General features: G+C 47.4%; 77 protein-coding genes, 2 pseudogenes and 3 riboswitches. Of the genes and pseudogenes, 22 read left to right on the top strand and 57 right to left on the bottom strand.

Annotation, left to right across the window (positions count from 1 at the left end; genetic code table 11):
- The first annotated feature begins 49 nt into the window (after positions 1 to 49).
- The gene (locus tag AC3WTF_RS12985; protein WP_015240847.1) at positions 50 to 1,408 is read left to right on the top strand and encodes a purine-cytosine permease family protein; all 1,359 of its coding nucleotides are present in this window, start codon (positions 50 to 52) and stop codon (positions 1,406 to 1,408) included.
- Between the two features lie 13 nt (positions 1,409 to 1,421).
- Here AC3WTF_RS12985 and AC3WTF_RS12990 read toward each other — a convergent pair whose 3' ends face one another.
- The 5 genes from AC3WTF_RS12990 to AC3WTF_RS13010 form a co-directional block, all read right to left on the bottom strand.
- The gene (locus tag AC3WTF_RS12990) at positions 1,422 to 2,252 is read right to left on the bottom strand and encodes an NAD(P)H-hydrate dehydratase (protein WP_047936299.1); all 831 of its coding nucleotides are present in this window, start codon (positions 2,250 to 2,252) and stop codon (positions 1,422 to 1,424) included.
- A 91-nt stretch (positions 2,253 to 2,343) separates the two neighbouring features.
- Complete coding sequence (gene cydC / locus AC3WTF_RS12995) at positions 2,344 to 4,074, bottom strand: thiol reductant ABC exporter subunit CydC (protein ID WP_047936300.1); 1,731 nt, start codon at positions 4,072 to 4,074, stop codon at positions 2,344 to 2,346.
- Entirely contained in the window at positions 4,071 to 5,774 is a 1,704-nt protein-coding gene (gene cydD / locus AC3WTF_RS13000) for a thiol reductant ABC exporter subunit CydD (protein ID WP_047936301.1), read from the bottom strand. The genes cydC and cydD overlap by 4 nt, the downstream gene beginning before the upstream one ends.
- Positions 5,774 to 6,790, bottom strand: coding sequence for a cytochrome d ubiquinol oxidase subunit II (gene cydB / locus AC3WTF_RS13005; protein ID WP_053104103.1), 1,017 nt, complete (start codon positions 6,788 to 6,790; stop codon positions 5,774 to 5,776). Before cydB ends, cydD begins: the two co-directional genes overlap by 1 nt.
- Positions 6,774 to 8,180, bottom strand: a complete 1,407-nt coding sequence (locus tag AC3WTF_RS13010) for a cytochrome ubiquinol oxidase subunit I (RefSeq protein WP_007407763.1) — start codon at positions 8,178 to 8,180, stop codon at positions 6,774 to 6,776. The genes cydB and AC3WTF_RS13010 overlap by 17 nt, the downstream gene beginning before the upstream one ends.
- Before the next feature lie 502 nt (positions 8,181 to 8,682).
- On the opposite strand from AC3WTF_RS13010, the gene cimH reads away from it, so the two are divergent.
- Positions 8,683 to 10,026, top strand: a complete 1,344-nt coding sequence (gene cimH / locus AC3WTF_RS13015; protein WP_012118784.1) for a citrate/malate transporter CimH — start codon at positions 8,683 to 8,685, stop codon at positions 10,024 to 10,026.
- 34 nt (positions 10,027 to 10,060) lie between these two features.
- Here cimH and AC3WTF_RS13020 read toward each other — a convergent pair whose 3' ends face one another.
- The 4 genes from AC3WTF_RS13020 to AC3WTF_RS13035 all read right to left on the bottom strand — a co-directional run bounded on the left by AC3WTF_RS13020 (position 10,061) and on the right by AC3WTF_RS13035 (position 14,116).
- Positions 10,061 to 10,903 (bottom strand): polysaccharide deacetylase family protein, encoded by an 843-nt coding sequence (locus AC3WTF_RS13020; protein ID WP_047936303.1) that lies wholly within the window; start codon positions 10,901 to 10,903, stop codon positions 10,061 to 10,063.
- Between the two features lie 99 nt (positions 10,904 to 11,002).
- A complete protein-coding gene (locus tag AC3WTF_RS13025) occupies positions 11,003 to 12,103 on the bottom strand; it encodes an ABC transporter ATP-binding protein (RefSeq protein WP_017418599.1) in 1,101 nt (366 codons plus the stop codon).
- A gap of 116 nt (positions 12,104 to 12,219) precedes the next feature.
- Positions 12,220 to 13,113, bottom strand: coding sequence for a PucR family transcriptional regulator (locus tag AC3WTF_RS13030; protein WP_136803219.1), 894 nt, complete (start codon positions 13,111 to 13,113; stop codon positions 12,220 to 12,222).
- Between the two features lie 166 nt (positions 13,114 to 13,279).
- On the bottom strand, positions 13,280 to 14,116 hold the full coding sequence (locus AC3WTF_RS13035; protein WP_003150818.1) for a YitT family protein: 837 nt from the start codon (positions 14,114 to 14,116) through the stop codon (positions 13,280 to 13,282).
- 65 nt (positions 14,117 to 14,181) lie between these two features.
- A riboswitch (guanidine-I (ykkC/yxkD leader) is annotated at positions 14,182 to 14,282 on the bottom strand.
- A gap of 346 nt (positions 14,283 to 14,628) precedes the next feature.
- Between AC3WTF_RS13035 and AC3WTF_RS13040 the strand changes: the two genes are divergently transcribed.
- Positions 14,629 to 15,168, top strand: a complete 540-nt coding sequence (locus AC3WTF_RS13040) for a DUF4352 domain-containing protein (RefSeq protein ID WP_120655388.1) — start codon at positions 14,629 to 14,631, stop codon at positions 15,166 to 15,168.
- Between the two features lie 45 nt (positions 15,169 to 15,213).
- Here AC3WTF_RS13040 and galE read toward each other — a convergent pair whose 3' ends face one another.
- Positions 15,214 to 16,230: a UDP-glucose 4-epimerase GalE gene (gene galE / locus AC3WTF_RS13045; protein WP_007407769.1), complete on the bottom strand. Its 1,017-nt coding sequence runs from the start codon at positions 16,228 to 16,230 to the stop codon at positions 15,214 to 15,216.
- A 210-nt stretch (positions 16,231 to 16,440) separates the two neighbouring features.
- Here galE and pepT point away from each other — a divergent pair, with 210 nt between their 5' ends.
- The 4 genes from pepT (at position 16,441) to AC3WTF_RS13065 (ending at position 20,383) form a co-directional block, all read left to right on the top strand.
- On the top strand, positions 16,441 to 17,673 hold the full coding sequence (gene pepT, locus AC3WTF_RS13050; protein ID WP_020958041.1) for a peptidase T: 1,233 nt from the start codon (positions 16,441 to 16,443) through the stop codon (positions 17,671 to 17,673).
- A gap of 576 nt (positions 17,674 to 18,249) precedes the next feature.
- The gene (locus AC3WTF_RS13055; RefSeq protein ID WP_003150808.1) at positions 18,250 to 18,417 is read left to right on the top strand and encodes a hypothetical protein; all 168 of its coding nucleotides are present in this window, start codon (positions 18,250 to 18,252) and stop codon (positions 18,415 to 18,417) included.
- A 102-nt stretch (positions 18,418 to 18,519) separates the two neighbouring features.
- Positions 18,520 to 18,996 (top strand): LURP-one-related/scramblase family protein, encoded by a 477-nt coding sequence (locus AC3WTF_RS13060; protein WP_007407773.1) that lies wholly within the window; start codon positions 18,520 to 18,522, stop codon positions 18,994 to 18,996.
- 84 nt (positions 18,997 to 19,080) lie between these two features.
- Positions 19,081 to 19,167: riboswitch (SAM riboswitch) on the top strand.
- A gap of 79 nt (positions 19,168 to 19,246) precedes the next feature.
- A complete protein-coding gene (locus AC3WTF_RS13065) occupies positions 19,247 to 20,383 on the top strand; it encodes a 5-methyltetrahydropteroyltriglutamate--homocysteine S-methyltransferase (RefSeq protein WP_015418525.1) in 1,137 nt (378 codons plus the stop codon).
- A gap of 34 nt (positions 20,384 to 20,417) precedes the next feature.
- On the opposite strand, the gene AC3WTF_RS13070 is transcribed toward AC3WTF_RS13065, so the two are convergent.
- The gene (locus AC3WTF_RS13070) at positions 20,418 to 21,299 is read right to left on the bottom strand and encodes a methyltransferase domain-containing protein (protein ID WP_095284520.1); all 882 of its coding nucleotides are present in this window, start codon (positions 21,297 to 21,299) and stop codon (positions 20,418 to 20,420) included.
- A 362-nt stretch (positions 21,300 to 21,661) separates the two neighbouring features.
- A riboswitch (purine riboswitch) is annotated at positions 21,662 to 21,762 on the top strand.
- 135 nt (positions 21,763 to 21,897) lie between these two features.
- On the opposite strand from AC3WTF_RS13070, the gene AC3WTF_RS13075 reads away from it, so the two are divergent.
- Entirely contained in the window at positions 21,898 to 23,091 is a 1,194-nt protein-coding gene (locus AC3WTF_RS13075) for a NupC/NupG family nucleoside CNT transporter (RefSeq protein WP_007407776.1), read from the top strand.
- Positions 23,092 to 23,136: 45 nt separating this feature from the next.
- Here the strand turns inward: AC3WTF_RS13075 and AC3WTF_RS13080 are convergent, their stop codons facing one another.
- The 3 genes from AC3WTF_RS13080 to AC3WTF_RS13090 form a co-directional block, all read right to left on the bottom strand.
- On the bottom strand, positions 23,137 to 23,811 hold the full coding sequence (locus AC3WTF_RS13080) for a DUF3298 and DUF4163 domain-containing protein (protein WP_007407777.1): 675 nt from the start codon (positions 23,809 to 23,811) through the stop codon (positions 23,137 to 23,139).
- A gap of 140 nt (positions 23,812 to 23,951) precedes the next feature.
- Positions 23,952 to 24,260: a protein YxiS gene (gene yxiS / locus AC3WTF_RS13085; protein WP_492314272.1), complete on the bottom strand. Its 309-nt coding sequence runs from the start codon at positions 24,258 to 24,260 to the stop codon at positions 23,952 to 23,954.
- Positions 24,261 to 24,520: 260 nt separating this feature from the next.
- On the bottom strand, positions 24,521 to 26,572 hold the full coding sequence (locus AC3WTF_RS13090) for a catalase (protein WP_053104109.1): 2,052 nt from the start codon (positions 26,570 to 26,572) through the stop codon (positions 24,521 to 24,523).
- Positions 26,573 to 26,772: 200 nt separating this feature from the next.
- On the opposite strand from AC3WTF_RS13090, the gene citH reads away from it, so the two are divergent.
- Positions 26,773 to 28,053, top strand: a complete 1,281-nt coding sequence (gene citH / locus AC3WTF_RS13095) for a citrate transporter CitH (RefSeq protein WP_007407781.1) — start codon at positions 26,773 to 26,775, stop codon at positions 28,051 to 28,053.
- A gap of 41 nt (positions 28,054 to 28,094) precedes the next feature.
- Here the strand turns inward: citH and bglS are convergent, their stop codons facing one another.
- Positions 28,095 to 28,826 (bottom strand): beta-glucanase, encoded by a 732-nt coding sequence (gene bglS, locus AC3WTF_RS13100; RefSeq protein ID WP_007407782.1) that lies wholly within the window; start codon positions 28,824 to 28,826, stop codon positions 28,095 to 28,097.
- Positions 28,827 to 29,079: 253 nt separating this feature from the next.
- Positions 29,080 to 29,908: pseudogene (licT, locus tag AC3WTF_RS13105) on the bottom strand (BglG family transcription antiterminator LicT).
- A 171-nt stretch (positions 29,909 to 30,079) separates the two neighbouring features.
- Here licT and AC3WTF_RS13110 point away from each other — a divergent pair.
- Positions 30,080 to 31,330 carry an MFS transporter gene (locus AC3WTF_RS13110; RefSeq protein WP_094031900.1) on the top strand — a complete coding sequence of 417 codons (1,251 nt, stop codon included), beginning with the start codon at positions 30,080 to 30,082 and terminating at the stop codon, positions 31,328 to 31,330.
- Between the two features lie 30 nt (positions 31,331 to 31,360).
- Here AC3WTF_RS13110 and AC3WTF_RS13115 read toward each other — a convergent pair whose 3' ends face one another.
- The 14 genes and pseudogenes from AC3WTF_RS13115 to AC3WTF_RS13180 form a co-directional block, all read right to left on the bottom strand.
- Positions 31,361 to 32,800 carry a DEAD/DEAH box helicase gene (locus tag AC3WTF_RS13115; RefSeq protein ID WP_007407785.1) on the bottom strand — a complete coding sequence of 480 codons (1,440 nt, stop codon included), beginning with the start codon at positions 32,798 to 32,800 and terminating at the stop codon, positions 31,361 to 31,363.
- 54 nt (positions 32,801 to 32,854) lie between these two features.
- Positions 32,855 to 33,229 carry a hypothetical protein gene (locus AC3WTF_RS13120; RefSeq protein ID WP_042635617.1) on the bottom strand — a complete coding sequence of 125 codons (375 nt, stop codon included), beginning with the start codon at positions 33,227 to 33,229 and terminating at the stop codon, positions 32,855 to 32,857.
- Entirely contained in the window at positions 33,210 to 33,554 is a 345-nt protein-coding gene (locus AC3WTF_RS13125) for a hypothetical protein (protein ID WP_106080268.1), read from the bottom strand. The genes AC3WTF_RS13120 and AC3WTF_RS13125 overlap by 20 nt, the downstream gene beginning before the upstream one ends.
- Positions 33,541 to 33,906 (bottom strand): SMI1/KNR4 family protein, encoded by a 366-nt coding sequence (locus AC3WTF_RS13130; protein ID WP_129004199.1) that lies wholly within the window; start codon positions 33,904 to 33,906, stop codon positions 33,541 to 33,543. The genes AC3WTF_RS13125 and AC3WTF_RS13130 overlap by 14 nt, the downstream gene beginning before the upstream one ends.
- A gap of 49 nt (positions 33,907 to 33,955) precedes the next feature.
- Positions 33,956 to 34,429 carry a DUF2716 domain-containing protein gene (locus tag AC3WTF_RS13135; protein ID WP_053104119.1) on the bottom strand — a complete coding sequence of 158 codons (474 nt, stop codon included), beginning with the start codon at positions 34,427 to 34,429 and terminating at the stop codon, positions 33,956 to 33,958.
- 44 nt (positions 34,430 to 34,473) lie between these two features.
- Positions 34,474 to 34,953, bottom strand: a complete 480-nt coding sequence (locus tag AC3WTF_RS13140) for a hypothetical protein (RefSeq protein ID WP_129004202.1) — start codon at positions 34,951 to 34,953, stop codon at positions 34,474 to 34,476.
- 59 nt (positions 34,954 to 35,012) lie between these two features.
- Positions 35,013 to 35,421: pseudogene (locus AC3WTF_RS13145) on the bottom strand (YxiG family protein).
- Positions 35,422 to 35,593: 172 nt separating this feature from the next.
- On the bottom strand, positions 35,594 to 36,187 hold the full coding sequence (locus AC3WTF_RS13150; RefSeq protein ID WP_053104122.1) for a hypothetical protein: 594 nt from the start codon (positions 36,185 to 36,187) through the stop codon (positions 35,594 to 35,596).
- Positions 36,188 to 36,199: 12 nt separating this feature from the next.
- A complete protein-coding gene (locus AC3WTF_RS13155; RefSeq protein WP_492314273.1) occupies positions 36,200 to 43,231 on the bottom strand; it encodes a DNRLRE domain-containing protein in 7,032 nt (2,343 codons plus the stop codon).
- A 161-nt stretch (positions 43,232 to 43,392) separates the two neighbouring features.
- Positions 43,393 to 44,457 (bottom strand): polysaccharide lyase family 1 protein, encoded by a 1,065-nt coding sequence (locus AC3WTF_RS13160; RefSeq protein WP_044802374.1) that lies wholly within the window; start codon positions 44,455 to 44,457, stop codon positions 43,393 to 43,395.
- Between the two features lie 142 nt (positions 44,458 to 44,599).
- Positions 44,600 to 45,511, bottom strand: coding sequence for a DMT family transporter (locus tag AC3WTF_RS13165; RefSeq protein WP_492314274.1), 912 nt, complete (start codon positions 45,509 to 45,511; stop codon positions 44,600 to 44,602).
- A gap of 147 nt (positions 45,512 to 45,658) precedes the next feature.
- A complete protein-coding gene (locus AC3WTF_RS13170; protein ID WP_007407802.1) occupies positions 45,659 to 46,105 on the bottom strand; it encodes a universal stress protein in 447 nt (148 codons plus the stop codon).
- Between the two features lie 81 nt (positions 46,106 to 46,186).
- A complete protein-coding gene (gene bglH, locus AC3WTF_RS13175) occupies positions 46,187 to 47,584 on the bottom strand; it encodes an aryl-phospho-beta-d-glucosidase (RefSeq protein WP_020958057.1) in 1,398 nt (465 codons plus the stop codon).
- 18 nt (positions 47,585 to 47,602) lie between these two features.
- A complete protein-coding gene (locus AC3WTF_RS13180; protein ID WP_221663899.1) occupies positions 47,603 to 49,438 on the bottom strand; it encodes a beta-glucoside-specific PTS transporter subunit IIABC in 1,836 nt (611 codons plus the stop codon).
- Between the two features lie 656 nt (positions 49,439 to 50,094).
- On the opposite strand from AC3WTF_RS13180, the gene AC3WTF_RS13185 reads away from it, so the two are divergent.
- On the top strand, positions 50,095 to 50,742 hold the full coding sequence (locus AC3WTF_RS13185; RefSeq protein ID WP_065180339.1) for a hypothetical protein: 648 nt from the start codon (positions 50,095 to 50,097) through the stop codon (positions 50,740 to 50,742).
- 5 nt (positions 50,743 to 50,747) lie between these two features.
- On the opposite strand, the gene AC3WTF_RS13190 is transcribed toward AC3WTF_RS13185, so the two are convergent.
- The 4 genes from AC3WTF_RS13190 to abnB all read right to left on the bottom strand — a co-directional run bounded on the left by AC3WTF_RS13190 (position 50,748) and on the right by abnB (position 55,622).
- Positions 50,748 to 51,158, bottom strand: a complete 411-nt coding sequence (locus tag AC3WTF_RS13190; protein ID WP_065180340.1) for a very short patch repair endonuclease — start codon at positions 51,156 to 51,158, stop codon at positions 50,748 to 50,750.
- 87 nt (positions 51,159 to 51,245) lie between these two features.
- Positions 51,246 to 52,523, bottom strand: a complete 1,278-nt coding sequence (locus tag AC3WTF_RS13195) for a DNA cytosine methyltransferase (protein ID WP_065180341.1) — start codon at positions 52,521 to 52,523, stop codon at positions 51,246 to 51,248.
- A gap of 497 nt (positions 52,524 to 53,020) precedes the next feature.
- The gene (locus AC3WTF_RS13200) at positions 53,021 to 53,968 is read right to left on the bottom strand and encodes a HaeIII family restriction endonuclease (protein WP_065180342.1); all 948 of its coding nucleotides are present in this window, start codon (positions 53,966 to 53,968) and stop codon (positions 53,021 to 53,023) included.
- A 247-nt stretch (positions 53,969 to 54,215) separates the two neighbouring features.
- Positions 54,216 to 55,622, bottom strand: a complete 1,407-nt coding sequence (abnB, locus tag AC3WTF_RS13205; RefSeq protein WP_492314275.1) for an arabinan endo-1,5-alpha-L-arabinosidase AbnB — start codon at positions 55,620 to 55,622, stop codon at positions 54,216 to 54,218.
- Positions 55,623 to 55,863: 241 nt separating this feature from the next.
- Here abnB and hutP point away from each other — a divergent pair, with 241 nt between their 5' ends.
- The 6 genes from hutP to AC3WTF_RS13235 all read left to right on the top strand — a co-directional run bounded on the left by hutP (position 55,864) and on the right by AC3WTF_RS13235 (position 63,321).
- On the top strand, positions 55,864 to 56,310 hold the full coding sequence (gene hutP, locus AC3WTF_RS13210; RefSeq protein ID WP_007407810.1) for a histidine utilization transcription antiterminator HutP: 447 nt from the start codon (positions 55,864 to 55,866) through the stop codon (positions 56,308 to 56,310).
- A gap of 112 nt (positions 56,311 to 56,422) precedes the next feature.
- A complete protein-coding gene (hutH, locus tag AC3WTF_RS13215; protein ID WP_492314276.1) occupies positions 56,423 to 57,961 on the top strand; it encodes a histidine ammonia-lyase in 1,539 nt (512 codons plus the stop codon).
- Complete coding sequence (hutU, locus tag AC3WTF_RS13220; protein WP_012118819.1) at positions 57,958 to 59,622, top strand: urocanate hydratase; 1,665 nt, start codon at positions 57,958 to 57,960, stop codon at positions 59,620 to 59,622. Before hutH ends, hutU begins: the two co-directional genes overlap by 4 nt.
- 1 nt (position 59,623) lies before the next feature.
- Entirely contained in the window at positions 59,624 to 60,889 is a 1,266-nt protein-coding gene (gene hutI, locus AC3WTF_RS13225) for an imidazolonepropionase (protein ID WP_042635630.1), read from the top strand.
- Complete coding sequence (gene hutG / locus AC3WTF_RS13230; protein ID WP_017418560.1) at positions 60,882 to 61,832, top strand: formimidoylglutamase; 951 nt, start codon at positions 60,882 to 60,884, stop codon at positions 61,830 to 61,832. Before hutI ends, hutG begins: the two co-directional genes overlap by 8 nt.
- Positions 61,833 to 61,902: 70 nt before the next feature.
- A complete protein-coding gene (locus AC3WTF_RS13235; protein ID WP_007407815.1) occupies positions 61,903 to 63,321 on the top strand; it encodes an amino acid permease in 1,419 nt (472 codons plus the stop codon).
- A 39-nt stretch (positions 63,322 to 63,360) separates the two neighbouring features.
- Here AC3WTF_RS13235 and AC3WTF_RS13240 read toward each other — a convergent pair whose 3' ends face one another.
- The 7 genes from AC3WTF_RS13240 to AC3WTF_RS13270 form a co-directional block, all read right to left on the bottom strand.
- Positions 63,361 to 64,662 (bottom strand): pyrimidine-nucleoside phosphorylase, encoded by a 1,302-nt coding sequence (locus AC3WTF_RS13240; protein ID WP_020958064.1) that lies wholly within the window; start codon positions 64,660 to 64,662, stop codon positions 63,361 to 63,363.
- Positions 64,663 to 64,689: 27 nt separating this feature from the next.
- Positions 64,690 to 65,871: a NupC/NupG family nucleoside CNT transporter gene (locus AC3WTF_RS13245; RefSeq protein ID WP_004393280.1), complete on the bottom strand. Its 1,182-nt coding sequence runs from the start codon at positions 65,869 to 65,871 to the stop codon at positions 64,690 to 64,692.
- 92 nt (positions 65,872 to 65,963) lie between these two features.
- Positions 65,964 to 66,632 carry a deoxyribose-phosphate aldolase gene (gene deoC, locus AC3WTF_RS13250; protein WP_004393277.1) on the bottom strand — a complete coding sequence of 223 codons (669 nt, stop codon included), beginning with the start codon at positions 66,630 to 66,632 and terminating at the stop codon, positions 65,964 to 65,966.
- Between the two features lie 90 nt (positions 66,633 to 66,722).
- The gene (gene deoR, locus AC3WTF_RS13255; protein ID WP_007407818.1) at positions 66,723 to 67,664 is read right to left on the bottom strand and encodes a DNA-binding transcriptional repressor DeoR; all 942 of its coding nucleotides are present in this window, start codon (positions 67,662 to 67,664) and stop codon (positions 66,723 to 66,725) included.
- Between the two features lie 70 nt (positions 67,665 to 67,734).
- Positions 67,735 to 68,547, bottom strand: a complete 813-nt coding sequence (yidA, locus tag AC3WTF_RS13260) for a sugar-phosphatase (RefSeq protein ID WP_015240895.1) — start codon at positions 68,545 to 68,547, stop codon at positions 67,735 to 67,737.
- Positions 68,548 to 68,615: 68 nt separating this feature from the next.
- On the bottom strand, positions 68,616 to 69,140 hold the full coding sequence (locus AC3WTF_RS13265; RefSeq protein ID WP_015240896.1) for a hypothetical protein: 525 nt from the start codon (positions 69,138 to 69,140) through the stop codon (positions 68,616 to 68,618).
- Complete coding sequence (locus tag AC3WTF_RS13270) at positions 69,130 to 69,549, bottom strand: lipocalin family protein (RefSeq protein WP_007407821.1); 420 nt, start codon at positions 69,547 to 69,549, stop codon at positions 69,130 to 69,132. The genes AC3WTF_RS13265 and AC3WTF_RS13270 overlap by 11 nt, the downstream gene beginning before the upstream one ends.
- A 110-nt stretch (positions 69,550 to 69,659) precedes the next feature.
- Between AC3WTF_RS13270 and AC3WTF_RS13275 the strand changes: the two genes are divergently transcribed.
- Together AC3WTF_RS13275 and AC3WTF_RS13280 are read left to right on the top strand one after the other, a co-directional pair.
- Positions 69,660 to 70,046 (top strand): hypothetical protein, encoded by a 387-nt coding sequence (locus tag AC3WTF_RS13275; protein ID WP_007407822.1) that lies wholly within the window; start codon positions 69,660 to 69,662, stop codon positions 70,044 to 70,046.
- A gap of 160 nt (positions 70,047 to 70,206) precedes the next feature.
- Positions 70,207 to 70,569, top strand: coding sequence for a hypothetical protein (locus AC3WTF_RS13280; protein WP_007407823.1), 363 nt, complete (start codon positions 70,207 to 70,209; stop codon positions 70,567 to 70,569).
- A 50-nt stretch (positions 70,570 to 70,619) separates the two neighbouring features.
- Here AC3WTF_RS13280 and AC3WTF_RS13285 read toward each other — a convergent pair whose 3' ends face one another.
- On the bottom strand, positions 70,620 to 71,012 hold the full coding sequence (locus AC3WTF_RS13285) for a hypothetical protein (protein WP_007407824.1): 393 nt from the start codon (positions 71,010 to 71,012) through the stop codon (positions 70,620 to 70,622).
- Between the two features lie 129 nt (positions 71,013 to 71,141).
- Between AC3WTF_RS13285 and AC3WTF_RS13290 the strand changes: the two genes are divergently transcribed.
- Positions 71,142 to 72,104 carry an iron-hydroxamate ABC transporter substrate-binding protein gene (locus AC3WTF_RS13290; protein ID WP_007407825.1) on the top strand — a complete coding sequence of 321 codons (963 nt, stop codon included), beginning with the start codon at positions 71,142 to 71,144 and terminating at the stop codon, positions 72,102 to 72,104.
- Between the two features lie 39 nt (positions 72,105 to 72,143).
- Here AC3WTF_RS13290 and AC3WTF_RS13295 read toward each other — a convergent pair whose 3' ends face one another.
- The 15 genes from AC3WTF_RS13295 to iolA form a co-directional block, all read right to left on the bottom strand.
- On the bottom strand, positions 72,144 to 72,491 hold the full coding sequence (locus AC3WTF_RS13295) for a YxeA family protein (protein ID WP_004393256.1): 348 nt from the start codon (positions 72,489 to 72,491) through the stop codon (positions 72,144 to 72,146).
- A gap of 13 nt (positions 72,492 to 72,504) precedes the next feature.
- Positions 72,505 to 74,373 (bottom strand): ABC transporter permease YxdM, encoded by a 1,869-nt coding sequence (gene yxdM / locus AC3WTF_RS13300; RefSeq protein WP_039063846.1) that lies wholly within the window; start codon positions 74,371 to 74,373, stop codon positions 72,505 to 72,507.
- Entirely contained in the window at positions 74,348 to 75,121 is a 774-nt protein-coding gene (gene yxdL / locus AC3WTF_RS13305) for an ABC transporter ATP-binding protein YxdL (RefSeq protein WP_007614823.1), read from the bottom strand. The genes yxdM and yxdL overlap by 26 nt, the downstream gene beginning before the upstream one ends.
- 143 nt (positions 75,122 to 75,264) lie before the next feature.
- Positions 75,265 to 76,242 (bottom strand): two-component system sensor histidine kinase YxdK, encoded by a 978-nt coding sequence (gene yxdK / locus AC3WTF_RS13310; protein WP_020958066.1) that lies wholly within the window; start codon positions 76,240 to 76,242, stop codon positions 75,265 to 75,267.
- The gene (gene yxdJ, locus AC3WTF_RS13315; protein WP_004393241.1) at positions 76,239 to 76,928 is read right to left on the bottom strand and encodes a two-component system response regulator YxdJ; all 690 of its coding nucleotides are present in this window, start codon (positions 76,926 to 76,928) and stop codon (positions 76,239 to 76,241) included. Before yxdJ ends, yxdK begins: the two co-directional genes overlap by 4 nt.
- A 107-nt stretch (positions 76,929 to 77,035) precedes the next feature.
- Entirely contained in the window at positions 77,036 to 77,908 is an 873-nt protein-coding gene (fba, locus tag AC3WTF_RS13320; RefSeq protein ID WP_047936327.1) for a class II fructose-1,6-bisphosphate aldolase, read from the bottom strand.
- A gap of 2 nt (positions 77,909 to 77,910) precedes the next feature.
- Positions 77,911 to 78,753 (bottom strand): 2-keto-myo-inositol isomerase, encoded by an 843-nt coding sequence (iolI, locus tag AC3WTF_RS13325; protein ID WP_007407832.1) that lies wholly within the window; start codon positions 78,751 to 78,753, stop codon positions 77,911 to 77,913.
- Between the two features lie 87 nt (positions 78,754 to 78,840).
- On the bottom strand, positions 78,841 to 79,710 hold the full coding sequence (locus AC3WTF_RS13330; RefSeq protein ID WP_007407833.1) for a sugar phosphate isomerase/epimerase family protein: 870 nt from the start codon (positions 79,708 to 79,710) through the stop codon (positions 78,841 to 78,843).
- A gap of 19 nt (positions 79,711 to 79,729) precedes the next feature.
- Positions 79,730 to 80,764 carry a bifunctional inositol 2-dehydrogenase/D-chiro-inositol 1-dehydrogenase gene (gene iolG, locus AC3WTF_RS13335; RefSeq protein ID WP_020958069.1) on the bottom strand — a complete coding sequence of 345 codons (1,035 nt, stop codon included), beginning with the start codon at positions 80,762 to 80,764 and terminating at the stop codon, positions 79,730 to 79,732.
- A gap of 22 nt (positions 80,765 to 80,786) precedes the next feature.
- The gene (locus tag AC3WTF_RS13340) at positions 80,787 to 82,082 is read right to left on the bottom strand and encodes an MFS transporter (protein ID WP_039063850.1); all 1,296 of its coding nucleotides are present in this window, start codon (positions 82,080 to 82,082) and stop codon (positions 80,787 to 80,789) included.
- Positions 82,083 to 82,094: 12 nt separating this feature from the next.
- Positions 82,095 to 82,991: a myo-inosose-2 dehydratase gene (gene iolE / locus AC3WTF_RS13345; protein WP_015240906.1), complete on the bottom strand. Its 897-nt coding sequence runs from the start codon at positions 82,989 to 82,991 to the stop codon at positions 82,095 to 82,097.
- 15 nt (positions 82,992 to 83,006) lie between these two features.
- Positions 83,007 to 84,920, bottom strand: a complete 1,914-nt coding sequence (gene iolD, locus AC3WTF_RS13350; RefSeq protein WP_076424806.1) for a 3D-(3,5/4)-trihydroxycyclohexane-1,2-dione acylhydrolase (decyclizing) — start codon at positions 84,918 to 84,920, stop codon at positions 83,007 to 83,009.
- A 24-nt stretch (positions 84,921 to 84,944) separates the two neighbouring features.
- Positions 84,945 to 85,937 (bottom strand): 5-dehydro-2-deoxygluconokinase, encoded by a 993-nt coding sequence (iolC, locus tag AC3WTF_RS13355; RefSeq protein ID WP_042635638.1) that lies wholly within the window; start codon positions 85,935 to 85,937, stop codon positions 84,945 to 84,947.
- 23 nt (positions 85,938 to 85,960) lie between these two features.
- The gene (gene iolB, locus AC3WTF_RS13360; protein WP_042635639.1) at positions 85,961 to 86,776 is read right to left on the bottom strand and encodes a 5-deoxy-glucuronate isomerase; all 816 of its coding nucleotides are present in this window, start codon (positions 86,774 to 86,776) and stop codon (positions 85,961 to 85,963) included.
- Between the two features lie 73 nt (positions 86,777 to 86,849).
- Complete coding sequence (iolA, locus tag AC3WTF_RS13365; RefSeq protein ID WP_059367489.1) at positions 86,850 to 88,313, bottom strand: methylmalonate-semialdehyde dehydrogenase; 1,464 nt, start codon at positions 88,311 to 88,313, stop codon at positions 86,850 to 86,852.
- 444 nt (positions 88,314 to 88,757) lie between these two features.
- Between iolA and AC3WTF_RS13370 the strand changes: the two genes are divergently transcribed.
- Together AC3WTF_RS13370 and AC3WTF_RS13375 are read left to right on the top strand one after the other, a co-directional pair.
- A complete protein-coding gene (locus AC3WTF_RS13370) occupies positions 88,758 to 89,513 on the top strand; it encodes a DeoR/GlpR family DNA-binding transcription regulator (RefSeq protein ID WP_094031419.1) in 756 nt (251 codons plus the stop codon).
- Between the two features lie 77 nt (positions 89,514 to 89,590).
- Positions 89,591 to 90,523 carry an aldo/keto reductase gene (locus tag AC3WTF_RS13375; protein ID WP_007407843.1) on the top strand — a complete coding sequence of 311 codons (933 nt, stop codon included), beginning with the start codon at positions 89,591 to 89,593 and terminating at the stop codon, positions 90,521 to 90,523.
- Positions 90,524 to 90,630 lie beyond the last annotated feature (107 nt).

Consider the following 90,630-nt stretch of genomic DNA (forward strand, 5'->3'; position numbering starts at 1 on the left):
TTAAGCTATGTCTTTATGTTAAAGAAGAACATACGGAGGAGATTATCTATTGAAAGTAGAAAGGCGAACGATTGAACATATTCCGCATGACGAAAGACACGGAAAGGCTAAAGATTTATTCCCCGTCTGGTTCGGGGCGAATATGCATATTACGACGTTAGTCACAGGCACACTGCCCGTTACAATGGGACTCGATCTCTTTTGGAGTATCGCCGCCATTATTATCGGGACCTTTATCGGCGCAATCTTTATGGCGTCTCATTCCGCACAAGGACCTCAGCTCGGAATTCCGCAAATGATTCAAAGCCGCGCGCAATTCGGCGTGATCGGAGCGATTCTGCCCCTCTTTTTGGTCATGTTTATCTACCTGGGCTTCTTTGCGAGCAGTACGATTCTCGCAGCCGGTACACTGAGCAGCTTTGTACCGATTCCGGCTTCATGGTGTATTATCGGCTTAAGCGCCATCTGTTTTTTACTCACGATCTACGGTCATGATCTGATTCACAAAATGCAGAAAATCCTCTCTTGGACCTCCTTTGCCGTTTTTTTTGCTGCAACGATTCTTATTTTTCAACTGCCGATTCCTTCAGGAAGCTGGGTGCCCGGCTCATTAGACCTGCCTGTTTTTCTAGTGGCGGTCAGCGCGGTGGCCACATGGCAGCTGGCATACGCACCATATGTCGCAGATTATTCCCGTTATCTGCCGGTCAAAACACCGGCATCGCATACCTTTTGGTACAGCTACGCAGGTACGTCAGTCAGTTCCATCTGGATGATGCTTCTCGGCGCCATTTTGACGACGGCGCTCCCGGAATTTACCGCTAATGCGGGAAATGAGATTGTCCGATTGTTCGGTCCGTTTTCCTTTATTATGCTGATCATCGTCCTGTTCGGGCAAATGGCGATCAACGTCTTTAATTTATACGGAGCCTTTATGTCAACCACGACTACCTTGGAGCCGTTTTTAAAACTGAAGGTGACGCCGAAAACGAGAGTGGTAATGATCCTTTGTGTGACGGCAGCAGGTACTGTATTAAGTCTCTTGGGCCAAAGCAATTTCATGGAACTGTTTTTAAATTTCATCTTTTTCATCAGTTATTTCTTAATTCCATGGACGGCGATCAACCTCGTGGATTACTATTTTATCCGCCGCGGAAAATACCACGTCAAATCGATGTTTGACGTCAACGGGCAATACGGCAGGGTCAATTGGATTACAGCGGCCGCCTTCGTTTTGTCGATTATATTAGAAATCCCGTTCATCAATACATCCTTTTACATTGGGCCGCTCGCTGAAATATTCGGCGGAGGCGACATTGCCTGGGTCATCGGCCTGGCCGTTCCGTCGCTGCTGTATTATGTCCTGATGAAATCAAGGGTAAAACAACAAGAGGCGCCTTCTCTATGAAGACGCCTTTTCTTTATTCATATTCCTTCCATACACGCGGCAGCAGTTCAGAAAGTTCGTGCGCCAATAAGGTATGGGCGGAGCGCTCTTTCGTCCATACCTCCGCACATTCACCGTGAAGGCGGACGGCGTTCAATACGGCATGCTTCGGGTCTTGATGACAGCACAGCATGCCGAGAATCATTCCCGTCAGCGTGTCGCCGGTCCCGCCTTTTGCAAGCGCGCCGTTTCCGGTTGTATTCCTGCGGCATTCCCCGTCGGGAAAAGCGATAATGGTTTCGTTTCCTTTCAGGACAATCGTGGCATGAAGCCGCTCCGCCCATTCCGCGGCATATCCCGCTCTGTTCTGCTGAATCTCTTGAATCGGAAGGCCTGTCATTCTGGAAAATTCGCCGGGATGAGGCGTCAAGATCACGGGGGCTTTCCTCTTTGGATAGGTTCTTTTCGTTATGGCGCCCGCGTCCAGTATGACGGGATAATCGGAAGAAAGCAGCTGATCAGCCGCCTGCTGCACTTCGTCTGTTTGAGGAAGGCCCGGCCCGATGGCAGCGGCCCGGATGGTTTCCCCGGGCTGGCCCGCCGCGGCTTTTTTCCAGCCGTCACGCCAGTACGTCGCTTCCGGCAGCACCGGGACGATAAGCGGAATGACGCCTGCCGATGTACCGATGACGAGCTTGCCGACACCGCTTCTCATCGCGCCCAATCCGGCCAGAAGGGCGGCTCCCGGCATGTCTTCGCTACCGGCCAGTAATAACGCCGTCCCGAACGTCCCCTTATGGCTGTCTGCCTCCCGCTTCGGCAGCGTATCTTTCACATCCTGTTCCGTCCAATCCATTATATTCATCTCTGTACCTCCTCTTCTGTCTCCTATTTATATTCCAAACAAGAAGAGATTTTAAACCGCACAAAAAAAACAGCCGCTCGTTTGCGGCTGTTTATGTTCTGACCGGAACATCAAGACGGTAAAGCTTCCGGTACCGTTCATTTTCTGCAAGCAGCTCTTGATGGGTTCCTTCCATTTCTGCTTTTCCATTTTCTAAAAAGACGATTTTATCAGCTGTTTCCACACCCGCTAAATGGTGTGTAATCCAGAGGATCGTTTTCTCTTTAAAGACATCAAAAATCGTATCAAGCAATTCGCGTTCAGTGACCGCATCAAGGCCGACCGTCGGTTCATCAAGGATAATGACCGGCGTGTCTTGGAGCAGAATACGGGCAAGCGCGATCCGCTGCCGTTCCCCGCCTGAGAAACGAATCCCCGTCTCCTGCACGGACGTTTCATATCCGTCAGGCAATGATTCAATATAATCATGCAGCTTCACTTGCCGAGCCGCACGCTTAACATCTTCATCACTCGCCTTGCCGTTTCCGAGCCGGATATTGTTCATAATGCTCGTGTTAAAGAGATGAGGTTTCTGATTCAAAACGGCCACCGCTGAGGAAATCTGCTCCTGCACGGCCGCAGTTTCTATCCCGTTCAGCATCACTTTGCCCGAATCGGGAACTAAGGCGCCTTCAATTAAAGCGAGAGAGGTCGACTTACCGGAGCCGCTCCTGCCGAGCAGCGCCATTTTTTCACCTTGGCGGAGAGTGAAGGAAAAACGGTCAAGCACATGACTGTGCTGATCATAAGAAAACGTCACGTTATCAAATGTAAGTGTCACATCCGATACATCCAGTTTCTCATCCGTCTGCTTCACCTCACGACTTCGCAGCTCCGGAGCCGCCTGACTCATTCTTTTGATGGAATCCTGATAAGAAGGCACTTCCGTCAGCGCATCCGAAAGGGGCAGAAACGCCTCCGTCAATGGAAATACGACAAGCACAAAGGCCGCGATCATCGTGTTGGCGATGCTGCCGTCCGCATACTGACCCGCCGTCCAGAACAGCATGATCAATATGAAGCCGCCGACAAGACATTGCGCGGCGAGATCACGCCATCTCGTAAACCGCTGACGTTTGCTTTCAAGATCAAACCATGCCTTCTCTTTCTCTTCATAAGAGGAAATAAAGGCCGCCTGGCGTCCCGAGAACATCCAATCGCTCACGCCGAGCACGGCATCTGTCAGCCGGCTGTAGAGCGTATTCCGGCCGCTTTTCAGCCTCATGTTTTTCGCTCTCGTCACAAGAAGCGACACAACCGGAAACAATACAACCAATATAAACAGATAAATCGCCGCAAAAGCGGCAAACGGCCAGGAAAAAAAGCCGAGTCCGATAACGGATGCCGCATACAGCAGCAAAGCGGAAACCGCAGGGAAAATCGTTTTTAAAAACGCATCCTGCAAATGCTCAATATCCTCAGCCAAAATGCCGAGCATGTCGCCCGTCCGAAAACGGGATGAAAGCATGAGCGAGGCCGGCTCCAGCATATTGTAAAGCCGCACCCTCATGTCGGACACGATTTTCAAAATGATATGGTGCCCCGTCAGACGCTCGGCGTACCGTGAGACTGAACGGGCAATCCCGAAGGTCCGCACGGCTACAATCGGAACGTACACCAGCAGGATATTCTCAGGCCTAGCCGCCGACTTAGAGATCAAAAAACCGGAAGTGAACATGAGAAAGGCCGCCGAAAAAATCGTCACCGCGCCTAAAAAAATCACAAGAACAAACAAACGGGCATTTTGCTTCATATACGGCAGAATCCATTCTTCTTTTCTCATGTTCTTTCCCCCAGTTGCGCCTTTACAAGTTTGGCGTATACGCCTTGTTTCGCCATCAATTCGTCGTGGGTGCCGATTTCCGCCACCGCGCCGTCATCAAGCACGATAATTTCGTCCATCTCAAGCATCCAGTGAAGACGGTGAGTGGCCAGAAAAACAAGTTTGTTTTCAAACAGGTCTTTCATCGTTTCTTTTATTTCATATTCTGTTTCAATATCAAGGTGAGCGGTCGGCTCATCCAAAAGGAGAATCGGCCGGTTTCCTAAGAAGGCTCTGGCCAGCGCGACACGCTGAGCCTGCCCTCCGCTGAGCGCCCGTCCGCCCTCGCCGATCCGGCCGTCAAGACCGCCGGGCAGATCACGGATCAGTTCGGAAAGACCCGCCGATCTAGCGGCCTGCGCCGTTTCCTCACGCGAAGCATCAGGATGATAAAACCGGATATTATTCAAAAGCGTGTCATCAAAAATATACGGGTGCTGCGGAATATAGAGCAGCTGCTTCTGCCAGCCGTCCGACTGCAGATGCGAGCGGGATTCACCGTTTACCTTGATCTCACCGGACGCAGGCTCTAAAAAGCCGCCCAGCACATCAATGAGTGTCGATTTTCCCGCACCGCTTTCCCCGATAATTCCGATTTTCTTCTTCCCTTTAAAGGACAGATGAAATTCAGACATCGATTCCCGGACGGACAAACGCGTAAGCTGTAATTCATCCCGGTCAGTCCACGTATCAAGTTCGAGCGGCTTTTCTTCTTTAAAACCGGGCTGCGCCAAAATCGCTTGAATGGTTTTCCCCGCCTCCTGCCCGTTTAACGTCGCGTGGTAATCATTTCCCACTTCGCGGACCGGGAGAAAATATTCAGGCGCGAGAATGAGCGCGGTCAATGCCGGCCCGAGCAGAATTTGTCCGTCTATCAGCCGCAAGCCGAGAAACACCGCCACTGTCGCCACCGACAGCATCGTAAAGAAATCCAGGGCGAATGAAGATAAAAACGCGACCCGGAGCGTGCTCATCGTCGCCTTGCGGTATCTCTCACTGACATGAAAGATGTTTTCACTGTGTGATTTGCTTAATCCTAAAAACCGCAATGTCTCCAGTCCGCGGAGCGAATCCACGAAATGATTGGAAAGCGTCTGATAGGACTTCCATTGGCGATCGGCTTTTTTCTGTGCGACAAGTCCGAGCAGGATCATAAATACAATCAAAATCGGAAGCGCAAGAATCAGAATCAATGCCGATGTTTTATCCTGAAAAAACACGTAAATAACAACGGCCGCCGGCACAATCGCCATGCTGACCATTTTCGGCAGAAACAGCTCTAAATAACGGCGGAACTGGCTGATGCCTTCCATCGCCAGCGTCACCATCCGGCCTGTCCCCTCTTTTTTCACAAAGCGGGGGCCGAGACGGAACAATTGCTCAAGAAATCTTTTTCTTAAGTCCGCGCCGGTTTGCGCGGCATATTGGTACACGATTTTCTGCCGGACCGCTGTCACCGCATGCCGGATCAAAAACGCAAGCAGGAAAAAGCCGATAACCGGATAAAGAGAAGCAATCCGCTTCCCGTTAAATAATCCGGTTACCGCCTGGCTCAGCCATTCCGCCTGCAAGATGATGGCGGCCGTTTGTATAATCGTTAATCCCGTAATGATCGCAAGAATCCGCTTCATTCCTTTATAAAGAAACAGGTCTTTTCCCATTAATAAGTCATAGGCTCCTTATGGCTGACGCGTTTCCGGAAGACGTAATAGCTCCAGATCTGACTGCCGATGACAAACGGCAGCAAAGTCAGTGCGGCAATTGTCATGACCTTAAGTGAATAATCACCGGAAGACGCGTTAGCTACTGTTAAGTCATACGCGCTTTTCAGCGAGCTGACCATGACGCGCGGGAACAGAGAGATAAAAATCATCGCAACTGTCAAAGCAAGACCCGCGCCGGTCATACCGAATGCCCAGCCGTCTTTTTTCTTGCTCATGAACACAACGGCAAGAACGTTGCAGATGACAATCAGCACGAATACCGGAATCGTGATGTTTGCCCGGCGTGTAAACATATCCGTATCGTATGCAGACATCGCAAAGAAAGCAAGTACAACAAGAAAGATAACACCGATTACGCGTTTTGCCATTTTTCTCGCACGCTCTTGTAAATCACCGATCGTGCGCAGGGTGATAAACATTAAACCGTGCAGGAATGAAAGAAGGGTGACGGCCGCTCCGCCAAGAACGGAATACACGTTCACAATATCTGAAAAACCTGCGTGAATGTTCATATGTCCGTCAATCGGCACACCGCGGAACAAGCTTGTGAAAATAAGTCCGAATACAAATGGCGGGATAAGGCTGCCGAAGAAAATCACCCAGTCCCATGTTTTGACCCATTTTAAATGATTCACTTTTCCGCGGAATTCAAACGCCACGCCGCGCCCCATCAAGGCAAGAAGGATGATGATAAACGGAATATAATATCCGCTCAGCATCGTCGCATACCAGTTCGGGAATGCCGCGAAGATCGCTCCCGTACCTGTCAGCAGCCATACCTCATTCGCATCCCAGAACGGGCCGATGGTGTTAATCAGCACTCTGCGTTCTAATTCATTATGGCCAAGAAATCGGGTCGAAATGCCGACACCGAAGTCAAAACCTTCTAAAAAGAAAAATCCGACAAACAAAACTGAAACGAGTACAAACCAAAGATCATGAAGTGACCCCATGGTAAACCTCCTGACTGAACGGATCCGTTGATACAGGAACATCCTTATGATCATCATGGTCCGCACCTTTTTTAATTTCACGAACGAATAGGAAGACAAGCAGCGCGCCTAAAATCAAATACATGACGCCGAAGCCGATAATTGAAAACAGCAGAGATCCCGTCGTTACGTTAGGCGAAACGGATTGTGCGGTCGTCATTTGCCCCATGACCGTCCACGGCTGGCGGCCGATTTCAGTCATAATCCAACCGGCAGAGTTCGCAATGAACGGGAATGCGATCAGCGCGATCATGCCCCGTAAATACCACTTGCTCGTATGAAGCTTTTTGCGGCGGTTCAGAATAAAGCCGGCAATCGCGGCAAAAATCATAAGCGCGCCCGCTCCCGCCATAATGCGGAAACTCCAGAACGTCGTTTTGACAGGCGGGATATAGTCGCCTTTTCCGTACGTTTTTTCATATTCTTTTTGAAGTGTTTTCATCCCTTTCACACTGCCGCTGAACTTCTGGTAAGCCAAGTAGCTGAGTGCGTAAGGAATTGAAATTTCTGATGTGTTTTTTTCTTTATTCGTATCAATGTTCGCAAAAGCCGTCCACGCGGCAGGATCACCGCTGTCATCCCAAAGCGCTTCACTGGCAGCCATTTTCATCGGCTGCGATTCCATTAAATGCTCAGCCTGCATATGTCCGCTGAACGCAACGCCGATACCGGCGATCAGACCGACAATCATCGAAAGCTTGAAAGATTTATGGAAGAAAGGCACTTCTTTTTTCTTCAATAATTTAAATGCGCTGACACCGGCGATAAAGAAAGCACCCGTCGCAAGCGCCCCGAAAATGACGTGAGGGAATTCAACCCAAAGCTGAGGGTTTGTCAAAAGCGCCCCGAAATCATTCATTTCCGCTCGGCCGTTTTTAATCGTAAAGCCGACCGGCTCCTGCATGAATGAGTTTGCCGTCAAAATCCAGAAAGATGACATAATCGTTCCGAAAGATACAAGCCAAATGCAAAGCAAATGCACTTTTTTAGATAAACGGTCCCAGCCGAAAATCCATAATCCGATAAAAATAGACTCCATAAAAAACGCCAAAAGCGCTTCAATCGCAAGCGGAGCCCCAAATACGTCTCCGACAAAACGGGAATAATCAGACCAGTTCAATCCGAACTGGAATTCCTGAAGAATCCCTGTGACGACGCCGACAGCGAAGTTAATTAAAAAGAGATGCCCCCAAAATTTAGCCATTTTGAGATAGGTCTCTTGTTTTTTGACAACATAAAGCGTCTCCATCAAAGCAACCATAAACACAAGCCCGATAGACAAAGGCACAAACAAGAAGTGAAACAATGTTGTAGATGCAAATTGAATGCGGGCTAATACCAACTCACTCATGATGTTTTTCCTCCAATCTGGTAAATTGCTCAACATTTCACAAACATAGCGAAATCATTGCTCGGTATTTCACAAAAAATGATATATTTGCTCAATGTTTCACAAATTCGTCAAAACTATTGAAATATCAGCCTGTACACCCTGGGGGACAGCGGCTGTCATAGAAATGATTCAATATCATTACTTTACAACGATTCAGCCTAAAAAAAAAGATCAATATACCTAAAATAAGGCTGAAATTGTGACCGATTATTGTCGGATTTGTAGAGATTTTATGTCAGCACCTAGGATATTTGTCCCTTTGATATCGTACCTCTTTTTTATTCGTGTGGCGAACAAAATGCTTTTCTCGGTGAAAAAGCCCGCCAAATCGCCATTTTGAGAAAGAAAATGTGAAGAAAGCATGCCCCCTAGTAAATTCATAATATATGAACAATTTAAATTTTTTAGTATACTTTAAATGGGGATATTTTTTCACTACATAACGACTGGGGGAACAAGCATGGGAGAACTTCAACCAAAATTGCAAACGGATTCAATCCAAAAACAGGAACGGACTGATAACTGGTTTGCCAGAGCAATGAATATAAGAATCGGCATTATTCCTCTTCCTATCTATATCCTGCTTTTCTTGCTTATTACGGTGTTTGTCATGAGCCGTGATGTAAAAAGCGACATTCTGACATCAATTGCCGTCATGAGTTTTTTCGGATTTACCTTCGGCCAGATCGGAAAATCCATTCCGATCGTGCGGTCCATCGGCGGCCCTGCGATTCTCGCAACCTTTATTCCATCCGCTGTCGTCTACTACCACCTGCTTCCGAAAGACATTATTACTTCAACAACAGAATTCACGGAAAGCTCCAACTTTCTCTATCTATTTATTGCCGGTATCGTCGTCGGCAGTATTCTCGGGATGAAAAGAGAGACGCTCGTCAAAGCTTTCGTCAAGATTTTTATTCCGCTGATCGCCGGCTCGATCGCGGCCGCCATAGTCGGCTTATGCGTCGGGACGCTGCTCGGGCTCGGCTTTCAGCACACACTGCTTTATATTGTCGTTCCGATTATGGCGGGGGGTGTCGGTGAAGGCGCGATTCCTTTATCCATCGGCTACTCCGATATTATGCCGATGTCCCAGGGAGACGCCTTTGCGCTTGTGCTGCCGTCCATCATGCTCGGCAGCCTGTGCGCCATTATGTTATCGGGTTTGCTGAATGTCATCGGGAAACGCAAACCGGAATGGACGGGCAACGGGAAGGTTGATAAGTCTGATCATTCCGCTCCCGCATTGGAACAGCCGGCCAATGATAAAACGTTTGATTTGTCCTTTTTCGCTTCAGGCGGTATTTTAGCGGTTTCCCTCTATTTAGTCGGCATGCTGGCGCATGATTTCTTTCAGCTTCCGGCTCCTGTCGTGATGCTCGTCCTTGCCGTTCTCATTAAGCTGTTCAGGCTGGCGCCGGCTTCGATTGAAAACGGAGCCTTCGGCGTCTCGCGCTTTTTCTCGACAGCCGTGACCTATCCGCTCTTATTTGCGATCGGCGTTTCAATGACACCGTGGGACAAGCTGATTGCGGCGTTTACGATCAGCAACATCATTACCATTTTATCAATCGTCGTCACGATGATGGCCGTCGGTTTTCTGACCGGAAAATGGCTGAATCTGTACCCAATTGAGACGGCGATTATTAATGCCTGCCATTCCGGCCAGGGCGGCACCGGCGACGTCGCGATCTTGAGCGCCGCTGAACGGCTTGAGCTTATGCCGTTCGCCCAAGTGTCGACCAGAATCGGCGGAGCGATTACCGTGAGTGTCACCCTTCTGCTGCTTCATCAATTCTATTAAACTGAAAAAAGCCTCCGCATATGCGGAGGCTCTGTTATTTCATCACATTTTGAATATAAGAGCCGAATGCCGCGCCGGACATGCCCGGCGACACACGGACGCGGTGAAGCCCGTAAAGCCCCTGATCTCTTGACGCCGCTCCCGGCTCCGTCGTGACCGCCATACGGTAGCCTGACGCGGCGGCGGCTTTTAATGTTTCCTTATTATATCGTCCGACAGGGTAGCTGATCATAGACGTCCGCTGCCCGAACATTTGATCAAATAAACGCTTAGAGTCCTTCATTTCACGTCGCTGCTGCTGCGGTGTGAGCCCGTTCAATTCGAGATGGTTCATCGTATGGCTCTGAATGGAAATGCCGTGGGCGGCCATCTCCTTCATCTGCTTCTCAGTCAGATGATTCTTATGCCCGATATAGTTTCCGATCATAAAGATTGTCGCTTTCATCTTGTATTTCTTTAAAATGGGATAGGCCGCTTTCACATTGTCGGTATAGCCGTCATCAAATGTGATCAGCACACATTTTTCACGCGGCTCCTTATCCTCCGTCAGCATCAGATAGGCCTCTTCAGGAGTCATCGTATAATAGCCGTGATCATGAAGCCACTTCATATGCTGCCGGAACTCTTCCTTCGGCACACGCAGGCTGTTTCCCTCAGAAATGCTGTGGTACATCAGAATCGGCAGTCTTGCCGTTCCTTTCGTTTGAACCCAGGCGGACGTATCCGGCGCTTTTTTGATTTGGCGCTTTACAGACTTTTTATCGTGGTGCGCTTCTGCCTTCGGAATGCTTTGTTCGGCGCTTGCCTCATGGCCCGAGCAGGCGGCAAGCGTAAACACGGCAGCCAAAAGGCACATGCACATGATCATGCGTTTCATCGTTTTCCTGCTTTCTGTCTTCTATTTACTTTTTATATCGGTTATGCGTCATAAATTGTTACATCAAAAAAGCCGGACATCCAGCTGTCCGGCTTTGCGTTATGAGCGGATTCTGATTTCTGTTTCACTGTCAAAAAAGTGAGCTTTATTCATGTCGAAAGCGACGGTCAATTCTTCACCGGCATGAATGTCATGGCGGGCGTCAATCCGGGCGATAAAATCCTGATCCCCGATCCGGGAATAAACCATAATTTCTGACCCGAGCAATTCCGCGACATTGATTTTAGCTGTGATGGATGAATTCTTATAGGATTCTACCACAATCAGCTCGTCATGTATGTCTTCCGGGCGGATGCCAAAGATAACATCTTTGCCGGCATACCCTTTTTCCCGGAGCATTTTCATTTTCCCTTCCGGCACGCTGAGAGCGGCTGAACCGATCTGAATGGCGCCGTCCGTCAGCTTTCCTTTGAAAAAGTTCATCGCTGGGGAGCCGATGAACCCGCCGACAAATACGTTTTCGGGATGTTCATACACGTCTTTCGGTGTGCCGATCTGCTGAATTTTTCCGTCCTTCATGACTACGATGCGTGTCGCCATCGTCAGTGCTTCTGTTTGGTCGTGCGTCACATAGATTGTGGTTGTTTGCAGCCTTTGATGCAGCTTAATAATTTCTGCCCGCATCTGCACCCGAAGCTTTGCGTCCAGATTTGACAGCGGCTCATCCATTAAAAACACTTTGGCGTCCCTGACAATCGCCCGGCCTAATGCAACCCGCTGCCGCTGCCCGCCGGAGAGCGCCTTCGGTTTGCGGTGCAGATACTCTGTGAGCCCCAGCATTTTCGCCGCTTCTTCGACCCGTTTTTTTATCTCAGGTTTCGGCATCTTCCTCAGCTTCAGACCGAAAGCGATATTATCATAGACCGTCATGTGCGGATATAACGCATAGTTTTGAAACACCATGGCGATATCCCTGTCTTTAGGAGCGATGTCATTCACTCTCGTGTCACCGATATAGAAATCGCCCTTCGTAATGTCTTCCAGCCCGGCAACCATCCGTAATGTTGTCGACTTGCCGCACCCCGACGGACCGACAAACACAATAAACTCTTTATCTTTAATATGAAGGTTAAAATCATCGACAGCCGCTTCTTTTTGATCGTAATACTTATAAATATGCTCCAGCCGAAGTTCCGCCATGTCATCTCCTCCTTTTTGTAAACGCTTTCTTAAATAGGATTGTAACAGCGTCACACGGCGGCGGATATAGGCAATGTTCATAAAAAAAGTCCGCTGCCTTCGTGCACATTTCCCATTTAATGTGATTTTTCATACTGCAGACAAATGAAATAAGCCAACAGGGCGCCCCGATATGTCTTAATATCAATACCCGAGCGTTCCGCAAATTTATCAATCCGATATTGAAGACTGTTGCGGTGCAAATGCAGTCTTTTCGATGTGAGCGACATGTTCGAGTTATGTTCAATAAAAGTCTGAATCGTATGCTTCAGCTCCGGTTCTTTCTGAAACAGCAGCACCGCTTCTTCGTGAAGCAAGGCTGAGAGCTTTTCTCTGCTTTCTTCCGTGAGCATGGCCGGAAATACCGTTTCCGCGGTCAGCGTGCTCAGCTGCGGGAGATGACGCCGGCCAATCTGACAATATTGCTGTTCTCTCCGATAATGAAGGCGCAGACGTTCTCCCGCGCCATAATACCTTCCGATGAAAAAACGGACACTGAAATAAAAATCGCCTTCGAGAATCTTCACAAAAGATGCGATGTCATCCGAATCTGGCGCTTCCAGCTTTTCTTCCTCCACAATCACGCCCTGATCCCTTCCCGTCCGGACAACTGTATATGAAACCGGCCAGAAATGGCGCAGCGCTTCCGTAAATGCCCCCCAGTCCCGTTCTCCCAATAAGTCATAATGGATAAAACGGACACGAGGCTCCTTGACATCAGGCACCGGACCTTCTTCCAGCAGAAACCGCCGCCACCTCTTTGCTGCCGCCGTCTCCGGAAAAAAATCGTCTTTTTCTTCAGCGGGCGTCAAAAATGATTCCAGAAGCAGTTTCTCCTTCGGGGTGATATCCTCCTTCGGAATGGCGACATAGACCCGCCTTTTCTCATCATACAAGCAAAAGACATCCTCCGCCGTACAGCACGTATCAGACAACACAGCCCTCGGGTAAATTGCCAATAACGGATTCATATGCGCTCCTCTCTATCGCTCTATCATATTTTCAGTATAAAACGTCCGGCCGATTGTATCCACTTCGTTTTAAGAGACAGCTTTCAGGCTATTTCCCGGGAAACGGATCATAACAGCTTCTGCCGGCATAAGAAAAAAACCCTCCGCGCCGGCAGAGGGTTCCTTTTTATTTAGAGATATCGACGAAGCCTTCACCAAAGACGTCACGCACATCATGAACAATGACAAACGCTTTTGTATCACAGCTTTTAATAATTTTTTTGAGCATGGAAAGCTCTTGTTTCTGGATGACGATATATAAAATTTCCTTCGACTGCCCCGTGTAATTTCCTTTACCCGACAGCAGCGTAACCCCTCTGTCCATAAGCGTGTTGACCTGTTCGGCGATTTCGTGCTTATGCTCAGATATAATCGTCACCGCTTTTTTCGTATTCAGGCCTTCAATGATAAAGTCCATCACCTTCGTTCCGATGTACAGCATGACAATGGTAAACATCATTTTTTCTGCACCGATGATGAAATAAGAACTGAAGACGACAATCAGATCAAAGAACAAAAGCGCATAGCTGATATTCCAATCGAGATATTTGTTCGCAATCCTCGCCAAAATGGCAGAACCCGCAGTCGTGCCTCCGACTCGAATAATGATCCCGATTCCGACACCGGCAAACACACCCGCAAAAATAGTATTAATAATGAGTTCATGTGAAGGCGAGTGCCAATCATGCGTCAGATGCAGAAACAGTGAATTGGCGACAACGGTAATGATCGTATAAAGCGTTGTTTTTCCGTCTAAAAATTTATATCCGATAATCAATAAGATTCCGTTCAAAATGATATTCGTCACCCCGGGCGACCATTCAAACACATAGTACAAGATCAGGGTGATTCCCGTTACCCCGCCCTCTCCAAGATCATTCGGAATGGCGAATAAATTAACGGCCAAAGCAAAGATAAAAGCCCCAATAATCAGCATCAGCACATCCAGCAATCTCTTTTTCATCCCAGACACTCCCTTTATATAAAATCAAAAAAGCCCGGGAGAGCACTCTTCATTAAAAGAGCAGAAACTCCCGGGCTTTTATCCCAACGTGTCACAGCAGGACCTGCTGTGTGTTTTCTCTCGGTCCAGACCAATTCAGCATTGCGGAACCCTAGAAAACCACTGTTTTTTATGTTCAGTTTTTGTATATCTTTCAAGATTATACGGGAAATCACGAACATGTTCAACCACTCTTTTTTCCATAAACGTATAAAAAATATGAACGATCTGCCGATACTAAAAAAGGCCCTTAAAATACATGACTAAAAAATCATTAAAATACTTTTTTTCTCAAAATATTATTGACTATAGGTTATTTTACAGGCATTATAGTATGTAGTTTTCAAGAAATAGTTTACATAGGAGGAAATATTATGGCAGGCAACCTGGTGTCTTGTAAGGCATGCGGCAAAGAAATCGCTAAAGGCGTTAAAAAATGCCCAAACTGCGGTAAAGATCAGAGAAACTTTTTTATGAGACATAAAATTATCACATTGCTTCTGGCAGTAGTGGTTATTATCATTCTCGTAAACATCGGCGGCGGAGGCGGATCTTCATCATCTAAAACCGCGTCTTCAAAAGCTGCGGAATCCAAGGAAAAACTGTATAACATCGGTGACACTGTTAAGACTGAAAAAACAGAAGTTACTGTTACCAAAGTGGAAAAAAGAGATTCAGTAGGCTCTCAATTTGTCGAGAAAAAAGCATCTGACGGCGGCGTTATCGTAGCTGTTCAATACACAGTTAAAAATGTTTCAAACAAGCCGTTAAGCTCTTTCTCCATTCCAAGAGCGAAATTAGTAGATTCTAAAGGAACATCCTATGATTCAGATATTGATGCTTCTTCAAGCTATGCAACAGAAACAAAAGTAGACAACAGTAAAATTTTAAGTGACTTGAACCCGAACATTAAAGTTACTGACGTAAAAGCCTTTGAAGTTGATAAAAACGCATACTCTAAAGGTACTTGGAAAATTAAATTCAGCAACGATGTTGAAGTGAAAATTAAATAATGACCGTATAAAAGAGACCTTCACCATTTGAAGGTCTCTTTCTTTTTACACCTTTTGGTACCCGTTCACATTGGAGGACTGCCACTTCCAAGAGTCGGCGCACATTTCTTCAAGCCCGCGCTTTGCTTCCCAGCCTAATTCAGCCTTCGCTTTTGCCGGGTCTGCGAAGCATGCGGCGATGTCTCCCGGGCGCCGGGCGGCAAAACGGTACGGCACTTCTTTTCCTGATACTTTTTCAAACGCCTTGACCATCTCAAGAACGCTGTAGCCTCTTCCCGTGCCGAGATTATAGGCGTCGGCGCCCGTTGTGTCCAGCACCTTTTCAAGCGCTCTGACGTGGCCCTCGGCAAGGTCAACGACATGGATGTAATCCCGCACGCCGGTGCCGTCCTTTGTCGGATAATCATTGCCGAACACCTGCAATTGCTCAAGCTTGCCGACAGCGACTTGTGCGACGTACGGCATTAAATTATTCGGGATGCCGTTCGGGTCTTCTCCGATCCGCCCGCTCGGGTGCGCGCCGAACGGATTAAAGTAGCGGAGCAGCGCAATGCTCCATTCAGAGTCCGCTTTATGCAGATCGCGTAAAATCTGTTCCAGCATCAGCTTTGTCTGCCCGTAAGGATTGGTGGCGCTTAAAGGAAAATCCTCAGTGATCGGCGTTGTTTCCGGAACGCCGTAAACCGTCGCTGAAGAACTGAAGACGATTTTTTTCACGCCGTGTGCCTGCATGGCTTCACATAAAATAAACGTCCCCGTCAGATTATTATGATAATAACGGAGCGGAACAGCCACAGACTCACCGACGGCTTTTAATCCCGCAAAATGAATGACGGCTTCAATCTCATTTTCAGCAAACACCCGGTGAACGGCATCACGGTCAAGGAGATCCGCTTTATAAAACACAAGCTCTTTTCCGGTAATGTCTTTCACACGCTCCAATGCTTCCGGTGAACTATTTGACAGATTATCCAGAACCACGATGTCATAGCCGCCGTTTAACAGCTCGACACATGTGTGGCTTCCGATATAACCCGCTCCGCCTGTCACTAAAATCGCCATGAAGAAAGCCTCCCCTATTGAATGAATTGACCATATTATATCGGTTTTTTCTTCCTCAATCATCCATTTCCAAAAAGTTTAATCGTTTAGTCATCGTTTCTTCATAATTTGTTTTCATTCGCGTAAAACACAGAGCCTTCGATTCAAACCGGTTGCGAAATAGAAATCCCTCCCCCGCGCATGGTAAGATAAGACAAAGGAGATGACGGTATGAAAAAAGAAATCATTGAACGCTTTACCTCTTACGTAAAAGTCGATACACAGTCTGACGAAAACAATGAAAACTGCCCTTCAACCCCCGGCCAGCTGACATTGGCCAACATGCTGGCAGATGAATTAAAGTCGATCGGCATGACAGAAATCACAGTCGATGACAATGGGTACGTCATGGCGACTCTGCCGGCAAATACGGATAAAGACGTGCCGACTGTCGGTTTTCTGGCTCACGTGGACACCGCGACTGATTTTACCGGAAAAAATGTGAATCCTCAGATTATTGAGAGCTACGACGGACATGATATCGTTTTAAATGACAAACTCAATGTCGTCCTGTCGCCTGAGCAATTCCCGGAGCTCTCCCGCTATAAAGGCCAGACGCTGATCACAACAGACGGCACGACGCTGCTCGGAGCCGACAACAAAGCGGGCATTGCCGAAATCATGACGGCAATGGCGTACTTGATCAAACATCCGGACATCAAACACGGAACGATCCGGGTCGCGTTCACGCCCGATGAAGAAATTGGCAGAGGCCCTCACAAATTCGATGTCGGCCGCTTCAACGCGGCATTCGCCTACACGATAGACGGAGGCCCCCTCGGCGAACTGCAATATGAAAGCTTTAACGCAGCCGCCGCAAAGCTTACTTGTTACGGAAAAAGCGTCCACCCGGGAACGGCGAAAGACAAAATGGTCAACGCTTCAAAAATCGCGATGGAATTTCATCACGCGCTGCCGAAAGAAGAAGCGCCGGAATATACGGAAGGGTATGAAGGCTTCTATCATTTACTTTCCATGAACGGAGACGTTTCTGAAGCCGCCCTGTCGTACATCATCAGAGACTTTGACAGAGACCGCTTTGCAGAACGAAAAGAATATATGCAGAAAACCGCCGATGCGCTGGCGGCCAAATACGGCAACGAAAGCATCAAGCTTGAACTGCGTGATCAATATTACAACATGAGAGAAAAAATCGAACCGGTCAAAGAGATAGTCGATGTCGCCTATCAAGCCATGAAAAACCTCGATATCGAACCGATTATCGAACCGATCCGGGGCGGAACCGACGGATCACAGCTCTCTTACATGGGGCTGCCGACACCGAACATTTTCACGGGCGGCCAAAACTTCCACGGAAAATATGAATACATTTCTGTCGATCATATGGAAAAGGCGGTAAACGTCATTGTTGAAATCGCCAGGCTCTTTGAAGAGCGCGCTTAAAACCAAAGCCCCCTGCTTTGGTTTTTTTCTTTCACATGAAACCTTTCCTTCTTTCTTTCCGTATATAAGGTATGAAATGGAAAGAAGGAGTGAAGACTATGGCAAGAGGGACTGTAGCGAAAGAATTGAAAAAAACCTTAAAAGACCCGCGTGTTCTGGAGACGAAATCAAACCCTTTTAAAAAGCTGCGGAAAATGTTCAAACGATTTTTTTAAGATAACATCTCGTTTTCTTTAAAAAAATAAAGAAAGCGCTGTCATCCTGCAGTCATCTGTTAGAAGCAGTTATTTTGCATATTATAAGATTTTTTAGGGTACTGAATAACACAGGGCAAACGAAAACAACGAAGTAGTTAATTTGATGCTTACAAAAAATAGTGAAAAAGTTATATAAACGATTATCATTCATCAGCCGATACAATCTATAGAACCACAACAAGAGCAAAACTTCTTCAACCCATAGTCATTTTTACGGAAAATGACGTTATTTTTTAAAAAAATGACAATTGTTTGAATACTTTTCGTTTGTTTTTTCGTACAATAATAATACCAAAACTTTTTTTGGGAGGTATGTAAAATGATGCTACTTATTTTTGCTGCTTTGACAGGGTATCTTGTTTTCTCTTTCAGTAAGGACAACCGCCGGAAAACGCCAAAGACAAGCCCGCTGGTGACAGCTGCCGACACGAATAACATCATTGATTTAAATGCGATCCGTCAAAAACGCCGGATGCCGCTATCATAAAGACGACAGCTGCCGCAAAATCGGCAGCCTTTTTTTATGCACCCGGCCGATATGAAACCAACCGCCTCCTTTTTTCGTACAACATAAAAAAGGAGTTTTTTTATGTACCATTTTTACATCAAAGAGCGAATGTTTACGTTTAAGAATCGTTTTCAAGTGTTTCTTGAAAGCGGAAAAGAAGTCTACAATGTTGAAGGAAAGCTGTTTTCATTCGGTGATGAACTGAAGCTGACCGATTTGGACGGCCGCACGCTCGCCAGCGTCAATCAGAAACTGATGTCGTTCGTTCCCCGTTACGAGATTTCCGTCAGCGGCAAACCCGTCTGCCAAGTCATCAAGAAAGTCACGCTTTTCAAACCGAAATTTGAAATTTCCGGACTCGGCTGGGATCTTACCGGCGATGTATGGGGCCGGAATTTTCAAGTGACAGACGGAAAATCAAACCGGATGACTGTCACCAAATCATGGATGAGCTGGGGCGATTCCTATCATTTGCAGATTGAAAAGGAAGAGGATATCGTTCTTTGTCTCGCGATCGCCATTGTGATAGATATGATTCTATTTGAGGGTGACAAATAAAAATATTTATCGAAATATATTGACAATATGAGAAAACATACTAAGATTAATAGTATTACAGTTTATTCTGAAAAATAGCATATTTCCTTATCAAGAGAGGTGGAGGGACTGGCCCTATGATACCCGGCAACCGCTGTTCAGCAGAATGGTGCTAAATCCTGAAGATAAGGTTGAGATTTGCGGACGCAAGCTCTTCCCTATCCGAGGGAAGAGTTTTTTTTATATTTCATCAGGAAAGAAGGAATCGTTCATGTCACAGCAAAACACAGAACAACCATTGCATACGCTTCTAAGAAAAAACCCGCCGTTTCGCGCGGATCAGGTCGGAAGCCTGCTGCGGCCGGCGGCTGTGAAGCAAGCCCGCCTGCAAAGAGCGGCGGGTGAGATTTCGGCAGAACAGCTGCGCGAAATCGAAAACAAAGAAATCATCCGCAGTGTGAAAAAGCAGAAAGAAACCGGCCTCAATGTCGTGACTGACGGCGAATTCCGCCGTGCCTGGTGGCATTTTGATTTTCTCGAAAATTTAGACGGCGTCGAAGCGTTTACGCCTGAAAGCGGCATTCAGTTTCACAACGTACAGACGAAAGCGCGCGGCATTAAAGTAACGGGAGACATTGATTTTTCTCAGCATCCGATGCTCGAAGATTATAAATTCCTGCACAGCATTGCCGGCGATGCTGTTCCGAAAATGACCATCCCAAGTCCGAATATGCTGTTTTTCCGCGGAAAATTGGAAAAAGCGTCCTACCAGAATGATTACAAACAATTTCAGCACGATGTGTCAAAAGCGTATAAAAAAGCGATTCAAGCTTTCTATGACGCCGGGTGCCGCTACCTTCAGCTCGATGACACCGCATGGGCCGTTTTCTTATCAGAAGCGGGGCTTCGTCAGATTGAAGCTTTCGGCACGACGCCGGATGAGCTGCGCAAGCTGTTTGCCGCTTCCATTAATGACGCCATCAAGGATCGCCCTGACGATTTGAAGGTTACGATGCATATCTGCCGCGGCAACTTCCAATCCACATGGACGGCTGAAGGCGGCTATGATGCAGCGGCTGAAACGATTTTTGACGGGCTTGACCTTGACGGATTGTTCCTGGAATATGATGATTCCCGCTCGGGCGGCTTTGAACCGCTCCGTTATGTCAAACGCTCTGATCTTCAGCTTGTGCTTGGCTTGATTACGTCGAAACACGGCGAACTCGAAGACAAGGACGCGATTAAACGCCGGATTGAAGAAGCTTCACAATATGTCAGCCTGGATCAGCTTTGCCTCAGCCCGCAATGCGGATTCGCCTCCACTGAGGAAGGAAACCTGATCACAGAAGAACAGCAATGGGCGAAACTGCGCCATGTCGTCAACATTGCCGGTGAAGTCTGGAAATAAAAAAAAGACACGCGATTAGCGTGTCTTTTCCGTTTTACAGCGGATCGGTTCCGATTAAAATATCGATATCTATCGTGACAGCAGCCTCTTTCCGGCTGATAAACCGCCGGATGCTGTCATCAGTACATTTCCATGTTAAGGGCGTCATTTTCACAAGCCGCTCGAGGTCAGGCTGCGCTAAAGTCTTTGTGTAACACAGCCGTTTGCGCTCAAAGGTTTGAAAGCCCGCTTGGAATCGTCCGGCCGCAGAATCGGCGGTGTCATTCCGCCGAGGGCTGTCTCCGAAGAAGAATTCCCTTACTTCCTTCAAATAATCACGCCGCGGCACCGCTTTAATGACTGTGCCGCCCTTTCGTAAAAGCCTGCTGCATTCCTTGTAATTCCAAGGTGATAAAACAGACATCACGACATCAAAACAGCTGTCGGCAAACGGCGCATCCGCCACATCAGCGACGGCAAAAACCAAATGATTCCCGAAGGCCTTTGCGGCATGCAGCACACCTTCTTTCGAGAGATCAATGCCGATTCCCGTCACGGAAAAAGCAGGCTGAAGCCATTTGCATACGGCGGCTAAATGAGACCCTTCTCCGCACCCCGCATCCAATATCGCCGCTGATGTTTGCGGAGATTGAATATGGGTGATGATGGCGGCAATCTCCTTTTGAACCGGCGCAAAAAATTCCCGGCTGTCAAAAAGCTCGCGTCTCGCTTCGAACAGCTGCCTGTCATAGCGGGTTTTGACCGATTTATTGAGGAAATTCACATATCCTTGTTTTGATATATCAAATGTATGCCCCTGTCCGCAAATCAAGCTTCGGTATTGTGAGACCGCCATGGCCGACCGGCATAGCGGACACCTGAACACGGACTGGCATGATTGCAGTAATTCCGCGCGTTTTCTTTTTATAGACGTCAAAAAAACACCTCATTCATTCGTTATTCCGATGAAATGAAAAAGGCATAGACAAATAAACCTCGCCAAATTGGAAGGTTTAACCTATTCATCTATACCTCTCATTATCTGTAACGAATGAACTGGATGATCACGAAAATGACCCCTTTTCTGCCGTCTTTTGAAGGCTGTGCCCTCAGATCCATTTTATCAGCTGCATCCCGTCTTTACAATGAATCGGTACGGTTTTGGGGGGGTTTTTATACCTTTATTATCCAATTACTTATACACATCCTTTATTTTCTTTATTTATAATATAAATTTATTATTTTGAAAATATCTAAAAAGGTTGATTTTCAAAAATTGAAACGATAAAATACTGCTATCTCATGTAATATCGTTATTCTTGTATATGATCAGTAATATGGTCTGATTGTTTCTACCTAGTGCCGTAAAAGACTAGACTACAAGAAAGTTTGCATAAATTTGAACGAGTGAAAAGCATATGACGCTGTCTATTCTTTTCTTTTGGCTCTTATTTATCACACTTTCTGGCTTTCAGGAATTTGTGACGAATAAGAGTTTTTTTTATTTCCATAATACCCTTATAGGAGTTGCTCACATGTACTTTTTATTGAACATTGTCGGTCTCATTGTTGTCATGGCTGTTGTTTTCTTATGCTCTCCCAACAAGAAGAAGATTAAATGGCGTCCGATTGTCATGCTCCTCGTCTTTGAGTTTCTGATTACTTGGTTTATGTTAGGGACAAAAGTCGGCGGCTTTGTCATCGGGAAGATCGGCGCGTTCTTTACATGGCTGATTTCCTGCGCCAGTCAAGGGATCGCATTCGCCTTTCCGTCTGTCATGGCCAATCCGACGGTTGATTTTTTCTTCAGCGCATTGCTGCCGATTATCTTCGTCGTGACCTTCTTTGATATGCTGTCGTATTTCGGTATTCTGCCGTGGCTCATTGATAAAATCGGCTGGCTGATTTCCAAAATATCCCGTCTGCCGAAGCTGGAGAGCTTTTTCTCCATCCAGATGATGTTTTTAGGAAATACGGAAGCTTTAGCCGTCATCCGCCAGCAGCTTGCCGCCGTCAGCAACAATCGGCTTTTGACATTCGGGCTGATGAGCATGAGCAGCATCAGCGGCTCGATCATCGGATCATACTTGACGATGGTTCCGTCCACTTATGTGTTTACAGCCATCCCGCTGAATTGCTTAAACGCGCTTTTAATCGCCAATATGCTGAATCCCGTGGACGTTTCTAAAGAGGATGATATTATTTACGTTCCTTCAAAAGCGGAGAAAAAAGACTTCTTCTCCACGATTTCTAACAGTATGCTTGTCGGCATGAACATGGTCATTGTCATTTTAGCGATGGTAATCGGCTATGTGGCGTTAACGGCCGCGTTAAACGGCGTACTCGGGCTGTTCATGCACGGGTTGACCATTCAAAAGATTTTCTCATACATCTTCAGTCCGTTTGCCTTCCTTCTCGGATTAGGCGTACATGACGCGATGTATGTCGCACAGCTGATGGGCATCAAGCTCGCGACGAATGAATTTGTGGCAATGGCCGATCTGAAAGGGCAGCTGAATTCACTTCCGCCGCACACGATTGCCGTGGCTACGACATTCCTGACATCATTCGCAAACTTCAGCACCATCGGTATGATCTACGGATCTTATCAATCTCTGCTTGATGGTGAAAAATCAGCCATCATCGGAAAAAACGTCTGGAAGCTGCTTGTCAGCGGAATTGCCGTTTCCTTATTGAGCGCGGCGATTGTCGGATTGTTTGTCTGGTAATAGAAAAAGCGATACCGCTCCGTTTTGGAGTGATATCGCTTTTTTTTATTGATAGACGGATGCAGGTACGAAAACGTCCCGGATTCCTGCCGCGTACGGCCCGAGATCATATTGTCCGAACACAACGGCAATGCCGTTTTTCGTAAAGAAAAAAGGTCTTTCATTATTCAGGATGATCTCTTGTTTTTTGACGTCCTGATCGAACAGATCGTCATGTTTCTTGATGTAGCCGTAAAGATAGTCTCTCGTTTTGTTAGCTTTCGTTTTTGTATTCAGCACATTATCGAGTGTGACCCGTTTTTTCGCGGCCAGGTCGTAATTAAAGGTCTGAACGGATGTCAGCCCGTGTGCGCCGCCTGTGTAACTGTAGTCTTCCGTCTGAATGCTGAGCTTGCCGTCTTGATTATACTTCACCTTAAAATCTGTTTGGTATTCCGCTTTGTAGCCTTGTTTTTCACCGTCTTTTTTGTTTTTCACATATTCTTTGTACGATTGTTCAATATAGCGCTTGAAGTCCTGATTGACTTTCTTTTCAAAAGATGCGTTTCCCGTATTTGTGACCTCGGGGTATGTCAGCTGTTTTACATGCTTATACGTATGGCTTTTGACAACGGGCTTTGCAGTTTGCGCGGCCTCGGCTGAAGGCGCGAAACCTCCGAACGGCGCGGCTGTCAGCACGGTTAAGAGCACAGCCGCCATCATTTTGAATGCCTTTTTCATCACAACTCCTCCTTTTCATTACCGTTCCCTTTTTGAAAACGGGTTACACTCTATAGACAGCGCGGATCAGCAAATTGTTTCTGGGCCTTCTTTCACATTTTCTCCATGAAAAAAAGAGACATGGAAAATCCACGCCTCTTTTACCGTGAAGGTCTTTGCGCAATGGCTTCATAAACGGCTTCCGCCAAATCGGAGTTGCCGAACATCTCCAAAACGCCGATAACGGTTTGATCAGGAATCGGTTCTGAATCCTCCTTCGGCACGACAAGCTCTTCAGCCGTTTTTCGCAGCTCTTCGTTTAAAGGCTGTCCGGGATAAGCCTTGCTGTAAATGGCCATCGGATCAAGGTCATGATTGACGCACCACTGGGCAAACACCAAAATCATCATGTTTTCGTCACGCCGGTAATATTCTTCAAGTTGTTTTTCGGTAAACGGCTTCACTATCATTCGCTCCTCCAGAAAATCTACCCCTAAGATACACAAACACAGAGCGGAAGTAAACCAAAGATCATTTCACCATCAGTCAGAACCCTTTAAATAATGCAATGCCCTGACTCTCTAAAACTGTTGTCTGAATGTCCCGGACAGCGGAAGATACGGATTTGCACGGAAGCCATTTTCGTTTTCTCCCAATATTAATGCTTCGTTCAGATATTTCACTTTCACAATGAAAAAGCGCCCCTCTCATAAAAGGCGCTTTTTCATTCTTATATGTTTCTGTCCCAATGCCGATGCTCAGCCACGGCGTTCAGAAATTGTTCATGGTTTCCGTCCGGAACAAGGCCGGGGCCGCTTTCGGTTCCGGCGGCGAGGGCGAGAAGTTCTTTTCCTTCACCGGAGGCGCCGATCGCTTTGTAATGGCTGAAAGCTTCGCTGACGAAGTCTCTGGCCGATTTTTGGGCTTTGAGGCTGTCTGTGCTTTGTTTTCCGCCCGGAATGAAAACAGCGTCGTACAGGACGGAATCCGCTGTCAGGAAAGTGGCTGACGCTTCGAGCTCCGTGCCGTTTTCCCCCTTGACGGTTCCCAGCGCGGGGCTGATGATATCGGCTCTGACTCCCGCCTGTTTGCATGCGTCAAGCACTTGTTTGACTTTCTCATCAGAAAACCCGTGGTCGGTTAAAACCGCGACCTGCCTTGTCGCTGCCGTCTTCACCGTGTTTTCCTGGCTTAAGGCCGGGGAAGTGAACGTTTCATCAGATTCACGGTCCTTCGGCGGCGGGTTCACGCCGATTCCTTTCGCAACACGCTCGGCAAGCCCGGCGTCGACGTGACTGAAGACATCAACCACCTGCTGCTGCACGTCCTTGCTGTTCACTTTTCCGACTTCAAAACAGAAAGCGGAGATGATATGTTCTTTCTCGGCGGGAGACATGCTGTTCCAGAACATCTTGGCCTGAGAAAAATAGTCATTGAAGCTCTCGCTGCGCTGGCGGATTTTTCTGCCTTCTACTTTTTCCTGGTAATGAACGTATCCGCCTTCTTCTTCTGAAGCCGGCGACGGATCATTGTTCTGCAGGGAATTTTTATGATAGGCGACGGGACCCTTATTAATCGTCATCCGGTGGTAGCCGTCGTATTGGTTGTTATGGAACGGGCAGACCGGCCGGTTGATCGGAATCTCGTGAAAATTCGGCCCGCCAAGACGGATGAGCTGTGTATCCGTATAAGAGAAAAGCCGGCCTTGAAGAAGCGGATCATTGGTGAAATCAATGCCCGGCACGACATTTCCCGGGTGAAAGGCGACCTGTTCCGTTTCCGCAAAGACATTGTCCTGATTGCGGTCAAGGGTCATTTTTCCGATCAGCTTGACGGGAACCAACTCCTCCGGCCACAGCTTCGTCGGATCAAGGATATCGAAATCAAACTTAAATTCATCTTCTTCGTCAATCATCTGAACACCGAGCTCATACTCGACTTTGCCGCCGTTTTCAATCGTTTCCCACAGGTCGCGGCGGTTGAAATCGGCATCTTTCCCGGCAATTTTCTGCGCTTCATCCCATACGAGGGAATGAACGCCGAGCACGGGTTTCCAGTGGAATTTTACAAAGCGCGCTTTTCCTTTCTCGTTGATGAAACGGAACGTATGCACGCCGAAGCCCTCCATCATCCGATAGCTTCGCGGGATGCCGCGGTCAGACATCGTCCACATGACCATGTGAGCCGACTCAGGGTTATTAGCGACAAAATCCCAGAACGTATCATGAGCCGTCGCAGCCTGCGGCATTTCATTGTGCGGTTCCGGTTTTATGGCGTGAACGAGATCCGGGAATTTGATCGCGTCCTGAATGAAGAACACCGGAATATTGTTTCCGACGAGGTCATAGTTCCCTTCTTCAGTATAAAACTTCGTCGCAAATCCCCTGGCGTCACGGACGGTGTCGGCTGACCCCTTGGAACCCGCCACTGTTGAGAAACGGACGAAAACAGGCGTTTTGACGGACGGGTCTTGCAAAAATTTCGCCCGTGTATATTCCGTCATCGGTTCGTACACCTGAAAATGCCCATGAACGCCGTACCCGCGCGCATGAACGACCCGTTCCGGAATCCGCTCGTGGTCAAAGTGCGTCATTTTTTCACGAAAATGAAAATCCTCCATCAGCGTGGGGCCGCGGACGCCCGCTTTTAAAGAATGTTCATCCTCAGACACGCGAAGCCCCTGATTGGTCGTCATTTTTTTGCCGCTGTTATCAGACCGGTACTGCTCCAGCTGTTCGTCCTTTGAGTGTTCATTTACTCGTTTGTTTTGATCATCACTCATGTCAGTTCCCCCTTTTAAAACGAAACATTCTACAGCACATTTACCCGCGGCGTTCTTCATATAAACTGCTGATCCGCTCATTAGGATTTTAGGTCTGTATTTACATATGCGGTCATACACATTTTGAAATAAGCCATTTTCACAGAAATAAATTGTGAAAGCGCTTACCAATACAGCTGTTGAACAGGGGAGGTCATATCGTGCTTGCCATACTCGGTTTTGTGATGATGATTGTCTTTATGTATCTTATTATGTCTAATCGGCTTTCCGCTCTTATTGCTTTGATTGTCGTTCCTGTTGTGTTTGCCCTGATCAGCGGATTTGGCAAAGATCTCGGCGAGATGATGATTCAAGGCGTTACAGACCTCGCTCCTACCGGGATTATGCTGTTATTCGCCATCCTGTATTTCGGCATTATGATTGACTCAGGTCTGTTTGATCCCCTCATTGCCAAAATTCTATCGCTTGTCAAAGGGGATCCGTTAAAAATCGCCATCGGCACGGCGGTTCTGACGATGACCATTTCGCTGGACGGAGATGGGACAACAACGTATATGATTACGATTGCGGCAATGCTGCCCCTTTACAAACGGCTCGGCATGAACCGTTTGGTGTTGGCGGGGATCGCGATGCTCGGTTCGGGCGTCATGAATATTATTCCGTGGGGCGGGCCGACGGCGAGGGTTTTGGCTTCCTTGAAATTGGACACGTCGGAAGTCTTTACGCCGCTGATTCCCGCTATGATTGCCGGCGTTCTCTGGGTGATCGCCGTTGCTTATCTCCTCGGAAAAAAAGAACGGAAGCGGCTCGGTGTCATTTCAATTGAACACGCGCCGTCTTCTGATCCGGAGGCGGCGCCGCTGAAGCGTCCCGCTCTCCAATGGTTCAACCTGATGCTCACTGTCGCCCTGATGGCCGCGCTGATCACCAGCCTGCTTCCCATCCCTGTTCTTTTTATGATCGCGTTCGCCATCGCCTTGATGATCAACTATCCAAATGTCAAAGAGCAGCAGAAACGGATTTCAGCGCATGCGGGTAATGCGTTAAACGTTGTCTCAATGGTGTTTGCGGCAGGCATATTCACAGGCATTCTCTCCGGCACAAAAATGGTGGATGCGATGGCGCATTCTCTCGTTTCCCTCATCCCTGATGCCATGGGCCCGCATCTGCCGTTGATCACTGCGATTGCCAGCATGCCTTTCACTTTTTTCATGTCAAATGACGCCTTTTACTTCGGTGTGCTTCCCATCATCGCCGAAGCCGCTTCCGCTTACGGAATAGACGCCGCTGAAATCGGAAGAGCCTCCTTGCTGGGCCAGCCGGTGCATCTGCTCAGCCCGCTTGTGCCATCCACCTATCTATTGGTCGGAATGGCGGGCGTCAGCTTTGGCGATCATCAAAAATTCACCATCAAATGGGCCGTGGGAACAACGATTGTGATGACGATTGCGGCGCTTTTGATTGGGATTATTTCGTTTTAATTAAAAAAGGATTTCCGCCAGCGGAAATCCTTTTCTGTACATTATTTTTTTGTATAGCGCACCCAGTCATAATGAGCGTATAGCGGATTTACACCATTGTAGGAACCGAGCCAGTCATCGACACCTATCCCATTCCACAAGTTCATCATGATCTTTCCCGGGTTTGTCGGGATTTGGCTTGTCGCAGTATGTTTTAATTGCCCATCGACATACCATTTAATAGAGTTTGGCTGCCAATCGAACGCATACGTATGATAGGCATTGGCCGCGTCAAATCCGAGATCCGCAACCTTCTCATGGTTTCCCGCGCCATTTGTATAATAGTTAAATTGAACCTTTGTCGTGTCTTTTCCTAAAAATTCGATATCAATCTCATCCCAAGGAGTGCCATCCGTTGGACCTGTATAAGTGAAGAACGATGAAACGATCCCTGTGTTTTTAGCCGGTTTCATTCTGACTTCATAAAGTCCATAGCCATAGGTTTGAACGGAGCGGTTCTCCCCGCAGTCAAACTTGTTATAAGACGGGCTTGTCAGCGCCAAACGCATTTCACCTGATGACGTCATTGATACATTATTTGCACGCCACGTGCAGTTGAACATATCTCCATTGGAATAACCATTTGCTTTTTGCCATAATCCGGAGTTATAGCTGTTAAAAGGTTCAAAAAACGATCCGCCTGTTTGAGCTGATGCAGTAGAAGTGATCGCACACAAACTCAAAAACAATCCAGTGACAAGAAGCAGCAGCACTCGTTTCATACGATAAAACATGTCGGCATTCCCCTTTCTTTGAAAGCGATTTCTTTATTGATCATACATGATTCTGTTAAAAGGGGACATCGGTCAGAATAATGATAATAATGAATCTTAAAAAAACCTAAATTACCATCAGCACAAACAGAAATGATCAGCGCTCATTGTAATTTAGGTTTTGCCTGCTTATCAGTATCAATCCTAGCAAGATCATATGTGAATGAAAGAAAAAATGAATACAAGGACAAAAATGCCAACGCTTTCATTATGCTTATTTGACTACCCTTTCTATGTGAATCGTTAAATACAGCAGCTCGTCACTGGTGAGCTTGTGTTCATACGCCCGCTCAATGCATGTTTGGATTTTCTTCGTGCATTCATACGCCCGATGGTACTTTTCTTTCACTGTCTTCAGCAAAAAATCGTCCTGGCTTTCCATATGTGTGCCGTTAAAAAGACGCTGCGCGAAAAACTTTAAGTGAGTGACAAACCGATAATAGTGAAGTGATTCCTCGTTGAAGTCAATCTTAAAATGGTATTTTACGATACTCAAAATCTCTTGCATGACTTTTGTAATGTTGATGATATTGGGCATCTCTTCATTCAGCTCGGCATTGACAATATGCAGCGCAATAAAGCCTGCTTCATCCTCCGGCAGAGACACGCCAGTCTTGTTTTTTACCATGGCCAACGCTTGTTTGCCGATTGCAAATTCGTCTTTGTACAGCCGTTTCGTTTCCCACAGTAAGGCGTTTTTGATATCCAGCCCCTTTCTTATTGCGCTGGATCGCAAAGTTAATATGGTCGGTCAGCGACACATAGATGCTGTCATTGAGCTTTTTGCCGAGCTGTAATTTCGCATAGCTGATAATCTCTTCGGATACTTCCATACATTCGATCGGGATATCATACAAAAGGGTTTTGAACTTTTCGGATACATCTTTGTTATCGAGCGTGAACACTTTCTCAATGCGGGCTTCATCTACCGGGTCTCCCGTTTTCTTTTGAAAAGCAATGCCCCGGCCCATGATAACCAATTCCTGATTGCCTTCTTTGAGCACACTGACGACATTATTATTAATGACTTTCGCAATCTTCAATTCTGTCTCCCTCCCGCCTGACCATTTACCTGCTACACCTTGATTTTACATCCTTTTTGAACTGGGTCAATATCTCCAGGTCAATCAGAAAACGCCGTTCAGAAATCATTGTCCAACGATGAGGCAGCGGCGCATATAATGCAGAGAACCGGTTTTTGGGAAGGAGCGTGTGTGATGAAACGGTTTTCGAAAGAAGAAAGCAGCTGGATGCTGTATGATTGGGCCAATTCAGCTTACTCGGTCATTATTATGACGGCGGTATTCCCCTTGTTTTTTAAAGCCGCGGCGGCGGAAAACGGTGTCAGCGCGGCTGATTCTACCGCTTATTTGGGCTATACGATTGCCGCCGCGACTTTTATTTTGGCGATGCTCGGCCCCGTCTTAGGAACGATTGCCGACTACAAAGGATGCAAGAAACGGTTTTTTGCCTTCTTTTTTCTGATCGGTGTGGCGGGCACCGCCGCGCTGGCTTTGATTCCCGGCGAATCTTGGATGCTGTTATTAATTTGTTATACGATTTCCACGATCGGCTTTGCCGGGTCTAATGTGTTTTATGATGCGTTTCTCGTTGATGTGGCCGCAAAGGAGCGGATGAATATGGTGTCCGCCAGGGGGTTTGGGCTGGGCTATATCGGCAGTACGATCCCTTTTCTCCTCAGCATTGCCGTGATTCTTTCAGCTCAAGCGGAGGTGATTCCGCTGTCCGCCCAGGCTGCCGGCCGCATTGCCTTTTTGATTACGGCGGCATGGTGGGGGCTGTTTTCGATCCCGCTCCTTCTCCGCGTCCGCCAGCGCTATTATATCGAGAGGGAGCCGCGGCTTGTACTCAGCAGTTTTAAACGGCTGGCCGGCACGCTGAAGCAGATCAGGAAGCACCGGGCGCTGTTTTTGTTTCTGCTCGCCTATTTCTTCTACATCGACGGGGTCGGCACCATCATTACGATGTCCACGTCATACGGGGCTGACCTCGGCATCAGCGCGGCAAATCTGCTGATTGTTTTATTTGTCACTCAGGTCGTCGCCGCGCCTTTTTCGATTTTGTACGGACGGCTGGCCGAACGGTTTAAAGGAAAAACGATGCTTTATGCCGGAATCGGCGTGTATATGATTGTCTGCACGTATGCTTATTTTATGGATTCCGCTTTTGATTTCTGGGTTTTGGCTATGCTTGTCGCCACTTCCCAAGGCGGTATTCAGGCGCTGAGCCGCTCTTACTTTGCAAAGCTTGTCCCCAAACAGAACGCCAATGAGTTTTTCGGCTTTTATAATATCTTCGGCAAGTTCGCTTCGATTATCGGCCCGCTTTTGATTGCCGTCACCGCCCAGCTGACCGGAAATTCGTCAGCCGCCGTGTTCAGCCTGATCATTTTGTTTGTAATCGGGATTGGCATCCTTGCGTTTGTGCCCGAGGAGACGGCGTAACAAAAGCCTGCGCGCGGCAGGCTTTCTTTTTTATTTCTTAGCTTTATGGACTTTCAGTTTTTTGCCTTTGACCGTCGTATTTTTCATGATGTCAAGAACGTGCGGGCCTTTGCCGTTCAGAATCTCGACGTACGATGCGTTGTCCAGAATCGTGATAATCCCGATATCATCGGCTGAAACGCCGTCGATTTTCGCAATCGTTCCGACAAAATCGACCGCTCTGAGTTTTTTCTTTTTCCCGCCGTTAAAGTACAGCTTCATGATGTCTTTGTTTAACTGTTCGCTTTTGTCTGTTTTGACATCGGGGCGGGCGTTCAGTTTTTCCGCAAAAGCCGCTTTCCGTTCCGCTGTTTCTTTCTCAGACGGCGCCTCCCGCTTTTGGATGCGGAAACCGATATATGTCTCAATGTCATTCAGGAACCGCGATTCAGACGGCGTCACAAACGTAACGGCCCGTCCGCGGTGTCCGGCGCGCCCCGTTCTGCCGGTGCGGTGCACATAGCTTTCTTTTTCAAGCGGAATATCATAATTGATGACGAGGCTGATGTTTTCAATATCAATTCCTCTGGCGGCAACGTCGGTCGCAATGAGATAGCGGAACTCGCCGCGTTTGAATTCATTCATGACGTCAAAGCGGTCTTCCTGCACCATGCCGCCGTGAATTTTATCGCAAGGGTAGCCCAGCCTGTCCAGCTCATCGGTTAACTGGATGACTCTTTCTTTTGTCCGGCAGAATATGATGCAGCTGTCCGGGTTTTCGGTGATCAGGACATCACGCAGCAAAGATGTTTTGTCCTCTTCTTCTGTTCTGGTGACAAAATGCTCAATGTCTTTTGTCGTCAGGCCTTCCGCTTTTACTTCAATCAATTCAGGGTCTTTCATATATGTGCGGCTCAGCTTCTCGACGTCATCCGGCAGCGTCGCTGAAAACAGCATGGTGACTCTGTTTTTCGGCAGATGCTGAATGATGGCTTCCACCTGTTCAATAAATCCCATATTCAGCATTTCATCCGCTTCGTCAATCACTACATACGCCAGCCGTTCAAGCGGCAGCGTCCCTTTTTCTATATGATCAAGCACACGCCCCGGCGTTCCGGCAACGACGTGGCTTTTTTGCTTCAGTTCGGTTTTCTGTTTGTCAAAAGAAGCTTTTCCGAAAACCGCCGTGGCTTTTATCCGTTTGAAACGGCCGATATTCGTGATATCTTCTTTAATCTGCGCCGCAAGCTCGCGGGTCGGCGTTAAAATCAGCGCCTGCGGTTTGTTTTCCTCCCATTCCGCAAGCTCGCAGATCGGAATGCCGAAAGCTGCGGTTTTGCCGCTGCCCGTCTGCGATTTGACAACGAGGTCTTTTTTTTGCAGCGCGGCGGGGATGACGCGCCGCTGCACTTCAGTCGGCTCGGTGTATTGCAAGCCATTCAGCGCCCGTCGGATTTCGGGGCTGATCGCATATTCATTAAACTCATTCATGACTAAACTCCTTCTCTGTCCGGCTCCCCTCATTATACGCGAAATGCCGCCGCTTTACCCTGACGTTTTGCCGGGCCATTCGGGGGACTGCTTTTTCTTCATGTCAAGCACGACCCATTTGGCGCAATAAAAGCTCATGCTTCCTTCCCCGTCATCGACATAGTAGCGGATCGATTCCCAGCCGCCGTCGACCGGGCTGATATCCAGATGGATGTCGGTGATGCTTTCAAGATCATCCAGCCGGGCAGCCCTCACACCCTCAAAACGCAGCACGGCATCATACTGCCCATCAGTCAGATTCAGCTCAAACACCGGGATTTTATCATAATACTCGTTATACCCGGTATAGAACGTAAACTCCGTCAATTCAAAACAACCCGGCGAATCCGGCCCCAACAGAACTGCTTTCTCATGTTTGTGCCACTCCATTTTGTGCCTCCTTACTTAACACCTTCTTCTCTGCTGCTTCATATTGACGGCAGTAAAAGCGGAACGTTTGGTTCTCCCACTCCTCCACGAGAAAATGCTGTCCATCATCGCCGTCAGCAGGATCAATTGCTACAATGCCTGAGCCAGCCGTTTGACTCTCCATTTTTTTTATTTGAACGGAAGAAACGTCTTTGCATGTGAGCCTTACACGAATGAGATGATGTTCATACTCGGAGGAAAATGCCAACCCAATTGCAGAAATCTCCCCTTCCCGGTTGAGGCGGAATTCTAAAAGCTCCTGAATCAGCCACTTATTCTCTTTCATTTTCTATAAATTCTCCTATAGAAGCGGCATACAACTCAACGCCGGCAGTCTCATGATCCCACAGATAGACAGTCTCCTCCATTACACTGTCCGTCTTTTTCAAGCACAGCTTATCCCCGGTTCCGTTGTCGGCAATTACGATCAAATCGTCGGGCATACTCTCTTCTCTGCACACACTGTTTTGCCTGATCACATCATCCCAGGTTTTCTGCAAACGGCTTTGTTCACGGATAGGGAAAAAAATCCACTCTCCGATCTCCGCAGGGTTCTTTTTATGAAGCAGCCGTTTATACGCTTTCGGAAAAGACGCTCTCAAGCTTTTTTCCGCAGCCCTGAACTCTTCTTCTGTCATCCTGTTATTCCTCCCCCGTAAAAACATGAGATTCATTCGCAAGCGGCATTCACTTTTGAAATAAGACAGGAGCGTTTCTTTCTATCGCCCTTATTAGCGGTGAGCCAAAAACCGTAATGGTTTGCTGCCGCGGATCCCCTAGCAGCCCCCACTGGAAGTCCTGATGAATAAAGAAACAATAGTCTCCGTTTGGAATAACGGAGACCAGCCATTCACCGAATTCATCTTTATCAATTGGCGCATGAGGATTAAATAGATAACATTCATGCTGCCAGTCCAGCGCATATATAAACTCTTGCTTTAAGGTACAAGATTGAAGTGCCTTTAGTATCTGCAGCTCTGCATCTTCCAAAAAACTGATATTCCCTTTTTCATCATTGAATCCTTGAGATACATTAAAGACTTGAAACGGCTTCGGAGGTTTTATTGAAGCAAATGTACTGTACGGTTTCCATTTCACTGCGCGATTCACCCTGCGCCACAAGCACTCTGTCTCCTCTTCACTCAAACCATGCCAATTCATATATTTCTGCCTCCCGCAGTTCCGAATCTGGAATTTATATTAAATTAATCAATGATATATAAATCTGCTGCATCGTATTCAAACCAAATGATTTTTTCATTATTTTCAGTAGTTACATCAACCTTTTGAGTATTCAGGTTCATGTAGGACTTATTTTTGGCAGGGTTTGCTATTATAACAACAAACTCATTGATCGATGCTAAAAAATATAATTCATCTAATAAGTGATCTGCCATCAATTCTTCTTTGGTTAGGGCACATTCAATATGAGTTAACTTCTTCGATACAGTATTCATATTTATCATTTTCTTTTCAACCTTCTTCTTCCATTCTTCAATAAAAGAAGGGAATGCCATTACTTCTATTAGAGCTGTTTCGAACTCTAAGTCATTCATTAATTGAGAAAAAGTATCTTTACTCACTAGATCACATGAATAAATCGAATTGTATTGAAGCGGATTAGTCACATCCAGATTCCCTATAGCCCTCAATGATTCTTTTTGTAAATTTAAAGGAGTGTTCATGTTTACCTCCGCGAACGATTTCGTTATGTAAGAAAAGAGAGGCTGGGAACCTCTCTTATTTATGATTTCGAATGATACGCATAAAATGATTGATCATCAAAGCGAACTGTTTCAGCTTCTACAGCAATCAGCATTCTGTTCATGCCAATGAGAAAATTAGCATTTGATTGATACTCAGGAATTACAGCATTTGATAGATTTCCGATTCCTTCCTGGTGGTAACTCATCTCAAATACTTGCCAATTGTATTCTTCAGGATCTATTTTTTCTAATCTCATATCACCAATATCTGCACTAAAATAAACAGATGCTGCATTTTTAACAACCTGAACCTTAAAACAGGTCTTTTTTAAAGAACTGATAATCGACCTTTAAAATATTACATCCCTCGTCAATATAATCTACTCTATTGTTCAATTTGTTTGTGCATTGTCTTCTCCTTCTCCTAACTAACACTAACAAACCCATTGATAGAAGTGTCTTGATGATAAACATAGATTATTCAAACAAGCCCCAAAAATATATTACTCTGCATATTTGTCATTAAATATCTGTTGAATGCAAAAATACTATCTGGAGATTATTTGAAATCCCGTTTAGAACAATCAGATGATATCAGTAGTAGGTATTAAAAATATACTTATTTGTAATGTGCCGTAAGTGTTTTTTCAAATTCAACTGGAACCGTCTGATCTGGGAATACAACTGATATCCAATCTAAGACAACGCCATCTAACGATCTCCAAGTTGCTAGTTCTTTTCCTTCACTCTGATGATCAATACCTAGAATACAGATTTCAAGTTCTCTCTCACCATAAATCGCCCACTTTAAAGTCGGTGAAGCCCAAACAACACGAGATGCAATATTCATTATACAGTCACTTTTACTGTGCTTTGGATAATCAGTTAAGAGTGACAGATACTCATCTGCAGTTATATGCAAAGGGATCTTTATCCAGTTAAAATACTCAAATTCTTCGTAGAATTGGTTTATATGTTCAGAACTGTCTATAACAGCCATTAATATAAACTCATCATGATGTTCATTAGCCAAACTCTTAAACATTCCCCAACTTTCTTCAGATAATACCCAATGGAATTCCTCGAATAAATAATAATTTTTCCTTTGCTTAAAAACTTGTTTAGGCAATGTTTGATCTACGTGACATAAGGAATTAATTATGGATTGATAGACTTTTAACTCCTTAGGATGATCAATAAAATAGTGATTCATCTTATTTCCCCTTTAATGTCGCATTCTGATTTTGTGTGTGAATTTTTTTCTACCTTTAGGTGTATATTCCGCGGTTGGATAGGGACTTGACTTAGCATGTTTCCTTAGGGAATACTTATTCCCATTTTTCGTCATAGTGATAACACCCCCATGATGAACTGATTTTCTCCATCCTTGTCTTCTTAAATTTTTTTCAAAAGTTCTTCTTTTTACATTAGTAGAATAATTTTTGAACCTAGAAGTTTTTCCAGTTATATCCCTATAACTTGAGTAGGCCCTTCTAGCCCGTACACTTTTTCTAGATAGTTTATATGTTTTAGCAGCTTTATAAATCCGATTAGCACCCTTAAATAACTTCCCAGGCCCAAAGTTCGAAGCCGCTGCCCAGGCTGCACCTCTCCATCCTTTACCTGATTTATATGCCTTATATCCATCATAGGCTGCAAATCCGGCATTTACCACAAGCCACACCCAATGCCCGTCAGGATCGACGTTCATGACTGGGTTGTTGTTTCCGTATGCATATCCATTCTGATCTAAAGAATCGCCGTCACTTCCCGGGTCTGGGTCTAGTGATAAGAATACGCCGTTTCTTGGCTCGTAGTAGCGGGCCATGAGATAGTACAGGCCGGTTTCTTCGTCGTATTGGTAGCCTGCGTAGCGGTAGCGGTTGTCTTTTACTTCGTCGCTCGCTTCGGTTTTTGTCGGATTTCCCCACGCATCGTATTGATATTTGGCAACGGTTTTTCCGGTGCTGTCTGAGATGGCGATGACGTCGCCGTGTGCGTTGTAGTGATAGAAATATTTCTTGCCGTTCTTTGTATAGGATAACAGCTGGCCGCTGTCACCGTACGTGTATGATTTTGTGACGTTGTTGTCGGCGTCTGTTTCATACAGGACATTCAAGCTGTCTCCGTCGTAGAAGTAGTTCGTGACGTTTCCGTTGACGGTTTTTTGGATTCTGTTTCCTTTTTCATCATATTTGTATGTTGCGAACGGCTTGTCTTCGCCTTTTTTCGTTACGGCGGTCAGGTTGTCTTCCGCGTCCCACGTATATGTGTATTTGCCGTCAGATGTGCGGTTGCCGTTTTTATCGTAGGACAGTTCTTCGTCATTCACCTTCGTCAGCTGGTTCATGATGTTGAAGGAAGCGTTGACTGATTTGCTTGCGCCGTCCTTTGTGGCGGTGACGTTTGTCCGGTTGCCGAAGCCGTCGTACGTATATTGAATGACAGTGCCGTCTTCATGAGTTTCTTTGACGAGCTGGTTGAGCTTGCCGTATTCGTACTGCACCTTTCCGCCGGCTGAGCTGTCGATGACCGTGCGGTTGCCGTTGGCGTCGTATTCATAGCTTTCCCGGAAGATGCTGCCGCCGTTTTTCGCTCCGATATGAAGAGAGCTGACAAGATTCCGCTCATCATATGAGAAGCTCGTGCCGACTTCATTTCCGCTGATGAATGTCTGGACATTGCCGTTCTCATCATAATCAAATGTATAGGCTGAAGTGCCGTCTTTCATTTCAATCATTTGATCTAGTTTGTTGTACGTAAAGCTGTTTGTTCCTTTTTGGCCGCCGTGGCTCCATGAGAAAGTTTTCAGCTTATCCGAATCAGCCGGATACGTCCAGCTTTGGCTGCCGCCGCGGTCGGTTAATTCGGTCAGGCGGTTTTTGTTGTCAAAGGTGCGTTTTTTCGTTGTATTTTGTTCTTTGTTTGTGACCGATGTTTCATTGCCGTTTTTGTCATAGGTAAAGTTGTATTTTTCAGTGCCGTTATACGCTTTTGACTTAACCCGGTCGGTGCCGTCATAGGTCAGCGACACTTCATTGCCGTTGGCGGAAACGGTTTTCGTCAAGTTGCTGTTGGCGTTATATTCACTCTTCAGTACATTGCCGAGCGGGTCGGTTGTTTTGACGAGCTTGCCCATGACGTCATATTCATATTGATAGGTCTGGTCCGCGCCGGCCCGAATCGTTTTTGTCAGCTCATTTCCTTCCTTGTCATAGCTGTGAAGGATGGATGTGCCGTTTGACAAGGTCAGCTTTGTCAGCTGGTCGGCCTGATCGTATTCGTAGGCGGTTGTTTCGCCTTTCGCGTCGGTTTCAGACATTTTCTTTCCAGTCTCGTCATATGAAGCAGTGCTTGCATACCCTAGTTCGTCTTCTTCTTTTGTGACGTAGTTTCCTTTTTCGTCATAGGTGTTTTTCGTCAGGATGCTTCCTTCGATTAAACGGATATCATCAAACCACGCCGTTCCTGTGGCGCTTTTTTGGAACAGAATGCTGAGTTCGATTTTATTGATCGGCTTTGTTTTCGGAATGACTGCCGCCGCCCGGTTCCATTCCTGTGTCCCCTGCGGGAATTTGGCGGTGTAGACGCCCGTTGTGCCGTCCGCATAAGTGACGTTAGCCTGAAGCGCGTAATCATTGTCGTTCGTTAATTTTACGCCGTCAGCCTTGGACATCCCCGTCAGCGTGATATATACCGGCTTATCGTCCGCGCTTTGGCCTAATGTAACGGTTTGTTTTGCGGCCGCATTGGCTTGTGATGCATTTGTGCGGGACGCTTTTAATGAGCTGTCATCATCGAAGCCTTCATCAAGGTCAGCGGCGGCTCCGCTTGTGCTCCAGCCATCTGTTTTGGCCGTGAAACTGCTGTTTTGCACCGGGTTATAGCTTGAAGAGACTTCGCCTTTTTCCAGCTGAACCTGATCAAACCACGCTTTTCCTTTGCCGTCCTTGTCGTTATGATCCACTTCCATATAGACGATGGCTTTTCCTGCATTGGCCGGTGTTGTAAAGGTGATCTGCCGTTTCGTCCAGTCATTCTTTCCGGCTAATGCGCCTGATTCATTGTGAATCCATTGAATGCGTTTTTGGTCTTTGTCACGCAGATCAATGTTGAAATACGCTCTTGCCTTCGTCAGATCCGTTTTGATCTGGCCGCTGAGTGTATACGTCGTATTCGGCTCTAGCTGCACTTCCTGCGTTGCGGACGCATGGCCGTGCTCTGTTCCGGCTGAAGCGGATTGTGACGAGATCTCCAATGCTTTTTGTCCGGACAGCGCGCCGCTTCTTGCTTTTACAGATGCGATGCTTCCGCTGTCTCTCGTAGCGGTGAGATTCCAGCCAAGCTTTGTTCCTTCAAAGCTGCCGTCTTTCAGCAGACTTGCCGAAGCTGCCAGCTCTTTGCTTGATTGAATGAGATTTCCGTACTTGTCATACACGGCGGCGGATGAGGATTTTCCGCTTTGATCCGTCTCAGAAACGGCATCAAGTCCGTCGTACGCAATATCAGTGATGTTCCCCTCGGTATCCTTCATTTTCGTTACGTCATTGTTTTTGTTGTACTGATACGTTTCGGTGCCGTAGTTGTCTTTTACGGCTGTGACGTTGCCGTCTTTATCATATTGATAGCTTTCTGTCGCTTTGCCCGCATCCGCGTCGTTCGGATCGGTGTCCTGAATGACGTTGTTGCCTTCGTATACGGTGTTGGTCGTGATTTTCAGCCCTTCGGCATCATCGATCATCTGAATCGGGTTGCCCGCTTCGTTATAGCCGTACTGCACTTTGCGGCCGTTCGGCTGCGTCATGAGCAGCGTTTTTTTGTCCGCGTCATAGCTGTAGTCGTACGTTTCTTTTTTCGCATTGACGGCTTTGGCCAGACGGTGGCCGCTGTATTGGTATTCAGTGAACAGCGGTTTGTCATCCGTGCTGTTTGCGGAATACTGCTTGACGAGGCGCCCTTCGGCATCATAGTCGTAGCTTGTGACGCTGCCGTCAGTATCCGTCACCTTTTTGAGAAGGTCTTTGTCATATGAATATGAAATCTTTTTGTTTTTCGGCCCTGTAAGAGATGTGACATGGCCGTTTTCATCATAGGTAAATGTCAGCTTGCGCCCTGATGCGTCTGTTATGGCGGTCAGCTGATTGCTGTCGTTATATTCGTATACGGTTGTGTTGTTGTGTCCGTCGACGATTTTTTGGAGCTTGCCGCCTTTTTTGCTGAAATAAGCGTTCGTCTGATCTTTTGTTTTTAATACAAATTGATCGCTTGTTTCCGTCAGTTCGAGATAAACGCCCGTCGGCGGCTGATACGTGCCGTCAGATTTTTTCGTGAAGACATGTGTTGTCGCGTCCTCATCAATATAAACGGCTCTGCCGTCTTCAGAAAGGATCGACGTTTCCGCATCGGCATACCAGCCTTGGCCGAACATATGGTCAGAGCTGTCAAGGCTGTTGAAGGTCCGGGAGAGTCCGAGCCCCGGGCCGCGTCCGTCGATTGACATATCTTCCTCATTGACGATGACATTTCCCGTCGCGCCGTTCAGCTGTCCGTCCGGAATGTCGATAATAGACCAGAATTCTTCCGTTCCGAGGAATTCCGCCCCTTCGTGGAAAACAGGGTTAAAAGGTGCCGTCGGTATGCTGTCACCGTTTGCGTCATAGGCGGTCAGCGTGAAGGAATAGTTCTTCTTCCCTTTGTAATTGCCGTTTGCGTTTTCGTAAACAGGTGAAGGGTCAAGCGCCAGTTCGCCGCCCTTTCCGTCCGTGTGAAGCTGGAATCTTCCCGCTTTCACTTCTTCGGCTGACGGCCAGATGCGTTTGTTTTGGGTCGTCCAATGATCGGTATCCCCGACATCGAATGATTGATAGTCTTTTCCGTTGTAAATGTTGATTTTGTAGCCTTTGGCGTTTTTGACCTTATCCCATATGAGATTGACATAACCCGTTTGGCTCGATTTCGTGTTCGTATAGACATAGCCTGTCAGGTTTTTCGGCTTTGCGATATCAGGCAGCGCCGGACTCGCTTCCGGTGAGGCGATCGCTTCTCCGTCTTTGTTATAGGCGATAACTTTAAATCCGTAAGTTTTCCGATTTGCATCTCCGCCGGCGTTTTTATAAACGGGGCCCGGGTTAATCGGCAATTCCGCGCCTTTTTTGTCTTTCAGGTGAAGCGCATATTTTCCGGCGCTGATTTCCGCCTTTGTCGGCCAGATGTTTTGATCTTTTGTGGACCAGGATGTTTTATTTCCGAGGTCAAGCGTTTCAAAGCTTTTGCCGTTAAAGACTTGCATTTTATACCCGGCTGCGCCTGATACGGCTTTCCAGGAAAGATCAAACCAGCCTGTGGCGTTGTTGTTATTAAAGCCTTTCGTGCTCGGTTTCTGAACTCTTCCGATATTCGGAATGACGGGCTTGGCGGCCGCAGACATGGCGCCTTCTCCCTGGTCAAACACCGCGCTGACCGCGACCCAGTAATTTTTACTTGCCGGATAGCTGCCGCCGGCGTTTTTATAGACCGGCGAAGGATTAAGCGCTAATTCACTTCCGCCTTTTCCGTCTGTATGCAGCTTATATTTGCCGGAGTCGATTTCCGCTTTTGTCGGCCAGATGTTTTTTCCTTTTGTGCTCCAAGAGGTTGCATTGCCGACCGGAATGGCCTGGTATTCTTTCCCGTTATAGAGCCAGACTTTATAGCTTTTGGCGCCTTCAGCTTTTTTCCAGCTGATATTGAAAAATCCTGTCGAATCTCCGTTATGATACGCTTTGACAGACGGCGTGTCCGCCTTCGGAATCGTGTATGTCACTTCAATGTATGGTTTTTTAGCAGAGTTTGCTGATGACATCAGCTTCTTCCAATATTCTTTTCCGTTGCCGTTTGCGTGAAGCTTAAAGCCGTAATTGGCGCCGCCGCTGTTCCACGACTTGACTGCGGAGGTGACATCGAAGCTTGCCCATTGGCCTTTATAGACCTCGGCTTTGCCGATGTTTTTGGAGCCCGGCTTGTTCTTCCACGTAATCTTGGCATTGTCGTAATTGCTGTTAACGGTGTCGAGCCAAAGCCCCGTCGCTTTTGATCCGTAATAGGAGTGGGCTGTGTACGCTTTGAGCGTCGCTTTCGTCACCGTCATGTTTTTGATCGGCTTTAGATTATCAAACTTCATAAAAGCGTAGTTCGTTCCGGTTGTGCCGTCATAATATCCAGTTTTCAGCACGTACGCTTTCAATCCGGCATCCCATTTCTGCGATGCTGCAGAGTAGTTTGTCGTCGGGTACGCGCTCATGACAAAGGTATCGGATGACACAGATACTGATGTTGAAGGGTCAATAGATACCGGATAAACCCGCTTGGGATCTTTCAGCCATTTTTCATCGGCCGTTACATGAAGCAAGTAGCCTTCACTGTTTTTTTCAAGCTTGAAGCTGACATCTTCTGACCTGTTGACTTCACCTGACTTTTCGTCGAGATCTGAGTCGGTCATAAAGGGCTTCGGCACGGTGTAGACGACATTGTCTTTATCATCAGAAAACGCGATCGAGCCGTCTTCCTGTTCTTTAGCCTGAAGATCGGTTTTGATTTGAAAGGTGAAGGAATTGTAGCCTTCATATTTGTGAAGCACAAGGTCTTCTTTTATGTTTTCGTTAAATGTGTAGGTTTGTAAATCAATAGCAGGAAACACTTGCTGATACGTAAGCTCGTTGCTGTCTCCCTTGACTTTTGCTGAGGCATCTGTCGGAGTGATTGCAGCCTGATCGGGGCCTTTTGCGCCGGTTAATGAGTATGTGAGCTTATGATCATCATGTTCAAATGTGGCGTATAATCCGTTTTTCATTTGCTTCAGAAAATCGGAGTTCAGCACTGTATTCTCCGTTCCGACTTCCTTTGAGCCGGTTTTCAATTCAGGAGAAACGTCTTCCCAGTCCGCATTGGCGGTTTCTTTCGTATGAATGGGGTCTGTGTAGATTTCCTGTTTGTACACACCCTCGCCTTCATAGTAAAGCTTTGAATTCTCAGTTCTTTCAGACGTGATCTCACCGTCTTGATTGATATCTTTTTGATCAAAAGGCATCTGCTCAGATGCTTTTTCCGCCGGAAGATCTTTTTCCGGGTCTGCGGCCGGAATGGCGGCGGTTTTCGCTTGATCTTGTTTTTCACGCGTTTCTGCCGCAAACACATCGGCAGGCGCAATGGAAATCATCAGCGTTGCCGCAAGAGTGCCGGCCAGCCATTTTTTCCACTTGTTCTTTTTTCCTATTTTCATAGGTTCTCCTCCTCCTTTTGTAATATAGGCTTAACAATAGTAATATTATTGAAATTGTTTATCAATATTTTCCTAGGTATTTAAGGTTATTTTAAGGATTATAGGGATTTTGAACCTTTTATTCATATAAAAAAACCGCCGGCTGCCGGCGGTTTTTCGTATTATGGATAGCGGAGATTTGTATTTTGCGCTCCCGCGTAGGATTGGGCGAAGTTTTTGGCGTCCTGGGCTGAAAGGGTGCCATAGCTGTAATTTGATCTCGGATTCCAGCCGGTGCGCGGTGATTTCGGGGCTTTGAGCGACGGGAATGAACCGATGTCGGTGAATTGGGCCGTCCCGTAGTCGTCTATCATTCCGCCTTTTTCATTTCCGTTACCGAAATAGTTGGCTTCTGAGAAGACAGTCGCGTTTGTATGAATGGTGAATCCTAAATTGAAATTGGTCACATAGTTGTTTTTCGCGTGAAAATAGCCGTATCTCATCAGGCCCGGTGAACGCACATAGACGTTATTAAAATAGTTGTTGGTGATCGTCATATGCGGATAGCCGATATAATTGCGTCCTTCGTTATCATCATTCGGATAACCGAGAATCAGGCCGTACAGATGGTCTGTGAATTTAGAGTTAGACAGCGTCACAAAATCCGCTTTGGCGCCGACATACAGAAGCTTTCCCAAATCACTGTGGCTGTTCGGATTGTAGCTGTGTCCTTCAAACCAGACGTGGTCAATCCAGTAATTCTGTCCGTTCGCTATGTACATCGGAATGTCGTTGTTGCCTGTAATGGCGGCACTATGGCTGATAATGAGATTTTTGAAAATCACATTGTTTGAGCCGGAGCCGGTGGTCAGATAGATGTTGGTCAGCCTGTGGCTGGTATAAGAGCCGACGATGGTTTTATTGGCGCCGACTGTCACGACGGCTTTACCCGGGGAAGAAATATCACTTGTGATGACGATGGTTTTGCGATCCGTTCCGCCCGCATTGTTTTTCAAATCATTGAGATTGCTGACGTAGACGACGGGGCCGCCCTGGCCTCCCGATACGGCTGATTTTGCTTTTCCGTTATGATCCTTCGCATTGCCCGCGAATCCGGTAAGTCCCTGCATCACATCCGGATAAGCCGCTGCCGCTTCTGCCTGCTTTGATGCGGAACATACGATGGCCAGACAAAGCGCAAAGCCGAGTGCAGCCAAGAAAGCAAGATGACGCGTCTTCTTTATCATGCCCTTCACTCCTTTAATTTCTTAAATTGTAAACACAAGAAGTATTATACAATTACCATCCTCTTTTTCCATGATCTGTTTGTCTGCTTTTTCGTTATGGCTGAAAAGCCCCAAAAATAAAAAAAGCAGCCGGTACGGCCGCCTATATACGGGTGCTGTCTGCCTGAGTTTCCGCCGGCACGGCTTTTTGCTTTCGAATCAGGGACAGCGCCATTCCCGCAAAAATCAACACTATCCCCAAAGATTGATAAAGGTCGGGGCGAAATCCCGTAAATACGGTGTCGATCACAATCGCCACCGCCGGATCAAGAAATACGATGATTGAAATAAACCGGGTGGATAAAAACCGCAAGCTGTCAAAAAAGAGCAAATACACAATTCCCGTATGAATGATACCGGTCGACACAATCATGATCCAGTTCACATGCGACAAATCAGAAAAAGCGCCGAAACGGACGAACGGAAGAAGAATGATAACGCCCAATCCGGTCTGCAAACAGGTGACGGCGTATGGGCTGAGGCTGTTGATGCCTTTCCCGGCCAGTGTCGTAAAAGCATAAAAAAGGGCGGCCAGCACGGCCCAAATAATACCCGATCCCATCAGCTGAGAAAATGATGTACTTCCGTTGATGCCGGAAATCAGGGCGGTGCCCAGAAAACAAATCACGATGGAACTGACGGACACAATATGCAGTTTCTCCCGGTATATAAGGCTCCCTAGAAGAAGGACGAGAACCGGAGCCAAATGATAAACGGAAATCGCTATCGTCACTGATGTCTCCTCAAATGATTTAAATAAAAACACCCAGTTCAGCACGAGAAAAAATCCGCAGGCCAGTGTCTGCAGCACCTCCCGCCGGTTCCATTGTTCGGTGCGGTACCGTCCGGAACCAAACCAGCAGACGCCCAGAAACAATGAGGCGCACAGACATCTCACAAAGACCAGTTCAATTGAAGGCACATTCGTATGTTCTGAGAAAAAGCCGATTGATCCGAAAATGACCATGGAAATGACCATTTTGATGACGGCATTTGATGTTTGTTCAGCTTGCATTGATTTGCTTCCCCCATATCATTGACTGTTTATTCAGACAAATACTAACAGCCATTTTACTTGATTCAGAGGAAGATTTCACCCTATTTTTCGAAAGCCGGCGGTCTTTTCTCATGAAAAAAGCCCTGCATCAGCAGGGCCTTCTGTTTAATGAACGATCAGTACAGGACAAGGAGACAATTGTGAGACCTTATGGCTCACGCTTCCGAGCATCATTTCTTTAAATCCGCTGATTCCGCGGCTTCCGACGACAATCAGATTGAAATGCTGTTCTTTCGCTATGTTTAAAATTTGATGCGCAGGTTCGCCTTGGACGTACAGGCTTTCCGCGTTTACTCCGCTTTCTGCCGCTTTCTGCTTGGCATCTTCCAGAATGGCTGCTCCTTTTTGCTCGACTTCATGTTTGATGTCTTCAATGAAGTTTTCCGGAACATAGACAATCCCGGTTAAAGCTGATGTGGAGACAACGGCTTCACGTCCCGCATAGAGAATGGTGAGTTCAGCCTGCTGTTCTTTCGCCAGATGGATGGCTGCGTCCAGGGCTTTATTGCTCATGTCTGAACCGTCTACTGCTGCAAGAATTTTTTTAAACATATGAATCCCGCCTTTTTGCTTTTATTGTCCTCCTCTCTTTGCTGAATGTCAATTTTGCCGGCTTTCTCCGGAACATTGCGCTTACAGACTTTCTCCGTTTGTGGCGATGACGTCTTTAAACCAATAAAAACTTTTCTTTTTCTTTCTTTCAAACGTGCCTTTTCCGTCATTGCCGCGGTCGACATAGATATAGCCGTAGCGTTTTTTCATTTCTGCCGTTGAGGCGCTGACGAGGTCAATCGGCCCCCACGACGTGTAGCCGATCAGGTCGACGCCGTCTTCAATCGCCTCTCTTGCCTCTATTAAATGATCACGCAGATAATTGATGCGGTAGTCATCCTGAATGGTTCCGTCCTCCTCCGGCTGATCAACCGCGCCGAGTCCGTTTTCGACGATGAAGAGCGGTTTCTGATAACGGTCGTACAGCGTGTTTAAGGTGATGCGCAAGCCCTTCGGATCAATCTGCCAGCCCCATTCGGAAGATTTCAGGTACGGGTTTTTCACGCCGCCGAGAAGATTTCCCTTAGATTGCGCCAGATCCTCAGGCGCCGTGCTGGCCGTCATCGACATGTAGTAGCTGAAGCCGATGTAATCCACCGTATGTTCTTTCAGGAGCGCCTCGTCTCCTTCCTTCATCTCGATCGTAATTCCGTTTTCTTTAAAGAAGCGTTTCATATAGCCCGGATAGCTGCCCCTCGCCTGTACATCAGAAAAGAACAGCGTGCTCCGCTCTTTTTGCAAAGCCGCATATACATCCTCCGGCTTCGGCGTCATCGGATACGTCGTCGTCGCGGCGATCATGCAGCCGATCTGTGAATCCGGAATGATCTCATGACCGGCTTTTACCGCCAGCGCGCTCGCCACAAATTGATGGTGGGCCGCTTGGTACATCGTGTTTTGTTTATTTTCGCCTTCCCGGAATATAAGGCCGCCGCCTGTAAACGGAGCGTGAAGAACGACGTTGATCTCATTGAAGGTCATCCAATATTTCACCTTGTCTTTATAACGGGTGAAAACCGTGCGGGCGTACCGCTCATAGAAATCGACCGTTTGGCGGTTTCTCCAGCCGCCGTAGTTTTTCACAAGACCGAGCGGCATCTCATAGTGAGAAATCGTGACAACCGGTTCGATCTGATGTTTTCTCAATTCGTCAAACAAACGGTCGTAAAATTGCAGCCCTTCTTCATTCGGTTCTGTTTCATCGCCGTTCGGAAAGATTCTCGTCCACGCAATGGAGGTGCGGAACGCTTTAAAGCCCATCTCCGCAAACAGGGCGATATCCTCTTGATAGCGGTGATAAAAATCAATCGCGTCGTGATACAAATTCAGCGCATCGTCCGTCTCATGAAACGGAGACATAATGCCGTCCGGGGAGACATCCGCCGTAGAAAGTCCTTTGCCTCCTTCTTTATAAGCTCCTTCAATCTGATTGGCAGCCGTTGCGCCGCCCCATAAAAAACCTTCCGGAAATCTCTTCATGTTTTCTCCACCTCTTTTTCAGGATAACGCCAGAAGCGCTTTGTTCGGTTTGACCATTCCGCTTTTTTTCACGTCTGTAAATGAATATTGATCCGTATTCGTAATGATGACCGGCGTGATCACGTCAAAACCGGCAGCCTTTATCTCGTCGATATCAAAAGTAATCAGCAGATCTCCCGGCGCGACAGTATCGCCTTCTTTGACGTGCATCTCAAAATGCCTGCCATCCAGCCGGACGGTATCAAGCCCGATATGAATGAGAACCTCGGCTCCCCGGGTGCTCGTAATGCCGATGGCGTGCTTTGTTTTAAATACGGCTGTCACCCTCCCTTCTACGGGAGAAACCGCTGCGCCCTCTTCAGGCAGAATCGCAAAACCTTTTCCCATCATTCCACCGGAAAAGACGCTGTCGTTCACTTCGCTTAATGCTTTCACTTCGCCTTTAATCGGGCTGTGAATGATTTCTCCGCCTGCCGTCACACCCGGCGTTTCAGATGCTTTGTCCCGTTCAGACTGTACATCCTCAAACCCGATCAGAAGTGCCGCCGCCATACCCGCCGCAAACGAGATAAAAAGCCCGATCAGCGCGTAAAGAAACGTCGGCCCGATAAAGACCGGAATGCTCGGCAGACCGGCGTTTCCGCCCACAATGTAAGAAGCGACGCCCGTTATACCGTAAAAAGCTCCGCCTGCCGCGCCGCCGATTAAAGCAGCCGCGAACGGTTTTTTCAATCTCATGTTGACGCCGTACATCGCGGGTTCGGTAATGCCCATCAATGCCGTAATGCCCGTCGTAAATGCCAGCGATTTGAAGGTTTTGTTTTTTGATTTTAAGAAAACCGCAAATGACGCGCCGGCCTGCCCCATATTCGCCAAAAACATCGCAGGCAGAATGTAATCATGTCCGTTTTGGGCGATGTTATTGATCATGATCGGCACAAGCGCATAATGCATGCCGGTCATAATGATAAGAGAAAATGTGCCGGCAAGCAGAATCATCGCGGCAATGCCCGCATGATTGAACAAATCATTGACGCCGACAGACAGATAATTCCCGAGAATCGCGCCGAGCGGGCCGACTGTGATCAGGGTGACAGGCACGACGATCACGAGCGTAAGCATCGGAACGGCAATCAATTTCAAAGATGAAGGAGTGATTCGGTCAATTCCTTTCTCTACATAGGACATCAGCCATATCGCCAGCAAAATCGGGATAACTGTCGATGAATACGTGGCAGCGGTTACAGGAAGACCGATAAAGGAGATGCTTTTCCCTGCTCCAAGCAGGGCCGTTAAATCCGGATGCAGAATCGCACCCGCCACAGCGGCCGCCACGTAAGGATTACATCCGAATTTTCTCGCCGCGCTTACCGCAAGCAAAAGCGGCAGAAAATAAAACGCACCGTCACCGACAGCCGTGAGAATGCTGTGAGTCTGGCTCTTCTCCGACAACCAGCCGAATGTCACCGCTAGCGCGACAAGCCCTTTTATCATGCCGGCTCCGGCAATGGCCGGCAAAATCGGTGTAAACACACCGGAAATCACGTCAAATACGGCACTCAGCACATTTTTCTTCTGCTTCGAAGTTTTGTTTGCGCTTTCATGACTGAGCCCGCTGCTCTCCATCAAAGCCTGATACACCTTCGGCACATGATTGCCGACAATGATCTGAAATTGCCCGCCGCTGATATTTGTCCCCATCACGCCTTCCGTTTGCTCCAGCCCGCTCCGATCTGCTTTCGCATTGTCATACAGATTAAAACGAAGCCGCGTCATGCAATGAATGACACTCTGAACATTCTCCTCCCCGCCGACAAGTTGTAAAATCTCTTTTGATATTTTATGATAGTCCATGAGTATACCTCCTTAAAAATGGGGGAACCGCCGGACGAAAGGTGCCCGCCTTTCTCCGGCTTTTTTTTGTTATGAAATCAGCATCACCTCCGAAAAAAGGGTATAAAAAAAACCCAAACTGCACAGAACACGGGGGTCTCCCCCTGTCTGACGCAATTTAGGTTTTGCCTGCGGTTTGCAGTAACAATCCTGGGTGAATGATATTGGGTTGATATGTATACTTTAGCACTGGATTTATTGGGTGTCAACGCTTACATTTTTAAAAGTGAGATCCTTTTACATATTGTTCTTTAAATAGTTTAGGTGAAAACTCAAAAGGCACTTCTTTTGAGTTTTTATAAAGGGCAACCACTAATATACATTTAAAAAACATTTCTAATTTGTTATTCCATATTTGCTCGTTACAGCTCATAATCTAAGCTCTTGTTCCATAGCATAGTCAGTTCTTGCCGAATGTAACGCGCTCATTACTGCCAGCATGAGGCATCACCTTCTAAGTAAAATCGGGCCTATTTAGACTGTTACCATGTTTCATGATAGGTTATTCGGATAAAAAGACCTATCAAATCCTCTACTTTAATTTTTTAAATAAATTGATTTATAAAATTAAAGTAGGTTATGATATTCTATAAAAAAGATAGGTGGGACAATCAATTATGAAGACTAAAGAAGATGATTTGAAAATAGCTATAGAAGTATTTGATCGTTGTTGCAAAAAATTGTATAAACACAGAAATCCTAACATACGTTTAGAGAAGAGCTCTGAACTTTTAAGCAATTGGTTTTTAGATGGTCTGAAAGATCTAAACCCTCTTACTTTAGGATCGAACTCCCATCCAGATTTTATTGTTCAAAATGTGGGCTTTGAGTTGAAGTCTACAAAAACTAAAGGTTTAATTCAATTTAACTCTACTATCCCTTGTGGGGGTTATTTACATAATAATGAAGAAAGAGAATGTTATTATGTAATAGCTCGTTACATAAAGGACAGGCAATTTGGCTACCTAGAAGATTTTACATTAGTAGATGGTGACTTTTTCAACAATGATAGAAACCTGTCTTTTACACATCGCAATAGCCAAGAAAAAAAATTCGGATCCTTTCAGGATGGCATTGTTAGATACAGAAAAATGTATCATTTTCCTTCTCCACATAATGAAATACCGGGCGTTAGATTTATATCTAAATATAACAATGCTCAATCTTATAATTCTAATTTACAATTAGAAAAGGAAATAAGTAGAAGTAATTCCACTTGTGAAGAATTTACTTTTTATGTTTATGCGCATGATTTATTAGTGTGACTTCTTCATTTTTTATGCTCAACAATGAAACTTTCAATTTCATCTATTACTTTATTGTAATCTGTTTTAAACTCATGCTCCCAAACTCTCATTATATTCCAACCATTATCTAAATAATAATTTGTTACTTTTTTATCCCTTCTTTTATTTCTAAGAAGTTTTTCGTTCCAATACTGTATATTACTTTTAGGAATATGACCGTGTTTGGGGCAATTATGCCAAAAGCATGAATCAATAAATATTACTATTTTATACTTTTTTATTGCAATATCAGGTTTTCCGAATAATGACTTAACATTTCTTCTAAACCTCAATCCCCTTCTCCAAAGTTCAGAAGTTATTCTCTGTTCTAGCTTTGATTCGGATTTTATTGATTGCATTGTTTTCCTTCTCTGCTCTATTGTCTCCCTGCGCATCTTCAACACTCCTTCTCATTGCGTATATTTTTTTATATCCTCCAAATTAATTGTTAAACATAAAAAAGAGATCCCAAAAGGACCCCTTTACCTATCAAACAATTCTAATTGTTGAATCTCCTCTCTTTTTGAAGTTAACTCTTTTTTGTTTCTATGACTCCACTCTGCTATAGGTCTAGCAATTGCTCTAGCAAGTTCTACAGGTACTGCATTGCCTATTTGTTTATACACTTTATTTAAGCGTCCATTTTTGCTTATTTCTTTAGAAATATCTCCATCTGAAAATTTAAACCAGTCGGGAAATGTCTGTATTCTTGCAATTTCTTTAACAGACAGCCTTCGATTAAGCTCTATTCCATCAGCAAACCCCCATTGATCTGTTCCTAGTTTAACCATAGGGCTACCTCCCGGGTGTAACGGTGCCTGTCTCCCAGATGCTTGAATAGTAAAGCTTTGATCATTCCAAGTTTTTTTACGATTACGTGACATATATATAGAAGAGAAGCTACCTTCATACCAATCTCCCGGATCTTCTTCTAAATCGCCAATAGCGTCCTTAAGAGTTACGTAAGGTAATCTACCCTCACCATGAGTCTCACTTGGAAATTCATAATCAAAGTTTAAATCTTCACGAACTCCGACTATAAATACACGCTCTCTATATTGAGGCACTCCATAATCTCTAGCATTTGTTAGTTTAAATTTAACCTTATATCCAGCTGATTCAAAATCTTGAATTATTTGCTTAATGACTTCACCTTTACCTAAAGTAAGCATCCCTTTAACATTTTCCGCCACGAAAAAAAATGGCTTAGATTGTATTAAACAACGAATAAAATGTATATATAAAAAGTTTCTCTCATCATCTATTAAACGTGGTCCTGCTTCACTAAAACCTGGGCACGGAAAACCACCTAATACAATATCACTCTTCGGGAAAAATTTAATTTTTCTGATGTCCTTTTCAGATTGAAAAACATGCTGTGGAAAATTCAACTTATATGTTTGGTTAGCTTCTTTAAACATGTCTATTGAATAGACAGTATGAAAAATGCTTTCTTCTCTATGCTTTAAAAATAAATCTTTATCTTTTTTAAGTTCATTGGTTGTTTTAATTCCTTTTATAGCATCCAGACCAGCTAATTCAAACCCGAGGTCTAAACCTCCACAGCCAGAGAATAAACTTGTCAAGTTGAGTTTTTCGTTATCGTACAATAAAGGTTCTGGTTTTTCATTAAAATTGTCAAGTCTTTGAGCAGCTTCTTGTTCAATACTTATTTTATCTAAAAGTAGCGCTTTAACCTCATTGGCATCATAGTCTTTCATTGGGCGGTACTTTGCACGCCCTCTATCTTCAGTCTTCATAATTACACCTCCATGCTAAGATCATTTTAACACTTAATAAAGAAAAAGGCCAGAAGAGAATACGAATAGTAAATTAAAACAAATATAGAACAAAAACTGCAATTTAAAATACTAATTAATATAAAATCAAATATAACACATCTAGTTAAAGCAAACAAGTGTTCCCGTTTGTTTAAAATGTAATAATTTAAATTATATAATAGGAAAGGAATTAGCACACATTGAAAATGAAGGAAACAGGATGAGATGATATTAAACATTTTTTAAGGTTATTTATTGTAGAAAAGAGCAGCCTACCATACCATTTTTCTGTCATCTCTCGCAAAACAAGGGGAAACTTTGAAGAATAAAATAAGCACTAGATTAAGAGGAGAAATCGTTATAATGTTATGGAAAAAACGGATTTTAAATTAACAAAGCCATCAATAGTGGTAAAAGACAAAAATTCCAAACGAAAAAGGAGGTCAGATAATCTCCTCCTTTTTAATCTAAACGATTTAATTCCAAGACACTACTTGTCGGTAAAGTGTAGGTGGCAAGCCTGCTATTTGAACATCTAACTTTAAAGAGCTTTCCACCTTAGAACTTGCATTATGTATTCTAGCAGAAATGGTCCAGCCTTCATCACATACAATTATTAGCGTAGTATTGGATCCTTCTTTAAAATGTATATCGTAAAATCTCTTTGGTAACTTTAACTGAGGAACCCTTAATTTTGGTCTATTTCCATGTATGATTTTATTTAGCGTTCCATAAAGGTTAAATGCTTGTATCTCAGTGGTTTTATTTTTAGTGTCTACTATGGCCTTATAAAAATCATGTCTCCCAAGTAAATAACTTAATAATCTTTTAGGAATTTCACCTGGATACATTCCGTCTAGCACCTTGAGTTCGTTATTTAATGCCTCTAATACTGGCTTATAAAAATTTTCGGACTTATTCTCAAGTTCCCTCCAAAATAACCCTTTCTGCTTCAGTTCATCTAATTCTTTGAATAACGGAATAATATTTTTAAAATACTCATCCGTTGATTTAAATCCAAACCATGATTCTCCTACATCAATACTTGCAGATAGCCGCGAGTGTTTGACAGCCTTGTGATCTTTTTTGCAGGATAATCCAATTTCCCATTTTTCAAAACCACGCATTGCTAAAACATCTCGAACATCTCCAGTTTGCCCTTTAGAATCTTGCTGAATTGCTAACGAGAGAAGTCCCTCTCCATTTAATAGACCAGGTTCTAGCTTTAAAATCTCCATTACACCAGCCATGGATGCTTTATTCATGTCATCAATTTTTTCTGAATCAAATGCTAAATAGGCATCTCTCGCTGTTGTTAATTGATCAGAATCAAGAATTTGAATTTGTTCAGTACAAAGGCTATTACTCAAAGATTGTAGAAATGCATATTCAAGAGCTTTTCCATTTCTCGTCTGAATCCCCATTTTGACCTCTTTCTTTTATTAGAATATGTATATTGTAACTCATTGGTTAAAGGTTCTCCAGTTTTTACATATACATTGACTCATTATTGTTTAATTACTTACTAAGAACTTATAGTGGTGCTCCTTTATTCATTCAATTATTCAAATAAAAAGAAACAGTTAAGTGTTCATAAATCAGAACATTGTTTATACGATCATATTAAATGAATATATACTCTCTTTAAAGTAGAAGGGGCGTTTTTTTGGTTCACTCCACTCCCCAAACAGCCTCCCCATCACCACTCAGCACACTAAACGTCACAACTTCTTTCTCTCTCGCTGAGTCCCATTCTTTCAGGAAGACGCCGTCATAATTTGTGCCGTTCAGGTTGATTCGGGCTTTGTTGCTGTCCGTTATTGTCCAGGTTCCGGTCATTTCCCCGGAAATGGTGCCGTCGTTGTTAAGCCGGATATTTTTTGGGGTTTTGATCGTAGCTGTAATGTCTTTTCCGTGCTGGATGAGTTTGTAGGCTCCGGATGCGGCGGATGCCGATATCTGTGTATCCGGTTCTCCCGCGTAGCGGTATGGCGCTGCAACGGGCCATCCGTCTTTGTTCATGTACAGCCGATGTACTCTGACTTCGTGCTCTTCGCCTCTGTTCGGGAAACGGGTGTGGAAAATGAGGTATGATCGTTTCGTTTTCCCGTCGTAAAACACGGAGTTGTGTCCCGGCGATACGTAGCCCGTGCCTTTTTCAGATTGTGAGGCGAAGCTGTAGCCGCCCATGAGTTTGACCCCGTACGGTTCAATTGCTTTGTCGTCGAAGAAACTGCCGTCTTTTCCTTTGGCATCAAGCATGTTATGGCCTGCGGCGTCATAGTACGGACCGTCCGGATTTTTAGAGCGCGCCACACGCATATGATAACCGCCGGCTGCGTCAAGTCCGCCGAATGACAGATACAGATAGTAATATTTCGTTTCCGGATTGTAGCTGATGTACGGGCCTTCGATTCTGCTGTGATTTCCGCCGAGAAGTTTTTTTCCGTAGCCTTGGTTCGGGAGCGGGAAACCGGTTTTCGGATTCATTTCCAGTATGAAAATTCCGCCGGAGTAAGAGCCGTACACCATCCAGAGCTTGCCTTTATGGTCAAAAAACGTTTGCGGATCTACGACGTTCGGGTGAACGTTTGCATTATACGTCGTGCCGTCTTCGCTTTTTCCTTCCATGCCTGATTTCAAAAAGATGCCTTTGTTCTTGTAGGGTCCTTCGATTTTGTCACTCACGGCGACACCGAGAGCGGATCGCGGCGAGTCTCCTTTACAGGCGTTATAGTACATGTAATATTTCCCGTCAGACAGCTGGGCGACGTCCGGCGCCCACAGCGTATCAGACTGGGCCCAGTCGAATGTCTCTTTTAATTCGGTGTAGACGTTCGGGATCAGGGGATTATTGGGATTGACGCTTGAAGACATCTGCTGCCACTGCATCAGGTTTTTCGACTTGGCGGAAGCCAAATGTGAGCCGAATACATAATATGTATCGCCTGTTTTGATGACGGACGGATCATGCACGCTGACCTCTGAAAAAACCGGATGCTGGGCTTTTGCCTGCGGCAGAGTGAATCCGATGACCGCTGCTGAGACCAGGCACACACGAAAGAAACTGGTTTTCATTTTCTGAAATCTCCTCGCTCTCTTCTTTTCTTAAAACGCTTTCAAGACAACGCTCCATTTTATGATGCGGATGGCGGAAATATGTGATCAACAGCGCCGGCTTCGCGATGTACCGCTTTACTTCGATAACAATCTGATTTGTGAAAGACTGGAAAAAAAGTTTTGACTTCTGATTCGCAAACACTTAATATAAAAAACAGTTACTAGTTATCAGAATATTTAAGAATTGAGTGAAGCATATATGACCTTACACAAAGACCGCCGCATCGGGCGCTTATCCGTCCTTCTTCTGCTTCATGAGACTGAAGAAAACCAGCAGATCAGACGGCTGGAACGGGACGGCTGGAAAGTCTGTCTCGGCAGGGTGGGTTCAATGGATGCGCATAAGGTGGTAGCTGCAATTGAAACCGCTTCCAAAAAGAGCGGCGTCATTCAATCTGAGGGTTATCGCGAATCACATGCGCTGTATCACGCTACAATGGAAGCTTTGCACGGAGTGACGAGGGGCGAAATGCTGCTTGGCTCGCTGCTTCGTACCGTGGGCCTGAAGTTTGCCGTCTTGCGGGGAAATCCGTATGAAAGCGAGGCGGAAGGCGATTGGATCGCCGTTTCACTTTACGGCACGATCGGAGCTCCGATTAAGGGGCTTGAGCACGAAACATTCGGAGTCGGAATTAATCACATATGAATCAGCCCATAGATTTCAGATGATAGGGGGCTATGCGTGAAATATCATTTTCATGGCATAGCTCCTTTTTGTATGGGCGCTTTACCAAAGTAAAGGAAAAGGGGTTGAAATGATGGTGACGTTAGACGGTTCCTCACTGACAACCGCAGATGCCCAGCGTGTGCTGTTTGATTTTGAAGAGGTTCAAGCATCTGCCGAAAGCATGGAACGTGTGAAAAAAAGCAGGGCGGCGGTTGAACGGATCGTTCAAGAGGAGAAGACCATTTACGGGATTACGACGGGATTCGGCAAGTTCAGCGATGTGCTGATTCAAAAAGAAGACGCCGCGGATCTGCAGCTGAATCTGATTCTTTCTCACGCGTGCGGCGTCGGTGATCCGTTTCCGGAATCTGTATCGCGGGCCATGCTGCTTTTGCGCGCCAATGCCCTGCTGAAAGGCTTTTCCGGCGTGCGGACTGAGCTGATTGATCAACTGCTCGCGTATCTCAATCATCGCATTCACCCGGTCATCCCGCAGCAAGGGTCACTGGGGGCGAGCGGGGATTTGGCGCCGCTTTCTCATCTCGCACTGGCGCTTATCGGTCAAGGCGAAGTCTTTTACGAAGGGGCCCGGATGCCGACAGCTCATGCTTTAAAACAGACAAACCTTCAGCCGGCCGTCCTGACCTCTAAGGAAGGACTCGCGCTGATCAACGGAACGCAGGCCATGACCGCGATGGGGCTGATCGCTTACCTCGAAGCCGAAAAGCTGGCCTATCAGTCGGAACGGATCGCGAGCTTAACGATCGAAGGCCTTCAGGGTATTATCGATGCGTTTGACGAGGACATTCATGCCGCCCGCGGTTATCAGGAACAGATGGATGTCGCAGAGCGAATCCGCTATTACTTGTCAGACAGCAAGCTGACGACCGTCCAAGGGGAGCTGCGTGTCCAGGACGCCTATTCGATCCGCTGTATTCCTCAAGTCCACGGCGCATCATGGCAGACATTAGCGTATGTAAAAGAAAAATTAGAAATTGAGATGAATGCCGCGACAGATAACCCGCTCATTTTCGAAGACGGCGCCAAAATCATCTCAGGCGGAAACTTTCACGGACAGCCGATCGCCTTTGCCATGGATTTTCTCAAAGTGGCGGCGGCCGAGCTTGCGAATATTTCTGAACGCCGGATCGAACGGCTTGTGAATCCGCAGCTGAATGACCTGCCGCCCTTTCTGAGCCCGCAGCCCGGCTTACAATCCGGAGCGATGATCATGCAATATGCGGCGGCCTCCCTCGTGTCAGAAAATAAAACCCTGGCCCATCCCGCCAGTGTCGATTCCATTCCTTCATCGGCAAACCAGGAGGATCACGTCAGCATGGGAACCATCGCCTCAAGGCACGCCTACCAGATCATCGCGAATACGAGACGGGTGCTTGCCGTTGAAGCTATTTGCGCGTTGCAGGCCGTGGAGTACCGGGGTGCGGAACATTGCGCTTCGTACACAAAACAGCTCTATCACGAAATGAGAAACATCGTGCCGTCCATACAAGAAGACCGCGTGTTTTCTTATGACATCGAGCATCTGAGTGACTGGCTGAAGAAGGAGTCTTTTCTGCCGAATGAGCATCACCAAAAACTGATGACCAATGAAGGGGGACTTACAAGATGACTGATGTAAAGAAATCAATCCGCGCCGGCCGCGGCACCGAACTTGAATGCTTAGGATGGGAGCAGGAAGCCGTGCTCCGCATGCTCCGAAACAACCTTGACCCGGAGGTTGCCGAAAAGCCGGAGGATCTGATCGTATACGGCGGCATAGGCAAGGCCGCACGAAACTGGGATGCTTTTCACGCGATTGAGCGTTCCCTCAAAATGTTAAAAGATGATGAAACACTGCTGATCCAATCCGGAAAACCTGTCGGATTGTTCCGCACGCACAGCCGCGCGCCCCGCGTCCTGCTGGCTAATTCGGTTCTCGTGCCGAAATGGGCGGATTGGGAGCATTTCCATGACCTTGAGAAAAAAGGACTGATGATGTACGGGCAGATGACGGCCGGCAGCTGGATTTATATCGGCTCACAAGGTATTCTGCAGGGCACCTATGAAACCTTTGCGGAGCTTGCGAGACAGCATTTCGGCGGCAGTCTGAAAGGAACCCTTACGCTGACGGCCGGACTTGGCGGAATGGGAGGCGCCCAGCCGCTGTCCGTCACAATGAATGATGGCGTCGTCATCGCCGTTGAAGCGGATGAAACACGGATTGATAAACGCATTGAAACAAACTATTGCGACCGTAAAACAGCATCAATTGACGAAGCGCTGCGCTGGGCCGAAGCAGCCAGACAAGCCGGAGAGCCTTTATCGATCGGCCTTCTCGGCAATGCGGCTGAGGTGCATCATGAGCTTTTGAACCGCGGGGTCCATATTGACATCGTGACCGATCAGACTTCCGCTCACGACCCGCTGATCGGCTATATTCCGGCAGGATACTCACTTGAAGAGGCCGACCGCCTGCGCCGGGATCAGCCTGAATTATACGTAAGGCTTTCCAAGCAGAGTATGAAAAAGCACGTGGAAGCCATGCTCGCCTTCAAGAAAAAAGGTGCCGTCGTCTTTGATTACGGCAACAATATCCGCCAGGCTGCCAAAGATGAGGGTCTCGCCGATGCTTTTGATTTTCCGGGATTCGTTCCCGCCTACATCCGTCCTTTATTTTGTGAAGGAAAAGGGCCGTTCCGCTGGGCCGCGCTGTCGGGAGACCCTGAAGATATATACCGCACGGACGCTTTATTAAAAGAGCTGTTTCCAGAAAATCAAGCCCTTCACCGCTGGATTGACATGGCGCAGAAAAAAGTCACATTCCAAGGCCTGCCGTCCCGTATTTGCTGGCTCGGCTACGGTGAACGGGAAAAGATGGGGCTCGCCATCAATGAATTGGTCAGAAACGGCGAGCTGAAAGCCCCGATCGTCATCGGCAGAGACCATTTAGACTGCGGATCTGTCGCCTCTCCGAATCGGGAAACAGAAGCGATGAAAGACGGAAGCGACGCGGTCGGCGATTGGGCGGTGCTGAACGCGCTGATCAACACGGCCTCAGGCGCAAGCTGGGTTTCTTTTCACCACGGCGGGGGCGTCGGCATGGGGTATTCCCTTCACGCGGGAATGGTCGCGGTCGCTGACGGCAGCATCCTTGCGGAACAGCGGCTTTCCCGCGTTCTGACAAGCGATCCGGGAATGGGCATTATCCGCCATGCGGACGCAGGTTATGAAAAAGCGGCTCAAGTCGCCGAGGAACAAGACATTATGATACCGATGAAAAAGGAGCGGTAACATGCCGAAACAAATAGATACCATACTCACCAACATCGGCCAGCTGCTGACGATGGAATCCGGCGGCCCCCGATCAGGCGGAAGCATGCAGGATCTTCATGTCACGGAAGATGCCGTCATCGGCATTTCCGACGGGCGCATTGTTTTTGCCGGACATCAAGGAGCGGAGGATGGATACGAGGCAAGTGACATCATCGACTGCGGGGGACGGCTCGTCACCCCCGGCCTCGTCGATCCCCATACCCATCTTGTATTCGGAGGGTCCCGGGAAAAAGAACTGAATTTAAAAATTCAGGGCATGTCCTATTTGGATATTCTGGCGCAAGGCGGCGGCATTTTGTCAACGGTCAAAGACACGAAAGCCGCTTCCGAAGAAGAACTGATTGAAAAAGGGCTTTTTCACCTCGGACGCATGCTGTCATACGGCATCACGACGGCAGAAGTAAAAAGCGGGTACGGACTCGACAAAGACACGGAGCTGAAACAGCTGACCGCGGCGAAGAAACTGGGCGAACGCCAGCCGGTCGACCTTGTCACGACCTTTATGGGGGCACACGCCATTCCGCCTGAGTACCGGAACAGCCCTGACGAATTTCTGAATCGCATGCTGCAGCTTTTGCCTGAAATAAAAGAAAAAGGCCTCGCGCAATTTGCCGATATATTCACAGAAACAGGCGTCTTTACCGTCAGCCAGTCACGGGACTACCTGAAAAAGGCGTCTGAAGCTGGTTTCGGCCTGAAAATCCATGCTGATGAGATTGACCCGCTCGGCGGCGCGGAATTGGCGGCAGAGCTGCATGCTGTTTCTGCCGATCATTTGGTGGGGGCGTCTGACGAAGGCATCGAAAAGCTAGCGGCGTCCGGAACGATCGCCGTCCTGCTGCCGGGCACGACTTTCTATCTCGGCAAACACACTTATGCGAGAGCCCGGGAGATGATTGATGCGGGCGTACGGGTCAGTTTGGCGACTGACTTCAACCCGGGCAGCTCACCGACGGAAAATCTCCAGCTCATTATGTCGATTGCCGCGCTTCATTTAAAAATGACCGCGGAAGAAATCTGGCACGCTGTCACCGTTAATGCCGCGTATGCGATCGGAAAAGGCGAAGAGGCCGGACAAATTAAAGCCGGACGGGCGGCTGACATTGTCATTTGGGAAGCGCCGAATTACATGTATATCCCGTATCATTACGGCGTCAATCATGTCCGCCGTGTCATCAAGAATGGAAAGACGGTTGTCTCAAGGGAGGGAGCCGCTCTTGGATAAGTATCCGTTTCTGCAAAAAGCCGGCTCCCTCTTCAACGACCGCCATGTGACAAGGATCGGCGATGTGACGGAAGCGTGGGCGGGACAAACGATCAAGGGGCCGGCTTTGATCGGCGTTCCGCTTTCTAAGTCGTCAATCAGCCATTCCGGCGCCTGCTTTGCACCCGGTGCGATCCGCCGGGCGCTCGGCGGGATTTCCGCTTATTCCGCGGAGCTGCGGGAGCATGTCATTGACCATCTTTACGATATCGGTGATATTCAGATTCACGTCACGGATGTCGTCACATCTCACGAACACATTTATCGGACCATTCATGACATTCTGACGGACCAGCCTGACTGGGTGCCCGTCATTCTCGGCGGCGACAACTCCATCAGTTATTCCACCATTAAAGCCATTGCGGAAACGAAAGGAACAACGGCCGTCTTTCAATTCGACGCCCACCACGACGTCCGCAACACAGAAGACGGAGGACCGACAAACGGCACGCCATTCCGCCGGCTGTTAGATGAAAATATCATAAGCGGACAAAATCTGATTCAGCTTGGAATCAGGGAGTTCAGCAACAGCTTGGCATATGAACAATATGTAAAAGAACGTCAGGCAGACGTGCATACAATGGAGATGATCCGTGAGAAAGGGCTCCTCCGAACGATACAAGAGGTCTTGCCGGCCGTTCAAAAAAGAGCTGACGCCATTTTTATTTCGGTTGATATGGATGTGCTGGATCAAGCTCATGCGCCCGGCTGCCCCGCGATCGGCCCCGGAGGTCTGTATACCGAGGAACTGCTTCAGGCGGTCAGGTTTTTAGCCCAGGAGGCTGACATCTCGGGTATTGAGATCGTTGAGGTTGATCCGACACTTGATTTTCGCGATATGACAAGCCGGGCAGCCGCACACGTCATTTTACATGCATTAAAGGGATTTAAATTGTCACGTTAAAGTCAAATCCGGCACGCGTGCTCTCGGCTGCCGGAAGATTCTCACGCCACGCAAAAAGGGGGAGATCACGATGGATGTTGATCAAGGCGGCAATCAACTAAAGCGCACGATGAAAAGCAGGCACTTATTTATGATCTCATTGGGAGGGGTCATCGGCACGGGGCTGTTTTTGAGCACAGGGTATACATTGAGCCAGGCCGGGCCGGGCGGGACGATCGCCGCTTACCTGATCGGCGGCTTGATGATGTATCTTGTCATGCAGTGTCTCGGAGAATTGTCAGTAGCCATGCCTGTGACCGGTTCATTTCAAACGTATGCGACAACGTTTATCGGGCCGTCCACGGGCTTTATGGTCGGTATCATGTATTGGGTGAATTGGGTGGTGACGGTAGGATCGGAGTTTACAGCTTCCGGTATCCTTATGCAGCGCTGGTTTCCCCACAGCAGCGTCTGGATGTGGAGCGCGATTTTCGCGGCTCTCCTTTTTGCCGCCAATGCATTCTCCGTTAAATTGTTTGCAGAAACAGAGTTTTGGTTTTCCAGCGTCAAAATCGTTACCATCCTTTTATTTATCATCTTAGGCGGCGCCGCGATGTTCGGTTTGATTTCATTGCACGGTTCGGGTGAAGCTCCGATGCTGTCGAATTTCACCTCGCACGGCGGACTGTTTCCGAACGGCTTTCTTGCGGTTTTCATTGCAATGATTTCCGTAAGCTTTGCCTTTTCAGGGACGGAGCTGATCGGAATTACAGCGGGTGAAACCGCCAATCCGGCAAAAGATATTCCGCGTTCGATCCGAAATGTCGCCTGGAGAACGGTCATCTTTTTTATCGGCGCCATTTTTGTGCTGTCCGGACTGATCTCCTGGAAGGAAGCTGGTGTGATTGAAAGCCCGTTTGTCGCGGTCTTTTCCCAAATCGGTATCCCATACGCCGCAGATATCATGAACTTCGTGATTTTAACGGCTTTGCTTTCGGTCGCCAACTCCGGACTGTATGCTTCCACCCGGATGCTGTGGTCTCTTGCGAATGAAAACATGATCAGCGCCCGGTTCAAAAAAGTCACACCAAAAGGCATTCCGCTGAATGCTCTGCTCGCCAGCATGGCCGTTTCCTGCATATCCTTGATCTCAAGCATCGCCGCCCCGGGCACGGTCTACGTGGTGCTCGTGGCAATAGCCGGATTTGCCGGCGTCGTGGTGTGGATGAGCATCGCCCTGTCTCAGCTGTTATTTCGAAAACATTATGTGAAAAACGGCGGACGCGTCTCGGATCTGACCTTCCGCACACCGTTATACCCTCTCGTTCCGATCGCCGCTGTGATCTTATGTTTCGCTTCATGCGTAGGCCTTGCATTTGATCCTAATCAAAGAATCGCCCTCTTCTGCGGAATTCCTTGTATGATCCTGTGCTATCTCATTCGTTTTTTGAGAAAGAAACAGCCGAAACAATCCGTCCGTGACATTCATTTGGATAAAACCATGCCATAAAAAAAGGCACATACTGATGAGGTATGTGCCTTTCTTCTCTTATTCGGTAATCAGCGTATGAATCAGTTTCGGCGCTTCCGCTTTTTCTGAGATGCGGATGTTGTCATAGACTTTGGCGGTCACGTCTTCAACGTTTTCGCGGTTGGCGTAAAGGGTGACGAGCGGTTCGCCTTTTTCGACGTTGTCACCGACTTTTTTGCGGAGCATAATGCCGACGGCAAGATCGATTTCGTCCTCTTTTGTCGCACGTCCCGCGCCCAACAGCATCGCTGCGACGCCGATTTCGTCAGCGACGATTTCTGAAACGACACCCGCTTCTTTCGCCGGAACGTCAATTTTGTACGCCGCCTGCGGAAGTTTGGACGGATCGTCAACGACAGAAGCGTCTCCTCCCTGATTGCTCAGGAACTCTTTGAACTTTTCAAGCGCTTTGCCGTTTTTCATGACTTCCTGAAGCTTTGTTCTCGCTTCTTTCAATGTCTCAGCTTTTTTCGCCAATACGACCATTTGGCTGCCGAGCGTGAGGACGAGTTCGTTTAAGTCTTCAGGCCCTTCCCCTCTTAATGTATCAATGGCTTCTTGTACTTCCAGAGCATTCCCGATCGCAAAACCGAGCGGCTGCGACATGTCAGAAATCACGGCCATCGTCTGGCGGCCGACGTTGTTTCCGATGCGGACCATTGCTTTGGCGAGGTTCACGGCGTCTTCATCCGTTTTCATAAACGCGCCGGCTCCCGTTTTGACGTCAAGCACGATGGCATCTGCTCCGGCGGCGATTTTTTTACTCATAATTGAGCTTGCGATCAGCGGGATGGAGTTCACCGTACCCGTTACATCACGCAGCGCATAAAGCTTTTTATCGGCAGGCGTCAAGTTGCCGCTTTGTCCTATGACGGCTACCTTGTCGCGGTTCACAAGCTTGATGAATTCATCTTTTGATAATTCCACGTGGAAGCCTTCGATCGCTTCCAGCTTATCAATGGTTCCCCCCGTATGGCCGAGACCGCGGCCGGACATTTTAGCAACGGGAACGCCGAGCGCCGCGACGAGCGGTGCGAGTACGAGAGTTGTCGTGTCGCCGACCCCGCCCGTAGAGTGCTTGTCGACCTTAATGCCTTCAATGGCGGAGAGATCAATCGTTTCCCCTGAATTCACCATCGCCATTGTCAGATCGGCGCGCTCCTGATCCGTCATATCCTGAAAGTAAATCGCCATAGCCAGCGCGCTTGCCTGATAATCAGGGATGCTTCCGTCCGTGTATCCTTTTACGAAAAATTGAATTTCTTCTGTTGTCAGTTCTTTTCCATTTTGTTTTTTTACAATAAGATCTACCATTCTCATGATCTATCACCTGTCCTTCATTTATGTTCAGTGAATCAATCCGACGATCGCCGCTGTCAGGAAGCTGACGAGCGTTGCGCCGTACAGCAGCTTCAGCCCGAACCGCGCGACGACGTTTCCTTGTTTTTCATGCAGCCCTTTCACCGCACCGGTAATGATTCCGATAGAGGAGAAATTCGCGAATGAGACAAGGAATACAGATACCACTGCCTGTGTATGCGCACTGAAATGGAAATCGCCGGATGAGAGTGTCTGCATCGCCACAAATTCATTCGATACCATTTTCGTCGCCATAATGCTTCCGGCGCTCACCGCTTCATTCCACGGAATACCGGTTAAAAACGCAAACGGCGCGAATACATATCCGAGCAGCGCCTGGAATGTAATGCCGAAGACCGCATTAAAAACGCCGTTGACCAGAGCAATGAGTGCGACAAATCCGATCAGCATCGCCGCTACAACGACGGCGACTCTGAATCCATCCATTATATACTCACCGAGCACTTCAAAAAAGGATTGCTTTTCTTCTTCAGGAACGACGATCAAATCCTCTTCTTTGCTGACAGTGTACGGGTTGATGATAGAAGCGATGATAAATCCGCCGAATAAGTTCAGCACAAGCGCCGTCACGACGTATTCAGGCTTCAGCATCATCATGTAAGAACCGACGATCGACATTGAGACCGTCGACATTGCGGACGCACAAAGCGTATATAAGCGCTGTTCAGTAAGATAACCGAGCTGTTTTTTCAAACTGATAAAGACTTCTGATTGCCCTAAAATCGCGGATGCGACAGCGTTGTAAGATTCGATTTTCCCCATTCCGTTCACCTTGCTTAACGCAAGACCGATATACTTCGTGATGAAGGGGAGGACCTTCCAATGCTGCAGAATTCCGATTAAAGCGGATATAAAGACGATCGGCAGAAGCACGCTCATGAAGAACGTCGTCTGTTTCGCATTCACAAGCCCGCCGAATACAAAGTTAATCCCTTCTGATGCATATTCCAGCAAGTAGTTAAATCCTTTTGCAAAACCGCCGACAAGAAAATTCCCGATACCGGTGTTGAGGAGAATATAACCGAGAATCAGCTGCAGCACGAGCATGACGGCGATCGGCCGGATTCTGATTCTTTTTTTGCCGTTGCTGGCAAGCCAGGCAAGACCTAAAAACACAATGATTCCGATAATTCCGATGAGATACTTCATATGTGTTCTCCTTTTATTTGTATTCGCTTACAATTTTTTATGCATCAACAAAGAAAGAGGATGGCGGAAGCTTTCGGCTTCCGCACTGCTGATTAATAGTCGCTGCTGCCGCTGTCTCCGCCGCTCACGATAGAGACGCCCGCACTTGCGCCGATCCGGCTCGCGCCCGCAGCGATCATGCTGTCAACATCAGCTTTTGTTCTGATGCCGCCTGATGCTTTGACCCCGATGTCCGGTCCGACTGTTTTTCTCATAAGAGCGATATCTTCAGCCGTTGCCCCGCCTGTAGAAAAACCGGTAGACGTTTTGACGAAATCTGCGCCTGCGGATACCGCCAAGCGGCACGCGCGCTCTTTTTCTTCATCTGTCAAAAGGCATGTTTCGATGATCACTTTGACGAGCGCTTTTTTATCAGCTGCTTCAACTACCGCACGGATATCAGCTTCAACCGCTTCATCATCGCCGTCTTTTAATGCGCCGATATTGATGACCATGTCAACCTCAGTTGCCCCTTTTGAGATGGCATCCTTCGTTTCAAATGCTTTTGTTTCCGATGTCGTTGCGCCGAGAGGAAATCCGATAACGGTGCAAACGTCAACTCCAGTGCCTTTCAGTTCCTCCGCTGCGAGTTTGACCCAAGTCGGGTTTACACAAACGGAAGCGAATTTATATTCTTTTGCTTCTTTTATCAGTTGTAAAATATCCGCTTTTTGTGTATGCGGTTTCAAAGCAGTATGGTCTATTTGGCTTGCAATTGACATTGTATGCACTTCCTTTTTCCTAGGATACGTTTAGAATAACCGAATTTTGAACATATGTAAATTAGTAATTGAAATTATGTTCATGAATTGTCACAATTCTTGAATGAGTTTTTTGGCCGTATGCTGATCGGTAATCAAAACGTTGGCGTACTTTCCTTTCAGGGCACCGTGAATGGCCTTGCATTTTCTGCTGCCGCCCGCCACCAGAATCGAACGCTCTTTCATTTTCAAGTCGCTGAGCTCGACTCCGATCGTCCTGCCGTTAATGCTGCTGCTGCAAATCCTGCCTTCCTCGTCAAAAAAGCGCGAACAAATATCGCCGACTCCGCGTGCTTTCAGCAATTGTTTCTCTTCTTCCCGGAAATAGCCGAGTCTGAAAAGCAGCGCCTCATCCCGGACGGTTCCGACCGTAAACAGGGCGATATTGGCTTGTCTGCCCATTTCAATGATCCGCTTAATATGTCTGTCCCGTTCGACCATCTGTTTCACATCGGCGCTGTCAAATATAACCGGCAGCGGCAAATACCTCGGCATGGTCTGAAATGCTTCGGCGAACAGCTGAATCGTTTCTGACGAGTACGTATTGACATTGGAATGACTGATGCCGCCTTTCAGCTGCACGACTTCAACGCTCTTTACCTGCTTCGGCTCCATGCGGCTTGCGATCTGGTACATCGTCGTCCCCCAGCTTACGCCGAGTATATCGCCGTCCTTTACGGTTTTATGCATATAGTCTGCGCCATAGCGGCTTAAGTAATGTGTAATGGCCTGGTAATCGTCGCTTGGAGAAAAGACGACGTGCGCCTCAAGCAGCCCGTATTTTTCTTCCAGCTTCGCGCCGAGTTCGTCCAGATCCTCAAACGGGTCCATGACGCGAATTTGAACATACCCTTTTTCCTTTGCGTACTGAAGCAGCCTTGAAACGGTGGGGCGTGACAGATCAAGCCGTTCGGCGATCTGCTGCTGGCTGTAATCTGATTGATAATATAGTTTTGCCGCTTCTATGCTGAGCTGCTGTTTTTCACGATCCATGTCGCGCCTCCCCTCTCAGCTTATCATATCACCAAAACACGCGGTAAAAAAGCACCCTCTGATGGGGTGCCTATTTTTTCAGCACAAGCTCCTGAATCGCATGCGCCACGCCGTGTTCGTTATTTGATTTCGTTTCAAAATCAGCTATCTCCCTTACTTCCGGGATGGCATTGGCCATTGCCACACCGCAGCCGGCCCACTGAATCATGGACATGTCGTTGCCGTTATCGCCGATTGCCATGACGTCTTTCTGTTCAATGCCGAGTTTTTCGGCCAGCAGCTTGACTGCGTTTCCTTTACTGACTTTCGGGTGAAGAATCTCATGGAAGAATGGCGCGCTTTTGACCATTGTGTATGTTTCCTTGAATGATTCCGGAATGGAAGCGATCGCTTTCTCCAGCTTGTCCGGATCGTCAATGAACATGACTTTCGGAATCAGAATATCCTTCGGCACTTCATCGATCGTGCGGAAATGAAGCGGCACTTTCGTAATGTATGATTCGTATACCGTGTATTCACTGATATCCCGGTTCGGCGTGTACAGATTGGCTGTGTCAAAGTAATGCATCGGAGTATCCAGCTGTAAGCTCAGCTCGTAAAGCGACTTCAAATCCTCATAACCTAATGACTGCTCGGCCACGACACCGTTTGTATACGTATTTTGTACGAGTGCGCCGTTATAGGCAATCACAAAGTCGCCTTCTTCCTGTAAGTTCAGCTCTTCCAAATACCGACGCACGCCGCCGATCGGCCGGCCCGTGCACAGGACGATATTGACCCCTTCCGCTTTGGCGGCATCAAGCGCCCCGCGGACTTCAGCCGTCACTTCATGATGATCGTTTAGTAGTGTTCCGTCCATATCTATTGCGATTAACTTGTACATCCTGCATCTCCTTTGTATCCTTTTCTTCTTATGCTTTCATCATATCGCTTTTTCGTTTCAATGAAAAATCAAACGGACGAGTTTCTCCGCCTTCTCTTCGTATACCGGGCCTGCCTCCGGATGCGGGGCCGTCTTTTCCCCTTGTCAGCTTGTTCGCCGCCGTCATCTGTTTTCTGCTTCAAGAGCATCAGCCCCGCCGCAAAGAAAGGGACGGCCGCTATGTCCAGAAGGGCAAGCTTTATTCCCATCGCTGCGGGAAAGTATGCCCATAATGAACGGCTGTTCCGCCTGATCATGATATAAGAAACGATTTCCAGCAGGATAAACAGAGCGTTCACCCACAAGTAAATGAGCATTGCCGCAAACAGAAACAGCAGGAGCGTATTCCGCAGCGTGCCGGAAAACAGAAGAGCGCGCATCATATCAAAGAATGAAAAAGACTGCATGCTTCCGTTGACGACATTGGGATTGTAAATGGTAAAACGCCCGAACTGATCAAAAAGCATAAAAAATAACCATAACAGTGAAAACCATTGAATGATATGTACGATGACACCCGTCAAAACGAGTCTGTCGGCAGCCTTATTTCTCATGTGCATCCTCCCCGCCGGTTTTTATTCTTGTCATTGTTTTTGTTTCTCCGTATATCTTCCAAATGAGCGTACCGTTTTTTCCTCTTTTCAACGTGCTTTTGACGGGGTGCGGATGGCCGAGGTATTCAATCTCGATCGTCCCGTCCGTGTTTTGTGAGATCACCTTGTACACATCTGAGGGCATGGCAACCTCGCCGCGGCCTTGAATGACCTGCTTTGTCAGCACGCTGTCTTTCGTAAACGTGACGGTTTCAGATCTGACCCCGTCCATCGGGCCCGGCTTCAGCCCTGCATCCCATGTCCCGTAATAAAAAGGGGTATCGTCTGCTTTCTTTTGCGAGCAGCCTGTTATCATGACGCATCCGAAAACAAGAACCGTCATGATGAAAATCCGTATGTTCCGCAACATGATCACCTTCCTTTGAAGCTTTTTTACGCCTGTAACTTAGGCGGATGCCGTGGCACTGTGCAATTGACTACATAGTGTATAAAGACTTCACTAGATAAGGAGAATGATGAATGAACCCATATCAGTACTACACCCCGCCTGCCTATTTCCCTCAGCAGCAGGAATACGAAGTGAACCGCGTTGAGTATGAGCCGTATCAGCAGCAGGAAAGCTATTATTATGCGCCCCCTCAGTCCGAAGAGCGGCAGCCGACAGGTTTAGAACGGAGAGTCGCCCAGCTTGAAAGACAAAACGCCGAGCAAACGAGAGAGCTCACCCGCCTCTCACAAGAAGACCAGCGCCAAAACCGGGAAATCACGCGTATGAATGAGCAGATCAGACGGCTGAGCCAGTCCATTGAAATCCATACCCGCCGCTTAAACCGTTTGAATCAGCGCCTGCGCGCAGTCGAAAACAGACTCAATATTCCTTTTCACGCTACAGAAGGCGGCTTCTGAGAAAAAGGGCCGGAATACAAAGCTCGACAGGCCATCCCGAGCCTTGTATTCCGCTCTGTACATAACAGGTAAATATTTGAATCCTTTTCTTGCATGAATGCCTCTCCTATTCTTTCACATGATAAATGTGTAAAATCAATCACTCCAGGAGGTTTTCATGATGTATCAAAACCAATACAGCGGAAATCAGCTGCAGCAATGCCGCCAAACAGCACAGCAGCTTATTCAGCAGACACAGCAAAGCAGTCAGCAGTACAAGCAAATGCTCCAGCAGGAACAGCAAAACATTCAAATGCTTCAGCAGATGCTTAACCATGAACAGCATGCCGTTCATACCATTCAGCAAGCGCTGCAGGGGCATGAAGCGGCCATTCAGAAATGCCAGCAAATCGTGAATGTGTGCAATCAGCTTCAGCAGGAAGTAAGCGGACACATGCCTGCACCGATGGCAAACGCTAATGTTTCTTCATTCCCGCAAACACAGCATCACACACCGTTTCAGCAGCATTCATACCAGCAATAGGCCGGTCATGCAAATGACAAAGCGCGAGATACCGGCTTTGTCATTTGTTTTTATCTCTGTTTTGTCAGATCAATGCGATGAGCGGGTTTTCCGCCGAATTTTGCTTCCGCCTCATGCCTTACCGCTTCAAACGCTCTTGCTTCGACGTTTTGTTTAAACACATCAAGCTGTATCAAATAAGCCGCCCGCACTTTCAGCCCGTGGATGATGGAGATGACCCATAAAGGCAGCACGATATACACGCCCGGCGTGCTCGGCAGCACAAAAGCAATTGCTAAAATAATAAAATAGATAAGTCCGTATTTCAGCCATTTTTTGTTCTTAGCCCGGTAGCCGATATAGAAAAAGGCCAAGAAAGCGGTCAGCGCAAACGGCGCAAAAGTCAGCAGCAGCCACCAGCTGTGCAGCACTTCCCACCAAGTCCCTCTTTTCGTAATCAACATTCATTCCTCCTCCTTTACTACTATAACATGGATAATCAAGGAAGGTTTTCTATAAAAAATATAGACGGAATGACGTCTTCCTGCTATATTAATAATGATAATCATTATCACTGAAATAGGGGGATCATTATGAAGAAACAATCATGGCTGATCGGCCTGGCACTTCTGCTTGTTTTCGCATTAAGCGCTTGCAGCGGCGCGAAGGAAAACAACGGATCGGCATCAGGCAAAGGAAAGACAGACATGCGTACATATGAATCAACAAAAGGAAATATTGACATACCCGCACATCCGAAACGGATCGTCACTGACTTTTATGCGGGTGAGCTGCTGTCCGTTGACGCAAATGTCGTCGGGGCGGGCTCATGGACTTTCAAAAATCCGTTTATCAAAAAACAGCTGAAAAACATTACTGACATCGGCAATCCCGTCAATGTGGAGAAAGTGATGCAGCTGAAGCCTGATTTAATCGTGCTGATGAAGGAAGACCAATACGAGAAACTATCGAAAATCGCACCGACGATTGTCATTCCTTTTAACACCGCAAAGAATACGAAAGATACGGTCAGCCTATTCGGCGACATTGCCGGGGCGAAGGATAAAGCCAAAAGCTTTATGGCAGACTTCAACAAAAAAGCCGAAGCGAATCAAAAGCGCCTCAAAAACGTGATCGGCAAAGACGAGACAGTCGGCCTTTATGAAACGACGGATAAAGGCGAGATCTGGGTTTTCAATGACAATTCCGGTCGCGGCGGCCAAGCCGTTTATAACGCGCTCGGATTGAAAGCGCCGGCCAAAATTGAAAAAAACATCATGAAAACAGGCGCCATGAAACAGGTTTCCCAAGAGGTCATCCCTCAATATGCGGCTGATTATATGTTCATTACTGATTACAATCCGAATGGAGAAAGCAAAACATTTGAGCGTCTGAAAGATTCATCCGTTTGGAAAAATCTCGATGCCGTAAAACACAATCGTGTCTTTATCAACGATTTCAACACCTTCTATCCGTATGACCCGATTGCCGTCAGCAAACAGATGGATATCATCACCGACATGCTGATCAAACGGGCTGAAGAAAATAAAAAATAAAAAAACGGCACAGTCATGACACTGTGCCGCTTTTCATGTTCACTTTAACTTTGACTGTACGGAGCCCGGCATATCTTCAAATCTGACTTCTTCCCAGGTCTCGACATACTTTCCTTTCGCCTTCACCTTCAAATACGCGTTCTTCCGAAGGTCTTTCCCGGCGAAAAAGGTCACTTCTTCTTTTTTCCCGGATGCGTTATATCCGTCTAATGTATACTCAGTACCGCCCGGGCTAAGATGTTTGCCATCTCGATCAATCTGTACATAAACATCTTGCTGGTGAATAAACGGATTAAATCTGTCTGTAACATCATTATGAAAAAAGAGAAGTCCGTATATGACGGCAGCGGCCGCCAAGACGGCCAGGATTGCCAATGCTTTTTTCATCTTTGCACTCCCCTTACTTATTCATTTTTTTCAAATAGCTTGACCGCACTGTGAGGAAGAACAGAAGCTGAAAAATGAAAAACCCTCCGATAGTGAAACTGAGCGGCCCCGCTACATCGGAATAGCCTTCCACGGCCAATGTTCTCAAGGCAAACAGCGTATGCATGACGGCAATGACAAATGGGAAGAAGAACAAAATCGCCAATTGTATCGTCACGCTTTGTGCCATTTCACGCTCACTCAGGCCGATTTTGGCCAATGAACGGTAGCGCTCCCTGTCTTCATCTAAATCGGTGAACAGCCTGAAATATAAGAAACTTGCTGCCGCGACAAAGAAGACGATCGCGATAAACAGGCCGATGAATAAACTCAGGCTCGGCAGCTGCACCGTATCATAGTAGGTGCCGGCTTTTGCCATAAAATCAGAATGGACGTCGATATAGTTGCCGTAAATCTCATTTTTCAAGGATTGGCTGATCCCAAGACTGTCTTTCCAATGATCATAGCTGTAGCCGTATAATGACGCTTTTTCACCGAGTGATTTCAGCTGATCAAAGGTTTGATCGTTCACCGCGATGATGGCATTTAATGAAATCAGCGGTTTTTCGACTTCTTTTACCGTCAGTTTTTGGTCAGACGGCTTGCCTTTTTGGTTCAGCAGCTTCAGCTGATCCGGTGCTTTGTTTTTGAAATTCCGGTCATACGTACCCGGAAAATAGACAGCCTCATCATGTTTCAGGCCGCTCAGCTTGACATGGAAGTATGTTGACACATCCGATTCGCTGATCATGTAAACAGGCGGAACAGTATCTCCTTCCTGATAGCGAATATAGGAAACATTTATTTTGTCTTTCTTATACGTAAAGCCGTGTGTTTTCAGTTCATGGTCAATATCTTTCAAATGAGTCTGTTCTTTTGGGTTGCCGCTGTAAGATAAATACTCCATCTCATAAGCGGACTCTTCCGCCCCGACGGTCGATTTGTACATCGCGAGCACGCCTGTCGCCGTAAACGCTACCGCGGAAATAATGCTGACAATAAAGAACAGGCGGGCGTTGTCTTTTAAACGATAAACAAGATCAGAAACCCAAATGACATTTTTCCCGCGCAGATAAAAGGTTTTCCACTTCTTCAGCGCGCGCAGAATCCAGATGCTGCTTTGGCTGAAAAAGAAATACGTACCGATGACGGTAAGCAGTAAAATGATGAACGGTTGAGTCCCGTGGACATTGCCTTTCAGAACCATGCCGTACCCGCCGCACAGGCAGGCGATGCCGAATATAGACAGAAGCACGGACGGCTTCGGCTCCGGCTTGATCTTGTCAGTGCCCTTTATTAATTTGATCACCGTATTTGATCTGACAAAAAGGATCGTGAACTGCGATAAAAGGAAAAATAAGAGCAGAAATCCGCCGGCCGTAATGCCGAGCGCTTTCCAAGGCATGTACAGAGGCAGCGCGTCCATTTCTAAAATATAAGCGCCGACCGTAAAGAACGTTTTCGAAAAAATGAAGCCTCCGATAATCCCCGCTGCGATCGACATGACGCCGATGATCATGTTTTCCGCCGTAATGAGCTTTCTCAGCTGCACCGGCGTAATACCCTGCATCAGCAGGATGCCGAATTCTTTATTTCTCGATTTCAAAAATGCGTTAACCGAATACAGAACAAATAAGAAAGAAAAAACAAAGATCATCCATTCCGCAGCGGTTAAGCCTTTTCTGGCGATGTTATTCAGGTAGCCTTCCTTTAGTGCCGGATGAAACAGGAACATCGCAAAGGTAAAGAAAATCAAAACGGAAAAAGCGCTGCTTAAAAAGAAAGCAAGATAGGCCCTTTTGTTTCTCGTGACGTTTTTATAAGCGAACTGAAGAAAGGTCATTTGCGTTTCCCCCCAGCATAGACAGCACATCAAGAATCTGCTCATAAAAGACTTGGCGGTTTTCCCCGCGGTAAATCTCATTAAACAGTTCGCCGTCTTTTATAAAGATGACGCGGCGGCAGTAGCTTGCCGCAACCGGATCGTGGGTCACCATCAAAGCCGTGATATGATCATCCTGATTCAGGCTCTGCATCGTTTCCATGACGTCTTTTGACGCTTTGGAATCAAGGTTTCCCGTCGGTTCATCGGCCAGAATGAGTGACGGCTTATGAATGACCGCTCTTGCGATGGCGGCCCGCTGGCGCTGTCCGCCGGATACTTCAAACGTCCGTTTGTTGAGCAGGTCTTCAATTCCGAGCTTTGCCGCGATGCCGTGCAGTTTTTCTTCCATGACAGACGGCGCTTCTTTTTCAAGCGTTAACGGCAGCATGATATTTTCACCGATGGTCAGTGTGTCCAGAAGGTTGAAATCCTGAAACACAAATCCGAGCTGCTTGCGGCGGAAATGAGCGAGCTTTGTCCGCTTCAGCCGGTGCGGGTTTTCTCCGTGAATCAGGATATCGCCTGAATCCGGCCGGTCGATCGTTGAAATGATATTCAAAAGCGTTGTTTTTCCGGAGCCGGACGGTCCCATCACCGCCGTGAACCCGCCTTCTTCTATTGAAAACGAAATTTGTTTTAAAGCTTGATAGGACACTTGTCCTTTATAGGTTTTATTTATATGTTTGACTTCAAGCATATTCGCCATGAAAATCCTCCTTATGGTTTTATTCTTGTTGGTCTGGGCTGCTTTCATGTAGTGCCGGGGCATTTAACATAAAAATCCCCTTGACATAAATCCATGTTATCAAGGGGAAACAAAACGAGCTATGTTGTTTTCTTAACGCAGCCTTACATTTTTGTAAGAAATGAAAATCGGACCGATGTCCCTTCACCGGAGGACGAAGTGATGTCCACCGTATGATTAAGCTTGCCCGTAATTTCTTTGACGAGATGAAGGCCGATTCCCGTAGATTCTTGGAAACGCCGTCCGTTTTCGCCGGTGTAATAAGGGTCAAACACCCGCTTGATATCTTGCGAGGGAATGCCGACACCGTAATCTTTGACTTCAAGCACCGTCCTGTCTTCATCGCGGAAGACATTCAGCTCAAGTCTGTCACTCTTGCCTGCCGAATACTTGACCGCATTTGTGACCACTTGGCCGATCGCAAATTTGAGCCATTTCGCATCGGTGTAAATCTGATGATCATCGCGAATATCCATTTTCGGATAGACGCGGTATTGAATAAAAAATCGTTTATAGCTTTGAATGACCGATTGGAGAAGCTCTGATAAGGAAACCGCTTCAACTTTAAAATCCCGCTCAAACAGGTCGAGCCTTGAAGAATAAAGAAGCGTCTCCAGCCCGAATTCAATCTGCCGGACCTCTTTTTTGATTTGTTCAAAGACGGGCTCATCCTCTTCCTGAATGATTAAATTAATGACCGACAGCGGCGTTTTTACTTGGTGCACCCATTGGTTCATATACGTCACCCGCGCGTCAAGCTTGGCTTCGGTCTCATGGAGCTTCTGGTGCTGCATCCGGGTCAGCTCCATCTGCTTTTCATACAGCTCTGAACAAAACACTGAAGAACCGAGATACGGGATGTCCGTCCCTTCCTGCTCCGAGCTGAGCCAATGATACACACCGCGGTCTTTGTACCAGCGATAGGCAAGATATCCCGCCAAAATAAGAAGCTGCACGCCCAATATGTAAAACAGGTGGGAAAAAGAATGAAGACCCGCAAACCAGTAATAAAAGAAAACAAACAGCCCTTGAAGGAGAAAAAGCAGAATCAGCACGGCATGAGACCGGAGAAACAGCTTCATGACAGCGCCCTCAGCTGGTAGCCTTCGCCCCGCACCGATTCAATGGAAACAGGCGCGTTCAGCTCCCGCAATTTTTTTCTGAGCCGCGTGATATACACGTTAAGCGTATTATCATCGACGAAAATATCGGTGTCCCACGTTTTTTCCATGAGCCGGTCTCTTCCCGTCACCTTTTCTCCCCGCTCCAGCAGCACTTCCAAAAGCTTGCTTTCTTTTTTAGAAAGCTCGCTTTTTTCGTCCTGAAAGCGCAGTTCAAACCGTTCCACAAAGAGCTGCACACCGGCATATTCAACCACTTTCTCTCCCTGCTTGGCGGCGTACTCTCCGTACGCCCTCCGGATCTGGCTTTTGATTTTCGCCAGCACAATATCGTAGGAAAACGGTTTTTCGATATAATCATCTCCGCCGTTTTCAATCGCCATCACCTGATCCATTTCCCCGCTTCTGGCAGAGATGAAAATGATCGGGCTTGTAGAATGCTGGCGGATCTGGCGGCACCAATAATAGCCGTCATAAGACGGCAGATTGATATCAAGCAGCACCACATCAGGCTTTTCCCGCAAAAAAACATCAAGAACAGCCGTGAAATCCGCGGCGGCCACGGTTTGATATCCGTATTTTTCAAGGTAATTCTGCAATAGTCCGCGAATGTCTTCACTATCTTCCACAATCATGATTTTATTCAAACTGAACCACTCCCGTTTCTTACACTGCTGCCATCATCATAATCGTTTCGGGCGTACGGGCGCAACACCGCACAAAAAAACCGCCACCTTGGCGGTTTCCGTTCTCATCAGCCGACCTGCTGTTTTACAGCTTTACCGGCTGATCCGAACTCTCTCATTTTGCTTCGCACTGTCTCTTCCACGGCTTCAATGCCGGGTGTCATGTAGCCGCGTGGTTCGTACAGATCGCCGTTTTCCTGAAACATGCGGCGTGTTTCTTCTGTCCAGGCGACCATACATTCCGTGTTGATATTGATTTTCGCGTGGCCGAGCGTGATGGCTTTTTTGATCTGTTCCTGCGGAATCCCGGATGCTCCGTGAAGAACGAGAGGAATATCAGTCATGCGGGAGATAGCCTCCATTTCTTTAAATCCGAGATTCGGTTCACCTTGATATTTGCCGTGGACGGAGCCGAGGGCGGCGGCCAGCGCGTCGATATTGGTTTCTTTGACGATCCGCTCACATTCGGCGACATCGGCATAGCGGACCCCGCCGACCAGCCCGTCTTCCATGCCGCCGACCGTGCCGACTTCTGCTTCTACTGAGACGCCGTGCTTAGCCGCATAATCGGCGACTTCTTTTGTCATCGCGATGTTCTCATCAATCGGATGATGGGAGCCGTCAATCATCACTGAGCTGAAGCCGGCGTCAATGGCCTGTCTGCAGCGTTCCGCACTGCTTCCGTGATCAAGATGGAGCACGACGGGAACGGTAATCGCCATTTCTTCCATTAACGCGCCGACCATGGCGGAAATCGTTTTAAATCCGCCTAAATAGTCGACCAGACGATCGGAAGCCGCGGCGATGACCGGCGATTGCTCCTTTTGCGCCGCTTGCAGAATCGCCTTCGTCCATTGGAGGCCGTTGATATTAAATTGGCCGACTGCATAATGCTCCCGTTTCGCTTCTGCAAGAAGATGTTTCATGGTGACAAAAGCCATGTTCACGCCTCCTTCATGAAGTATTTTGATACGACGGCTTCCGTTGTTTCCTTTGCCGTTTTGATCGTTTCCTCCGCAGTCAGCTTATAATATTCAGGTCTGAACAGCTCTACGGAGACAACATCATTGAATCCGATTTCTTTTAACGCTGACAGATGGGCGTCTAAGTCAATCGCACCCTGTCCAGGCCAGACGCGGTCTTCATCTGTTAAAAAGCCGATCGGAAAGTCTTCTGTATCGTCGATATGATAGATGAAAATTTTCTTTCCGTCCGCCTGCTTCAAGCTCTCAATATTGGAGCCCATCGCGTGGAAATGGAAGCTGTCAAACACCAGTCCGACATTATCGCGGCCGACAGCGTTCACGATGTCATACGCCTGTTCAAATGTATTGACCGTACATTGCGGGTGGCCGACAAATTCAAGGGCAATGTTTACGCCGTACGGCTCCGCGATGTCCGAAAGCTCAGTCAGCACCTCTATGCTGCTCTTTTTGATCTCTTCTTTCAAGATCTTCCGCTCTGTCACAAGCGGCACGGCCACCACATATTTCACGCCGAGCGTCCTGCAGGTTTCCATCATGCTTTTGAATTCCGAAATGATCTCCCTATAGCCCTTCTCATCACGGTTGTTGAAGAAAACCAGTGCGTTCAGGGCAAGCGGTTTAATGTGATGGGTGCGAAAATATTCCGCCAGATCGGCCAGTGAATGGTCTTTTAAGTATTCCGGCAGTTTATCCATTGTGCGGATTTCAATATAATCATAGCCGTGCTTTTCGCACAGTTCTAAATCCTGTTTCAGGTTTGAATTCTCCAGCGTAGTCGCTTCATTAAAGCAAAGTTTCATGTCAGCCTCTCCCATCCGCGTTTTCGATATGAAGGGAGTCCGGCTGGAGGGCTTTTTTGCCCCGCTCCGCCGAACTCCATACTCAGCTTATGCCATACCTAATTCTTCCTTTAATTTCTTAAGCGTGGTCCGGCTTGATTCATCCGCTCTTTCGCCGACCCAAGCAAAAACGGCGTTCGTCGCAATTCCGTCGAATTTCATCTCTCTCATCTTTCTGAAAATCGTTTCAAAATCAACCTCGCCTTGCCCGATGTCCAAATGCTGGTGAACCGTTACTTTCGCGTCAGGCGGGTTGACGATGTAGCGCAGGCCATGCGCCGCTTTATGATTAAAAGTATCTGCAAATAAAACATGTGTGAGGCGGTCGCCGGCTTCATCAAACATGGTCGCAATATCGCCTTTTCCGTCATCATAGAAGAACGTATGCGCAGTCGAGTAGACAAGATTGATCCAATCCTTGTCAAGCGCGCGGATCATATCCATCGCCCCTTTGTGCGTTTCGATAAAATCGTATGGATGAGCCTGCAGATTGAGTTTAACGCCTTCTTTTTCAAAGACGGGCAGCAGCTCATCCATGGATTTGATAAATTTTTCTTCACTTGTCAACGGATCATATTTTGAACCGCTGAATTCACTGTTCATCAAATCCACTTCAAGTTCAACCGCAATTTCGATCGCCCGTTTCCAGTTGCGCACGGCGGCCTGACGACGGTCTTCATCAGGACCCGCCCAGTGGTAAAGCGGAAGAAGAGAGGACAGCTTCACACCTGTATCTTTTAAAAGGCGCTTCAATTGTTTGATTTTTGCTGAATCGACTTTCGGATATTTATAGAAAGGACAAAAATCCTCGCGCGGAGACAGTTCGATATATTCGTATCCGAGTTCCGCCGTTTTATAGACCATTTCTTCTAACGTTAAATCATCGCGGTACATGGATGGATCTAAGGCCAGTTTCATTTCTTTCACTCCCGATCTATTATTTGTTCACAGTCGTAAATGATTGGTAGAATGCCGGTTTCTCTTGCAGCGCCACAGGCTCTTTCTGCCCGGATTCCTGAGCTTTTACGCACGCGTCAGTTGTCACCGCGGCAATATAACCGTCCCATGCCGTCGGACCGCTGACTTCGCCTTTATTCCGGATCGAATCAATGAAGTCTTGAATTTCCACATCATACGCAGCCACAAATCGGCGCTGCCAATCCATCAGGATATCGGTGCTGAATTTCCCTTCTTTTCTCAAGCTGATGCTTGATGGTTCCGGAAGCTTGATAACGCCGTCTTCCCCAACGATTTCACATTGAATGTCATAGCCGTATTTACAGTTCACGTAGATTTCGGCATTGATGACGATGCCGCCTTTTGTTTCGATGATGACCATCTGCGGATCTTTCAGATGCGGCAGCGCATTTTTTGATTTCTTCGGATAGATCACCTGTACGGATTCATAGTCGTCATTGACGAGCCAGTGGAGGACATCAATTTCATGAACGAGCGTATCGACGACGGCCATGTCCGTTGAATAATTCGATGCGACTGTCGGGTTGCGGTGCGCACAGTGAATCATCAGCGGCTCGCCGACCACGCGGTTGTCAATCGCTTCTTTCAGCTGAACGTAACCGCTGTCATACCTGCGCATGAAACCTACCTGCACCAATCGTTTTCCCGTCTTCATTTCTTCCTCGACAATGCGCATACAGCCTTCTGCCGTTGTCGCAAGCGGCTTTTCACAAAACACGTGCTTGCCGTGCTGAATCGCTTTCAAAACGCTGGACTCGTGAGCCGGGCCCCAGCTTGTCACTAAGACGGCATCCACATTTTCAGCAGCGAGGAGGCTGTCGTCATCAGGATAAACGGAGGCGTTCAAATTGAAATCCTGAACGGTCTGCTGCGCGGCCTCCTGATTCACATCTGTGACAGCGGTAATTTCCGCGCCGGACAGCTTATTTGTGATGCGGTTGATGTGCTCTTTTCCGATAGCACCGGTTCCGATAACACCTATACGTAAATTCATTGATCGCCACTCCTTCTGATAATCAAATAATGGTTCTCGTCTTTCTTTTCCCGCTGCCGTCCTGAGGAGCGCCGTACAGTTCCTCCTGTATCTGTTCAAGCGACTTGCCGGACGTATTCGGCGCGAAGACAAGCCCGATGATCATACTGGCCGTCACACATATGAGCAGAATACCGGCCATAAAACCGATGCCGAATTGTGACATGATGACCGGCACAAATAAACTCCAAATTCCGATTGAAATACGGACGAGAAAGAACATGAGCCCTTGTGCTGACGCTCTGTGTTCTGTCGGGAACAGCTCGCTTGCCCACAGCTGGTAGTTCGCCTGCTGGCCGGCTCCGTTATTGATGCCGATCGCTAAAACAAACAAAAGCAGCATCGGGAGCCCCTGAAACGGCAGTAAAAACAGCGACCAGCCGACAACGGCCATACATGCGCAGATTCCGAACACCGTTTTCCGATATTTATCTGCAAAAGGCATGAAGATACAGGCGACGCCGAGCCCGGTGAAGATAAACAGGGCCATCTGCAGAATGTTGGCCGTATTTGCGGATACGCCGCCGACCTGCTGGTAGATGTACGGCATGAAGAATCCCATGACGCCCGCTGCGAGATTCCATACGAGAAACACACCCATTAAAAACAAAATGTTCTTGAAAAATTTCGGCTGAAGCAGGTCAAAATAAGATGTTTTTTTCACGGCGGCAGGCCGCTCTTCACTGTTTTTCCAGGCATCCGACTCAGGTAAACGCTTTCTTATCACATATGTGATCAGGGCAATCACCAATAGATGCGCAAAGACAATTTTATTTCCTAAAAGCCCGAGGTCACCGACCAAAACGGATAACAGCAGAACCACAACGGCTCCTGCGGCCCACGCCACCTGCGCCACTCCGCAATGCCTCGCCCGGTTTTTCTCAGGGGCGTTTTCCGCGATAATGGTCCATGAAGCTGTAATATCCGCGCCTACAGAAATCCCGATAATCATGTATCCGCATAACAGCATGGGAAAGTTGAATCCAAACAAAACCAAACAAATTCCTAAGGCGTAGACGAGCATACTGTTTGTGTATACAGCTTTTCGTCCGACCTTATCAGCCAAATACCCGCCGAGCAGCGCTCCGATGGCCGCTGATATCGCGTTTGCGCTGAAGGCGCCGAGCAATCCGATCTGGCTGTCGGACAGCTTTAAATAGCTGACCCACATAGATAAACCCGCTGATCCTGCCACGATGGAACCCGCATCAATGTAATTTGCTAATGCTGCGGCGATGGTCCTTTTGCTGAAAGCTGATTCCGCCTTGGCACTATTCATATAAGTCCCCCTCTAATTTGCAGGATCAAGCAGTTCACTGTCGATGTACTTTCTCGCAATCAGCGCGTACTCAAGCGGATTGGCGACTGCCGGGTCTTGTTCGGCTTCGATGACGATCCAGCCTGAATAATCATGACGGACGAGCGTTCGGTATACTTCGGTAAAATCGATGCATCCGTCTCCGGGAACCGTAAAAATGCCCTGTAAAAACGACTGCCTGAATGACTTGCCTTCCTGTCTGCACCGCTCCATAATGTCAAACCGGGCGTCCTTGAAATGAACGTGTCTGATCCGATCCATATGCTTGTTGAGAATCGTCATATAGTCTCCGTCCGAGATATAGGCATGGCCGGTATCATAAAGTAAATGGACATACCGCGGGTCCGTTCCATCCATCAGCCGGTCAACTTCTTCCGCCGTCTGGACGCCTGTGCCGAGATGATGATGAAACGTGAGGTCCAGCCCGTATTCGCCAGCGATTTTCCCGAGACGGTTCAAGCCTTGGCACAGCGTATCCCATTCTTCATCTGAGAAATGCGGTTTTTCCTTAAATACATCAATGTCCAAGCCCTGAACGCTGTACGTCTGTTCAGAAACGATGGCGACATCCGCTCCGACTTTCTGCAAATAATCACAGTGTTCTGTAAATTGTTCAGCCGTTTTTTCAATACCGTCTTGTATGATAAAGCTGCTGAACCATTTCCCCGCAATCCGCAAGTTCCGGAGAGCCAGCTCCTTATTGAGGACGGAGGGTTCAGGGAAAAACCCTCCCACTTCCGTACCTTGAAAGCCGGCGACAACAATATCGCTTAACAAATGCTGCAGCGTATTCCCGGCTCCGATTTCCGGCATATCGTCATTGCGCCACCCAATGGGAGCGATGCCCCACAGAATATCTTGTTTGCCCATCGTGATGCCTCCCCTCTAGTACTGCTTTGCAGACTTCAGCTTCGTCTCTTTCGCTTCGTATGCCCGCTGAACGCTTTCCTGCTCCGACACTTCCGCCACGCCGACATGCCACCAGCTGTCATAGCCGTCCGTCATCGTTTTCGGCAGAACCTTCATTTCAATTAAAGTGGATACGTCTTGCGTTTTCGCATCTTCAAGCGCCGCTTTCAGTTCTTCAACCGTATTGGCTCTGTATGTTTTAGCGCCGTAACCCTCTGCCACCTTCGCGTAATCAACGTTTAAAATCTGATTGTCCTCTGTGCGGAACTCGCAAAAATAACTGCCGCTCCCGTGATCCATCTGCAGGTTGTTGATACAGCCGAATCCGGAGTTGTCAAAGAGCAGGACATTGATTTTTTTGTTATATTGAAGCGCGGTAATCAGCTCTGAGTGCAGCATCAGAAAGCTTCCGTCGCCGACGAGTGAATAGACTTCTTTGTCGGGATGGGCCAGCTTGAGGCCGAGCGTGCCTGATACTTCATACCCCATGCAGGAATAGCCGTACTCGAGGTGGTACGTATTCGGGACGTTGGAATGCCACAGCCGCTGCAAATCCCCCGGAAGAGATCCCGCCGAACTGATGACGACGCTGTCTTCAGGAATCGTGTCATTGATGGTCAACAGCGCCGTTGTCTGCGGCAGCTCAGTCTCGAGCGCGTCGGCATACTCGTTTAACACGTCCTGTGAAAAATGGTTCTTAATTTCCGGTTCAAACGCGTCACGTGTAAAAGTGACCTTGCCGAGCCGGTCCCGTTCAGCAAGCCATTCATCTTTCCAGTCTTTAATCGCCGTGCCGAATGCACTTTTATATCCGTCTAATAAGCCGTGCAGCCTGCCGAGCGTCACTTTCGCATCGGCTACAACCTGAAACGCGTCAAGCTTGTAAGCCTGCATGCGGCTGACGTTGATATTCAAAAATTTTGCTTTGTCAAAATCAAACGCCGTTTTCGAGGATGTCGCAAAGTCCGTGTACCGTGTGCCGACACCGATGATCAGATCAGCCTGGCGGGCGGCTTTGTTTGCAGCGAGGGTGCCCGTGATGCCCATGCCGCCCAGATTGTTGGCGAAATCGGCTTCAACCGTTGACTTGCCGGCCTGCGTTTCGACAAGCGGAATGCCGTATGTTTCAGAAAGCGCGATTAATTCCTCACGCGCGCCGGAGTACTTCGCGCCTCCGCCCACTAAAATGACGGGACGGCTGCTCTCCTTAATTCTCTCCGCGGCGCCTTTCAGTTCACGCTCGCTCGGCTGCATCCGGTCAATGTAATGAACGCGTTTTTCAAAGAAGCTTTCATCAAAATCAAATGCTTCTCCCTCTACATCCTGAGAAATGCAGATGGTCGCCGGACCCGCTTTTGCCGGATCTGTCATCACTTCAAACGCCCGGATTAAGCTGCTCATCAGCTGCTCGGGGCGGGTGATGCGGTCCCAATAGCGGGACACGGGCTTTAACGCATCGTTTGTTGTGACGGCGGCACTGTATTCCTGCTCCACCTGCTGAAGCACCGGGTCAGGCTGCCTCGTCGCAAAGGTATCGGCCGGAAGCAGCAGCACCGGGATATGATTGGCCAGCGCCGTACCCGCGGCAGCCGTCAAGTTAGCGGCACCCGGACCGACCGATGTCGATACCGCGTAAATTTTTCTTCTCAGCATCTGCTTGCTGTATGCCATCGCGGCATGCGCCATGCCTTGTTCGTTTTTGCCTTGATAGACTTTCAGGTGCCCGGCGTCCTGCTCAAGCGCCTGCCCGATCCCCAACACATTTCCGTGGCCGAAAATCGTGAAGATGCCCTCAACGAACGGCTCTTCTTTTCCGTCAACATGAATGTACTGCCGGTTCAAGAATTGAATCAGCGCTTGTGCTGTCGTTAAGCGAATTGTCTTACCCACAAACGATCCCACCTTTTATACGTTCTATTTACCGTTAAGACTGTGCTGCGCTTCAATCAGTTCGATGATTTCACCGGCAGCCGGCATTGCTTCTGAGGAGCTGTGTTTGCTGACGACGATGGAAGCGGAAGCGCTCCCGTATTTTAAAGCCGTTTCAATATCCCGGCCGCTGACAAGTCCGTAGATGAAGGCTGACGCATAGGAATCACCCGCTCCGAAGGTCTTCAGCACCTTTGTTTTATAGGCATGCGCCCGGAAAACTTCTCCCGATCTGCTGTATGCGTATGATCCGTCAACGCCGTGCTTAATGACGACAAGATCGGCGGAATGCGCAAACAAATGGCGGACGGTTTCATCGTTATCTCCGCCGCTGCGGTTTTCCATTACGTCAAATTCGTCACGCGTACCGATGACGATATCGGATTGTTCCGCCACCAGCGTGTAGTACACGGCTGTTTCTTCTGCCGATTGCCATGTATACGGACGGTAGTCGAGCTCAAACACGACTTTTACGTCATGTTTTTTTGCGATATGCACCGCTTTTAAGACGGCTTCGCGCGACGGGCTTTTCGCAAGCGCCGTACCTGATACGAGCAGCATTTTCGCGTTTGCGATGTAGCCTTCATTGACTTCGGACGGCTCAAGATACAAATCCGCCACGTCATCCCGGTACATCAGGATGCTGCACTCTTCGGGACTGAGAATTTCCGTAAAAGCGAGCCCGGCTTTGCGTCCTTCTCTGTCAACGGTCATTTGTGACGTATCAACGCCCTTTTCCTGCATATAGGAAACGATGAATCTGCCGTGCTGGTCATCCGGGATTTTGCCGATAAAACCGGCTTTTAATCCGAGCTTGGCGCTGCCGATCGCAATATTTGCCGGGGAGCCGCCGACATATTTAGAAAACGTCATCGTTTCTTCCATCGGCCGGTTGTATTCCGCAGCATTCAAATCAATACACGCGCGTCCGATCGCGACAATATCAAACTCTTTTTCTTCATTAAATGTATATTTCATCGTTATCTGCCACTCCTCACTTGTTAGCGTTCCAGGATCCATTCATGGGCCGGATCATTATGAAACTTCCATTTTCGTGTCGGTCCCGCCATTACATTCAGGTAGTAAGAGGTATACCCGTCCGGAACACCAACCGGGTGATAGCCCGCCGGCACGATGACAACGTTTTCATTTTCTGCGGTCATCGTCTCGTCAATCGAGCGGTCGTCCGTGTACACACGCTGGAAGACAAAACCCTGCGGCGGGTCCGTTTCATGGTAATAGGTTTCTTCTAAAAAGGATTCAGCCGGCAGATTGTCTTGGTCATGTTTATGAGGCGGATAGCTCGACCAGTTGCCGCTGTCCGTGTAAACTTCAACAACGAGAAGGCTGTTTGCCGATGGATCTGAATCGGGGAGAATATTATGAACGGTTCGTTTGTTTGCCAGCTTGCCGCGATGTTCCACACCGTTGTCTTCCGCTTTAATCAGCTTTGTCGGAAGCTGGTATTCGGACGGAGAATAGCACAGCGCGACCCTCGCCCCGCTGACCGCTGTGATTTCAAAAGAGCGGTCATTGGACACATAAACGCTGTCCGTCGGTTTTCTTTCAAATACGCTTTCACGGGTGCCGATGCTTTCAAATGTCTGATCATAATCAGTGACGGTGATTTTTCCCGTTACCGCAACGATGCAGCACTCCGTCTTTTTCAAATCTTCTGTATATGCGGAACCGGGAGTGAGGTCAACGACTTTAAATCCGACGTATTTGAGGTCTGAATTGGCTGAAGTGACGTCATGTATGATGTTCACGCCTTGAGAAATCTCATCGGCCTGCGGTTTGCGCAGCAAATGACTCATGTTTATTCCTCCTTAATGGATGGTAAAAGAAAACCCGGACGGAATCACAAAGCCGTCCGGGCCGGCTGTCAGATCAATTGAAGTCAGGAGACGGGTATCGTGCCGTCACGACTTTTTTACGTGTATAGAAGTCGACGCTGTCTTTTCCGTTTGCGTGCAATGTGCCGAAGAAAGAAGACTTCCAGCCAGAGAACGGGAAGAATGCCATCGGCGCCGGGACGCCAAGGTTGATGCCGAGCATTCCCGCGTCAATATTCTCACGGAAGTAGCGGATCGCGTTCGCATTTGAAGTGAACAGACACGCGCCGTTCGCAAATTCAGACTGGTTGGCGATGTCCACCGCTTCTTTTAAGTTTTTCACGCGGATGACCGACAGAACGGGCGCAAAGATTTCATCTTTCCAGATCGTCATATCCGTCGTCACGTTGTCAAAAATCGTCGGTCCGACGAAATAGCCGTCTTCCGTTGCGTTTTCACGCCCGTCACAAAGAAGTCTCGCTCCTTCTTCGATGCCTTTTTCAATATAGCTGTGCGTGCGTTTTTTGTTGTCCTCGCGGATGACCGGGCCTAAGAACACGCCGTCATCCAGTCCGTTTCCGATCTTGATGTCCGCTGCTTTTTCCTGTAATTTCGAAATAAACTCATCGGCGATTCCTTCTTCAACCGTCACAACCGCGCATGCCATGCAGCGCTCTCCTGCCGAACCGAATGCCGCACCGATAATGTTTGTCACCGTATCTTCAAGGTGGGCGTCATTTAACACGATCGTATGGTTTTTCGCGCCCGTTAACGCCTGCACGCGTTTCAAATGTTCGCTGCCTTTTTTGAAAACATACTCGCCGACAGGTTTTGAACCGACGAATGAGATGGCTTTAATCTCCGGATGTTCAAGAACGCCGTTTACGACGTCATGCGCGCCGTGCACGACATTGAAGACGCCCTTCGGCAGACCGGCCTGTTCAAACAGCTCTGCCAGTTTTTCCGTTAACAGCGGCGTGCGCTCAGACGGCTTCAGAATGAACGTATTTCCTAACGAAATCGCCATCGGGAACATCCAGCACGGGACCATCATCGGGAAGTTGAACGGTGCGATACCTCCGACCACCCCGATCGGATAGCGGTAGTTCGCCGCCTCTACATCCGTCGCAATAGAGGCAAGTGAATCGCCCATCATGAGTGACGGCGCGCCCGCTGCGAATTCGACGTTTTCAATTCCGCGACCCACTTCACCGAGTGCCTCCGTCGTGTTTTTACCGTTTTCCAAAGTAATCAGACGGGCAAGCTCTTCTTTGTTCTGCTGGAGAAGCTGCTGATAGTTAAATAGAATTCTCGCACGGCGCGGCACTGCCGTCTTTGACCATGTTTGAAATGCCTCTGACGCTGAGCGGACGGCGTATTCCACATCCTCCCGCGTAGAAATCGGAACCTGGCACATCACTTCTTTTGTAGCCGGATTGACAACGTCTTCATATTGATCTGTCTTACTTTCAACCCATTCACCATTGATGTAGTTTTTCAGTTTTCTGATCTCTGCCATTCTCATTGCCTCCTTAAATAGTAAACATCCTGTTCAGCTGGATAATAACGGATGAATATATTCATCTTTTACATATAAAAGACATGAATTAAACGCTTACAAATGCTAAAATGATGGTGACTCCCAATCTTTCCATGTAAAAGTTGGTCATGTACCGGAAAAAGCAAACGGTTACATCTTTCACTTTTGATTTTACAGGTTATGTTTTGGTCATTTCTTGGTTACATTGTAAGCCCAACACATCTTCAAGTCAATCTAAAAAATCAAAATTTTTTCATTATTTTTATCATACTTTTTTTGATCGGGAAAACAGGAACTTGGAGAACCGTGTCGAATCGTACGGCGTGAACCCTCTTTTTTATCATTTGTTAAGTAACTATTGATTAACTCTTGGTGTTTATTATATATTTTAATTACTTTAAGAATTCTAGAAGGAGTTTTTTTATGAAACTGATGCGGATTCAGGAGATGGAAGATTACATTCTCAAACACGGAGCCACTTCGCTGGATGAGCTGTGCGAGGTATTCAACGTCTCTAAAAACACGGTCAGACGCGATATTAATAAGCTTGCGGAAAAAGGGGTTATCAAAAAGGTGTACGGCGGCGTGACATCAGCCGAAAAATCTGTGCTCGTCCCTTTTGAGAACCGCACCATTCAACATCAGGACGAAAAAATCAAAATCGCCCGCTATGCGTCACGGTTTATCGAGGATCACGATCTTGTATTTATTGATTCCGGCACGACGACCAAATCGATGCTGGAGACGCTTGATCCCGATAAGAATGTGACGGTTTTGACGAACAGCCTTGATATTATTAACGCTGCTTCATCCATGAAAAATATCGACCTGATCATCATCGGCAATAATTACAAGCGGAAGACAAGGTCGTTTGTCGGCATTGATGATCCGAGCACACTCAATAAATACAACATTAACAAGGCGTTCATGTCCGCTACCGGGACAACGATCACCCACGGCCTGACGAATTCCGACTTACTGGAATACGAGGTGAAAAAGAAAATTTCCGAAAAGGCGAACGAAGTGTATCTGCTCGCGGATCATTCCAAATTCGGCAAATCCACGCTTTTGACATACGCGCCTTTCGACCGGCTTCACAGCATTGTCACTTCTCAGCAGCTCGATGAGGAATATACGAAGTATTGCCAAGAGCATCAAATCGACATTCACTTGGCATAGCGTTATAGTTAATAGAGAACGCTGCCGTATTTTTCCGGCAGCCGCTATGATATCCAATTTTTTCAGGGGGCGAAAACATGAGCAAAGTAACAATCGGCAAAACTGACCTAAAGGTATTTCCGATCGGTTTGGGAACAAATGCGGTCGGCGGACACAATCTCTATCCGAATCTGAATGAAGAAACGGGAAAAGAATTGGTCCGGGAAGCGATTAAAAGCGGCGTTACCATGTTAGATACCGCCTATATTTACGGTGTGGGCCGTTCTGAAGAATTAATCGGCGAGGTGCTGAAAGAATGCAACCGCGAGGATGTCTTCATCGCCACAAAAGCCGCTCACAGAAAAGAAGGCGATGACTTTGTTTTCGACAATTCACCGGCCTTTTTGAAACAATCGGTCGAAGACAGCCTGAAACGCCTGCAGACTGATTACATCGATTTATTCTACATCCATTTCCCGGATGAGCACACGCCGAAGGACGAAGCCGTTCAAGCGTTGAATGAGCTGAAAAAAGAAGGAAAAATCCGTTCCATCGGCGTATCCAATTTCTCTTTGGAGCAGCTGAAAGAAGCCAATAAAGACGGCTTAGTCGATGTGATTCAAGGAGAATACAACCTGCTGAACCGTGAGGCGGAAAAGACTTTCTTCCCTTATACGACAGAACACGGCATCTCATTCATTCCGTACTTCCCGCTCGTATCCGGACTGCTGGCCGGCAAATACGACGAGAACACAACCTTCCCTGAAGGCGACCTGCGCAATGACCAGGCGCATTTCCAAGGGGAGCAGTTTAAAGAAAACATCAAAAAAGTCAACCAGCTCAAACCGATTGCCGAAAAGCACAATGCCGATACGGCGCATATCGTGCTTGCCTGGTACTTGGCGAGACCTGAAATCGATATCCTGATTCCGGGCGCCAAACGCGCGGATCAATTAAAAGACAACATGAAAGCAGCCTCCATTACGCTATCTGCTGAAGAAATCGCGTTTATCGACAAGCTGTTTTCCTAAGAAAAAAACACGCCTCTTAAAGGGGACTGACCCCCGTTTTTGAGACAGGGGTCAAAACACCTTTTAAACAGCCAATTGCCGATAGTTTATCGGTGATTGGTTGTTTA

This window comes from Bacillus sp. EB106-06-01-XG163 (genome assembly GCF_058791615.1).

What these genes read in the sequence shown, in the direction of transcription:
- AC3WTF_RS12990 (WP_047936299.1), bottom strand. Translation starts at nt 2,252, where the DNA reads ATGAATATAATGGATTGGACGGAACAGGATGTGAAAGATACGCTGCCG.
- cydC (WP_047936300.1), bottom strand. Translation starts at nt 4,074, where the DNA reads ATGAGAAAAGAAGAATGGATTCTGCCGTATATGAAGCAAAATGCCCGT.
- cydD (WP_047936301.1), bottom strand. Translation starts at nt 5,774, where the DNA reads ATGGGAAAAGACCTGTTTCTTTATAAAGGAATGAAGCGGATTCTTGCG.
- cydB (WP_053104103.1), bottom strand. Translation starts at nt 6,790, where the DNA reads ATGGGGTCACTTCATGATCTTTGGTTTGTACTCGTTTCAGTTTTGTTT.
- AC3WTF_RS13010 (WP_007407763.1), bottom strand. Translation starts at nt 8,180, where the DNA reads ATGAGTGAGTTGGTATTAGCCCGCATTCAATTTGCATCTACAACATTG.
- cimH (WP_012118784.1), top strand. Translation starts at nt 8,683, where the DNA reads ATGGGAGAACTTCAACCAAAATTGCAAACGGATTCAATCCAAAAACAG.
- AC3WTF_RS13020 (WP_047936303.1), bottom strand. Translation starts at nt 10,903, where the DNA reads ATGAAACGCATGATCATGTGCATGTGCCTTTTGGCTGCCGTGTTTACG.
- AC3WTF_RS13025 (WP_017418599.1), bottom strand. Translation starts at nt 12,103, where the DNA reads ATGGCGGAACTTCGGCTGGAGCATATTTATAAGTATTACGATCAAAAA.
- AC3WTF_RS13030 (WP_136803219.1), bottom strand. Translation starts at nt 13,113, where the DNA reads ATGAATCCGTTATTGGCAATTTACCCGAGGGCTGTGTTGTCTGATACG.
- AC3WTF_RS13035 (WP_003150818.1), bottom strand. Translation starts at nt 14,116, where the DNA reads ATGAAAAAGAGATTGCTGGATGTGCTGATGCTGATTATTGGGGCTTTT.
- AC3WTF_RS13040 (WP_120655388.1), top strand. Translation starts at nt 14,629, where the DNA reads ATGAGACATAAAATTATCACATTGCTTCTGGCAGTAGTGGTTATTATC.
- galE (WP_007407769.1), bottom strand. Translation starts at nt 16,230, where the DNA reads ATGGCGATTTTAGTGACAGGCGGAGCGGGTTATATCGGAAGCCACACA.
- pepT (WP_020958041.1), top strand. Translation starts at nt 16,441, where the DNA reads ATGAAAAAAGAAATCATTGAACGCTTTACCTCTTACGTAAAAGTCGAT.
- AC3WTF_RS13055 (WP_003150808.1), top strand. Translation starts at nt 18,250, where the DNA reads ATGATGCTACTTATTTTTGCTGCTTTGACAGGGTATCTTGTTTTCTCT.
- AC3WTF_RS13060 (WP_007407773.1), top strand. Translation starts at nt 18,520, where the DNA reads ATGTACCATTTTTACATCAAAGAGCGAATGTTTACGTTTAAGAATCGT.
- AC3WTF_RS13065 (WP_015418525.1), top strand. Translation starts at nt 19,247, where the DNA reads ATGTCACAGCAAAACACAGAACAACCATTGCATACGCTTCTAAGAAAA.
- AC3WTF_RS13075 (WP_007407776.1), top strand. Translation starts at nt 21,898, where the DNA reads ATGTACTTTTTATTGAACATTGTCGGTCTCATTGTTGTCATGGCTGTT.
- AC3WTF_RS13080 (WP_007407777.1), bottom strand. Translation starts at nt 23,811, where the DNA reads ATGAAAAAGGCATTCAAAATGATGGCGGCTGTGCTCTTAACCGTGCTG.
- yxiS (WP_492314272.1), bottom strand. Translation starts at nt 24,260, where the DNA reads ATGATAGTGAAGCCGTTTACCGAAAAACAACTTGAAGAATATTACCGG.
- AC3WTF_RS13090 (WP_053104109.1), bottom strand. Translation starts at nt 26,572, where the DNA reads ATGAGTGATGATCAAAACAAACGAGTAAATGAACACTCAAAGGACGAA.
- bglS (WP_007407782.1), bottom strand. Translation starts at nt 28,826, where the DNA reads ATGTTTTATCGTATGAAACGAGTGCTGCTGCTTCTTGTCACTGGATTG.
- AC3WTF_RS13115 (WP_007407785.1), bottom strand. Translation starts at nt 32,800, where the DNA reads ATGAATGAGTTTAATGAATATGCGATCAGCCCCGAAATCCGACGGGCG.
- AC3WTF_RS13120 (WP_042635617.1), bottom strand. Translation starts at nt 33,229, where the DNA reads ATGGAGTGGCACAAACATGAGAAAGCAGTTCTGTTGGGGCCGGATTCG.
- AC3WTF_RS13125 (WP_106080268.1), bottom strand. Translation starts at nt 33,554, where the DNA reads ATGAAAGAGAATAAGTGGCTGATTCAGGAGCTTTTAGAATTCCGCCTC.
- AC3WTF_RS13130 (WP_129004199.1), bottom strand. Translation starts at nt 33,906, where the DNA reads ATGACAGAAGAAGAGTTCAGGGCTGCGGAAAAAAGCTTGAGAGCGTCT.
- AC3WTF_RS13135 (WP_053104119.1), bottom strand. Translation starts at nt 34,429, where the DNA reads ATGAATTGGCATGGTTTGAGTGAAGAGGAGACAGAGTGCTTGTGGCGC.
- AC3WTF_RS13140 (WP_129004202.1), bottom strand. Translation starts at nt 34,953, where the DNA reads ATGAACACTCCTTTAAATTTACAAAAAGAATCATTGAGGGCTATAGGG.
- AC3WTF_RS13150 (WP_053104122.1), bottom strand. Translation starts at nt 36,187, where the DNA reads ATGAATCACTATTTTATTGATCATCCTAAGGAGTTAAAAGTCTATCAA.
- AC3WTF_RS13155 (WP_492314273.1), bottom strand. Translation starts at nt 43,231, where the DNA reads ATGAAAATAGGAAAAAAGAACAAGTGGAAAAAATGGCTGGCCGGCACT.
- AC3WTF_RS13160 (WP_044802374.1), bottom strand. Translation starts at nt 44,457, where the DNA reads ATGATAAAGAAGACGCGTCATCTTGCTTTCTTGGCTGCACTCGGCTTT.
- AC3WTF_RS13165 (WP_492314274.1), bottom strand. Translation starts at nt 45,511, where the DNA reads ATGCAAGCTGAACAAACATCAAATGCCGTCATCAAAATGGTCATTTCC.
- AC3WTF_RS13170 (WP_007407802.1), bottom strand. Translation starts at nt 46,105, where the DNA reads ATGTTTAAAAAAATTCTTGCAGCAGTAGACGGTTCAGACATGAGCAAT.
- bglH (WP_020958057.1), bottom strand. Translation starts at nt 47,584, where the DNA reads ATGAAGAGATTTCCGGAAGGTTTTTTATGGGGCGGCGCAACGGCTGCC.
- AC3WTF_RS13180 (WP_221663899.1), bottom strand. Translation starts at nt 49,438, where the DNA reads ATGGACTATCATAAAATATCAAAAGAGATTTTACAACTTGTCGGCGGG.
- AC3WTF_RS13185 (WP_065180339.1), top strand. Translation starts at nt 50,095, where the DNA reads ATGAAGACTAAAGAAGATGATTTGAAAATAGCTATAGAAGTATTTGAT.
- AC3WTF_RS13190 (WP_065180340.1), bottom strand. Translation starts at nt 51,158, where the DNA reads ATGCGCAGGGAGACAATAGAGCAGAGAAGGAAAACAATGCAATCAATA.
- AC3WTF_RS13195 (WP_065180341.1), bottom strand. Translation starts at nt 52,523, where the DNA reads ATGAAGACTGAAGATAGAGGGCGTGCAAAGTACCGCCCAATGAAAGAC.
- AC3WTF_RS13200 (WP_065180342.1), bottom strand. Translation starts at nt 53,968, where the DNA reads ATGGGGATTCAGACGAGAAATGGAAAAGCTCTTGAATATGCATTTCTA.
- abnB (WP_492314275.1), bottom strand. Translation starts at nt 55,622, where the DNA reads ATGAAAACCAGTTTCTTTCGTGTGTGCCTGGTCTCAGCAGCGGTCATC.
- hutP (WP_007407810.1), top strand. Translation starts at nt 55,864, where the DNA reads ATGACCTTACACAAAGACCGCCGCATCGGGCGCTTATCCGTCCTTCTT.
- hutH (WP_492314276.1), top strand. Translation starts at nt 56,423, where the DNA reads ATGGTGACGTTAGACGGTTCCTCACTGACAACCGCAGATGCCCAGCGT.
- hutU (WP_012118819.1), top strand. Translation starts at nt 57,958, where the DNA reads ATGACTGATGTAAAGAAATCAATCCGCGCCGGCCGCGGCACCGAACTT.
- hutI (WP_042635630.1), top strand. Translation starts at nt 59,624, where the DNA reads ATGCCGAAACAAATAGATACCATACTCACCAACATCGGCCAGCTGCTG.
- AC3WTF_RS13235 (WP_007407815.1), top strand. Translation starts at nt 61,903, where the DNA reads ATGGATGTTGATCAAGGCGGCAATCAACTAAAGCGCACGATGAAAAGC.
- AC3WTF_RS13240 (WP_020958064.1), bottom strand. Translation starts at nt 64,662, where the DNA reads ATGAGAATGGTAGATCTTATTGTAAAAAAACAAAATGGAAAAGAACTG.
- AC3WTF_RS13245 (WP_004393280.1), bottom strand. Translation starts at nt 65,871, where the DNA reads ATGAAGTATCTCATCGGAATTATCGGAATCATTGTGTTTTTAGGTCTT.
- deoC (WP_004393277.1), bottom strand. Translation starts at nt 66,632, where the DNA reads ATGTCAATTGCAAGCCAAATAGACCATACTGCTTTGAAACCGCATACA.
- deoR (WP_007407818.1), bottom strand. Translation starts at nt 67,664, where the DNA reads ATGGATCGTGAAAAACAGCAGCTCAGCATAGAAGCGGCAAAACTATAT.
- yidA (WP_015240895.1), bottom strand. Translation starts at nt 68,547, where the DNA reads ATGTACAAGTTAATCGCAATAGATATGGACGGAACACTACTAAACGAT.
- AC3WTF_RS13265 (WP_015240896.1), bottom strand. Translation starts at nt 69,140, where the DNA reads ATGAGAAATAAGGCTGCCGACAGACTCGTTTTGACGGGTGTCATCGTA.
- AC3WTF_RS13270 (WP_007407821.1), bottom strand. Translation starts at nt 69,549, where the DNA reads ATGTTGCGGAACATACGGATTTTCATCATGACGGTTCTTGTTTTCGGA.
- AC3WTF_RS13275 (WP_007407822.1), top strand. Translation starts at nt 69,660, where the DNA reads ATGAACCCATATCAGTACTACACCCCGCCTGCCTATTTCCCTCAGCAG.
- AC3WTF_RS13280 (WP_007407823.1), top strand. Translation starts at nt 70,207, where the DNA reads ATGTATCAAAACCAATACAGCGGAAATCAGCTGCAGCAATGCCGCCAA.
- AC3WTF_RS13285 (WP_007407824.1), bottom strand. Translation starts at nt 71,012, where the DNA reads ATGTTGATTACGAAAAGAGGGACTTGGTGGGAAGTGCTGCACAGCTGG.
- AC3WTF_RS13290 (WP_007407825.1), top strand. Translation starts at nt 71,142, where the DNA reads ATGAAGAAACAATCATGGCTGATCGGCCTGGCACTTCTGCTTGTTTTC.
- AC3WTF_RS13295 (WP_004393256.1), bottom strand. Translation starts at nt 72,491, where the DNA reads ATGAAAAAAGCATTGGCAATCCTGGCCGTCTTGGCGGCCGCTGCCGTC.
- yxdM (WP_039063846.1), bottom strand. Translation starts at nt 74,373, where the DNA reads ATGACCTTTCTTCAGTTCGCTTATAAAAACGTCACGAGAAACAAAAGG.
- yxdL (WP_007614823.1), bottom strand. Translation starts at nt 75,121, where the DNA reads ATGGCGAATATGCTTGAAGTCAAACATATAAATAAAACCTATAAAGGA.
- yxdK (WP_020958066.1), bottom strand. Translation starts at nt 76,242, where the DNA reads ATGAAGCTGTTTCTCCGGTCTCATGCCGTGCTGATTCTGCTTTTTCTC.
- fba (WP_047936327.1), bottom strand. Translation starts at nt 77,908, where the DNA reads ATGGCTTTTGTCACCATGAAACATCTTCTTGCAGAAGCGAAACGGGAG.
- iolI (WP_007407832.1), bottom strand. Translation starts at nt 78,753, where the DNA reads ATGAAACTTTGCTTTAATGAAGCGACTACGCTGGAGAATTCAAACCTG.
- AC3WTF_RS13330 (WP_007407833.1), bottom strand. Translation starts at nt 79,710, where the DNA reads ATGAAACTGGCCTTAGATCCATCCATGTACCGCGATGATTTAACGTTA.
- iolG (WP_020958069.1), bottom strand. Translation starts at nt 80,764, where the DNA reads ATGAATTTACGTATAGGTGTTATCGGAACCGGTGCTATCGGAAAAGAG.
- AC3WTF_RS13340 (WP_039063850.1), bottom strand. Translation starts at nt 82,082, where the DNA reads ATGAATAGTGCCAAGGCGGAATCAGCTTTCAGCAAAAGGACCATCGCC.
- iolE (WP_015240906.1), bottom strand. Translation starts at nt 82,991, where the DNA reads ATGGGCAAACAAGATATTCTGTGGGGCATCGCTCCCATTGGGTGGCGC.
- iolC (WP_042635638.1), bottom strand. Translation starts at nt 85,937, where the DNA reads ATGAAATATACATTTAATGAAGAAAAAGAGTTTGATATTGTCGCGATC.
- iolB (WP_042635639.1), bottom strand. Translation starts at nt 86,776, where the DNA reads ATGAGTCATTTGCTGCGCAAACCGCAGGCCGATGAGATTTCTCAAGGC.
- iolA (WP_059367489.1), bottom strand. Translation starts at nt 88,313, where the DNA reads ATGGCAGAGATCAGAAAACTGAAAAACTACATCAATGGTGAATGGGTT.
- AC3WTF_RS13370 (WP_094031419.1), top strand. Translation starts at nt 88,758, where the DNA reads ATGAAACTGATGCGGATTCAGGAGATGGAAGATTACATTCTCAAACAC.
- AC3WTF_RS13375 (WP_007407843.1), top strand. Translation starts at nt 89,591, where the DNA reads ATGAGCAAAGTAACAATCGGCAAAACTGACCTAAAGGTATTTCCGATC.